This is a genomic window from Staphylococcus sp. FSL W8-1268, assembly GCF_038003965.1.
Classification (GTDB): Bacteria; Bacillota; Bacilli; order Staphylococcales; family Staphylococcaceae; genus Staphylococcus; species Staphylococcus hominis.
On sequence record NZ_JBBOQE010000001.1, the window covers coordinates 922,744 to 1,038,086 of the forward strand.

The following is a 115,343-nucleotide window of genomic DNA, read 5'->3' on the forward strand; positions in this document are numbered from 1 at the left end:
GATGCATTAGATGTTTTAAGTAAAGATAGAACTACACTTATTGTAGCTCATAGATTATCAACAATCACACATGCAGATAAAATTATTGTTATGCAGCATGGTCAAATCGTTGAAACTGGTACACATAAAGAACTGATTGCTAAAAAAGGTGAATACGAACATCTATATAGCATTCAAGATTTATAACTAAATAATGACTACTAAAAAAGACAAACTTAACTTTGATAGTTAAGTTTGTCTTTTTTAGTATTGATATTTAATTTTTATAAATCAAAATCTTCATCTTGAATTTCAATATCTGTGTCATTACGATGATACGTAAAGAAACTTAATCTTAGTCTATCTAAATGCTCTAAATGATATCGATATTCTTCAATAGCTGCGATAATTTGCATGATATTCGAATATGAATATTCTACTTGATATGGATTTTGAATTAATTGATATTGAAAAGCATCCATAAGATTTTTCTTTTGAGGATTTAAAATCTGATTATCAAAATCATCTACATTATAACGCGCCTTTTTTGATAAACTTTTTAAAATTTGTTCGTGATACGCTGTTAACGAATCTAACTCTAATTTAATTTGAAATAATAAATGATGATTTGTATTATGCAAATCATTTTGATATCTAGCCATACGGTTTAATACTTCGTAAGCTTGTCGAGTTGTTCCAACGACCTCTTTAAATAATATCTTTTTACGATTTTGTTGGAAAGCAGCTTTTCTTGTAAACGTACGTTCTTCGTGATAATAATCATAGATTTGTTCTAATTTTATAATGCGAGATTCTAACTGTTCACCATCTTCTTTTATCTGATGATATTCAGAAGTATCATTAATCACAAGTTTAAACCATATAAATATGTCGGAAGAAATATTAACCGCATTATGATAAATTTTAGTTTCGAATTTTGGAGGTAAGAATACTAGGTTTACAAGTGAAGCACTTAAAACTCCAATCATTACTAAAATAAATCTAAATGTAGCTACAAGATAAAACGATCCTGTATGTTGCCCCATAATGATTAACGCAGTGACACCTGCTAATGTTGCTACATGCGCCAAGTTTAATTTGTATAAAATGGCGATTAATAAAATGACTGTGATACCCATAATCACAATGTTTTTACCAAAAATGGTTACCATAATCACTGCTAATATAGCACCGATTAAATTACCTGTAGCTTGTTCAGATATCGTTTTCATTGAACGATATATATTAGGTTGCATTGCAAAAATAGCACTTATTCCTGCTACAGATTTCAAACCAACATTATCAGGTAAAAAAGAAGCGATAAAAAGGGCGAGAATGATAGCAATTCCAGTTTTAAGTATACGTGCGCCTAATTTCAAATACAACGCTCCTTTAAATAACAAGTTTATAGTTTAATGTATTTTTAAATTAGTATACACTCAACAAATAAAACTATACAAGTATACGCATATATAAAAACCCAAGAATGTATATTTACGATATGACATTCTTAGGTTAGTTAAATTTTAAATATTATTTCATTTGACTGAAGGCATAGTCAGCCGCTTCTAATGTTTGATCAATATCTTCTTCAGTGTGTTCCGTAGTTAAGAACCATGCTTCAAATTTAGAAGGTGCTAAATTAATACCTTGGTTAAGCATAAGTTTAAAGAATTTTGCAAATGCTTCACTATCAGAATTTTCTACTTGTTCGTAATGTGTTACTTTTTCATCTGTAAAATAGAGTGTTAGAGATCCATAAATACGATTAATTGTCGCAGTAATATGATGTTTTTCAATAAGTTTATTTAAACCATCTTCTAAACGTTTACCTAAAGCATCTAATTTTTCATATACACCATCTTGCTCTAAAACTTCAAGTAATGCAATACCTGCCCTCATTGAAAGTGGGTTACCTGCCATTGTTCCTGCTTGGTATGCTGGGCCTAATGGAGCGACATGTTCCATGATATCTTGACGGCCGCCGTAGCCACCGATTGGTAATCCACCACCAACAATTTTACCAAATGCTGTTAAATCTGGATAAACATTTAATAAATCTTGTGCAGCGCCATAATGGAAGCGGAAAGCAGTGATGACTTCATCGTAAATCACTAAAGCTCCATGCTCATGAGTGATGTTGTTAACTTCTTCTAAAAAGCCTGGTTGAGGTTTTACCATACCAAAATTACCTACAATAGGTTCTACTAATACAGCCGCTACTTCATCTCCCCAATGTGACATGGCTTCTTTATAAGATTCAATGTCATTGAAAGGTACAGTAATGACTTCTCTAGCGACACTTTCAGGTACACCAGCTGAATCCGGAGAACCTAATTGAGAAGGTCCGCTTCCTGCAGCAACTAATACTAAATCAGAATGGCCATGATAAGAACCCGCAAATTTAATGATTTTATTTCTTTTAGTATAAGCTCTAGCAACTCGAATTGTAGTCATTACTGCTTCTGTTCCAGAATTAACAAAACGAATTTTTTCTAATGAAGGAATAGCTGCTCGTAATTTTTTACTAAAATCAATTTCAAGTTCAGTAGGTGTACCATATAAAACCCCTTTAGCCGCTTGATCTTGGATAGCCTCAGTAATATGAGGATGAGCATGGCCAGTAATTATGGGACCATATGCTTGTAAATAATCAATGTACTTATTTCCATCGACATCGAAAAGATAAGCGCCATGACCTTCACGCATAACTACGGGAGCACCTCCGCCAACAGCTTTATAAGAGCGTGAAGGAGAATTAACTCCACCTAAAATATATTCATTTGATAACTTTTGAAGACGTTCACTTTCAGTGAAATTCATAGAGTATCAACCTTTCTTATTTAATAATATTCGTTACTATCGTAACATAATAATTATAATATGAAGAAATGAGTGATACGATGTTAAAAATAGGAGATCTTTTTCCAAAATTTGAATTAGAGAATCAAAATGGAGAATTAATTACTAATGAAAACATTATGGGAGAAAAAACAATATTATATTTCTACCCACGAGATAATACACCAACGTGTACAACAGAAGCATGTGACTTTAGAGATAATATACAATACTTTAATGATATGAAAGTTAAAGTTTATGGTATTAGCGGGGATTCTAGAAAAAAACACGAAAACTTTTTTAAGAAGCATCATTTGAATTTTGATTTATTAGTTGATGATGAATTTAAGTTATCGAATGCAGTAGGAATATATCGTTTGAAGAAAAGTTTTGGAAAAGAAAATATGGGAATAGTGAGAACAACGTTTGTAATAGATGAAGCGGGATATATTACAAATATCATTGAAAAAGTAAAAGTTAAAACACAAATAGATGACTTAAAACAAATGCTGGAGTGAGATAAATGAAAATCGTAAGCTTGAAACGTTTAGGTAATATAGAAAATGAATTAATAGAAAAGTATCCTGATATTTCATTTTCGTTTTATGATAAAGCAGATAATATTCCAGATAATGACAAAAAAGAACTCGAGGTATTGATAGGATATGACGGGGAGATTAATGAAAGATTTATAAAGTCTTGTCCGAATTTAAAGTGGATTGCATGGTATGCAACAGGCGTAAACAATCTACCATTAGAGTATATTAAGAATAAAGGAATTACTTTAACCAATACTAGAGGAATACAATCAAAGCAACTTTCAGAATATATACTAACTTTTATATTAGATGATCATAAAAAAATGGAAACATCATTTATTAATCAACAAAAGCGTATTTATGATAGTACTTTGACAGGTAAACGTTTAAAGGATGAAACAATTTTATTTTTAGGCACTGGAGCTATTGCTCAAGATACTGTAAAGTTATTGACACCTTTCGAATTGAAAATAATAGGTGTAAGTAAAACAGGAAAACAAAAAGAAGGATTTAATCAAACATATGAGATAAATGAATTAGACAAGTTATTAGGAGAAGCGGATATAATAATTAATACGTTACCAGAAACCAAAGAAACATATCATTTATTAAACAAACATCATTTCCAATTAATGAAGGAAGATACTTTATTTATTAATGTAGGAAGAGGAACTATAGTAGAAGAACACGATTTAATTGAAATACTTAAAGAAAAATTAATACGTCATGCTTACTTGGATGTATTCGAAAATGAACCACTAGAATCAGAACATCCACTTTATGATTTAGATAACGTGACAATTACTGCACATATAACTGGTAATGATAAAGAAAATAAAAAGAAAGCAACGAAAATATTTGAAAGAAATCTAACTCGTTTTCTCAATAAAGAAGAAATAAGTGAGAACGTAGTAGACTTAAAAGATGGCTATTAATATAAAACTTATGGAATAATTGACAATGCCGTATGAAAGTAGTTATATTATTAATAAGATAATAATAAATATAAAGTAGAAAGATGGTGAAAATGATGAGTGCAGAAATAGAATCAATTGAACATGAGCTTGAACAAGCTATAATAGCATTAAGAAAGTCAGGCGTTCGTATCACGCCTCAAAGACAAGCTATTGTTAGATTTTTAATTAGCTCACATACACATCCTACAGCGGATGAAATTTATCAAGCACTTTCACCTGATTTTCCTAATATAAGTGTTGCGACAATTTACAATAATTTAAGAGTATTTAAGAAGATAGGTATTGTAAAAGAATTGACTTATGGAGATGCATCAAGTAGGTTCGACTTTAATACTCATAATCATTATCATGTTATTTGTGAACGATGCGGTAAAATAGTAGATTTCCACTATCCTCAATTGGATGAAATTGAACAATTAGCTCAACACGTTACAAACTTTGACGTAACACATCATCGAATGGAAATTTATGGATTGTGTGAAGAATGTAAAAACAAAGAATAAAGTTAGGCAATGACTTTAATGTCATTGCTTTTTTTGTTTATAAGTAATTAAAGAATTTAAAAGATAAATATTAAATAAAAAAATACTCATTAAAGATAATGAATACATTTGATGTGAAATATTAAACGATTTTATATTATAAAATCCGTTGACGTTCAATAATAATCTTGCTATTATATAAAAGTCGTCAAAAACAAAAGATATTGTTTGAAAACGCAAAGTAAATTAGTTTAAAACAATGTTAAAAAAGTGTAATTTTGACCATTGATTATAAAAACAATTTATTATAAGATATTATTTGTTGAAATATTAATTAACTTCAAGAAAAGAAAAATAAAAAAAGTTCTTGACAAGAATAATTAGTATTTGGTATAATAAATAAATGTAATTGTTAAAATGAACATTGAAAACTGAATGACAATATGTCAACGTTAATTCCAATAAAGTAACTTAATTGTTACAAACACTATTTAGTATTATGAGCTAATCAAACATCATAAATTTTTATGGAGAGTTTGATCCTGGCTCAGGATGAACGCTGGCGGCGTGCCTAATACATGCAAGTCGAGCGAACAGACGAGGAGCTTGCTCCTTTGACGTTAGCGGCGGACGGGTGAGTAACACGTGGGTAACCTACCTATAAGACTGGGATAACTTCGGGAAACCGGAGCTAATACCGGATAATATTTCGAACCGCATGGTTCGATAGTGAAAGATGGCTCTGCTATCACTTATAGATGGACCTGCGCCGTATTAGCTAGTTGGTAAGGTAACGGCTTACCAAGGCAACGATACGTAGCCGACCTGAGAGGGTGATCGGCCACACTGGAACTGAGACACGGTCCAGACTCCTACGGGAGGCAGCAGTAGGGAATCTTCCGCAATGGGCGAAAGCCTGACGGAGCAACGCCGCGTGAGTGATGAAGGTCTTCGGATCGTAAAACTCTGTTATTAGGGAAGAACAAACGTGTAAGTAACTGTGCACGTCTTGACGGTACCTAATCAGAAAGCCACGGCTAACTACGTGCCAGCAGCCGCGGTAATACGTAGGTGGCAAGCGTTATCCGGAATTATTGGGCGTAAAGCGCGCGTAGGCGGTTTTTTAAGTCTGATGTGAAAGCCCACGGCTCAACCGTGGAGGGTCATTGGAAACTGGAAAACTTGAGTGCAGAAGAGGAAAGTGGAATTCCATGTGTAGCGGTGAAATGCGCAGAGATATGGAGGAACACCAGTGGCGAAGGCGACTTTCTGGTCTGTAACTGACGCTGATGTGCGAAAGCGTGGGGATCAAACAGGATTAGATACCCTGGTAGTCCACGCCGTAAACGATGAGTGCTAAGTGTTAGGGGGTTTCCGCCCCTTAGTGCTGCAGCTAACGCATTAAGCACTCCGCCTGGGGAGTACGACCGCAAGGTTGAAACTCAAAGGAATTGACGGGGACCCGCACAAGCGGTGGAGCATGTGGTTTAATTCGAAGCAACGCGAAGAACCTTACCAAATCTTGACATCCTTTGACCCTTCTAGAGATAGAAGTTTCCCCTTCGGGGGACAAAGTGACAGGTGGTGCATGGTTGTCGTCAGCTCGTGTCGTGAGATGTTGGGTTAAGTCCCGCAACGAGCGCAACCCTTAAGCTTAGTTGCCATCATTAAGTTGGGCACTCTAAGTTGACTGCCGGTGACAAACCGGAGGAAGGTGGGGATGACGTCAAATCATCATGCCCCTTATGATTTGGGCTACACACGTGCTACAATGGACAATACAAAGGGCAGCGAAACCGCGAGGTCAAGCAAATCCCATAAAGTTGTTCTCAGTTCGGATTGTAGTCTGCAACTCGACTACATGAAGCTGGAATCGCTAGTAATCGTAGATCAGCATGCTACGGTGAATACGTTCCCGGGTCTTGTACACACCGCCCGTCACACCACGAGAGTTTGTAACACCCGAAGCCGGTGGAGTAACCATTTGGAGCTAGCCGTCGAAGGTGGGACAAATGATTGGGGTGAAGTCGTAACAAGGTAGCCGTATCGGAAGGTGCGGCTGGATCACCTCCTTTCTAAGGATGTATTCGGAACATCTCGTAGAGATGATACGGAATAACGTGACATATTGTATTCAGTTTTGAATGTTTATTTTAAACATTTAAATATTTAATGGGCCTGTAGCTCAGCTGGTTAGAGCGCACGCCTGATAAGCGTGAGGTCGGTGGTTCGAGTCCACTCAGGCCCACCATTAAGTATTAATAATTTGGGGGCTTAGCTCAGCTGGGAGAGCGCCTGCTTTGCACGCAGGAGGTCAGCGGTTCGATCCCGCTAGTCTCCACCATTAAATTTGTACATTGAAAACTAGATAAGTAAGTAAATAGATTTTACCAAGCAAAACCGAGTGAATAGAGTTTTAAATAAGCTTGAATTCATAAAAAATAATCGCTAGTGTTCGAAAGAACACTCACAGATTAATAACTATATTAGATTAAGTTATTAAGGGCGCACGGTGGATGCCTTGGCACTAGAAGCCGATGAAGGACGTTACTAACGACGATATGCTTTGGGTAGCTGTAAGTAAGCGTTGATCCAGAGATTTCCGAATGGGGAAACCCAGCACAAGTTATGTTGTGTTATCGACAAGTGAATTCATAGCTTGTCAGAAGGCAGACCCGGAGAACTGAAACATCTTAGTACCCGGAGGAAGAGAAAGAAAATTCGATTCCCTGAGTAGCGGCGAGCGAAACGGGAAGAGCCCAAACCAATAAGCTTGCTTATTGGGGTTGTAGGACACTCTATACGGAGTTACAAAGGAATATATTAAACGAATCATCTGGAAAGTTGAATCAAAGAAGGTAATAATCCTGTAGTTGAAAATATATTCTCTCTTGAGTGGATCCTGAGTACGACGGAGCACGTGAAATTCCGTCGGAATCTGGGAGGACCATCTCCTAAGGCTAAATACTCTCTAGTGACCGATAGTGAACCAGTACCGTGAGGGAAAGGTGAAAAGTACCCCGGAAGGGGAGTGAAAGAGAACTTGAAACCGTGTGCTTACAAGTAGTCAGAGCCCGTTAATGGGTGATGGCGTGCCTTTTGTAGAATGAACCGGCGAGTTACGATCTGATGCAAGGTTAAGCAGAAAATGTGGAGCCGTAGCGAAAGCGAGTCTGAATAGGGCGTGTAGTATTTGGTCGTAGACCCGAAACCAGGTGATCTACCCATGGTCAGGTTGAAGTTCAGGTAACACTGAATGGAGGACCGAACCGACTTACGTTGAAAAGTGAGCGGATGAACTGTGGGTAGCGGAGAAATTCCAATCGAACTTGGAGATAGCTGGTTCTCTCCGAAATAGCTTTAGGGCTAGCCTCAAGTGATGATTATTGGAGGTAGAGCACTGTTTGGACGAGGGGCCCCTCTCGGGTTACCGAATTCAGACAAACTCCGAATGCCAATTAATTTAACTTGGGAGTCAGAACATGGGTGATAAGGTCCGTGTTCGAAAGGGAAACAGCCCAGACCACCAGCTAAGGTCCCAAAATATATGTTAAGTGGAAAAGGATGTGGCGTTGCCCAGACAACTAGGATGTTGGCTTAGAAGCAGCCATCATTTAAAGAGTGCGTAATAGCTCACTAGTCGAGTGACACTGCGCCGAAAATGTACCGGGGCTAAACATATTACCGAAGCTGTGGATTGTCCTTTGGACAATGGTAGGAGAGCGTTCTAAGGGCGTTGAAGCATGATCGCAAGGACATGTGGAGCGCTTAGAAGTGAGAATGCCGGTGTGAGTAGCGAAAGACGGGTGAGAATCCCGTCCACCGATTGACTAAGGTTTCCAGAGGAAGGCTCGTCCGCTCTGGGTTAGTCGGGTCCTAAGCTGAGGCCGACAGGCGTAGGCGATGGATAACAGGTTGATATTCCTGTACCACCTATAATCGTTTTAATCGATGGGGGGACGCAGTAGGATAGGCGAAGCGTACGATTGGATTGTACGTCTAAGCAGTGAGATTGAGTGTTAGGCAAATCCGGCACTCTTAAGATTGAGCTGTGATGGGGAGAGGAAATTGTTTCCTCGAGTCGTTGATTTCACACTGCCGAGAAAAGCCTCTAGATAGAGATTAGGTGCCCGTACCGCAAACCGACACAGGTAGTCAAGATGAGAATTCTAAGGTGAGCGAGCGAACTCTCGTTAAGGAACTCGGCAAAATGACCCCGTAACTTCGGGAGAAGGGGTGCTCTTTAGGGTGCAAGCCCAGAAGAGCCGCAGTGAATAGGCCCAAGCGACTGTTTATCAAAAACACAGGTCTCTGCTAAACCGTAAGGTGATGTATAGGGGCTGACGCCTGCCCGGTGCTGGAAGGTTAAGAGGAGTGGTTAGCTTCTGCGAAGCTACGAATCGAAGCCCCAGTAAACGGCGGCCGTAACTATAACGGTCCTAAGGTAGCGAAATTCCTTGTCGGGTAAGTTCCGACCCGCACGAAAGGCGTAACGATTTGGGCACTGTCTCAACGAGAGACTCGGTGAAATCATAGTACCTGTGAAGATGCAGGTTACCCGCGACAGGACGGAAAGACCCCGTGGAGCTTTACTGTAGCCTGATATTGAAATTCGGCACAGCTTGTACAGGATAGGTAGGAGCCTTTGAAACGTGAGCGCTAGCTTACGTGGAGGCGTTGGTGGGATACTACCCTAGCTGTGTTGGCTTTCTAACCCGCACCACTTATCGTGGTGGGAGACAGTGTCAGGCGGGCAGTTTGACTGGGGCGGTCGCCTCCTAAAAGGTAACGGAGGCGCTCAAAGGTTCCCTCAGAATGGTTGGAAATCATTCATAGAGTGTAAAGGCATAAGGGAGCTTGACTGCGAGACCTACAAGTCGAGCAGGGTCGAAAGACGGACTTAGTGATCCGGTGGTTCCGCATGGAAGGGCCATCGCTCAACGGATAAAAGCTACCCCGGGGATAACAGGCTTATCTCCCCCAAGAGTTCACATCGACGGGGAGGTTTGGCACCTCGATGTCGGCTCATCGCATCCTGGGGCTGTAGTCGGTCCCAAGGGTTGGGCTGTTCGCCCATTAAAGCGGTACGCGAGCTGGGTTCAGAACGTCGTGAGACAGTTCGGTCCCTATCCGTCGTGGGCGTAGGAAATTTGAGAGGAGCTGTCCTTAGTACGAGAGGACCGGGATGGACATACCTCTGGTGTACCAGTTGTCGTGCCAACGGCATAGCTGGGTAGCTATGTATGGACGGGATAAGTGCTGAAAGCATCTAAGCATGAAGCCCCCCTCAAGATGAGATTTCCCAACTTCGGTTATAAGATCCCTCAGAGATGATGAGGTTAATAGGTTCGAGGTGGAAGCGTGGTGACACGTGGAGCTGACGAATACTAATCGATCGAAGACTTAATCAATTTTTTCAAGTTTTGCGACGCAAATCTTTACTTACTATCTAGTTTTGAATGTATAATCATTCACTTGTCTGGTGACAATGGCAAGGAGGTCACACCTGTTCCCATGCCGAACACAGAAGTTAAGCTCCTTAGCGCCGATGGTAGTTGGACTGACGTTCCGCTAGAGTAGGACGTTGCCAGGCATACATATTGGAGAATTAGCTCAGCTGGGAGAGCATCTGCCTTACAAGCAGAGGGTCGGCGGTTCGATCCCGTCATTCTCCACCATTCAATTTAATAGCCGGCCTAGCTCAATTGGTAGAGCAACTGACTTGTAATCAGTAGGTTGGGGGTTCAAGTCCTCTGGCCGGCACCATCTAAGAGCCATTAGCTCAGTTGGTAGAGCATCTGACTTTTAATCAGAGGGTCAGAGGTTCGAATCCTCTATGGCTCACATGTATACGCGGGTGTGGCGGAATTGGCAGACGCACTAGACTTAGGATCTAGCGCCTTACGGCGTGGGGGTTCGACTCCCTTCACCCGCATATGCGGAAGTAGTTCAGTGGTAGAACACCACCTTGCCAAGGTGGGGGTCGCGGGTTCGAATCCCGTCTTCCGCTCCATTATTTTGCCGGGGTGGCGGAACTGGCAGACGCACAGGACTTAAAATCCTGCGGTGAGAGATCACCGTACCGGTTCGATTCCGGTCCTCGGCATTATTATTATTTTGCGCCCGTAGCTCAATTGGATAGAGCGTTTGACTACGGATCAAAAGGTTATGGGTTCGACTCCTATCGGGCGCGTTCTCTTACGGGAAGTAGCTCAGCTTGGTAGAGCACTTGGTTTGGGACCAAGGGGTCGCAGGTTCGAATCCTGTCTTCCCGATAGGAAATTTTAAAATTTATTATGGGGGCTTAGCTCAGCTGGGAGAGCGCCTGCTTTGCACGCAGGAGGTCAGCGGTTCGATCCCGCTAGTCTCCACCATTTAAATCATTTACAAACTATATAACGGCGGTGTAGCTCAGCTGGCTAGAGCGTACGGTTCATACCCGTGAGGTCGGGGGTTCGATCCCCTCCACCGCCACTAATTATTAGTTGTAGAATTAAAATTTGGACCTTTAGCTCAGTTGGTTAGAGCTAACGGCTCATAACCGTTCGGTCGCAGGTTCGAGTCCTGCAAGGTCCATATAATTTTGGAGGAATACCCAAGTCCGGCTGAAGGGATCGGTCTTGAAAACCGACAGGAGCTTAACGGCTCGCGGGGGTTCGAATCCCTCTTCCTCCGTATTTGGTCTCGTAGTGTAGCGGTTAACACGCCTGCCTGTCACGCAGGAGATCGCGGGTTCGATTCCCGTCGAGACCGCCATCTAATAATTTAATAGCAATTTACCTATAAAATGTGGAGGAATACCCAAGTCCGGCTGAAGGGATCGGTCTTGAAAACCGACAGGGCCTTAACGGGCCGCGGGGGTTCGAATCCCTCTTCCTCCGCCATTATTATTATCGCGGGATGGAGCAGTTCGGTAGCTCGTCGGGCTCATAACCCGAAGGTCGGTGGTTCAAATCCGCCTCCCGCAATTTGTTTTGGTCTCGTAGTGTAGCGGTTAACACGCCTGCCTGTCACGCAGGAGATCGCGGGTTCGATTCCCGTCGAGACCGCCATTTAATCATTTTAATATATATGGTTCAGTAGCTCAGTTGGTAGAGCAATGGATTGAAGCTCCATGTGTCGGCAGTTCGATTCTGTCCTGAACCATTTCTTGCCGGCCTAGCTCAATTGGTAGAGCAACTGACTTGTAATCAGTAGGTTGGGGGTTCAAGTCCTCTGGCCGGCACCATCTTAACGGAGGGGTAGCGAAGTGGCTAAACGCGGCGGACTGTAAATCCGCTCCTTCGGGTTCGGCAGTTCGAATCTGCCCCCCTCCACCATTATAAATAGGGACATAGTTCAACGGTAGAATAGAGGTCTCCAAAACCTTTGATGTGGGTTCGATTCCTACTGTCCCTGCCATGGCGGTTGTGGCGAAGTGGTTAACGCATCGGATTGTGGTTCCGACACTCGTGGGTTCGATTCCCATCAACCGCCCTTTATTATTAATGGGCTATAGCCAAGCGGTAAGGCAACGGACTTTGACTCCGTCACGCGCTGGTTCGAATCCAGCTAGCCCAGTTTTTATTGGCGGCATAGCCAAGTGGTAAGGCAGAGGTCTGCAAAACCTTTATCACCGGTTCAAATCCGGTTGCCGCCTCCATGTGCTATGCGGGAGTAGTTCAATTTTAGAACACATTCCTTCCCGGAATGAGATATAGGTGTAAGTCCTATCTTCCGCTCCATAATTTAATATAATGCGGGAGTAGTTCAACTTTTAGAATATGTTCCTTCCCGGAACAAGATATAGGTGTAAGTCCTATCTTCCGCTCCATAATTTGATACAATGCGGGAGTAGTTCAACTTTTAGAATATGTTCCTTCCCGGAACAAGATATAGGTGCAAGTCCTATCTTCCGCTCCATAATTGCTTCCATAGGGAAGTTTTTTATTTATCTATATTAAGCCGGCGTGGCGGAATTGGCAGACGCGCGGGACTCAAAATCCCGTTCCTTTATTGGAGTGTCGGTTCGACCCCGACCGCCGGTATTTAATGGAGTTAAAAGGATTAAGTAGAACACTCTACTTAATCCTTTTTTATTTGATCATTTTTTAACTACTTATTTTATATTGTATAAAACGGTATAATATAATATTATATAGCTAATATTTAAAAATGGAGGCTATTATGAGTAGAACTAGAATAAACTTAAAATATTTTTTTAGTAATATTCTTAATGCAGTTGGTGCAGGAGTAGTTATTGCATTACTTCCTAATGCACTTTTAGGAGAACTACTAAAATTATTTAAAGATCAACATCCAAATTTAGAGCTTGTTTTTCAATTAGTGACAATTATTCAATCGTTTATGGCATTTATTATTGGAATACTGGCAGCACATCAATTCAAATTTAGTGGTGCGGGTGCTAGTATGATAGGTGTATCAGCAATGTTAGGCTCTGGAGCTATACAAATGAATGCAAATGGTATTGCATTAAAAGGAATTGGCGATATTATAAACGTGATTTTAGTTATTATTATCGCATGTGCTTTATATTTATTATTACAAGGAAAATTTGGTTCTTTAGAAATGATTATTTTACCTGTATTTATTCCAGTAGTCAGCGGATTAATTGGATTAACGACTTTGCCATATATACAAATTATTACAAAAAGTTTAGGACATATGATTAATTCATTTACTGAATTTAATCCTCTAATTATGTCTATCTTGATAAGTGTGACATTTTCACTACTAATGGTTACGCCAATTTCTCTAGTTGCTATTGCTACAGCTATTAGTTTAAATGGGTTAGGTAGTGGTGCAGCAAACATGGGAATTGTTGCTGCATGCGTTACTTTTTTCTTTGGTTCTTTACGTGTTAATTCAGTTGGTGTCAATTTAGTTTTATTTATTGGCGCTGCGAAGATGATGATTCCTGTTTATTTAAAACATTTAATCATTGCAATACCATTAACCATTAATGGTATTATTTCAGGTTTGTTAACATACTTCATTGGTATAAAAGGAACACCATTATCAGCTGGATTTGGTTATACAGGATTAGTTGGTCCAATTAATGCGTTTAATAGAATGCCGGGTGATTCGACATTTAATATTATTCTATTAGCATTAGGTTATTTTATTGTTCCATTCATTAGTGCTTTTATTATTCATGAATTATGCAAAAAGTTTATACCATCTTATAATGATAATATTTATAGATTTGAAATTACACATCAATAATATTATTTTAATGGTATTTAAGCATCTATATTACTATAGATGCTTTTTTTGTTTAAAATTTTTATTGCATATTAATTCTTTATTATGTATAATAATTAAAAAGTTATAGGAGGTTGCTATATGAAATATATGTTTAAAACAATTATCATAGCAATCTTAATTAGTTTGACCTTTATAAATATAGAACCTATGGCTCATGCTGATCAAGATGCAAAATGGGAAAAAATTAAGGAAAGTGGAGAATTAAGGGTAGGATTATCAGCTGATTATGCACCATTTGAATTTGAAAAGACTGTAAAAGGTAAGAGTGAATACGTAGGTATAGATATTGATTTAGCTAAAAAAATTGCTAAAGATAATCACTTAAAATTAAAAATTGTGAATATGCAATTTGATAGTTTACTCGGTGCATTAAAAACGGGAAAAATTGATGTTATTATTTCTGGTATGACTTCAACACCAGAAAGAAAGAAAGAAGTTGATTTCTCGGATTCTTATACTAAAACGGGCAATGTAATGCTTATTAGAAAAAGCGATAAAAATAAATTTCATACATTAAAAGACTTTTCTAATAAAAAAGTTGCGGCACAAAAAGGGACTGAACAAGAAAAAATTGCTCAACAAGAAATAGAGAATGCAGACATTAGTTCATTAAATCGTCTACCTGATGCTATTCTTGCAGTTAAAAGTAATAAGGTAGAAGGGTTAGTAATAGAAAAACCCGTTGCTGAAGCATATGTAAAACAAAATAACAGCTTAATGATAGCCAATGTGAATTTTAATGAAGAAAAGAAAGATAATGTCATAGCTGTGCCAAAAAATTCACCTATTCTTTTAGCAAATGTCAATAAATCTATTAAGGAAGTCAATGACCAACATTTAATTAGCAAATACATGGACAAAGCTTCTAAAGATATGCAAGACGATAGTAGCTTTTTTGATAAGTATGGTGCATTTTTCATCAAAGGACTTAAAAATACAATTTTAATATCAATGATTGGTGTAGTATTAGGAGCAGTATTAGGAGCTTTAATTGCTTTAGCTAAATTGAGTAAGTTTAAATTGCTGTCATGGATTGCCTCTATTTACATAGAATTTTTAAGAGGAACACCGATGTTAGTTCAAGTATTTTTAGTTTTCTTTGGAACGACAGCTGTTCTAGGTTTAGATGTTTCAGCATTAGTATGTGGTACTATCGCACTAGTTATTAATTCTTCTGCTTATATTGCAGAAATATTTAGAGCTGGAATTAATGGTGTTGATAAAGGGCAAACAGAGGCAGCTCAATGTTTAGGATTAAATTATTCTAAAACAATGAGATATATCATTTTACCCCAAGCAATTAAAAATATTTTACCAGCACTAGGTAATGAATTTGTAACACTAATTAAAGAATCATCTATTGTTTCTACTATTGGAGTAGGAGAAATTATGTTTAACGCTCAGGTTGTACAAGGTATTTCATTTGATCCTTTTACACCGTTAATTATCGCTGCGATAATGTACTTTATTTTAACATTTACATTGTCTAGAGGTATGAGTTTAATCGAAGGGAGAATGAAAGCCAGTGATTAAAGTTCAAAATTTAAATAAGTCATTTAATAAAAATGTAGTACTCAAAGATATTAATTTAGAGGTTAATAAAGGAGAAGTTGTAGCAATTATAGGGCCATCAGGAAGTGGTAAAAGTACATTATTAAGATGTATGAATTTATTAGAAACTCCATCAAATGGAAAAGTGATTTTTGAAGGAAAAGAATTAACACATAAAAATATAAATTTAAATGAATTACGTCAAAAAATGGGAATGGTATTTCAAAATTTCAATTTATTTCCTCACAAAACAGTATTAGAAAATGTCATTTTAGCACCTAAGTTGTTAAAAAATGTTGATTTAAAAAAGCTAGAAATTGAAGGTAAAGCACTTCTAAAAAAAGTAGGGCTTGAAGAGAAAGCTAATGCATATCCTTCTCAACTCTCTGGCGGACAAAAACAAAGGGTAGCAATAGCAAGAGCTTTAGCTATGCATCCAGATGTCATATTATTTGATGAGCCAACATCAGCACTTGATCCTGAAGTTGTTTATGAAGTACTTAAAGTTATGAAAGATTTAGCTAAAGAGGGTATGACAATGGTGGTTGTAACTCATGAAATGGGTTTTGCTAAAGATGTTGGTGATAAAGTAATATTTATGGCAGATGGATATGTCGTTGAAAGTGAAACACCTGATCAATTATTTAATCATCCCAAACATGAAAGAACTAAAAACTTTTTGGCGAAAGTATTATAGCATGTTGTATGTAAAGACTAATAAAACATTTATAAGGTTTTATGTCTAAAAAGTAATAAAAGTTAATTAAGAAAAGAAGATAGAATGTATTCTGAATTATAAACATAGACTTTCTTTATGAAATTCTCAAAGTTAAAGAATCTGAGACACTTCAAAGTATATCTCAGATTCTTTTTTATTTATAAAAATATTTAATATCATAAAAAATTAAGATTATGTTAAAATGTTCTATGGACTTTTTTATAGGAGGCAAGAGTGTTGATGAACCATCAACTTAAACAGGAAATCATTGACTATGCGTATTCCATTGGTATAGATAGTATTGGTTTTACTACCGCTGATCCTTTCGATGAACTGAAACAAAAGTTAGTAGATTATCATGAAAAAGGTTATGCATCAGGTTTTGAAGAATCAGATATTGCGCTGCGAACAGAACCTAAATTATCTTTACCCACAGCGCGTTCTATCATAGCTATTGCTGTTGGTTATCCAAATAAGCTAAAGGGAGCGCCGAAAAGTGTAAAAGGCGATAGAAGAGGAATGTTTGCGAGAGCCTCTTGGGGTCAAGATTATCATTCAATTATGAAAAAAAGATTAGATAAATTAAGTGAATTTATTCAATCTAAGGTCCCTGATGTCGAAATAAAAAGCATGGTTGACACTGGCGTACTTTCAGATCGCGCTGTAGCTGAAAGAGCAGGATTAGGATTCATTGGTAGAAATGGATTTGTTATTAATCCAAAACTAGGGACTTGGACATATTTAGGAGAAATGTTAGTTAGTATTCCTTTTGAACCAGATGATCCTATATTAGACAGTTGTGGAGATTGTACAATTTGTGTAGATAGATGTCCAACGGGCGCTTTAGTAGGGAATGGTCAACTGAATTCTCAAAAATGTATCAGCTTTTTAACTCAAACTAAAGGATATTTAAAAGATGAGTATCGATATAAAATCGGTAATCGTCTTTATGGTTGTGATACTTGTCAACAAGTTTGTCCGAAAAATAGAGGTATTAATACAACCCACGAAGATATTATTTTAGAACCTGAAATATTAAAGCCACGTTTAGTTCCATTGTTACAAATGAGTAATAAAGAATTTAAAAATACTTATGGTCATTTGGCAGGAGCATGGAGAGGTAAAAAACCTATACAGCGGAATGCAATTATTGCACTTGCACATTTTGGTGAAGAAGCGGCTATTCCTGAATTAAAGGAAGTAGCATTGAATGATCCAAGACCCATGATAAGAGGAACAGCATATTGGGCTATTGGTCAAATACTTGGCAATGATGCAAGAACATTTATTTATGAGCACTATGATAATGAGATTGAAGAAGTTCAAGTTGAAATGAGAAAAGGACTAGAAATGAGGAAATAAAATGACAAATCATATTGTGTTATTCCAACCAGAAATACCTGCAAACACTGGAAATATCGCACGTACATGCGCAGGTACTAATACACACTTGCATTTAATTAAACCATTAGGCTTTAGTACAGATGACAAGATGCTAAAACGAGCTGGATTAGATTATTGGGAACATGTTAATATCACTTATCATGAAAATATTGAATCATTTTTCGAAGTGACAAATGGTAAATATTATTTACTTACTAAATTTGGTAAACAAACTTATAGTGATTTTGATTTTTCAAATACTGAAATAGAAAATTATTTTATTTTTGGTAGAGAAACGACAGGTTTACCAGATTGGGTGAAAGAGAAGTATGCAGATACTGCTTTAAGAATTCCTATGAGTGATCATATTCGCTCTTTAAATTTATCTAATACTGCTGCTTTATTGATTTATGAAGCATTGCGACAACAAAATTTCCCAGGATTAAAGTAGAATTTAAAATTAATTACTATAATAGAATAAAAAATGTTATATTTATTAATGAATTATTATAAAAATTTTAAAATAGTTTGATATCCCCTTAAATAGGGTAATTTAGTAAATAAATGAATTATTTTAGTTGAACTTTACATTTAGAGGAGTGTAATTATTATGGCAATGAATTTTAAAGTATTTGAAGATAAACAACATGCAGCAGATTATGCTGGAGATATTATTAGAAAACAATTTAACAATAACCCAACTACCATTGCTGGATTCCATTTAAACAAGGATTCTGCACCTGTATTAGATGAACTAAAAAAGTCAGTTGATCGTAACGCTGTAGATTTTAGTCAAATTAATATTCTTGATTATGATGATAATCATTCGTTCTATGAAGCTTTAGGTGTACCTTCTGAGCAAGTATATTCTATTAGTCTTGATGATGATGCCGAATCATTAATCAATGATAGAATTAAAACAAAAGAAAATAAAGGGAAACTGACTTTACAAGTTGTTTCAATCGATAACACTGGACATTTAGATGTTAATATTCGTCAAGGTTTGATGAAAGCACGTGAAATTATCTTAGTTGTAACTGGTGCTGAAAAAAGTGAAGTTATCAAACGATTATATGAAGAAAATGGTAAATCAAACTTTTTACCAGCTGATTTAAAAGTACATCGTATGGTAACAGTTGTTTTAGACAGAGCTGCTGCTGATGGATTACCAGAAGATGTTAAAGAATACTTCACAGCGAGATTTGCATAATATTTAATTTTATTGTGAGGTTATTTTTATGAGTAAAGATAGTAAACGTAATTATCATGAAGACGAAAATGCAATGGTTCAAAATATGAATGATTTAGAAGCATTAGGAAAAGAAATGGAACAGATTTCTGAAGAAAATGATGAAGATAAATATAATCAAACACATGATTCAGAAGCGCGTTCAGATTTAAATTAATATATTTTAGCATTTTAATTAATTGCTTCGGTAGATTAATTAAAATGCTTTTTTTATGTAATACAACTTATGATACAATATATTTTAATGAAAATGAAGGAGATAAAAATATGTTACATAAGTATTGGCTACCTTTAACAATTATTACAATCATTGTTAGCTTAATTTCTATTAAAGGTTTTCCCATTGCTCTAGGAGCACTCTATCTACCAGTGTTATTTAAAGTGATTCAATTACAATTGAATTTATCAAAAGATTTAATCGATAATGCAACTGCTCATCCATTCATTAAGAGTAATCAAAAAGGAATTATGATTAGTGTGATATGTATATTAATTGTAACCGGAATCTTGGCATATACACTTAATGATTTTTATCGAAGTTTAGGTGGGGGTTTAGGTATATTAGTAAAGATAAGTCCTGTTACGCTGGTCATAAGCGCTATTTTGTATATAATAAGTGCTATTTCAGTTGTAAAAGCAGTAAAATATAAATATGAATAAGATTTAATTCTTAAACACGTGAAGTAATACAACTTCATGTGTTTTATTTTATAAATGAAACCGCTTTATATTCGAATTGCTACATTAATTTTATTAATGATATACTATTACTAAATCATAAATAAGGGGGATTATTGAATGTCTGTAAGAATTGAACATGATACGTTTGGTGAAATTGAAGTACCATCTGATAAATATTGGGGCGCACAAACTGAAAGAAGTAAGCGTAACTTTCCAGTAGGTAAAGAACATATGCCTATTGAAGTGATTTATGGTTTTGCTCAGTTAAAAAGAGGTGCTGCGCTTGCTAATCATGAATTAGGAAAATTAAGTGATACTAAGAAAGATGCTATCATTTATGCTTGTGACTTAATTTTAAAAGGAGAACTTGATGGTCATTTTCCTTTAGTTGTATGGCAAACTGGAAGCGGTACTCAAAGTAATATGAATGTAAACGAAGTCGTAAGTTATGTGGCTAATGAGTACTTAAAAGAACATAATAGCGAGGAATCAATTCATCCCAATGATGATGTTAATAAATCTCAAAGTTCGAATGATACTTTCCCAACAGCGATGCATGTTGCTTTATACCATGAAATTGAAACGAAATTAGAACCTGCTTTAAAAAATTTACGAGACACGTTTAAAGAAAAAGAAAACCAATATCAATCAATTATTAAAATTGGTAGAACTCACTTACAAGATGCTACTCCAATTCGATTAGGACAAGAAATTAGTGGATGGCGTTATATGCTAGATAAATGTGAACAATTATTGGCTGAATCTAAACAACATATTTTAAATTTAGCTATTGGTGGAACAGCAGTTGGAACAGGAATTAATGCACATCCAGAATTTGGAGATAAAGTAGCTAAATATATCTCAGAACATACTGGTTATGCATTTGTTTCATCTGAAAATAAATTTCATGCTTTAACTTCACATGATGAAGTGGTGCAACTTCATGGAACACTAAAAGCATTGGCAGCAGACTTAATGAAAATAGCAAATGATATAAGATGGCTTGCTTCAGGACCTAGAGCCGGACTTTCAGAAATTTCGATTCCAGAAAATGAACCAGGTTCATCAATTATGCCAGGCAAAGTTAATCCAACACAATGTGAAATGCTAACAATGGTTGCAGTACAAGTGATAGGAAATGATACGACAGTAGGTATAGCGAGTTCTCAAGGTAATTTTGAACTTAATGTATTTAAACCTGTGATTCTTCATAATACATTGCAATCTATTTACTTATTAGCTGATGGAATGGAAACATTTAATGAAAATTGTGCTATAGGTATTGAACCAATTGAAGAAAATATCAATCATTATTTAAATCAATCATTAATGCTTGTAACTGCACTAAATCCTCATATTGGATATGAAAAAGCGGCTCAAATAGCTAAAAAAGCTCATAAGGAAGGTTTAACACTTAAAGAATCAGCAATTAATTCTGGCTATGTTACAGAAGAACAATTCGAGAAATGGATTAAACCAGAAGATATGGTCGATCCTCATTAAAATAACATTACCAATTGAAATGCTCCTTTTAAAGATAATGCTTTGATCTGCGTTATCTAAAAGGAGCATTTTTAAAATTTATTCATCATCTAAACTTACAGAAATCAATTCTTGAGTAAGTGGATGAGTGAATTCTATCTTATAACTATTCAATTCTAATTGACGTAAGGTAGCATCTCCATATAATGGATCACCTATGACAGGATGACCAATTTCTGCTAAATGTACACGTATTTGATGAGTACGTCCTGTATCTAATTTTATTTCCAATTGACAAATGCCTTCTTTAATCATTTTTGATGTTAAGATATGAGTGATAGCTCGTTGCCCGGTATTAGAAATACGACGCTTATTGGGATGAAATTTATCTTTACCGATTGGCATATCAATTGTTTGTGGTTTTAGAGGTAGTAATGCTTTTACATTTGCACGATAAATACGGGTAATTTGATTCTCTTCAAGCATTCTATCTAGTATTTTTTTCATTAAAGGATTTTTAGCAACAATTAATAACCCCACAGTTTCTTGGTCTAGACGATGAATCGGTTCAACGTAGTCGCTATCCATGGTATAGATAACATGGTTCATTAGTGTATTGCTTTCTTTTAAATCATTTGGATGAGTTTTAACCCCTTTAGGTTTTACCACAATCGCTAAATCGTTATCTTCATATGCAATCTGTGCGTAACGATAACTTGGTAAATAATTACTTTTTTCTTTAGGGGTAGGAATATAAACAACATCATTTGTGACAACTTTATCTGTCAATTTACTAGATTGTTGATTAATCGTGATATCTTTAGACATATTTAATTGGTGTAAATCTTTTTTTGGTAGTTTTAACTTTTGAAAAATTTCACGTAACGTATAATTATTGAAAGTTTCAGGTACATTGAATTTCATAATATCCTCCTATTATATTCTGTTTAATCATATCATAATTTACAATGATAATTATAAATGTTTTCATTAGTCTATTTTTAAATTTAAAAAATGAACGATATAATAATAAATGCAAAATAACAAAATGGGGCGAAAATATGGAGAAACCGACACGTTTAGCATTATTAAAAGAAATTGCTGAATATCTAAATGAAGAAACTGAATTATATAATATGATGAATAAAGCATTGGATTATTTAATCAATGGCAGCAATTTTACAACAGGTTGGATTTTTTTTATCAATAAAAAAGGTGAACAAGAACTTGTAGCTAGCACTGACTTACCTCATTCATTAAAAAATAATAATTGTAAGTATTTAAACAATGGTACGTGTTGGTGTGTCAATGCTTATCATCATAAAAATTTAACAAAAGCATCTAATATTATAAATTGTTCAAGAATCAATTTAGCTAACCAAGAAAGTCAAAAAGATGATTATCTTATTACGCATCATGCGACAGTACCACTTAGATCAGGAGATGAACAGTATGGATTATTAAATGTCGCGACACCTCATACTGTAGTATATAGTCAAGATGATTTAGAGTTATTAGAATCAGTAGCTTTACAAATCGGTTCTGCAATTAAACGTATATACTTAACAGACCAAGAAAAAGAAGCAGCACGCACAAGTGAACGAAATCGACTAGCACGTGATTTACATGATTCAGTTAACCAAATGCTTTTTTCATTAAAACTAACAGCTCATGCTGCACATGATATCACAGAGGATAGAACAGCTAAAAAAGCATTTAAGTTGATTGAAGATACAAGTCAAAACGCAGTAAATGAAATGCGTGCGTTAATTTGGCAACTTAAGCCAATTGGTTTAGAACATGGATTAGTGAATGCGATTGAACATTATGCGAATATGTTAGATTTAAAATTAAACATCGAAGTAAGAGGATTGATTAAATTATCCAATTTAGTTGAAGAAAATGTGTATCGAATGATTCAAGAAGCTCTAAATAATACGAAGAAACATGCACAAACGAATCATGTATCTATTAACATTCAACAAAATGAAAATCAATTATATATTAAAATTTATGATGATGGAAAAGGATTTAATGTGCGTGATGACTTAAATCAAACGACGCATGGTCTAAAAAATATAAAACAACGTATTCATAGTTTAGATGGAGAATTTAACATACAATCAGATAAACTAATGGGGACAACTATTTATCTTAATATTCCAATTTAAAGTAGGTGATAAATTTGGCAAGTATCGTTTTAATCGATGATCATCACATCGTTAGACAAGGACTAGAATTTCTAATTTCAACAGTTGAGGGTTTAGATATACAAGCAAGTTTTTCAGATGGTGAAGCATTTATTAAATATTTAAATGAGAATAATATTCCTGATTTAGTATTATTAGATTTAGTTATGCCTAATATGAATGGTATCGAAGTGACGCATTATATAAAAACATATTACCCTTACATAAAAGTGTTAGTGCTTACAAGTTATGTGGATGATGAATATGTTATGTCTGCCATTAATGAAGGTGCTGATGGTTATGAAATTAAAGATGTTGAACCACAAAAGCTGATTGCTACTATTACTAAAGTATTAAATAATGAGAAAATAATACATCCAAAAGCTAAAAATGTAATTGATGCAATGCATGAAAAACCACACTTTAATAATAAATTATCTAAAAGAGAGATGGAAGTATTAAAAGAAATGGTGAAAGGTAAGACAAATAAAGACATTGCAAAAAGTTTATTTGTATCTGAGAAAACAGTTAAGACACATGTCAGTCATATATTTAATAAATTGCAAGTTTCAGATCGGACACAAGCTGCTATATATGCTATTGAAAATAAATTAATATAAATTGAATAGGTCTATTAGAAATAAAGACGGTATTTTTAAAATAGGATAATAATAAATAAATGACTTATATTATTATTTTAATTATTTTGATAATTTTGCCATTTATAAAATTATACGTAAAAACAAAAATTTCTCTTTTCATTTTATTGAAAATATATTAAGATGTAATTTGTGTTTCAAGAAATGTGTATTATTGCAATTTCTTGCGTCCGGATAAAATAACTCCTATTAGAAAGGTAGAGAAGAGTAATGGATAGACAGAGTTTTACAGATTTAATTCAAACAAAATTTAAAATGGTGCGTATTGAAGCAGGATACACACAAGATACTATGGCACAAACAATAGGTCTTTCTAAAAAAACACTTGTTCAAATCGAAAAAGAACGGGTATTACCAAACTGGACAACTTGTGTATCAATTTGTGCTTTATTTAGAGATTCAGATGTTTTAAATAACACATTTGGTTGTGATCCATTAGAAATTGTACAAACAATTTCAAGAAACCATTGTGCATATCCTAATCATTCTACAACAAGTGATATTTATTGGAATACAATGGAAACTCGTAATGGATTTATTTTACAAAGTAATAAAGTAAGTAATATCTATAGAGTGCTTAATCCTGAAAAACAACCTATTTTTGGAACATCTAAATTAAGAGAAGCAGAAACTTACTTTAATAGAAATGCTAAAGAAGAATTAATGCACGTTTAATTTTAATATAAATAAGATATAGTGATAGAAGAGTTGACTTTCAACTGAATCACTATTTTCAATTAATAATGAATTCACTGTCATTTTGCGATGAATTCATTATTTTTTTATTTCAAAAATTTGTAAATATAAATGTACGTTGAACAATTAAGTTATGAAGTTTACATTTGTCATGGTATAATTTTGCTATTGCTTATATAAAAATTAAGGAGTTATTTAAATGCAAGCAGTATTAGTAGTCATCTTTATGATAGTAATAGGAGCAATCATTGGCGGTGTCACGAATGTTATAGCTATTAGAATGTTGTTTCACCCCTATAAAGCGCATTATATATTTAATATGCGAATTCCATTTACACCTGGTTTAATACCTAAAAGAAGAGATGAAATTGCAACAAAGATAGGACAAGTGATTGAAGAACATCTCATTACAGAAACATTGATTCACAACAAACTAAATGAAACAAAAACTAAAGAAACGATTAATAAATTAGTTAAGGAGCAAATAACGAAATTAAAAAGTGATCAAGCTACAATTCGTTACTTTGCTGAGAAATTTGATATTAAAATTGATTACTTAGTCAATGAGAAATTAGAAGATACAATTTCACACAAGCTATTAGCTTTTTATAATGATCATCGAAATGAAGAAGTGATTAAGTTACTATCAAAAGAAACTAAGCGAATAATTGATAAGAAAGTCGAGCCATTAGGAGATTTATTATGCGAAAGAGCACGTGTTTATTTGTCCTCTGATAAAGGCGCTCGTGATATTTATGACATGCTTGATACATTTTTTGATGAAAAAGGTAAAATCGTTGGATTACTACAAATGTTTATGACAAAAGAAAGTATTGCAGATAGAATCCAACATGAATTGATTCGTTTAACCAATCATCCTAAAGCAAAACGTATTGTAAACCAAGTGATTGATAATGAATATGAGACGCTGAAACGACAACCACTTAAGAAAATCATTGATGAGGCTCAATTTTCAAAACTATCAGACTCAGTTACATTACTTATTACTTCATATTTAAATTTAAATGAAAAAATAGATAAACCACTTAATCAACTATCACCAAGATTAATGCAATATTTAGAGACAACGTTATCAGATAAAGTTACACAACTTATTATTAGTCAAGCATCCAAACATCTCTCAACTATAATGCAAAAAATTAATCTACGTAAATTAGTAGAAGATCAAATCAATACATTTGATTTAGATTACATTGAAAAGTTGATTATTGAAATTGCTAATAAAGAATTAAAATTAATTACCTTATTAGGATTTATATTAGGTGGTATTATTGGCCTTTTCCAAGGTTTAATCGCAATTTTTGTATAACTAATCATAATATGTTATGGTATTAAAGAGTTGTCAAAACATCATTATTACACGAAGGAGTGCAATTTAAAATGGCAGTAAATTTATATGATCATGCAAATCAACTAGAACAAGCATTAAGAGATAGTGATGAATACAAAGCTATTAAAGATGCTTTTGCTAAAGTTAAAGAAAATGAAGAATCTAAAAAATTATTCGATGAGTTCCGTGAAACTCAAATGAATTTCCAACAAAAACAAATGCAAGGTCAAGAAATTCCTGAAGAAGAATTAGCTAAAGCTCAAGAACAAGCTCAAGCTATTGAAAAAGATGAAAATATTTCACAATTAATGCAAGCAGAACAAAAAATGAGTCAAGTTTTCCAAGAAATTAATCAAATTATTGTAAAACCTTTAGACGAAATTTACGTTGACTAATTAATAATTTAAGTAATGGATACTACGCGATTTTTTCATAAAATTGCGTAGTTTTTTTATGTCAAAGTTCATCGACCCATATTCATAAGATATGGTAAAATATAGTAATACATAAAGATACCTTATCAAACATTTAAGGAGCTTAAATTAATGGTTAAATTTATTCACTGTGCAGATTTGCATCTTGATAGCCCTTTTAAATCTAAACAACAATTATCGACAAGTATTTTCGAAGATGTACAAAAAAGTGCCTATGAGAGCTTTAAAAAAATTGTAGATGTAGCATTAAAAGAAGATGTTGATTTTATGTTAATTGTAGGAGATTTATTTGATAGTGAAAATCGCACATTACGTGCTGAAATTTTTTTAAAAGAGCAATTTAAACGTCTAGAAAAAGAACAAATATTTGTATACATATGTCATGGGAATCATGATCCTTTAACAACTAGAATTACAGATAATTGGCCTAATAATGTATCAGTATTTTCAAACCGTGTTGAAACCTATCAAGCGATTACTAAAGCTGGAGAACAAATTTATATTCATGGTTTTAGTTATCAAAACAATACAAGTTATGAAAATAAAATTGATGAATATCCATCTAGTCAAGGAAGTAATGGTATACATATAGGAATGCTTCATGGGACTTATAGTAAATCTAAAATAAAACAGCGTTATACTGAATTTATGTTAGAAGATCTTAATCATAAACTGTATCATTATTGGGCACTCGGTCATATTCATCAACGTCAAGAACTAAGTGATATGCCGCCTATTCATTATTCAGGTAACATTCAAGGTCGCCACTTTGGTGAAATAGGAACTAAAGGTTGTTTGCTTGTAGAAGGGGATCATCTACATCTTGAAACAACTTTTATACCAACTCAGTTTATACGTTTTGAAGAAGCTACAATTAAGACTGATAAAATTTCAAAACAAGGTATCTATGAGGAAATTCAAAAGTTTAAGAAACAAGTTCGTGAACAAGGTAAAGCATTTTATAGATTGACGATTAATATAGATAATGACAAAATTTTATCAACACAAGATATTCTTCAAATAAGAGAAATGATTAGTGAATATGAAGAAAATGAACATGATTTTATTGTCATTGAAGATATGATTCTTAATTATATACAGAATGAAGAAACACCTCTTATAAATGAATTTTCTAAAGAACTCATAAACGATGACAAAGTGTTTGAAGAGGCAATGACAGATTTATATTTAAATCCAAGAGCTTCAAAATATTTAGAAGACTACACCACTTTCAATAAGGCAAAACTCATTCATCGAGCTGAGAAAATATTGAAAGCAGATATGAGAGGTGAAGAAATTGATTATTAAATCACTTGAAATATACGGTTATGGTCAATTCGTACAACGTAAGATTGAATTAAATCAGACTTTTACTGAAATTTATGGGGAAAACGAAGCAGGTAAATCAACCATACAATCATTTATTCATTCAATTTTATTTGGTTTTCCCACAAAGAAAGAAAAAGAACCGCGTTTAGAACCTAGATTGGGAAATCAGTATGGGGGCAAGCTAACGCTTATTTTAGACGACAAATCTGAAATTGAAGTTGAGCGTGTAAAAGGTAGTGCTCAAGGTGATGTAAAAGTTTATTTAGAAAATGGATTGATAAGAGATGAAGCATGGCTTAAGAAGAAATTAAACTATATTTCAAAAAAGACATATCAAGGAATATTTTCATTTAATGTACTTGGTTTACAAGATATTCACCGAAATTTAGACGAACAACAATTACAAAGCTATTTATTAGAAGCTGGTGCTTTAGGATCTTCCGAATTTACATCTATGGGGCAAATTGTTAATCAGAAAAAGACTACGCTTTATAAAAAAGCTGGAAAGAACCCAATTCTAAACCAACAAATTGAACAACTAAAACAATTAGAAGCACAAATAAGAGATGAAGAAACCAAATTAGACGAATATCAACGTCTTATAGATGAAAAAGATAAATCAGAACGCCATCTTTCTCATTTAAAAGAAAATCTTAAGCAATTATCAAAAATGCATGAAAATAAGCAAAAGCAGTTAGGGCTTCATGCTCATGCGCAAGAATGGAAATCACTTGAGTATCATTTAAATATCGAACCGTTGAAGTTCCCAGAACAAGGTATTGAACGATATGAAACTGCATTAAAATATAAACAATCACTTGATCGAGATATAGGATTAAGGGATGAGAAGATAAGACAACTAGAAAATGAATTTAATTTAATTCAGATGCCTGAGGATAGAACTGTAAGTGATATGTATCATCTTTATCAACAAGAGAGTGATATCAAACAATCTGAATTAAAATCTAAGGCTTTAAAAAAGGAAATAGAAACTTTTGAACATTCTCAGCAAACATTAAAAGATGATATCGGTTGGAATGAAGTTTATCATGAAGCGGATACTTCTGAAACAATGAAAGATTATATAAGTGAAAAAATTAAAAATCATAATCATCAATTAAATCAAAAGCAACAAGTTGAACGTATGATTGGTGAGCATAATATTGAAAAAAAGGAAATTGAAAAGGAAATTAAGTCATTGGAAAGTGAACTCGTTTCTGAAACAGCACTTGAAAAGAAAAAAGAATATAATCAGCAAAAAATAGAATTACATGAAAAAGAAAGTTTATACTCAAAATTAAAAGCCTCCTTTGAATCAGAAAAAGAAAGAAAACAAAAACAATATCGATGGTTGAAAATCAGCTTTATCATTTTGGCTTTGATAAGTGTTGGTTTGACTATTTTTGCATTTATTACAACTAGTATCACTTTTAGTATTATTTTTGCAATTCTTACTGTGATATTTTTAGTAGGTTTATTCTTTAGTAAAAATAAAGATATTGATTATAGTGAAACAATTAGTGAGGAAATTAGTGATTTAGAACAACAACTTAAAGCACTCGAAGATAAATACGATTTAGATTTCAATCTAGATGATCAGTACCAATTGCGTGAACGTTGGAATAATGCTAATAATACTAAAACAGTACTTTCTAATAAACTTAACCATCAACATTCAATTTTATCAGATATTCAGTCTTCAATTGATGCATTAGCACAGGATATTTCCGAAGTCAAACAAGACATTAAAGTATCAGATAAAATGTCAGATGAACGTTTAGTAGATATTTTGAAAACAATGAATCAACTTAAAGCTAATGATAAACAACTTAATAAATTATTATTAGAGAACATAGAGTTAAACCAAAATTTAATTAACTTCTATGATTATGCCCAGGATGTTACTAAAGATAGTTTCGATGAGTTTAATAAAATTTCATTATTTAATGATTTGAAACGTTGGATTTCTCAGTATGAAAGTAAAAAAGAAAAGAAAACGCAATTACGAAATCAATTAACCTTATTAAGTAAAGAATTAAAACAGTTAGAAAGTCGTTTGGATGAAAATAAAACAACTATAAACGAGTTGTTTAAATATATCGAAGTGCAAAATGAAGAACAATATTATCAACATTACGAAGCTTATCAACGTTATCAACAAAAACTATCACGATTCAATGATTTATCTACCTATTTGAGTAATCATGAATTCTCTTATGAAGATAGTTCTGTTTTAAGTGAAAAAACAACTGCTCAATTAGAAGAAGAAGATCAAATGTTAGCTCAACAAGTTGATGATTATAATGATAAATATTTGGAGAAACAAACTGAAGTGAGTGAACTTTCTTCACGTATTCATCAAATGGAAACAGATAAAACACTATCTCAATTGCGCCATCAATATTATAATTTAAAAAATAGAATGAATGATATTGCTAAAGATTGGGCAAGCTTAAGTTATCTTGAGACACTAATTAATGAGCACATTAAACAAATTAAAGATAAACGACTACCATATGTGATAGATGAAGCCATTAATATTTTCAAAACATTAACTGATGGTAAGTATAATCTAATTACTTATGAAAATGATTCAATTAAAGTTAAACATCGAAATGGACAAATGTATCATCCACTTGAATTAAGTCAATCAACGAAAGAGTTGCTATATATTTCATTAAGACTTAGTTTAATTAAGGTGTTGAAACCATATTATCCTTTCCCAATTATCATTGATGATGCATTCGTACATTTTGATAAACAAAGAAAATCAATGATGTTAAACTATTTAAGAGAATTATCTCAAGAACATCAAGTATTGTACTTTACTTGTACAAAAGATACTACGATTCCTTCTCGAGAAATGCTGATATTAAATAAAAAAGAGGAAGGCGGTAAACGATGAGAAACGTAGAAAAATTAAATCCTGGTGATTCGGTTGAGAATTTTTTCTTAATCCACAGAGCAACACAAGGTGTAACAGCACAAGGTAAAGACTATATGACATTATATCTTCAAGATAAAAGTGGAGATATTGAAGCTAAACTATGGACTGTCACAAAAGATGATATGAAAATCCTTAAACCAGAAATAATTGTATGGGTAAAAGGGGATGTTATTAACTATCGTGGCCGTAAACAAATGAAAGTCAACCAATTTCGATTAGCAACAGCAGAAGATGGAGTGAAAACACAAGACTTTGTAGATGGTGCGCCACTTTCACCTAACGAAATTCAAGATGAGTTATCACATTTTATCTTAGAAATTGAAAATGCACATTTACAACGTATTACGCGTCATTTATTAAAAAAATATCAAGATAAATTCTTTACTTATCCTGCAGCAAGTTCTCATCATCATAACTTTGCAGGAGGATTAAGTTATCATGTATTAACAATGTTAAAAATTGCAAAATCATTGTGTGATATCTATCCATTATTAAATAGAAGTTTGTTATATAGCGCGATTATTTTACACGATATTGGTAAAGTAAGAGAATTAAGTGGACCAGTTGCCACAACGTATACGGTAGAAGGTAATTTGCTTGGACATATTTCAATAGCAAGTGATGAAGTTGCTGAGACGGCAAAAGAACTTGGCATTGATAGTGAAGAAGTCATGTTATTGCGACATATGATTTTAGCACACCATGGAAAAATGGAGTTTGGTTCTCCTAAATTGCCACATCTAAAAGAAGCAGAAATTTTATTCTTTATTGACAATATTGATGCAAAAATGAATATGTTTGATAAAGCATTTAAGAAAACAGAAAAGGGACAATTTACTGAAAGAATCTTCGGTATGGATAACCGTCAATTTTATAATCCAGAGAAGTTAGATTAATATTAATAGGCGAAAAAAGGTCGGAACAATTTGTTCCGACCTTTTTGATTTATGAAAATTATGAAGATAATCCTGATGAAGCACCACTACTTTGTTGTTCTTTTAATTTTTCTGGATTAAGTATAGTATCTTCTACAGATTTTTTAATATCACTATCTTTATAATCTACGTTGTATTCTTTTAATAAGTCTTTATAAGCATTAGTCAATAGTTTTGGGTTTTTTTGAACTTTTTGTTCAATAATTTTTGTTTTTAATTGAGATTTTTGTTTGTTAAAGTCATCTTCTTTATTAGCTTTGATAATGTGATAGCCGTATTCTGTTTTAACAATGTCAGAAATTTGACCTTCTTTTAGTTTAAATAAAGCTTTATCAAATTTATCGACCATTTGTCCTTTAATAACATAACCTAATGATCCGCCTTTTTTAGCTGAAGCAGAATCCATTGATTCTTTTTTGGCAAGTTCATCAAATTTATTTGGATTTTTTTCAACTTCCTTTTGAATTTTTTCAGCTTTTGCTTTTGCTTTTTTATCTGATAAACCTTCTTTATCACTATCAGATTTAACTTTAATTAAAATGTGTGATGCTTTCTTAGTGTCATCTTTTATTTCTTTGTCAGAAACTTTGATTTTATCATTAAGTAATTGTTTTTGGTAAGCAGATAGTCTTTTCTGTTCTTTGTAATCATCAAGTGTCATACCTTGTTGTTTTAGCATACTTTCAAATTGATCTTTACCACCATATTGTTTTTCTTCTTTTTTAATATCATCATCGATACGCTTAGTATCTACTTTGTCTTTATATTTATCAGCTAATATTTTATTTAACTCAATACTAAATGATGTGCTGGCAATTTGATCTTTACCAATTTTATCCATAACATCTTTAACGGTTACATTACCAGCTTTTGAAGAAATTAATGTATTATCTTTAGAATCTGTAGAATCAGAACTACATCCTCCTAGTAATAAAACACCTGCTGTAACAGGGACAATGAGTTTATTCATAATTTTCATAGTTGATAGCTCCTTTGTGTATGTTAACAAAGTTACTATAACATAATATAATTATTCCACCAATTAATAAAAGATGATTTACAACTAAAGTATTAGATGAAAAATAATTTAAAAAAAGTCTACAATATCATTCAATATCATAGACTTTTTAATATATTCAAAATAACCACTAGACTGTATTTTAATTTTGATTGAATACGTTTATAATTACCATCTTTATATCTTAGATATTTGAATGGAAGGGCACTTTTGTCAGTAAATTAATACCTGTTTGGTGTTCTTCAACAAATTGTCCTTCTTTTGAAAAAAGAATAATTTTTAAATATAAAAAATCCATAACTGATAAACCAAGATTTAAGGCAAGTAAGAACATAAAATAGTGTCCATAACTTGGAAAATGATAAGTTAGGAAAATTAAAATGCTTGTAATTATTAAAAATGGCAAAATAAGATTAATGCAAAAATAAAACTTGCGGACAGGCGTATTCACATACGTATTAAAATAAGGAAGCCATTTTTTCTTATTCAACTTGTGCCATCTAAATGCATGAATATAAGGTAAAAAGAAAAATAAATGTATTGTTTTGTGAATAGGGTACATAAGAATAATAAATAATATTAGAAGTAAAAAGTATTTATCTGATAAAGGCGTTTTTACAAAATAATACATAATCTCATAACTAACTAAAAACGCAATAATAGTTGTTACAATACTCAAAAAAGCAATTCTTGGAACACCAAATCGCGCATGAATATCTATATGACGTTTACATAAAAACATGACTACACCTCGAAAATAGGTCGTTTAATATACGATAGGTATTATCTAACTAAGTTGAGTTATCGTCAAGATAATTTTTCATAGCTATTGTAATATAGAACAATGTTTTTATATTAGATTGTATATTTATAAAAAAAGCCATAAAGAAATCTATTAATATAAATTTCTTTATAGCCAAATTGAGCTCAATGTTAGAGTTCTATTTGTTATTATTCTTATCTTCTGAAAATGTATTACTAATTTCTTCGCCACGATTTTGAAGATTTTCAATATGAGATTTTAATTTTTCAATATTAGGATTGATATCAGATTTAAAATCTCCGATTAAAGTCTTAAATTCGTTTGCAATATCGCTGCCTTGTTGTACACCGTCATTTTTCACTTGCTTACTATAATCAATAATATTATAGAAACTACGTTTAATTGTTTCGATTTCTCGTTCTAATTCTGAGCGAGCACCAGTAGGAACTTTTTGTCCAGAGGCATTAGCATTATATCTTTGTTGATCACGATTCATCCATGATACGGCAATACCAGAAGCAAGTCCCACACCGATACCAAATAATACACGTGTAACCTTCATTTTTATTCTCCTCACTATTATGTCGTTTATAGAATAAATCATATCATTTTATGAAGTAAGTAACGATTGACTTAAGTTACTTACTATAATTATTACATCGACATATTGATTTCATTTTATATTACCCGTAAATGATATTCAATATGCAGAATTATTCAAATTGAGCTTTAATTTGTTCAGCAATATCTTTTTTCTGTTCATCGCTAATTTCGTTTTCATGAGTTTCCCATTGATAACCAAAACCATCAATATCATCTTTATATCGTGGTAGGAAATGGAAATGTAAATGAAATACTGACTGATCAGCATATTCACCATTATTTTGAATAATATTTAATCCATCAGGTTGAAATGCTTTTTTAATGGCATTTGCTACTTTTGGAATAGCAACTCCAATGTGTTTCATTGTTTCTTCATCAGTTTCAAAAATATTAGGAGAAGCTTTCTTCGGAATTAAAAGTGTGTGTCCTTTAGTAACTTGAGAAATATCTAAAAATGCATAAACATAATCGTTCTCATAAACCTTATAGCTTGGAATTTCACCAGTAAGAATTTTACCAAAAACAGTTTCTGACATAATTAAATGCACTCCTTTAACCTATTTTTACTCATTATTATAACATTGTTATTTTAAAAATTCGCTAATGAGTTATAGCAAACTTTAGTAGTTATATAATGATTTTGGTACAATATAACTCATGGAGGTGCCTTATGACAGTTAAAGTTGAACATTTAACAGGAGGATATGGTAAACGTCCTGTTATTGAAAATATAAATTTTGAATTAAAAAAAGGTGAGATAGTAGGATTAATTGGTCTCAATGGCGCTGGAAAAAGTACTACAATTAAGCACATGCTTGGATTATTAACGCCAATAGAAGGAACACTTTCAATTTCAGATACCAATATTACTGATGATATTGAAATCTACCGTCGTAAACTATCCTATATTCCTGAATCACCAGTCATTTATGAAGAATTAACATTAGAAGAACATATAGCCATGACTGCTATGGCTTATCAAATAAGTAAGGAAGAAGCAATGAAACGTGCGCGTCCTCTACTAAAAACATTTAGACTTGAAAATGAACTTAATGTTTTTCCTAGCCATTTTTCAAAAGGCATGAAACAAAAAGTAATGATTATATGCGCATTTATTGTCAATCCTGAACTTTATATTATTGATGAACCATTTCTTGGTTTGGATCCATTAGGTATACAATCCATGCTTGATTTGATGGTTGAAAAGAAAAATGAAGGGCGTACAGTACTAATGAGTACCCATATTCTTGCAACTGCTGAAAGATATTGTGATCGATTCATTATTTTAGATAAAGGAAAAGTGGTTGCTTTTGGAAATCTAGAGGAACTACGAGAACAAACGGGTCTTAAAGATCAAACTCTTGATGATATCTATATCCATGTTACGCAAGGTGGTCAAGCGACATGAATAATGAAGCCATAGCATTATTTAAACAACGTTATGATGCAATAAAGAAAGAAAAACATTATTATAATAAATTTATTTTTAATGGTCATTTTACTGTATTCTTAGTTATTTTATTAGGAGCCTTTATATTAGGTTATGGTCAATGGTTACAACATATTCCTAAAAATGTAGATTATGCATTCTTAGCAAGTGTTGTAATTGCTTTAACTTCAATCTTTCCATTTCGAACATTTTTAAAAGATGCTGACAAGTTATTTTTGCTTCCTTTTGAGAAGAATATGGAAGATTATATAAAATTAGGCCTAAGATATAGTTATTTTAATCGTATAATATTGCAAATAGTGTTATTAATTGTATTGTTTCCATTATTTTATAAGCTTAATCAACAATTAGTTGTATCTTATATCGTGATGAGTGTATTAGCGCTTATTCATCCTATTTTAGGATTACGCTTAAAATGGCAATGGTATCGTGCGAGATTGTCTCAATGGATATTAAATGTCTTAATATTTTTAATTAATTTTATAACGTATTATCTAGTTTTAGGGAATCAATTATATTTTGCCATTTTACTAACAATCATTTTCTTTGGCATGGCGTATTTTATACCTAAATTTAAGAGTCAGGCGTTATTTCCATGGGAACAGTTGATTTCAGTAGAAGAAAGACATCATACAAATTATTATAAATTTGTAAATATGTTTACTGATGTTAAGCATTTAAAAGAAAATGCAGCAAGACGCAAATATTTAGATTTTCTTTTACCCACACCCAAAGGACGCCGTTTTAATTCGCACAATATGTATCTTTATTTATTTGTGAGAAGTTTTGTAAGAGGGAAAGATGCATTAAGTATTATTCTTCGACTTGTTATCATTGCACTTGTACTTATGATTTGGCTGTCTCATCCACTTGTTTCTATTATTATTGGTAGTTTATTTATGTATATTATTTTATTGCAAATGTCTCAGTTTTATACGCAGCAAGCGTATGGACTATGGCCTCAAGTTTGGCCTGTATCAGATAGTGAAGTAATCAAAGGATATGAAAAATTCTTATATCGCCTTATGATTATGATAGGTATTATTTTCGCAATCATTTTTATCATTTTTTATATGAAATACTTCTTTTTTGCAATTGTATTCTTTATTGTAGGATGGTTGACGATTAGAAGTACGATTAAAAAATTGCAATATCAGGAAACTTTATTAAGAGATTAAAAAAAGAGGGAACTTAAGATGTATTAAACACATACTTAAGCGTCCTCTTTTTATGTTAATCGTTAATAGGATATAAATATCTTTCAAAATAACTTGAATGTTGACTGCTTGAGCCAAAATAATGTCTTAATGCTTCTTTAGAAAAATAATCATTAAACATATCAGATGATTTAAAATCTTCGTATGTTTGACGACTAGCGAAGCCAAAGTAAATTTTATAAGTAGTACCTTCTTCAGGTCTTAAGAAACGATAACTTTTAAAACCAGCAAATTGACTAAAATCTAAATTCAAATTTGAAAGACGTTTTTCTAGTTGATTGACATGATCATCTGAACTTGGAATGAAGATAGCTGAATAGAAATGTTGATTATTAAGTTCATTTATTTCATTAATAACTTCATAAGTAGTAGGATGTTTAAGTATAGATTTATCTTCGGATTCTTCGATAATGACTGAAGAATCATTAGTTGAATAAATAAACAGATGATTCTCAGAATGATTTAAACGAATTTGATTTAAATAGTCATAAGTTCCATAAGTTGTATATATTTTCATAAGCTATACCTCCTTTATTTATGTATATTATACGATTAAATGATAAGACTAGCTATTATAAATAATTAAAATAAGAAAATAAATTGTGAATAATTTATTTAAATCAATTCACTTATAATTACAAATTTAAAATTAAAGAATAGATAGAAGTGCTTTGTCATTTTTATGACATTTAATATTTAAGAAACGCGAAATCTTTTATGTTGTGATATTATGAATAAGAATGATTTTAATTTAGGAGGACAAAATGGTGCATAAAAAAAATAATACAATTTTACAAACAATTAAAGGGGAATTAACCTCACACACACCTGTGTGGTTTATGCGCCAAGCTGGCAGATCGCAACCAGAATATCGCAAATTAAAAGAAAAGTATTCACTTTTTGATATTACACATCAACCAGAACTTTGTGCATATGTAACACATCTACCTGTTGATAATTACAATACTGATGCAGCTGTGTTATATAAAGATATTATGACACCACTTAAACCTATCGGAGTAGATGTTGAAATTCAATCTGGTATAGGACCTGTAATTCACAATCCCATTAAATCTGTGAAAGATGTGGAAAAATTAACTCAAATCGACCCCAAAAGAGACGTGCCTTATGTGCTAGAAACAATTAAAATTCTAACTGAAGAAAAATTAAATGTACCTTTAATTGGATTTACGGGTGCTCCCTTTACATTAGCATCTTATATGATTGAAGGCGGGCCGTCTAAAAACTACACATTTACTAAGGCAATGATGTATGGCGATGAAGAGACTTGGTTTGCTTTAATGAATCATCTTGTAGACGTTTCAATTAAATATGTAACTGCTCAAGTTGAAGCAGGTGCAGAATTGATTCAAATTTTTGATTCATGGGTAGGCGCACTTAATGTACAAGATTATCGATATTATATAAAACCATTTATGGATCGGTTGGTCTGTGGAATTAAAGAACAACATAATATTCCTGTTATATTATTTGGTGTAGGGGCTAGTCATCTTATTAATGAATGGAATGATTTACCAATAGATGTTCTAGGTTTAGACTGGCGTACATCTATTTTGCAAGCAGATCAATTAGGTGTAAATAAAACATTACAAGGTAATTTAGATCCTTCATTATTACTAGCGCCATGGGATGTATTAGAACAAAGAGTTAAAGCAATACTTGATGAAGGAATGCAAAGAGGTAAACATATATTTAACTTAGGTCATGGCGTTTTCCCAGAAGTTCAACCAGATACACTTAAAAAAGTAACACAACTGGTTCATGATTATACGCAAAAATAAAATTAGAATCATAAAAATTTATTTTTAAAAGGGAAGGTTTTAAGAATGACTAAAACAGTAGGTTTATTAGTAATGGCATATGGTACGCCATATAAAGAAAGTGATATTGAACCATATTATACAGATATACGACATGGTAAAAGACCAACTGAAGAAGAGCTTCAAGATTTAAAAAATCGTTATGAATTTATAGGTGGACTTTCTCCACTTGCAGGTACCACAAATCGTCAAGCTGAAGCACTTACAGATGCACTTAATAAAACATATGATGATGTAGAATTTAAATTATATTTAGGATTGAAACATATTTCTCCTTATATTGAAGAAGCAGTTGAAAAAATGCATAATGATGGTATTACAGAGGCAGTTACAGTCGTATTAGCGCCTCATTATTCAAGTTTTTCAGTAGGTTCATATAATAAACGGGCTAAAGAAGAAGCGGATAAATATGGTATACAACTACATCATGTTGAACGTTATTATCAACAACCTAAATTTATTAAATACTGGACAAATAAAGTAAATGAAACACTAGCTAAAATTCCGGAAGAAGAACATGATGAAACAATTTTAATCGTGTCTGCGCACAGTTTACCTAAAGGATTAATAGAACGTAATAATGATCCTTATCCTAATGAAATTAAAGATACAATGGATCGTTTAGAAGCTTCTACAAATATTAAACATGTAGCGCAAGGGTGGCAGTCAGAAGGTAATACAGGTACGCCCTGGCTAGGACCTGATGTACAAGATTTAACAAGAGAATTATACAAAGAACATCACTATAAAAACTTTATTTATACACCCGTTGGATTTGTTTGTGAACATCTTGAAGTACTTTACGATAATGATTATGAGTGTAAAGTTGTTTGCGATGACATTGGTGCTAATTACTATCGACCAGAAATGCCTAATACAAATCCGTTATTTATAGGTGCAATTGTCGACGAAATTAAAACAGTTTTTTAAAAAGGAAGGGACATGTTGTGAGTAAAAAAGTTGCAATTATAGGCGCTGGCATTACAGGTCTAGCCAGTGCATATTATTTTAAACATTATAATGAAGACATAGATGTAACTATTTTTGAAGCAACTTCAAGACCTGGAGGTAAAATTCAAACTTATCGCCGCGATGGTTATACTATTGAACTTGGTCCAGAATCTTACTTAGGTCGAAAAACGATCATGACAGATTTAGCAAAAGATATAGGTCTTGAAGATGATTTAATTACGAATCAAACAGGACAATCCTATATTTTTGCTAAGAACCAATTGTATCCTATTCCTGGCGGATCAATTATGGGAATTCCAACAGATATTAAACCTTTCTTAAAAACACGTTTAATTTCTCCTTTAGGAAAATTAAGAGCAGGATTAGATTTAGTTATTCCGCCTATTAAAATAGAAAATGATATTTCGGTTGGTGAATTCTTCAGAAAACGTTTAGGAAACGAAATGCTGGAAAATTTGATTGAGCCTCTTATGGGAGGGATTTATGGAACAGATATTGATCAATTAAGTTTGATGAGTACGTTCCCTAATTTCAAGCATAAAGAAGAATCATATGGTAGTTTAATTAAAGGAATGAAATATGAAAAACGCGAACGTACAAGAAAACGTCAGCTTTATCCGGGCGCTCCTAAAGGACAATTCAAACAATTTAGACATGGGCTAAGTTCATTTATTGAAGCACTAGCTAAAAATGTTGAACAAAAAGGTGTACACATCAAATACAATACACCAGTAGAAGATATTCATATTCATAATGATAATTATGAGATTGTTACACATAATAGTCGAGAGACGTTTGATGGTTTACTTGTTACGACACCACATCAAACGTTTATGAAATGGTTTAATCATGATTCAGCATTTGAATACTTTAATACTATGGATTCTACTACAGTTGCAACGGTTGTATTTGCATTTGATGAGAAAAATATTGAAAATACTTATAATGGTACTGGATTTGTCATTGCGAGAACTAGTCATACAGATATTACTGCATGTACTTGGACGACTAAAAAGTGGCCATTTACAACACCAAAAGGTAAAGTATTATTACGTGCGTATGTAGGAAAACCTGGTGATACGGTTGTAGACGACCATACTGATGAAGAAATTGTAAATATCGCACGTCGAGATTTAAGTAAAATGATGACGTTTAAAGGTGATCCAGATTTTACGATAGTAAATCGATTACCAAAAAGTATGCCACAGTATCATATTGGTCATATGACTCAAATTCGCAATATACAAACCCATGTAAAACGTCAATATAACGGGTTACGCATTACCGGTGCACCGTTTGAAGCGGTAGGCTTACCTGATTGTATTCAACAGGGTAAAAATGCTGTTGAAGAATTAATAGACGAATTATAAATAAAGCATAGTAAATAAGCACTTTTTAGAGGTTATATTTTCTCTTTAAAGTGCTTTATTTTAAAATAAATAGTCATTATTAAGGAGAAAAGGAGAATAAGAAATGACAGATGTAATTATTGTTCACTCACAAATAGGAAATGCACATAATCATTGGTATCAATGGTTAAAACATAACCTAGCGCTTGAAGGATATAATGTACAATTGTTTAATTTAGATAAAGAGGATAACAAAAAATTAGATACGTGGATAAAGGCTATGAAACAACAAATTAAAATCAATCATCCTGATACGTATGTTGTAACCCATGGCTATGGTTCAATCGCTGCCTTGAAATTTATTGAACAAGTAGATTTAAAATGTCCAATAGAAGGCTTTTTTAGTATTGCTGGATTTAAAGAAGATGCGCAAGACATTGATGAATCTGTTAATTTAGATCATATTACCATTGATTATGATGAGATTAAGAAAAAGGTTAAACACTTTCACGGCCTTGCTTCAAAAGATGATGAACATGTATCTTATAAGGAAACTGAAAAGTTGTTGCAAGCTTTAGGAGGATCAATTCGAATTGTTGAAGAAGGAGGTCACTTCCTAGAAGAAGAAGGCTTCGTTTCTTTCAGTGAACTACAAGAAAAAATGCAAAAATATATGACACAATAATGTTAGAGTGGGAAAGTATCAAATAGTAATATAAAGAGTAATAATAATTATGAGATTTTACATCTAAATTATCCCACAAAATAAAAATTTTTAAGTTTAGCGTTTTTTTACACAAATTAATTTATAATTTTTATTGACTATATAGATATTAATATATATACTAATAAAGTATTGAAAAAAGCACTACTTAAAAATAATTATCTCATAATTATTTAAACTTATAATTAAAGTATTGTAAAAATTATTTTAAAAAAGTGTTGACATTACAGTGACTTAAATGATATATTAATTAAGTACTCGTTTGAAGTACTAAATAATATTAGCGCGGGATGGAGCAGTTCGGTAGCTCGTCGGGCTCATAACCCGAAGGTCGGTGGTTCAAATCCGCCTCCCGCAATACATAATTTTATAGGTCTCGTAGTGTAGCGGTTAACACGCCTGCCTGTCACGCAGGAGATCGCGGGTTCGATTCCCGTCGAGACCGCCATTACTTTTGACTTAAGATTAAGGTTCAGTAGCTCAGTTGGTAGAGCAATGGATTGAAGCTCCATGTGTCGGCAGTTCGATTCTGTCCTGAACCATTTACACTTTGGCGGTTGTGGCGAAGTGGTTAACGCATCGGATTGTGGTTCCGACACTCGTGGGTTCGATTCCCATCAACCGCCCCATAATCGTTATTAAGCGGGTGTAGTTTAATGGCAAAACCTCAGCCTTCCAAGCTGATGTTGTGGGTTCGATTCCCATCACCCGCTCCATAATTTAATTATTCCGCAGTAGCTCAGTGGTAGAGCTATCGGCTGTTAACCGATCGGTCGTAGGTTCGAATCCTACCTGCGGAGCCATGGCTCCTTGGTCAAGCGGTTAAGACACCGCCCTTTCACGGCGGTAACACGGGTTCGAGTCCCGTAGGAGTCATATAAACAGAAGTGAAACATCGCTTCTGTTTTTTTATTTAATTGAATAGAGGAGAGTTGTCCGAGTCTGGCTGAAGGAGCACGCCTGGAAAGTGTGTAGGCGCTTTATCGCGTCTCAAGGGTTCGAATCCCTTACTCTCCGTATCAAAAGCTTTATATCATAGGGTTTAGACTTAGCAAGTGTCAATTATGTGTCAAGAAAATAATTCTCTGACATGTTGACCTTGCTCTTTTTATGTTCTTACTCTCCGTACAGTAGCTCAGAATGGTTATTTTCCATTCTGGGTTTTTTATAGCTACAAGTATTTAACTATATTTATCTAAAAAGGGTAATATCTTTTAAAAAATAAAACAATCACAAAATAAATTTAAACATGAATCCTGTTAAGTCATTTAAAAATCGTTATAATATAGTATGTATAACTATTGGAGGAATGAATAGTGGAATTTTGGTTAAAAGAGCAAAGTATAAAAAACAAAAACAAAATTGCGGTTACAGATGGTAAGTATACATTAACATATAATCAATTATATTCTGCAGCGTATCAGCTTTCAAAGAAATTATTATCTTTAAATGAAAGTAGGGTAGGACTATATATTGGAAACGACATTGAGTCTATTATTTTAGTGCACGCATGTTGGTTAGCGCAAATTGAAATTGCAATGATCAATACACGATTAACAACAACTGAAATGACCAATCAAATGAACTCAGTGAATGTTCAACTTATTTTAACTACAAAAGAGTTCGATTTACATTCACATCAAGTTCTCTCATTTAATCAACTGAGCGATTATCCTGATGCGCCTAATCATAAACAATTTGATATTCATCGTATTGCATCTATTATGTTTACATCAGGGACGACAGGACCCCAAAAAGCAGTACCTCAAACGTTTAAAAATCACTATGCAAGTGCATTAGGTTGTAAAGAAAGTCTAGGATTTGATCAACAAACGACATGGTTATCGGTTCTTCCAATTTATCATATTTCAGGACTTAGTGTGATTTTACGTGCTACCATTGAAGGGTTTACTGTACGTTTATTAAATAAATATAATACTGAAGATATGCTGACTATTATTAAAAATGAATATCCTACACATGTGTCACTTGTGCCACAAACGTTAAAGTGGCTAATGGATGCTGGTTTAAATAAGCCATATTCAATTGAAAAAATATTACTTGGGGGTGCAAAATTATCATCCACGCTCATACAACAGGCATTGAGTTATCAATTACCTATTTATAATTCTTTTGGAATGACGGAAACATGTTCGCAGTTCCTAACCGCTTCACCAGATATGTTAGCTAAACGATATGATACAGTAGGTAAACCAAGTGATAACGTTGAAGTATGTATTAAACAACCTAATGAAGAGGGTCATGGTGAATTACTTATCAAAGGTGACAATGTAATGAATGGATATTTGTATCCTAAAGATTTGGATAACACATTTGAAGATGGTTTCTTTAAAACCGGAGATATTGCAGAAATAGATAGTGATGGTTTTGTAATGGTCTATGATCGACGTAAAGACCTTATTATTAGTGGTGGAGAAAATATCTATCCTTATGAAATTGAAACAGTGGCTAAAACATTCAATGGAATTATAGATGCAGTATGTGTACCTAAAGAAGATGATACTTGGGGTCAGATTCCAGCACTTTATTATGTCGCAAGTGAAACAATTGAGGTTAAAGACCTTATAGATTTCTTACAAGAACATTTAGCAAAATATAAAGTTCCTAAGATATATCAACGCGTCAATGCATTACCTTATACTTCTACTGGAAAATTACAACGTAATAAAGTTGGAACTGAGGATCATTAAATGAAAATTATTGATATACAATTTTATTACTATACCGCGCCGTTTCATTCTCCGATTACGACGCCTAAAATCGAAATGACACATCGCAAAGCACTCATAGTACGATTTATTTCTGATGAAGGGGAAAATTATTTTGGTGAATGTAATGCCTTTGAAACGGATTGGTATGATACTGAAACAATTGAGACAGTAAAAATACGAATACAACAATGGTCAAAAAAGATTTTAAATCATTCATTCAATACATTTAGTGACTGGTTACCTTATCTTGATTTATTAGATAGTTATCCGGCTACTAGATGTACTGTTGTGATGGCGGTTTATCAGATGTTTTATTCACAACCGTGCTTTAACGTTGAATATGGTGCAACAGTAAGTGGTTTATCTTCTTCACAATTACAAACACTTAAAGACACAAAGCCAGCACGTATTAAATTAAAATGGAGTTCTCATCTCATTAACGACATAAAAAAGCTACGCAATGAACTTCCATTTGAATTTAATCTTACACTCGATGCAAATGAAACACTGGATATGTCACAATTTCAATTATTAAAAGAGATTGATCAACACGATATTCTATACGTTGAAGAACCATTTAAAGATTTAAATGATTTAAGTTATATAGATGTTACGCATTATCCTGCTATTGCTATTGATGAAAAAGCAACGGATTTACAATCAATTTTGAAAATTATTCATCAATATCCTATCACTGCAGTTGTGGTTAAACCATTTAGACTGGGAGGAATAGATAGAGCGCTAGAACTCATTCACTTATTAAAAGAGAAAGATATTAAAGTGATCGTTGGTGGGATGTATGAATATGGACTCAGTCGATATTTTACTGCTTTATTAGCAAAAGAGGGGTCTTATCCAGGAGATATTACTCCAGATGGATATTATTTTGAAACAGACTTTACACAAGGCATAGGCAAATTAAAAGAAGGATTGATATATTTCAATCCCCCTAAAATTAATATAAATGCATTATCTGTTTATGAATGATGATGTGTATGTTTGTCTTTTTTTAAAGGTACCGGATCAAATCCACCTTCATGAAATGGATGGCATTTTAAAATACGTTTTACTCCCATGTAGCCACCTTTAAATGCGCCATATACTTCTATAGCTTCTTTAGTATATTCAGAACAAGTAGGATAGAATCGACATGTTGGTGGTGTCATAGGGGAGATGAAACGCTGATAAAAACGAATGATGCTTAGAAATGATTTTTTAAGCATAAATAAACCTCCTATAGACATTTGATTATTAAATAATTTTACCACATTTAAGAGGGGGATGAGTAATATGGAGTTTATCGATCAAGAGGATAGACGAGTCACGATGCAATATAAAACTGATGATGATATACCGAACGGAAACCATGTTTTAGCTATTCCGATATTTCAAAATCAATTATTATTCACTAAACACTCTAAAAGAGGTATCGAGTTCCCTGGAGGTAAAGTTGAAATTAATGAAACGAGTCAACAAGCGATTGCTAGAGAACTTTATGAAGAAACAGGTGGAAAGATAGAAGCCTTATATTATATCGCGCAATATCAAGTTCATACCTTTGATAAATCACTTTTTAAAAAAGATGTGTATGTGATTAAAGTGAAATCCATTGAACATAAACATGACTATTTGGAAACAGAGGGTCCTATATTATTTCATCTAGTTAATGAGATTCCTGAGCACCAAAAAAGTTATTTAATTAAAGATGAAGCAATTTTAAAATGTTTAGAAAGGGTGAAAGATCTTGGGTATTACGAATATTAGAACAATGCCTGTTGAATCCAACACTCATCGATTTGAGGAACTAACTTATACAGTAGACGAATTAAGGGTAAAAGCGTTACAGATGGTCCCAATGTATCATAATGTTAAACGTATTGTAGTTTATTTACGTGGTGGAAAAGGGCAAGTTGGTAGAGTAAGAGCTTCAAGACTTATGCAATTTTCTGATCCATATACATTAGTTATAGGACCCTATTATAGAGGAAGTAATGGTAGTGAAGGAAAAGATGAATTTTGTAATGCTGATTTACATGATGTAACAGTACTTATTCGACTATTAAAAAATAAGCATCCCCAAGCTTTCGTCCATATGATTGGATTTTCAAGAGGTGGAATTCAAGGTCTATTATCATTTCAGGATGATCCAGTTGATAGCTATATTATTTGGGGTGGCGTTTCAGATATTCATTTAATGTATGAAGAACGTGTAGATTTAAGGGGAATGCTAAGACGTATGGTAGGTCATCCGAAAAAAGATAAAGAGGCATATGAACAAAGAAATGCGATACGTACATTGAATCAAAACAGTCCACCTATTTTAATTGTACATGGTGGTAAAGATTGGCAAGTGGGTATACATCAAGCGTATTTTCTTCAAGAACAACTAGAACTTAAAGGGGTCAAACATGATACATTTTATCAACTTGACGAAGGCCATGTACCAAGACCGAAAGCATTGAAAGAAGTTTTAGATTATATACATCAATGGATGAATAATATAGAACAAGACTTATAAAGATGACTACAACGGTCATCTTTGTAAGTCTTTTGTTTATATATTATTAATGACTAAATCCACCATTTTTAGCAATATCTTTTACTTCATCTCCAAATTTTTTGAAGTTTTCTTCAAAACGTTGTTTTAAGTCATTAGCTTGATGACGATAAGCCTCAGGATCATTCCAAGCATGGATTGGATTTAAAATCGTTTTAGGCACATCTTCCATTTCAATTGGTATACTTAAACCAAATATTTCATCTTTAGTAAATGTAGCTTGTTTTAGTTTGCCAGAAATAGCTTGATCTACCATATAACGTGTATAATGTAAGCTGATACGACGTCCAACACCATATTTTCCACCCGTCCATCCTGTATTTACTAGATATACATCAACATCATGGTCATCAATTAGCTTACCAAGTAAATTCGCATATTTAGTAGGGTGCAAAGGTAAAAATGGAGCGCCAAAGCATGTTGAAAATGATGGTTCAGGTTCTGTCACACCACGTTCAGTGCCAGCTAATTTTGACGTAAAACCACTTAAGAAATGATACATGGCCTGAGATTTAGATAATTTAGAAATAGGTGGAAGTACGCCAAATGCATCTGCAGTTAAGAAAATAATTGTATTAGGGTGTGCGGCTTTAGAAGGTAATACGATATTATCGATATGATGAATTGGATAAGCAGCACGTGTGTTTTCTGTGTTCGTATTATCATCAAAATCAACATGGCCACGTTCATTAACAATTGTATTTTCAAGAATAGTACCATATTGAATGGCATTATAAATTTGAGGTTCTTTTTCTTTAGATAAGTGAATGGCTTTTGCATAGCAACCACCTTCAATGTTAAAAATACCATTTTTATTCCAACCATGTTCATCATCGCCAATTAATTTACGATTTGGAGTCGCTGATAATGTTGTTTTTCCTGTACCAGATAATCCAAAGAATAGAGCAACATCACCTTTTTCTCCAACATTGGCAGAACAATGCATACTCATAATATCTTGCATAGGTAATAAGTAGTTCATCACTGAAAAGATACCTTTTTTCATTTCTCCAGCGTATTCAGTACCACCAATTAAAATCACTTTATGTTTAAATGAAACAATAATAAATGTTTCAGAATGAGTACCATCAACGTCTGGATTAGCTTTAAAATGAGGGGCAGAAACGATAGTGAAATTTGGCTTAATATGACTTGCTTCCTCAATAGATTCAGGTCGGATAAACATGTTTTGGGCAAATAAATTATGCCATGCAAGCTCATTGATGATTTTTAATTTTAATTGTGAGTCTTTATCACTTCCGGCATAACCGTTAAAAACGTATAATTCCTCTTTTTGATCTAAATAATCTAATACTTTGTTGTATAAATTTAAAAACACGTCTTCATCTATAGGTTGATTAATGTCTCCCCAATCAATATTGTCTCGATATGAAGGTTCGTTAACGATAAATTTATCTTTTGGTGAACGACCAGTATATTTACCTGTACTCATATTAATTGCGCCAAGTTCAGTAAGTTGACCTTCATTATTGTTTAAAATTTTGTAATAAAGCTGAGTAGTAGAAAGTTGAAATAAAGTTGTTTCCTTTTCTAATAAGTGTTTGATTTTAGGTGTTTCACTGTATGTATCTATTGACATACAACATCCCTCCAAATATCTATTCATTTATTAATGTAAGCCCTTACATTAAAATAGTATAACATAATGATTTAATTATTCCATTGTAAATAAAAGAACATTTAAAATTCAAAATTGACAATTCTAATGTATTTATGTAGTATAGGTCTTAACGGATTCTCTTATCCTGAGTGGTGGAGGGACATGGACCCAATGAAACCCAGCAACCTCTTTTTTTAAAAGAAAGGTGCCAAACCGTTTGCAGACGCAATATTTGTCTGAACGATAAGAGCGAATGGACGTTTAAGAGCCTTCTCTCTATCTAGGTAGTTGAGAAGGCTCTTTTATTTTAAGCTCATTGTCAAAAGAGAATTTTCGTAAATATAGTTAAAAAAAGGAGCAAATCATGACTTATAATAAACGTTTATTTACATCAGAGTCAGTGACAGAAGGGCATCCAGATAAAATCGCCGATCAAGTATCTGATGCGATTTTAGATGAAATTTTAAAAGACGATCCTAATGCACGTGTCGCTTGTGAAACAACAGTAACAACAGGTATGGCTTTAATTTCTGGTGAAATTTCAACGTCTACATATGTAGATATTCCTAAAGTAGTACGCGAAACAATCAAAAATATTGGTTATACAAGAGCTAAATATGGTTACGATTATCAAACAATGGCTGTTTTAACAGCTATTGATGAACAATCACCTGATATTGCCCAAGGTGTAGATAAAGCACTTGAGTATCGCAATGATATATCTGAAGAAGAAATTGAAGCAACAGGTGCCGGAGACCAAGGATTAATGTTTGGTTATGCAACAAATGAAACAGAAACATATATGCCGCTTCCAATCTTTTTATCACATCAACTAGCGAAACGCTTATCAGATGTGCGTAAAGACGGTACCTTAGATTATTTACGTCCAGATGGTAAAGTTCAAGTAACAGTAGAATACGATGAAAATGATAAACCTAAACGTATTGATACGATTGTGGTATCTTCTCAACATGCTGAAGACATTGAATTAGAACAAATTCAAAAAGATATTAAAGCGCATGTCATTTATCCAACTGTACCTGAAGGTTTAATTGATGATGAAACTAAATTCTTTATTAATCCAACTGGTCGATTTGTTATTGGGGGTCCTCAAGGAGACGCTGGTTTAACTGGAAGAAAAATTATCGTAGACACATATGGTGGTTATGCTCGTCATGGAGGCGGTTGTTTCAGTGGTAAAGATCCTACAAAAGTAGACCGCTCTGCCGCATATGCAGCTAGATATGTTGCAAAAAATATTGTAGCAGCTGGATTAGCTGAGCAATGTGAAGTGCAATTAGCTTATGCAATTGGTGTAGCAGAACCTGTATCTATTGCTATTGATACATTTAAAACTGGTAAAGTTTCTGAAGGCCAATTAGTTGAAGCGGTAAGAAAACACTTTGATTTGAGACCAGCAGGTATCATTAAAATGCTTGACTTAAAACATCCTATTTACAAACAAACAGCTGCATACGGACACTTTGGTCGTACTGATGTATTGTTACCATGGGAAAAATTAGATAAAGTGAATGTCCTAAAAGATGCCGTTCAAAAATAATGTAGGATATACATCAATCAATTAGGTTAAACCTCGAAATTATCGTCTATTTCTATTATAATAGATAGATATTGACAGTTTAAAAGGAGCGTTATCTAATGAATTCATTTGGACCGATTGAGATTGGTTTAATTGTAGCGATAATCATAGCGATTATATGTTTTATTCTATTTTTAGTTGCCTTGAAAAGTAAAAATAATATGAAACACAAAGCGAGTGAAGAATACAATCTCAAGGAACAACAACTCAAATCTTCACATGAGGAAGCACTTGAAAAAGAACGTATTGAAAATAAAAAACAAGTAACGAAACAAAAAGAAGAATTTGAAGCTACAGTTAATGGAAAAGAACGTGAAATTGATGCTTTGAAATTATTTTCTAAAAATAAAAGTGAATACGTGACTGATATGAGACTCATTGGTATTAGAGACCGTTTAGTTAAAGAAAAACGTATTAGACGTGAAGATATGCATATAATGGCTAATATATTTTTACCAAGTAATGAGTTTAATAATATTCAACGCATTAGTCATCTTGTGCTTACTAGAACTGGGTTATATATCATTGATTCACAATTATTAAAAGGTCATGTGTATAATGGAATTAGCGGCGCACAATTTCAAGAATTACCAATGCTGAAGCAAGTATTTGATACACTTGATTTAAACACACAAGCGCCTCAAACGTTAGTGCTTGATCAACATGAAGATAATCATTCGAAACTATCATTTATTAATTATTCTGATCAACTTTCTGCAATTGAGAATTTAGCTACAGATTTACAAACAGAATTAGGACTTAAATATAAGCCAACATCAATTTTATATTTTAATCCTAAACATGATAAAGACGTAACGATTTCAAACTATGCACAAAGCTCAAGTGTTAAGGTTTTAGTTGGTCCTGAACAACTTGACGAATTCTTTAACAAATTTGTATTCCATGGACGTATTCAATATAATGTCGATGAATTACAAAATATTATGGATAAAATTGAATCATTTAACTAAGAGAGGCTACCATCAAAATTTAAAATTTTGATGGTACTTTTTTTATTATAAGCGATGTTCATAAATATACTTTTAGGGTATATACAGAATAGTTATTTTTAAAGGAGGAAGTAAAATGGACTATATTGAATTCTATAATGGAAATCAAATGCCAATGTTAGGACTTGGAACATTTCGAGTAGAAAACGACGATACTTGTAAAGAAGCAGTTAAACATGCCATTGAATCTGGGTATCGTAGCATAGATACTGCTAAAGTATATGGAAATGAAGAACAAGTAGGCCAAGGTATCAAAGAAGGATTAGAATCAACAGGTTTAAATAGAGAAGATATTTTCGTAACATCAAAATTATTTTTCGAAGATTTCGGACGTGAAAATGTGGCTCAAGCCTACGAAACTAGTATCCAAAAACTTGGGTTAGATTATTTAGATTTATATTTAGTACATTGGCCAGGGACAAATGAAGCCGTAATGATTGATACATGGAAAGGTATGGAAGATTTATATAAAGATAATAGAGTTAAAAACATTGGAGTTAGTAATTTCAATCCAGATCATTTTGAAGCATTATTAGCACAAGTTTCAATTAAACCAGTCATTAACCAAGTAGAATTTCATCCATACTTTACTCAAGAAAAACTTAGAAAATATTTAGAAGCGCAAAATATTTATATGGAATCTTGGTCACCATTTATGAATGCTCAAATTTTAAACGATGAAACGTTAAATGAAATTGGTAAAGAAGTTAATAAAACAGCAGCACAAGTTATTATTAAATGGAATATGCAACATAATGTCGTCGTTATTCCCAAATCAGTTACATCAAGCAGAATTGAAGAAAATATAGATGTATTTGATTTTGAATTATCAGCAGATCAAATGAAACGAATTGATGATTTAAATAAAGATCAACGTATAGGACCTGATCCAGATACATTTGAAGGTTAATCAATTTAATTAAAAAAGAGTGAACTTGTAGGTTAATTTACTACACAGTTCACCTTTTTGTTATATTATAAAACCAATCCAACAAGCAATAAATCCTATAACAAATTGCAATAGAGAATACATCATAAATTTAAAAAGTTTGAAGGACGGTGTTAGACATTGCGCAAGCTCATAAGACATGGTTGAAAATGTCGTTAAACCTCCTAAAAATCCGGTAATAAAAAACATATGTATCCAGTTTAAGTGAATAGAGAGCCCAGTCGTTAAACCAATGAGAAAACTTCCCATCCAGTTGACGATTAAAGTAGCAATAGGTATTGAAGTAGACCATTTGGATTTAGTGACATCAGTTAGCCATGCTCTAACGACAGCGCCAAAACCACCGCCAATCATAATTAAAAGAGCTTGTATCAAGATGTAAGACCTCCTAATTTCATACCTATCCAGCACAAGATAACACCAAAGCAATAACTCATAAACGCATAAACCACAGCTAAGATAATATGATGGCTGTAAAGTAATGTGACTAACTCAAATTGAAATGTTGAAAAGGTTGTTAAAGCGCCTAAAAAACCAGTTGTAATACCTTTTTTAATTTTAGGATGATCTTTAAATAATTTAATCATTACTACAGACAGATAACCCATAAGAAAAGCACCTGACAGGTTAGCTATCAATGTGCCAATTGGAAAGATGCTACTCTGATTCATAAAGGAAAACAAAAATCTTAATAAAGCGCCCAACATACCACCTATAAACACGGTTATATATTGCATAATATACTCACCTTTATATAATATTTTATGCGTATTTGATTATGAAAAAATGCCAAACGTTGTAACAGAAGCAAAAATATGGAACAAAATTACTACTAATATGACATAAGGTAATATGTTAGAAGCGGTCTTAATCCAATCTTTATTTTTATAATTTAAATGTTTAATTGCTTTATCAGAAAATATAATTGAAGCAATAAGGATGACAACATTTACAATACTACATGCAATTAATAAATTTTTTATTGATTTAAATTGAATGCTTAATAAAGGATTAAATGTATTAAAATAAAAGCTAATAATTAAAAGAATCACTGATATATATAAATATTTTTTTGATTTAGACATAACATACCTCCGATTTATACCATTAAATAATATTACCACATTTAATTTCATTTTTAATAGTACCTTTATCATAAGGTTTTAATTTTCAGAAAATTCAAAGCAAAACATTCGCATACACAAAAAAAGCATGATATAAATAACATAACGAAATAGTAAAACATACTGTACATAAAAAATAATTATACATATGGTGTCTTTTCATAAAGCAAGCTATATTCGTAATATAAATGAGAAGGGAAGATTTTATGACTCAATTAAATGTAGAAGTATTTGCTGATGGTGCAGATATCGAACAAATGAAAGCTGCATACAAAAATAAAGAAGTAGATGGTTTTACAACAAATCCTAGCTTAATGGCAAAAGCAGGTGTAACAGATTATAAAGCTTTTGCAGAAGAAGCAGTACGTGAAATTCCTGATGCTTCTATATCATTTGAAGTATTCTCAGATGATTTAGACACAATGGAGAAAGAAGCAGAAATTTTAAAGCAATATGGTGACAATGTGTTTGTTAAAATTCCAATTGTGAACTCAAAAGGTGAGTCTACAATTGAATTAATTAAAAAATTATCAGCTGATCATGTTCGTTTAAATGTAACTGCTGTTTATACAATTGAACAAGTTAAAGCTATTACAGAAGCAGTGACCGAAGGTGTACCTACATATATCTCTGTCTTTGCAGGGCGTATTGCTGATACGGGTGTAGATCCACTTCCTTTAATGAAAGAATCTGTAAAAGTCGCACATAGTAAAAATGGTGTTAAATTATTATGGGCAAGTTGCCGTGAAGTGTTCAATGTTATTCAAGCTAATGAAATTGGCGCCGATATTATCACTTGTCCATCAGATGTTGTTAAGAAAGTTAACAATAATCTTGGACGCGATATTAATGAATTGCCAGTAGATACAGTTCAAGGATTTGCAAAAGATATTAAAAGTTCTGGACTATCTATATTATAAAATCACTATATCTAAATTATGACCAACCGAGTCTAAGACTACAAACATGTCTTAGACTCGGTTTTAGTGTTATATGAATATCAAAGAGAAGGAGTAATAAAGTATCTTGAGTTGTATCTTTCTTTTTTATTGAGTTTGTTTTAAAATCGGTGTTCAGTTAAAATTTATGAATATAATTAAATAGAAAGGAATTAAGTTATGGAGGAAACTGCTTTTAGAGAAAAAGTAAGAAAACAATTGTGGTTTTTAAATAAAAAAGAAAAGCAATTATTAGAACATACTTTTGAACAAAATAATGCTTCATTTAATAATGCAGAACAGAAATTTATGGAACCTACTCGTTTTGCTAATCAATTTTTACAGGTTCATATCTTTCGAAATAAACATTTTTCAAATGGATATTTGTTCTTATTAATTATATTATTTGTTCTTACATACATTCTATTACTAGGATGGTTTTTAGCTGGATTTATCGCAAGTTTAGCAGTAGTCAATCAATTTATAAATCCTAAAGCAGAATTAAGTTTAATCTATCTTGTATTAATCTTAGTTTTTGCCATTATTAGTTTGATTGTCAGTTTGTATCTCATAAGATTTGTGACTGCTTTGTTTACTAAAAGATTACTTGAATATAAGTTTAATGAAAAGAAGTCGTCTTATTAATTAAATAGGCTAATAGAATACTTTCTTGCCATTTTTTATAAACTAAAATGTAAGGCTCATCGACTATGCATTGAACTGAATTATCAAAGATAATAATGGTTTTATTTTGAGAAGACGTTAATCCAATAATACGTTGAGCATTAAAATATATTTGTATGGGTGCGCGTTGATGTTTGATTGGAAATAAAATGATGTCTTTAGAAATATAAATAGGAACTAGTTTATTGATAGATAATAAGCGTTTAGCTAATTTAAGTTGTTGCGTATATGATTTATTAAATTGTTCTAGATAGTATATGACTATCTTTTTAATATGAAATGGTAGAATCATTTCATATGTTTTAAAACAACATTTAGTCTGAATTGTTGAACCTTCTAAAGTTTGAATGTATAACAAATCGAAAGTATTATGAGGTAACATGCCAATCACCTTCTAAATAATATTGCTGAAGTTTGATACGGGCAGAAGATTTATATTTTTTAATTGTAGTGTCTGAGACATTCATCTTTTTAGCGATTTCATATTGTTTGTATCCATGAAGATAATATATCAGCCATTGATATTCATTTGAATTTAAAATATATTTGAAATCATTAAAAAAAGATTCATCTTTCAATGTATAAGTTAAAGAATGAGGTAACGCTGCAATATCTAGGCAATCAATCTTCAATTGCTCCTTTCTAAAAAGATCAATAAGATAAAACTTTAATCGCTGATAGATAAAAGAGGACAAAGATACAGAGGAAGATGGGTTATAAATTTTGGAGATTTCCCACAATTTTATTAATAATAGTTGATAAAATTCATCATAATTATAAGTGATACGGTATTGTCTTAACAAATGATGAATCATCTTATGATATTTTATGTGTAATGAACTAAAATCTGAAATATTTATTCTTTCTCCTTAGTTATGTACATAAACAATATTTCCGGATGTATAAATTCTACATGAGGTATCGTGAATTTTCATTTGCTTAATTTAATAAATAGGTGTTAAATAGTAAACATAGAATCGTTGGATTGGATGATATATAGCTTTAACAAGTTTGTAAGATTAATATTCGACATTTGTACAATAAAATATAGGAGGTATGAAGTTGGATTACGCACATTTAAATCTTGAGCACTTTTTTGCAAGACATGATGATTTAGACGTTATTAGAGATCGTTCTGAATTTGTAATGATAAATAATTTTACAAATGAAATGATGTATCGTGATGGTGATATTGAAGGGACGATTGATTTAAATCAATATTATTATAAAAATAGATCGCAAGCTGTCAGTTTTATTATGATGGATTATAAAAGAAATAACGAATAATTAAATATGTTAACCTTACTACAAATAACTATATTTATTTAATAGATAAAAATCATTGAGTAATGAAATGTTGAGTATTTCATTACTTTTATTTTTTTGTTAAATTTCAATTTTGTTACTTTTATTTTATGAATATGTAACATTATAATTATAAAATTGTTTAAGAGAATTAAAAATGTTAAAATTTATTATCATGGAAGACTTTTCTATAAATGAAATTACAACATTAACCTAAGAGGTGTGAATATGACAAAGCACAGAAAAGGTTCTATTATAGGCCTAATAGGGTTACTTATTATTTTAGTAGCAGCTGGCTTCATTTTTTTCTCAATGATTTCTGATCAGATATTTTTCAAAAAAGTAAATGAAGTAGAGAAAGTTCAGCATGTGAACGTCACGCTTGATAAAGCTGCTGCAAAACAAATAGATAACTATACAAGTCAACAAGTATCGAATAAAAATAATAATGCATGGAGAGATGCATCAGCAAGTGAAATTAAAGTTGCAATGGACAGCAGTAAATTTATCGATGATGATAAACAAAGATATCAATTTTTAGATTTATCTAAATATCAAGGTATTGATAAAAATCGTATCAAACGTATGTTGTTCGATCGACCTACACTATTGAAACATACTGATGCTTTTGTAAATGCTGCAAAAGAAAAACGTGTCAATGAAGTCTATTTAATTTCTCACGCATTATTAGAAACAGGTTCAGTAAAAAGTGAACTGGCGAATGGTGTAAATATTGATGGTAAAAAATATTATAATTTTTATGGTGTTGGAGCTTTAGATGAAGATCCAATCAAAACAGGTGCTGAATATGCGAAAAAACATGGTTGGGATACACCAGAGAAAGCAATTAAAGGTGGCGCAGATTTTATTCATAAACACTTCCTATCTCACGATGATCAAAACACATTATATAGCATGAGATGGAATCCTATGAATCCGGGTGAACATCAATATGCGACTGATATTAAATGGGCTGAAAGTAATGCGGAAATTATTGCTGATTTCTATAAAGAAATGAAAACTGAAGGTAAATACTTCAAGTTGTATGTTTATAAAGATGATCAAAAACATCAATAATCAAAATAAAAACCAACATTATCTTTTTAATTAGATGATGTTGGTTTTTTTATTTATTCTGCTTTGTTTTTTCTTGAAGCCCAAGTAAATCCAATGATAAAAACAATTAATGTTTTTAATAAAAATTTCATTGTTTAGTCACCTCAATATTTAAATTTTAACATAGTTACACATGATTATTTATGCTTTGAAATGGATAATCGTGTTAATAGTGAAACGTTTTGAAGTCGAGAATCGTATTGGTATAATATGATAATATTCAACATAATACAAATATATAAAAGGATGATGTTAAATATGCGAGTAGCAATTATAGGTATGGGTACAGCAGGTGTGAGTGTACTTAGACAACTCGTTAAACATAAAGACTTTAAGCAATTAAAAGTCGATGTCTACGATAATGAATTTAATATGGGGCAGGGTGTTCCTTTTCAAAATGATAGTAGTCAATTATTAATTAACTTACCCACTAAAAATATGAGTTTAAATCTAGATGATGATGAAGAGTTTTGGAAATGGTATCAAACACAATCTGATTTTACGTTTAAAAATCCAAAGTATTTACCAAGATTTGTTTTTGGCCATTATATGAAATCATACTTATCAAATTATGAGACATTATATGATAACCTTACAGTTATTAAACAACCAGTACAAGAAGTCTTCATTAATTCAAATATAGATGAAACCACATTGAAATATTATGTCTGTACGTCTAAAGATATGAAGCATTGTCAAGTATATGATTACATATTTTTAACTATAGGTACTTTATCATATCACGACCCTTATCATTTAAAAGGCATAAAAGGTTATATTCAAACTCCTTACCCTACATATAATACTTTAGATGATGTACAAGAATCTGATGATATTGCTATTATTGGAACAGGATTAGCTAGTTTAGATGTAGTGCGTTATGTAGCGTTTCATCACCCTAAACTACCTATCACAATGACGAGTCGTTCTGCTCAATTACCTAGCGTAAGAGGAAACATGAAAAAAATTGAGTTTCAATATTTAACGAAATCTAAATTTAATGATATTAAAGATAAGTACTTTGGAAATGTACCATTAGAGAAAGCATTCGATTTATTTAAAGAAGAGTGTGAATTAAATGGTATTGATTTACAGAAATTGGTTCATCGCCGAACAGGGGACACGATTAAAGATTTAAATTATGATTTAGAACATCCTAATGAGATAGGTATATTCCAAACATTAATAGAGAATGTCAAAGAAAATTTAAATTGGATTTGGAATAGTTTTAGTCGTCAAGATCAAATTGAATTCGATAAACGTTTCACTAAAATTATTCAACTTAACTCAAATCCTATGCCTCCAAGAACTGCAAAACTCATCAAGCAATTAATAAAAGATGGTTCATTAGTGATTAGAAAGGATTTAGAAGATGTGGTACATAAAAATGGAATATTTAATTTAAAATTCAAACATGATGAACAATGGTATCCACATCATATTATTATTAATGCAACAGGTTCTAAAACACATTTAAAAGATTTAGATGAAGATGATCAATTTATCTTAAATCTTCAAAATCGACAAATTATTCAAGCTCATCCTATGGGTGGAATACAAATTATCCCAGAAACAAATCAGGTGATTAGTCCAAGATATGGTACTTTAAATAATATGATTGCTATTGGACAAATCACTAATGGAGTAAATAAATTGCGTAATGGAGTAAAAATGATTGTTAATCAAGCGGTAAGTGCAGTGGATTACTTATATGAAATTCGAAAAGAATTTGATCATAAAGCATAATGCTTTACACAATAATGAATAAATGTCTCTTTAAGAGTTAAATTTAAAAATCAAATTGAAATTCTTTATTTGTAATTTTCCAAAAATAAATGTAAGATGATATATGTAGCACTAAACTACAATGACTCAAATTTAATCACAATTTCATACGTATTCTTTCGGGGCAGGGTGTAATTCCCAACCGGCAGTGATTAAGCCTGCGACCCACTTAATCTTAATTTATTAAGTGGCTGATCTAGTGAGACTCTAGAGCCGACAGTAAAAGTCTGGATGGGAGGAAGAATCAATCACATCATTACTGAATGATGTATAAGCATGCACAATATAAAAATTGTAGTACGCTTATTTAAGTATATATACATGCCCTATGCCTGTGAAACAGGTATGGGGTTTTTTTAGAGGTGATAAATTGAGTGAATTTATGAAATATGCAATTCAATTAGCACAAATGGTGGAAGGACAAACTGGAGTTAATCCTCCTGTTGGCTCAGTTGTCGTGAAGGATGGGCGTATTGTGGGATTAGGTGCACATTTAAAGCAAGGAGAGAAACATGCGGAAGTTCAGGCTTTAGATATGGCACAAGATAAAGCAAAAGGCGGCACAATTTATATTTCGCTTGAACCCTGTACACATTATGGATCAACACCACCTTGTGTGAATAAAATTATTGAACATGGGCTTAGTAAAGTGATTTATGCTGTAAAAGATACGACGTTATCTTCTGAGGGAGATATCATTCTTGAAAAAGCAGGTATTGAAGTTGAGTATCAATATTCAGAAGAAGCTTTTGCTTTGTATGAGGATTTCTTCAAAGCAAAACAACAGAAAATCCCTGGAATTACAGTAAAAGTCTCGACTTCGTTAGATGGTAAACAAGCGACTGATAGTGGACAAAGTCAGTGGATTACGAATAAAGCTGTAAAACAAGATGTATATCGTTTAAGACATACTCATGACGCAGTATTAACTGGTAATGGAACGATTGAAGCGGATAATCCACAATATACAACACGTATTCAAGAGGGTAAACATCCAATAAGAATCATACTATCTAAGCGAGGCCAAATTGATTATTCAAAACAGATATTTCACGATCAATTAAGTGAAATTTGGATTTATACTGAAAATCATGAACTAAAAAGTCCAAGTCATCATATAAAAATAATATATTTAGAAACATGTAATTTAAAATCTATTTTATCTGATATATATCAAAGAGGTGTCGGCAGATTATTAGTAGAAGCTGGGCCTCAAATAACTTCAGAATTTCTCCAATCTAATTATTTAGACCATCTTATTATTTATTATGCCCCGAAAATAATAGGCGGTATTGGAAAAAATCAATTTTATCAAACTGATAATGTCATTGATTTAGCTGATGCGCCACAATTTGAAGTGATTTCTACCGAGTCTATTCAACAAAATATTAAAATGACACTGCGAAAGAAGTGAAGATAAATGTTTACAGGTATCGTTGAAGAAATAGGTACTGTAAAAAGTATTCGCACTCAACAATCCGTAAGGACATTAGATATTTCATGTCAAAAAATCATAGAAGATATGCATATTGGTGATTCTATAAGCGTAAATGGTGCGTGTTTAACAGTCATTGATTTTAAACAAAATCAATTTTCTGTCCAAGTGATTAAAGGTACTGAAAATAAAACATATTTAGCTAATATTAAAGAAAATGATGAAGTCAATCTTGAACGAGCAATGTCAGGTAGTGGACGTTTCGGAGGACATTTTGTATTAGGTCATGTAGATGCAAAAGGAACAATTATAAATATCAGAGAAACGCCTAATTCACGCATTGTATCTATTAAGGCATCTGACTCGGTCATCAAACAAATGGTTAAGCAAGGTTCTATTACTGTTGATGGCGTAAGTTTAACAATTTTTGACTTGCATCAACATAGTTTTGATATCCATCTTATTCCTGAAACAAGACGTTCAACGATTCTTTCTAACAAAAAGATGGGCGATGAAGTGCATCTTGAAACAGATGTATTATTTAAATATGTTGAAAGTATAGTTGGTAAAAATAAATCTGATTTGTCAGTTGATAAATTAAAAGCATATGGTTTTTAGGAGGGGCTTAAATGAAATTCGATAGCATTGAAGAAGCGTTAGAAGCATTAAGAAATGGCAATAGTATTATTGTAGTAGATGATGAAAATCGTGAAAATGAAGGTGACTTAATTGCGGTCACTCAATGGATGAAAGACGATACCATTAATTATATGGCCAAAGAAGCGCGTGGATTAATTTGCGCTCCTATAAGTTCGCAGATTGCTGAACGTCTAAATCTTAAAACTATGGTTGATGGTAATACAGATGACTACGGTACAAATTTCACTGTAAGTATCGATCATATCTCTACTACTACAGGAATTAGTGCATTTGACCGTACAGCAACAGCGAAAGCGTTAATTAATCCTGATTCTAAACCAGAAAGTTTCCATAAACCCGGACATTTATTTCCTTTAGTGTCTAAGGAAAAAGGTGTATTAGTTAGACCAGGACATACGGAGGCTGCTGTAGATTTAGCTAAATTAACAGGTGCTGCACCTGCTGGAGTTATATGTGAGATAATGAATGACGATGGTACGATGGCAAAAGGTAATGAATTACAACAATTTAAAGAGCGACATCAATTAAAAATGATTACAATTGAAAGTTTAATTAATTATCGTCGTAAACAAGAAAGCGAAGGTATTGAACTTAAAGCAACTGTAAAAATGCCAACGGATATTGGTAATTTTAAAATGTACGGTTTCCAATCTCAATATACACATGAAGATATTGTTGTACTTGGCAAAGGAGAACCACGTACAACTGAAAATGTAAGACTACATTCTGCTTGTTTAACAGGTGATATTTTCCACAGTCAACGATGTGATTGTGGCGCTCAATTAGAAGCATCAATGAAATATATAAATGATCATGGCGGATTAATTATTTATTTACCACAAGAAGGTAGAGGCATTGGTTTAATGAATAAACTAAAAGCTTATGAATTAATTGAGCAAGGACATGATACGGTTACTGCAAACTTAGCATTAGGTTTTGATGAAGACTTAAGAGATTATCATATAGCTGCTCAAATTCTTAAATATTTTAACGTTCAACAAGTTAATTTATTAAGTAATAATCCTAAGAAATTTGAAGGCTTGGAAGATTATGGTATAAAAGTTGCAGAGCGTACAGAAGTGATTGTGCCAGAAACGGAACATAATCATCATTATATGGAAACAAAAAAATCGAAAATGGGACATCTTATTTAGGAGGAATCTAGAATGAATTTTGAAGGTAAATTAGTCGGTACAAATTTAAAAGTTGCAATAGTAGTGAGTAGATTTAATGATTTTATTACCAACCGTTTATTAGACGGAGCGAAAGATACATTAGTAAGACATGGTGTAGATGAAGATAATATTGATGTTGCATATGTACCAGGTGCATTTGAAATTCCACTTGTTGCTAAAAAATTAGCGCAAAAAAATGATTATGATGCAGTGATTACTTTAGGCTGTGTCATTAGAGGTGCAACATCTCATTATGATTATGTTTGTAATGAAGTTGCTAAAGGCGTATCAAAAGCAAATGATGTTACGAATACACCAGTCATTTTCGGTGTTTTAACAACTGAAAGTATTGAACAAGCAGTTGAAAGAGCGGGTACGAAAGCAGGTAATAAAGGTGCAGAAGCGGCAGTAAGTGCAATTGAAATGGCAAATTTACTTAAACAGTTTTAATTAATGTAGAGCGTCTCGATAATTTTAAGGATTATCGAGACGCTCTGTATTTCAACGTTGTAGTAATTTCACAACACCAGATACTAATGTAAGTGTTCCTATAGCTAGTCCACTAACTAAGCCAATTTTTTTAAGTGCTTCTGTTGAAATAAATTGTTGATAGGCAAGGGAAAGATTTTGAGGTCTTTCAGCCAGGCGACGCATAAAATAAGCAAACCAGTCATTGCCATATGGAACATAAACGGTAAAGTGATATCCTTGTCTAGCAATCTCTTCTGCTAATTCATTACGAAAACCATACAACATTTGAAATTCAAAAGTGTTTTTTTCAATATGATGATCTTTTACAAATTGTTTAACATGGTTAATGATTTTATCATCATGTGTTGCAATTGACGTAAAGTTTTTGGCGTTAAGTAAACGTTTTTCAATAATATTTATATAATTTTTGTCAATATCTTTTTTACTTTGATAAGCAATCGTATCATTTTCTTTATAAGCACCTTTGACCAGTCTTAATCGTAATTCTGGGTACTTATCAATTAATTTTTCTGCCTCAAAAAGGTATCCTTGAATAACTGTACCGACATTTCTAAATTCTCCTTTTAATCTGTCTAAAATTTGTAATGTTTGTGATAAGCTATTATATTTTTCCATATCAATATTAATATGCATATTATCATAGGTATTAGCCTTTAATAAAATTTCTCTTAAATTTTGGTAGGCTAACTCGGTATCAAATTCACCGCCTAATGAACTCACTTTCACCGACATATGTGCACTCACTTGATATTTATTAATAGCTTCCATTATCTCAAGAATCTCATTTTTAGCTTGAGTCGCTACTGCTTTATTATTAACAAATTCTCCAAGATTATCTACAGTAACATCAATATGATTAGCGTTTAAACATTCAATCGTATCAATGAGTTGTTCTATAGTATTACCCGCAACAACTCTATTAGCACCCATAGTCGGTCCGATTTTTTTAGCCATTTCATTTAAATATGTACTATTTGATAATGTTATGAAAAAATCTCTGAATAAAGACATATCTATTCCTCCATCCCACTCTTATCTATCTCTATAACAAGTTTAGCATGAATATATTGCTTAAGAAAGCGTTTACATACCGAAGATAACATCCGTTTAAATTCATTAGTCATAAATTAAGAAAATCTAAATACTGTTTAACAACAATTAAAGGTATAATTTGATATAATACATTTGATAAACATTCAATTAGAGAGGATTCAAAAATATGTGGAAGTGGGAAACAGAACATGACGCTAAAGGCGTAATCATCATAGTACATAATATGTTAGAACACACTGGTAGATATGCGTATGTGATTACGATGTTGAGACGTAATGGTTATCACGTAATTATGGGTGATTTACCTGGACAAGGTCAAACTTCACGAGCTAACAGAGGTCAACTGCAACGATTTGAAATTTATCATGAACAGTTAGTTGAATGGATAAAAATTGCAAACGAATACAAATTACCAACATTTGTTATGGGTGTTGGATTAGGTGGTTTAATTATTCTCAATTTACTTGAAAAGACTGAACTACCTATTGAAGGCATATTACTACTCTCTCCAATGCTTGAATTAAAGAAAAATTATAAAACACGAAAAAATATGTTTATATCTAATATTGGAAAGAGCTCAAAAGATACACAATTTAAATTAGGAATAGATTACGAAGATTTAACTCGTAATTCAGAAGTGATTGATGAGACAAATCATGACGGATTGATGTTAAAGAAAGTATCTTACAAATGGTTTAACATTATTAATGAAACAATGAGAGACACATCACAACATATTAAAGATATCAAACCGTTACCCACTTTATTAATGTATGGTACTGAAGATAAAATCTTAGAAACGTCTTCAATAGATATTTTAAAACAACAATTTCTTGCTGATGAATTTTATTTTAAAGCGTGGAAAGGGTTTTATCATGAGATTCACAATGAACCTGAACGAGATCAAGTCATGAGATATATATTAACTTTCTTGAATAATAGCGTAAATACAATGGGATTTATTGTACAAGAAGAAGATATTGAGGAAATATAAGATAATTTTTAAAAATCTATAAAAATAGCTCGTAGAAGATAGAGATCTACGAGCCTATTCTATATCAAAAATATGGTGATAATATTATAAATGAGTTAAAATTACAATATAAGTAGAATTATAACTATCAATTACTTTTTATAAATTGTATGAATTTAGTATTAGATTTATAATATAAATGTTGAATTAAAAAATATAGTTGATATATTACTGAAAAATAAATTGTATTGAATTTTTAAAAACGCCAAATCGTATAAACTTAATAATAAATTGAATTATAATTATTATACATAATATGAGAGATCAAGGGGAATGAATTATGAAATTACAAAAAAAAGAAACGGTATCCATGGTATTGAAATTAGAGAAATTATTGAAGGATATAGATTCTATATTTAGAATTATTTATGAGAAGTATCATTTAAATAAAGAAGAAGTACTTATTTTATTAACGTTATGGGAAAAGGGGCCTATGACATTAAAAGAGATGGATCAATATGTTAATATCAAGTCATATAAACGAACAAGAACGTATAATAATTTAGTTCAATCTGATTGGGTTTACAAAGAGCGTCCCATTGACGACGAACGTACGGTTATTATCCATTTTAATGAAGAAAAAAATAAATATAGAAATGAATTATTAGATTTTATTACTACTATTATTAAAAGAAAATATGAATCTTTAGAAAATAGTTTGAATTCATTGATGAGCGTTTAATATAAAAAACCCATAAATTAAAACTACGATTTGATGTTTTAATTTATGGGTTTTAAAATTTAGCGTTTTTCAATTGCACATATAAAAGGTGCATGATTAACTTGATTGATAAATTGATATTTTAATATGTGTGCTTTACTTTGATCAAAGTTTTCGAGATATTTTAATAATTCATCTCTTTCGATTTGTCCTTCCTTATGTCCATGATAAATTACTAGTACAATAATACCTTCTGTACTTAATAGTTTAAAAATACTTTCAATAGCTTGAATAGTTGTTTCAGGTTTAGTAACAATGGTTTTATCACCTTTAGGCAGATATCCCAAATTGAAAATAGCTGCATCCACGTTTCCGATGACATCACTTGGTATATCATTTAAGATATTTTCATGTCCATCATGTATCAACGTAACATGTTTAAAGGATGCTATTTTTTCTTTTGTATGTTCAATAGCTTCTTTTTGTATATCGAAACCAAACACTTTGCCATTTGGAACCTGTTCTGCTAAAAATAGGGTGTCATTTCCATTACCACACGTAGCATCAATAACAATGCTATCATCTTGAATATGTTGATTAATAAGTGTTTTAGCAAAAGGAAGAATACGTTCTAATTTCATGAATTCACCTTAGTATTAGATGTGTAAAACTTACCTTGATAAGATTCACGACGTGCTAATTCATCATCTATTTCATTGAGAACTTCCCACTTGTTAACACTCCACATTGGTCCTACCATTAAATCAATCGGTCCATCTCCAGTAATACGATGAATAATCATGTCTGGCGGAAGGATTTCAAGTTGATCACACACTAAGTTTGTATAATCTTCTTGAGTCATAAATTCAAGCATACCTTTTTCGTATTGTTTGACCATTGGTGTACCTTTAAGTAAATGTAATAAATGGATTTTAATACCTTGCACATCCATTTGTGCCACTTCTCGTGCTGTTTCCATCATCATATGATAATCTTCACCTGGTAAGCCATTAATAATGTGTGTACATACGTTAATATTATGTTTACGCAATTTAGCTACACCTTCGTAATACGTTTGCATATCGTGCGCACGATTAATTAAATCAGAGGTTTTCTGATGAACTGTTTGAAGACCAAGTTCCACCCATAAATAAGTACGTTGATTTAGTTCAGCTAAATATTCAACCACATCATCTGGCAGACAATCTGGACGTGTAGCGATAGATAAACCAATAACTCCTTCTTCTTTTAACACAGGTTCATATTTTTCTTTTAAAACTTCTACAGGTGCATGGGTATTTGTAAATGCTTGGAAGTAAGCAATATATTTACCTTCACTCCATTTTTCATGCATTCGTTCTTTAATTTGTTGGAATTGTACTTCAATTGGATCGGCTCTATTTCCTGCAAAGTCACCACTACCAGCTGCTGAACAAAACGTACAACCGCCATGTGCGACAGTACCGTCTCTATTTGGACAGTCAAATCCGCCATCTAGAGCAACTTTAAAAATTTTCTGTCCGAATTTATTTTTTAAATGGTAATTCCATGTATGATATCGTTTATTTTCAAAGGCATACGGGAAATACTTACCCATAACACATTATCCTTTCTATCTAACTTAGTTCTAAGTAAAGATTTTAACATATTTTAATGTTATAGTGTTTATTATAGTTCGATAAAAATATAAAGAGAGGACTTAAAAATTATGAATATACCTAGATCAGTATGGTGGCTAGTTATAGGAATGGCATTAAATATAACTGGTTCTAGCTTTTTATGGCCTTTAAATACGATTTATATGAAAGAAGAATTAGGAAAAAGCTTGACAGTTTCTGGGATTGTTCTAATGATTAATTCTTTTGGAATGGTAGTTGGTAACTTACTAGGTGGAACGTTGTTCGATAAGTTAGGTGGTTACCGTACAATCATGATAGGTACTATTACTTGTTTGCTTAGTACAACATTACTTAATTTCTTTCATGGATGGCCGTGGTATGCAGTTTGGTTAGTGCTACTTGGTTTTGGTGGAGGAATGATTGTTCCAGCAATCTACGCAATGGCTGGTGCCGTTTGGCCTAATGGTGGCAGAACAACTTTTAATGCTATCTACTTAGCTCAAAACATAGGTGTTGCTGCTGGAGCTGCAATGGGAGGTTTCGTTGCTGAATTTAGCTTTAATTTTATCTTCTTAGCTAATTTAATCATGTACGTATTATTTGGAATTGTAGCCTTTACGCAATTTAATTTAGAATACCATGCTAAAGTGAAATCACCAGATAGTCTAGATATCCAAAGTAAAGAAAATAAAAAACGTTTTATAGCTTTAATATTATTATGTGCCATGTTTAGTATTTGTTGGATTGGATACATTCAATGGGAAACAACAATAGCCTCATTTACGCAACAAATTAATATTTCAATGTCTCAATATAGTGTATTGTGGACGGTAAATGGAATTATGATTTTAGTTGCACAACCATTAATTAGACCAGTCATTCGTTTGTTAAAAGGAAACTTAAAATATCAAATGTTTGTTGGTATTTTAATTTTTATGTTGTCATTCTTTGTTACAAGTTTTGCAGAACAATTTACCGTCTTCTTAATAGGAATGATTATTCTTACTTTTGGTGAAATGTTTGTATGGCCTGCAGTACCAACGATTGCCAATTATTTAGCGCCACAAGGTAAGCAAGGTCAATATCAGGGTGTAGTAAATTCTGCATCAACTGTGGGGAAAGCATTTGGTCCTCTAATCGGGGGTATATTGGTAGATACATTCAATATGAGTGCAATGTTCATAGGAATGATCATTCTTTTATTAATAGGAATGTTTTTCTTATCTATTTTTGATAAGGGTCTACCGAAACAATCACAACATGAAAATCGTTGAAAGACAACTTGAAAATTAAACATATAAAATATGATTAACCACTTGAAATTAGGTTACGAATCTCATAATATTAAACTGTATTGGAGTAGTAACTTAAATACTTTTCTAAAGAGAGCTAGTGGTGGTGCAAACTAGCGTTAAGAATTAAGTGAACTTACCGTTAATTAATTGAATTTAAAACATCTCTTACTATTATAAAGTGCACATGTAAAATGTGAATGAGGGTGGTACCGCGGCTAAAGAAAGTCGTCCCTGTCAAAAGTAATAGTTTGAGGTGTTTTATTTTTATTAGGAGGAAAATACTTTGGGTTATAATCACAAAGAGATTGAAAAGAAATGGCAAAATTATTGGGCTGAGAATAAAACATTCAAAGCAAACGATAATTTAGGTCAAAAAAAATTCTATGCATTAGATATGTTTCCATATCCATCTGGTGCGGGATTACACGTAGGACATCCAGAAGGATATACTGCAACGGATATTATTTCTCGTTATAAACGTATGCAAGGATATAATGTATTACATCCAATGGGTTGGGATGCCTTTGGATTACCCGCTGAGCAGTACGCGTTAGATACAGGGAATGATCCTAGAGAATTTACTAAAAAGAATGTTCAAACATTTAAACGTCAAATTCAAGAACTAGGTTTTAGTTATGATTGGGATCGAGAAGTTAATACTACAGATCCTGAATATTATAAATGGACGCAATGGATTTTTATTCAGCTTTATAATAAAGGACTCGCATATGTAGATGAAGTTGCAGTAAACTGGTGTCCGGCACTTGGTACAGTGTTATCAAATGAAGAGGTTGTAGATGGTGTATCAGAACGTGGAGGTCATCCTGTATATAGACGTCCGATGAAACAATGGGTATTAAAAATTACAGAATATGCCGATCGTTTATTAGAAGATTTAGATGGATTAGATTGGCCTGAATCAATTAAAGATATGCAAAGAAACTGGATTGGTCGTTCTGAAGGTGCACGTGTGTCATTTAATGTTGAAAATACTAATGACACTATTGATGTGTTTACAACACGTCCAGATACTATCTACGGTACAACATTCTTAGTACTTAGTCCTGAACATGCGTTAGTGAATGAAATTACTACTGATGACAAAAAAGAAATGGTTAAACAGTATCAAGAAGAAGCATCAAAAAAATCAGACTTAGAGCGTACTGATTTAGCAAAAGATAAATCAGGTGTGTTTACTGGGGCGTATGCTATTAACCCGTTATCAGGTAAGAAACTTCCAATTTGGATTGCTGATTATGTATTATCGACTTATGGTACAGGTGCAGTTATGGCAGTACCAGGACATGATGAGCGAGACCATGAATTTGCTAAGAAATTTGATTTACCTATCATTGAAGTTATCGAGGGCGGAAACGTTCAAGAAGAAGCATATACTGGAGAAGGTGCACATATCAATTCTGGCGAACTAGATGGGCTAGATAATAAAGAAGCAATTTCTAAAGCAATTACTTTACTCGAAGCCAAAGGTGCTGGCGAGAAAAAAGTGAATTACAAATTACGTGACTGGTTATTTAGTAGACAACGTTATTGGGGAGAACCAATTCCAGTGATTCATTGGGAAGATGGTACGATGACAACTGTTCCTGAAGAAGAACTTCCATTATTACTTCCTGAAACTGACCAAATCAAACCATCTGGTACGGGTGAATCACCATTAGCCAATATTGATGACTTTGTAAATGTTGTTGATGAAAAAACAGGCATGAAAGGACGTCGCGAAACAAATACTATGCCACAATGGGCTGGTAGTTGTTGGTATTATTTACGATATATTGATCCACATAATGAGAATATGTTAGCAGATCCAGAGAAATTAAAACATTGGTTGCCGGTAGACTTATATATTGGTGGAGTAGAACATGCGGTACTTCACTTACTGTATTCAAGATTCTGGCATAAAGTATTATATGATTTAGGTGTAGTTCCTACGAAAGAACCATTCCAAAAATTATTCAACCAAGGTATGATTCTCGGTGAAGGCAACGAAAAAATGAGTAAATCTAAAGGTAATGTTGTTAATCCTGATGATATCGTAGCATCACATGGCGCAGATACATTACGCCTATATGAAATGTTTATGGGACCATTAGATGCAGCTATAGCATGGAGTGAAAATGGGTTAGATGGCTCTAGACGTTTCTTAGATCGTGTATGGAGATTATTCATTAATGAAGATGGGTCATTATCTAATAAAATTGTTGAAAATAACGATAATTCATTGGATAAAGTTTATAATCAAACAGTTAAAAAAGTGACAGAAGACTTTGATACTCTTAACTTTAATACAGCAATTAGTCAATTAATGGTATTTATCAATGATTGTTATAAAGCGAATAACATTTACAAACCTTATGTAGAAGGATTTGTTAAAATGTTAGCACCAATTGCCCCTCACGTTAGTGAAGAGTTATGGCAACGTTTAGGCAATAAAGAAACTATTACGTACCAACCTTGGCCTACGTATAATGCATCATTACTTGTAGATGATGAGATTGAAATTGTAGTGCAAGTTAATGGTAAAGTAAGAGCGAAAATCAATATTCCTAAAGACTTATCTAAAGAAGATATGCAAGAGTTAGCATTACAAAATGAAAATGTTAAACTATCTATAGAAGGTAAAGAGATTAAAAAAGTTATTGCTGTACCTCAAAAATTAGTGAATATCGTTGCAAAATAATAAAAGAGGAGTTTTATAATGGAATCAATTACAGTAGATCAATTAAAAGAGAAAATACTAGGATCTAATCCAGTAAATATTATCGATGTGCGAACAGATGAAGAAACTGCAATGGGTACAATTCCTGGTGCTAAAACTATTCCAATGGATCAAATTGCTGATAACTTAAATCAATTTAATAAAAATGAAACGTACTACATCGTTTGTGCTGCAGGTGTTCGTAGTGAAAAAGTAGCGAACTACCTTGAAAATGAAGGTATTCATGCAGTTAATGTTGAAGGCGGCATGCAAGCATGGGGTGATGAAGGTATTGAAATAGACAGTATATAATGATTTATAGATATTTAAACAATAATACAGAAAAACAGCGAAGTTATGATTCTTCGCTGTTTTTTTATAATTTAACTTATTTTTAATATTTTTATATTATTTAGTTGTAGTACTTTTAATTTTATTATGATATTATATTTAAGTGTGAATATAATATTATGTAAGTGATAGTAACAACTATAGCATACATAAAACATTTTCATTATAACAATTGACATCAAGAGAGAACATCAAGGAGGAAACATAATGAATCTTTTTAAAAAACAGAAATTTAGTATTCGTAAATTTAGTGTGGGGACATTTTCAACGCTAATTGCTACATTAGTGTTTTTATCACATCCTGGTCATGCAGCAACTCATGATGCAGAAACAAATACAAGTGCTCCACAAACGAATGAAAGTGCGACGATTAATAAACAAAATACTAATATTGAACAACCACATAATGAAACAACGTCAGCAAATACATCTAATTCAAATGAAAATAATCGAAATAATGAAAGTAATACTTCAAGTGATTATTCAATTAACCGTGAACGTGAAGAAGGTACAGTGAATAATGTAATTAATAGCACTGAAAATAATACAAATCATAATGAGAAAGTAACAACTAATGACGTAGTTAGTAATGAAAATAATCGTGAAACTACAAACGTTAATCAACCACATAGAAGAGGGAAACGTTCAGTAGATAACACTCCTAGTACTACAAATACAGATCCGATGGTTGTAAATGAACAAAATACTGGTCAAATCATTAATGGGACATTTACAGATAATTCACAGGGTGCGACGATACCGACTAAGAATTTAGAGTCTGCAATGAATGAAGCAAATACTGTACCGGGTTGGCATGTAAATAGTAATGATCAAACCATCATTCCATTAATTTGGGGTCCTAAATCGTTGCCCGCATACAATCCTTATATATTCGATAAAACCAATAATAAAATTGGTGTAGTACTATCAAAATATAATGGTAACTTTAATCAAGTTCCAGGTATAGCTGATCCTACAGTAGGATCAATTTACCAAGATGTTGATGTTACTCCTGGATCAGAAATCCAATTACATTATATTTCTAGTAGTATGAATAATATATGGGGGGTTAATGGTGCAAGAGTGTATATTTACGATGCGAATAATCCTTCTACACTTTTATATAAAGGAACTCCGGATATATTACAGAACCCAATTGGTAACTTTGTAGGTGTATTTCAAGTGCCAGAAACAGTCTCACGATTAAGATTAAGATTTGAATCGGCATTAAATCGTAGTACTGATTCTACTAATGGACATAGACTTCTTACTGGTCCTAATAACTTTGGAGGCGGAGTGTTAGCTGATGTTACCATTAATAGTGGCGCATATTTAACTGCGACAGTAAATAATACACACTACTTTGCACAATCTGGATCCATAAATGCTGATCGAGTTTATCAAGAAATAGGGTTTAGAATTGAAAATAGAGGACATTCTAGTTCAAATAAAACAGAATATACGATTGTTTTACCAGAAGATGTGACATATGTATCTACAAAAAATGCTACTGGAAAATTTAATGCAGCAACTAAAGAGTTAACAGTTAAAATAGATCGACTTGAAGCAGGAGCAAGTAAAAATATTTCTATAGGATTATCCTTACCAACTGATCGACCAATTGAAAAAGAATTCTTAGGACATTTGACTTATGTTACAGATGGTATAAATATGAATAGGTTAAGTGATTCTAAAGATTTTGGACGTAATAATGGCGATCATTATACAAGATACGGTGTGCATAATGAATTTGTAAGTGTTGATTCTGCTATGCGACAAGGAGATATTGTATTAGATAAACAAACTATTACAGTTAAAATGTATAAGCAACATTTGAGAGACAAAGTAACAGAAATTGAGGATGATTTAGCCAATCTTGATCAAAACGATAATTCACCAGAAGTATGGGAAGCAATGCAAGTGGTACTTAGAAAAGCTAAAGAAGTATTAGCTGAAACAGATGAGATGCCTATAAGTGAATTGAAAGATCAAGCAACGATTAATAGTATCGATTTAAATTTAGATAAAGCACATGCTAAATTATCATTAGACAAAGTTGCAAGAACTAAAAGAGCGCTCTTTATGGGTAACGATACAGCTACAATTGAAGAAAAAAATGCTGTGATTGAGCGAGTGAATCAAGCACTACAATCTAGTTATACAACTGTTGATCAATCAATGACCTCAAATGATGTAGCAACAAATAAAGACACTGGAATTAATGAAATTACAATGATTGATCTTACTCCAACAGTAAAGCAAGCAGCAATTGATGAATTAACTGAAAGAGCAAATGCTAAAAAAGTAGAGTTTGATAATAATCCTGATGCAACAGTAGAAGAAAAAGAAGCTGCAAAAGCAACGATTGATAATTTAGTGTCAGAGGCTACAACAAATATTATGAATGAAACTACAAATAATGGTGTAGCTCAACAAAAAACAAGTAGCATAGATAGTGTGAATGCTGCTACTATAACCCCAACTGTTCGAAGTAACGCTAGAACAGCAATAGATAATATAGCATCTGCAAGAAAAGTTGAAATAGATAAGGATAATAATGCAACTTTAGAAGAAAAAAATGCAGCCAAAACTGAGATAGACAATTTGGTAGCTAGAGCAAAAGCAGATATTAACAGTCTAAATCACAATAATGAAATTGAAATATTAAAAGAAAACAAAGTAAACGAGATATCACAAGTAGAAGCGCATCCAGTAAAGAAAAATGCTGCTACACAAGCAATTGATCAAGCCGCTATAGCTAAAAAACAAGAAATTGATTTAATAGAAGATGCGACTATAGAAGAAAAAGAAGTCGCAAAGGCAAAAGTAGATAAAATAGTAACCGAAGCTAAAAATAACATTAATCAAGCAACTACTAATTCAAGTGTAGATGATGCACAAAATGAAGGAATAACTGCAATTAATGCAGTTATTCCAGAAGTGGTTAAAAAATCAGATGCAAGAGATACAATCGATGAGGTAGCCCGAATTAAAAAAGCAGCAATTGATCAAACACCTGATGCAACAGTAGAAGAAAAAGAGGCAGCAATAGCGAAAATAGATCAAGAGGTTACTAAGGCTAAGGAACAAATTCATCAAGCACTAAAAAATGAAAATGTAGATACTGCTAAAACAAATGGTACGAATTTTATTAATGCAATCCAACCAGAAATTACGAAAAAAATAAAAGCAAGAGAGGCAATTGATGAAGTAGCTAGAGCTAAGAAAGAAGCAATTGATCGAACACTAGATGCGACAACAGAAGAAAAAGAAGCTGCAAAAGCGAAAGTAGACCAAGCGGTAACGGAAGCCAAAGGCCATATCAATGAAGCAATAAATAATTCAGGTGTCGATGAAGCAAAAACAAATGGTACAACTACAATCAATGCAATCCAACCAGAAGTAATCAAAAAATCAGAAGCAAGACAAGCAATTGATGCTGCTGCAAGAGCTAAAAAAGAAGCGATTGATCAAACACCAGATGCGACAACAGAAGAAAAAGAGGCAGCCAAAGCGAAGGTAGACCAAGCAGTAACGGAAGCCAAAGGCCATATCAATGAAGCAATAAATAATTCAGGTGTCAATGAAGCAAAAACAAATGGTACAACTACAATCAATGCAATCCAACCAAAAGTAATCAAAAAATCAGAAGCAAGACAAGCAATCGATGATATTGCAAGAGCTAAAAAAGAAGCGATTGATCGAACACCAGATGCGACAACAGAAGAAAAAGAGGCAGCCAAGGCGAAGGTAGACCAAGCAGTAACGGAAGCCAAAGGCCATATCAATGAAGCAATAAATAATTCAGGTGTCGATGAAGCAAAAACAAATGGTACAACTACAATCAATGCAATCCAACCAGATGTGCTTAAAAAATCAGAAGCAAGACAAGCAATCGATGATATTGCAAGAGCTAAAAAAGAAGCGATTGATCAAACACCAGATGCGACAACAGAAGAAAAAGAAGCAGCTAAAGCGAAAGTAGACCAAGCGGTAACGGAAGCCAAAGCTCATATTAATGAAGCAATAAATAATTCAGGTGTGGATGAAGCAAAAACAAATGGTACGAATACAATCAATGCAATCCAACCAGATGTGCTTAAAAAAGCTGAAGCAAGACAAGCAATTGATGATGCTGCAAGAGTCAAGAAAGAAGCAATTGATCAAACACCAGATGCGACAACAGAAGAAAAAGAAGCAGCTAAAGCGAAAGTAGACCAAGCGGTAACGGAAGCCAAAGCTCATATCAATGAAGCAATAATTAACTCAGATGTCGATGAAGCAAAAACAAATGGTACGAATACAATCAATGCAATCCAACCAGATGTGCTTAAAAAATCAGAAGCAAGACAAGCAATTGATAATGAAGTTATTAATAAGAAGACAGAGATCGACAATAATGTTGATGCAACTATAGAAGAAAAAGAAGCCGCAAAATCAAAAGTAGACGAAGCTGCAGTAGAAGCAAAAAATAATATTAATCATACAGAAATAAATCAAGCTGTTGACAAAGCAAAAGAAGATGGTGTTACAACAGTTAGTCATATTCAACCAAATATAGTTAAGAAAATAGCAGCAAAGACTGCAATCGATGAAGTAGCTAGAATTAAAAAAGAAGCGATTGATCAAACACCGGGTGCAACAACAGAAGAAAAAGAAGCAGCGAAATCAAAAGTAGACGAAGCTGCAACAGAAGCAAGAAATAATATTAATCGTGCTTTATCTAATAATGATGTAGATCAAGTAGTACATAATAGTACGGCATCAATAAATAATATCCAACCAGATATAGTTAAAAAAGAACAAGCAAAACGAGGTATAGATACTCAAGCAAAAATCAAAAAAGCCATCATTGATCAAATATCTGATGCAACGACAGAAGAAAAAGAAGCAGCGAAATCAAAAGTTGATGAAGAAGTTACAAAAGCAAAACATAGTATTGATCAAGCAGTAACAAATAGTGATGTAGATCAAGCAAAAGATAGAGGAAATGTTGCTATAAATAACATTCAGCCAGAAGTTGTAAAAAAAGAGACAGCTAAGACTTCTATTGATCAAATTGCATTAACTAGAAAAAACATCATTGATCAAACACCAGATGCAACGACAGAAGAAAAAGAAGCAGCGAAATCAAAAGTTGATGAAGAAGTTACAAAAGCAAAACATAGTATTGATCAAGCAGTAACAAATAGTGATGTAGATCAAGCAAAAGATAGAGGAAATGTTGCTATAAATAACATTCAGCCAGAAGTTGTAAAAAAAGAGACAGCTAAGACTTCTATTGATCAAATTGCATTAACTAGAAAAAACATCATTGATCAAACACCAGATGCAACAACAGAAGAAAAAGAAGCAGCGAAATCAAAAGTTGATGAAGAGGTAACAAAAGCAAAACGTAACATTAATCAAGCAGTTACAAATAATGATGTGAATCAAGTTGAGCATAATAGCACAATAGCAATTAATAATATCCAACCCAATATTATTAAAAAAATTGCAGCTAAAACGTTAATTGATCAAGTAGCAAGAGCTAAAAAAATAATATTGATCAAACATCAAATGCGACAATAGAAGAAAAAGAAGCAGCAAAACAAAAAGTTGACGAAGAAGTTACAAAAGCAAAACATAGTATTGATCAAGCAATAACAAATAGTGATGTAGATCAAGCAAAAGATAGAGGAAATGTTGCTATAAATAACATTCAGCCAGAAGTTGTAAAAAAAGAGACAGCTAAGAATGCTATTGATCAAATTGCATTAACTAGGAAAGCTATCATTGATCAAACACCTGATGCAACTGAAGAAGAAAAAGAAGCAGCGAAATCAAAAATTGACGAAGAAGTCATAAAAGCAAAATATGGAATTGATCAAGCAAAAACAAATAATGACGTAGATCAAGTTGAACAAAATAGCACTACAATGATAAATAATATTCAGCCGACAGTAGTTAAAAAATCAGAAGCAAGACAAGCAATTGATGATTTAGCTAAACTTAAAAAAGCAACTATTGATTTAACGCAAGAAGCAACTGAAGAAGAAAAAGAAGCAGCGAAAAGTAAAGTGGATCAAGCGTTAACAGAAGCTAAAACTCATATCAACGAAGCAGAAAATGATGATGGAGTTGATAACGCGAAAACAAAAGGGATAAATGTTATTAATACAATCCAACTTGAAATTATAAAAAAAGTAGAGGCAAAACATGAAATTGACCAATCTGCAATTGCTAAGAAAAAAATTATAGATCAAACACCAGATGCAACTGAAGAAGAAAAAGAAGTAGCAAAACAAAAAGTAGATGAAGAAGCTACAAAAGCAAAAGATAATATAGATCAAGCTACAACAAATGATGAAGTGGATCAAGCAAAAACAACAGGAAATACAGAAATCAATAATATTCAACCAGAAGTGGTTAAAAAATCTTTAGCAAGACAAGCAATTGATGAAGTAGCGAAAGTAAAAAAAGAAAAAATTAATCAAATGCTAGATGCAACTGAAGAAGAAAAAGAAGCAGCAAAACAAAAAGTTGATGAAGAAGTTATAAAAGCGAAAAATAATATAAATCAAGCTACAACAAATGACGGTGTGAATAATGCTAAAACAACTGGTAAAAATATTATTGAAAATATACAACCAGAAGTAGTTAAAAAAGCTGAAGCAAGAAAAGCGATAGATGAAGCAGCAACTCTTAGAAAAAATCTAATTGATCAAGATAATTCGACAACAAAAGAAGAAAAAGACATAGCTAAACAAAAAATTGATGATGAGGTTAATAAAGCTAAAAGAAATGTTGATCAATCAATAAATAATTCCAATGTAGATCATGCACAAATTAATGGTATAAGTGCAATAAATAACATTAATGCGGTAGCTTTGAAAAAAACACAAGCCAAAAAATCTATAGATGATGAAGTAACAGCAAAAAAAGCAGAAATTGATAGTAATCATGAAGCAACGAATGAAGAAAAAGAAATGACAAAACGTAAAGTAGATGAAGCAGCAACAAAAGCGAAACATAATGTTGATCAATCTACAACGAATGATACAGTAGATCAATCAACTCAAATTGGAATTTCAATTATATCTAATATTCAACCAGAGACAATACAAAAATCTTTAGCTAGACAAGCGATAGATGATGAAGCAACAATTAAAAAAGCAGAAATTGAGAATAATCACAATGCAACAAAAGAAGAAAAGGATGTGGCTAGACAAAAAGTAGATGAAGAAGTTATAAAAGCAAAGAATAATATTGCTCAATCTACGACTAATTCTGATGTTGAAATAGCCAAAGAAAGTGGTAAACATGCTATTGATGAAATTCAACCAGAAATAGTTAAAAAATCTGTAGCTAAACAAACTATCGACGAATTAGCTAAACAAAAGAAAGCAGAAATTGATCAAACACCAAACGCAACAAAAGAAGAAAAGGATGCAGCAAAACAAAAAGTAGAAGAGGCAGTAATGAGAGCTAAAAAACTGCTCGAAGGTGCCAATACTAACTCAGATGTCGATCAGACTACAGAGCAAGGTAAACAATCAATTAATAGTATTCAAGTTGAAGTTATTAAAAAAGCAGATGCTTTATCTAAATTAGAAGTGGAATTACAAAAATTAAAAGATAAAGTATCATCTGATCAAACATTTACAATAGATGAAAAACTATTCATAAAACAAAAACTTGATGAATCATATAAAAAAGCAGAAGAAAAAGTAAACCAAGCTCAAACTAATAAACAAGTTGATAATATAAAAATACATTATCTTCAAGAATTTAATAAAATAGTTCTAATCGACAAAGTAAAATTGAAAGCTAAATCTCAAATCTTTGATGTAGCAAATAAACGTAAAGCGTATATTAAAGGATTAACAAATATATCAGAATATAATAGAAATAAAGCTTATAAACAAATTGATGTTTATGTTATGAAAGCCTTAAATAAATTAGCTGAAAATGTGACTACTAATGATATTAATGAATTAACGAGAGTGACTATTAATGAGATTGAACATGTGAATGTTAAGCAATTTGAAAATAACTTTGGATTGGTTAATGACAACAAAGTTACATTTAATAATTTTAATAATAAATTTAATGTGAATAATAATCATTCAAAATTAAATACTCTACCTTATACAGGTGAAAATGAAAACTCATTATTATCTTTAGCTGAGTTCACATTATTAAGTGGTCTGCTATTATTATTAAAACGAAGAAAAAAAGAAGATAAATAATAAAAAATAAATTCAGTTATCTTCGTATTCAAAATATGAAATAAAAAACACTCCAAAAGTTATAATTTTACTTAACTTTTGGAGTGTTTTTTATTTTTAAGTATATATAAATTGTCTAGCTTCGCTTCCAGCGACGTGGCCGGTAACTAAAGCACTTGTAATATTGTAGCCGCCTGTATACCCATGAATGTCTAATACTTCTCCACATAAAAATAAACCAGGTTGAATTTTTGACATCATTGTTTTAGGCCATATTTCTTTAAGAGAAACGCCACCACCCGTAACAAATGCTCTTTCAATTGAAAGGGTACCATTAACAGTGAAAATGAATTGTTTGAAATGTTCTGCGAGGTGAGTCAACTGTGGATTTGAAAGATGATGAAATGTTGTATTTTCATTAATATCAGCTTGTTCTAGCATAAACAATAAATATCTTTCTTCTATTAAACCACGCAGTGCATTTTTTATATATTTGTCTGGTTCTTCGCTTAAGATTTTCTTTATTTTATTTTCTAAATCTTGTAAAGAAATCTCTGGAAATACATCTAATTGTAATTGTATGTCTTGTTTTTTCTGATTTTTTTGTTCTTTATAAACGAATTGGCTACAACGTAATGCAGCTGGTCCACTTACACCAAAGTGTGTAAAAATCATATCCATTTGATGACTAATACGTTTTTTACCATTTTTCTTTAAAACTGATAATTCTACATTTTTTAAACTTAAGCCTTTAAGTGTTTTATTTTTAATAAAAGATTCACTAGATGTAATAGGAACTTCAGTAGGGAATAATTCAGTAATAGTGTGGCCTAGATTTTTAGCAAATCTGTAGCCATCACCTGTGGATCCAGTTTGGGGGACGCTTGTTCCACCAGTCGCAATAATAACTGTTTTTGATTCAAATTCGTCATCTTGTGTTTTTACTATAAAAGATTGATCATTTTTAGAAATGTCATTAACAACAGTTTCTTCTTTAATTTCAACGTTGTTATTCTTAATTGTATTAACTAAAGTATCAACAATATCTTGTGATTTGTTTGAAACTGGAAACATTCTTCCATGATCTTCTTCTTTTAATTTTATACCACGACTTTCAAAAAATTCTATTATGGATTCGTTATCAAATTTTGAAAATGGACTATATAAAAATTTACCATTTCCTGGTATATTTTTGATGATTTCTTCGTAAGGTAGACGATTAGTCACATTACATCTACCACCACCAGAAATTTTTAATTTTCTTCCAAGACCTTTTTTCTTTTCGATTAATAGAACCTTACTACTATTTTCACTCGCAGCAACTGCTGCCATTAATCCACTTGGTCCACCGCCAATGATTATTGTTTGATACATATATTAACCTCCGTTATCATACATCTATATTCTACATAAATACTTATTATTTTGCGAACTGAAGTAGAAGTTTGCCTTAAAAAGTGTATTAAATACATAAATAAAAGAACTTACAATATTTTTAGTTAATAATAGTGAGAATAATTGACAAAAAAACTTAAAAAGAAACGAGAAACAATAAGTATTTTGTGATATATTTTATAGTAATGCAAGTCCTTAGTTTAGACAGATGTATAACGACATAGTTTGATTAAATTAAAGATAGGAAGATTGAATATGAGTGAAAATAAGGAAATGGTGCGCGGAACCTTTTTGATAACATTTAGTATTTTAATTACTAAAATTCTAGGTGTTTTATTTGTAATTCCTTTTTATGCGATTATGGGTGCAAATGCGGAGGAAAAGTTAGCGCCATTTAACTATGCTTATGTTCCTTATAATATTGCTATTGCTGTCGCGACAGCTGGAGTGCCTTTAGCAGCTTCAAAATTTGTAGCAAAGTATAATGCAATAGGAGCATATAGAGTTGGACAGAAACTCTATAAATCGAGTTTTATCGTAATGTCGATATCAGGTATTATAGGATTTTTAATATTGTTTTATTTAGCACCTGATATTGCAGTTATTACTTTAGGTCAAAAAGAAGGAAAAGGTGGATGGACAGTACCAGAGATTACTTGGATTATTCGTATCATCAGTATAGTAGTGGTTTTTATCCCACTATTAGCAACATGGAGAGGGGTATTCCAAGGTTATCAATCGATGGGTCCAACTGCTGTATCTGAAGTTACTGAACAATTAGCCAGAATTATATTTATATTAATAGGTAGTTATTTAGTTTTAAATGTTTTTCATGGTACATATCTACAAGCTAATGGTGTAGCTACATTCGCAGCCGCTGTGGGAGCAATTGCAGGTTTATTTACTCTTTGGTATTACTGGAAAAAACGTAAACCTCACATTCAAAAAATGGTAGAGTCTGATCGTACAGGATTAGACATTTCTTATGGAAGAATGTATAAAGAAATTATTGCATACAGTATTCCGTTTGTAATTGTTAGTTTAAACTTCCCATTATTTAACCTTGTTGATCAATTTACACATAACAATGCACTAGATGCAGCAGGATTCCATGCAAATAAAGATTATTTCTTTACGATATTAAACTTTACAACCAATAAAATTGTAATGATTCCAACATCACTTGCAGCAGGTTTTGCGGTAAGTTTAATACCATATATTACTAAAACATATGCAGAAGGTCGTTTAACTGAAATGCATCGTCAAATTAAAACATCAATCGGTGTATTAATGTATATTACAGTTCCAGCAAGTTTAGGAATAATGGCGCTGGCTGCACCTTTATATACAGTTTTCTATCAATATAATCCAGATGGAAACAAAATGTTATTTATCTATGCCCCTGTAGCAATATTAATTTCTTTACTTAGTGTTACTGCTTCGATGTTACAAGGTATAGACAAACAAAAATTGACAGTGTTTGTCATTTTAGGAGCCGTTGTATTAAAGTTAGCACTTAATATTCCATTAATTATGACTTTCCATACTGCAGGAGCAATTTTAAGTACTGCTATTGCATTGAGTTTTGCGATTACAGCAAATTTCTTTATTTTAAAAATATATGCGAAATATGAATTTACAGAAACATTTGTGCAAGTAGCGAAAATTTTTATTTATAGTTTAATCATGATGATTAGTGTGGAAATTGTTTACTTAATTTTAGGTCATTTTGTCCCTGTAGAACGTAAATTTGGAGCAATGATTATATTACTCGTTGGGGTTATTGTAGGCTCTTTAGTGTATGGTAGTATCACAATTAAAAATCGATTAGCTGATCAATTTCTTGGTGAATTACCAGAAAAAATTAGACGTAAAGTTGGATTTTTAAGATGAGATTAGATAAATTTTTATCGAATATGGGAGTTGGCACGCGTACTGAGGTAAAGCAGCTTTTAAAGAAAAATAGTGTCAAAGTTAATGATAAAGTGGAAAAATCGCCTAAATCCCAAGTAGATCCTGAGCAAGATGAAATTACTGTAGATGGCAAAATAATAGAGTATATTAATCATGTTTATATTATGTTAAATAAGCCTAAAGGATATGTTTCTGCTACTTATGATGATATAAATCAAACAGTGATAGATCTTATTGCTGATTACCGCCATCTTGATTTATTTCCAGTAGGCAGACTAGATAAAGATACTGAAGGTTTATTACTTATTACTAATGATGGGCAATTTAACCATAATTTAATGAGTCCATCTAAACATGTGTCTAAAACTTATAAAGTAACTTCTAAATACCCTATTAAAAACGAAGATATTATTGCTTTTAAAAATGGAATTGAATTATCAGATGGCAAAGTAAAACCAGCACAACTTGAAAAACTAGATCATAATGTATCTTTAGTTACTATTTATGAAGGAAAGTATCATCAAGTGAAAAGAATGTTTCATTCAATTGATAATGAGGTATTAGAATTAAAACGTCTTAAAATTTCTAATTTGACGTTAGATGAAAACTTAAAATCTGGAGAGTATCGTTTACTAACTTCAGAAGAGTTAAAACTTTTATAGTAATAAAAGAGAAAAGGGGTAATATGATGGCTAAACGTGCAGGTTTATTAAGAATTGTGGCAGGAATTGGTGCGGCAGCGGCTGCAGTAGCATTATCACGTGAAAGTAGCAGAAATAAATTAAAAGCTGAGTATAATAAATATAAAGAAAATCCAGAAGGCTATAAACAAAATGCGAAAGGACTAGTTAATGATATTAGTTCAAAAGCAAATGAAACAATTCAAAATGTAAAGAATGACCCACAAGGTTATGCAAATCGTTTAAAAAATGATCCTAAATCTTTATTACAAGATGAAAAATCTAAATTCACTAATGTGAATACTAAAAAAAATGACACACATGAATTAGCAGAAGGTAAATTCGATGATGAAGGTGGCGCAACTGTTAATAATAATTTAAGAGTAGTCACTGAAGAAGATTTAAAAAACAATCATAATGCCTTAGATGATAGACATTAAATTTAAATTTTAAAGAAGTGAGAAAATTTTTTCTCACTTCTTTTTTTATATACTATGAAATTTTCTGACATCTTGTTGTCATTTAATACTAGATTTATGTAAAATAATAGGTATATCTATTGAAAAGGAAGTTGATCTCTAATGTGGAAAGAAAAAGTACAAGAATATGAAAGTCAAATTATTGAAGATTTAAATGGATTACTTTCAATCAAGAGTGTGAGAGATGATAATCAAGCTTCAGAGGAAGCACCAGTTGGTCCTGGACCTCGTGAAGCGCTTGATTATATGTATAAAATTGCTCAAAGAGATGGTTTTTCTACCCATGATGTTGATCATATTGCTGGAAGAATTGAAGCAGGTCAAGGTGAAGATGTATTGGGAATTTTATGTCATGTAGATGTTGTTCCTGCTGGAGACGGTTGGGACTCTGATCCATTTAAACCTGTTGTAACAGATGATGCTATTGTGGCAAGAGGCACACTTGATGATAAAGGTCCAACTATCGCAGCTTACTATGCAGTTAAAATTTTAAATGAAATGAATGTAGATTGGAAAAAACGTATTCATATTATTATTGGTACAGATGAAGAATCTGACTGGAAATGTACAGAAAGATATTTCGAAACAGAAGAAATGCCTGCTTTAGGTTTTGCACCAGATGCTGAATTCCCTGCTATTCATGGAGAAAAAGGAATTACAACATTTGATTTAGTCCAAAATGTAAGCTCACCTCATACTGATCATTCAGAAGCAACACTTCTTTCATTTGAATCTGGTCAACGCTATAATATGGTTCCTGATCATGCTAAAGCACACATTTTGGTTGAAAAAAATATGACAGACGTAGTTCAACATTTCGAATATTATCTAGACCAACAACAATTAGAAGGTGAAGCGGTTGTAGATAATGGTGAATTGGTATTAACTGTTGAAGGGAAAGCCGTCCATGGTATGGATCCTTCACTTGGTATGAATGCTGGTTTATATCTTATTGACTTCCTATCAACTTTGAATCTTAATCAAACTGCAAAAGAATTCGCTGAATTTAGTAATCGTTATTTACATGAATCTCATTTTGGCGAAAAAATGGGTATGAAGTTCCATACTGATGTCATGGGAGACGTGACAACAAACGTAGGTATCATTACGTATGATAAAGAAAAAGGTGGCAAATTTGGTATCAATTTACGTTATCCTAAAGGCTTCGAATTTGAAACTGCTTTAGAACGTTTTAAAAATGAAATCAAATCTCAAGGGTTTGAAATAGAATTAGGTAAAGTTCAACAACCTCATTTTGTAGATAAAAATGATCCATTTGTACAAAAACTTGTCACTGCTTATAGAAATCAAACGGGTGATATGACAGAACCTTATACAATTGGTGGAGGCACTTATGCACGTAATTTAGACAAAGGTGTCGCATTTGGAGCTATGTTTGAAGATTCAGAGGATTTAATGCATCAAAAGAATGAATATATTACTAAAAAACAATTATTCAACGCAACAAGTATCTATTTAGAAGCAATTTATTCACTATGTGTGGAGGGATAAATAATGACAAAAGTATTTATTAACGGAGAATTTTTAAATCAAGAAGACGCAAAAGTTTCTTATGAAGACCGGGGTTATGTATTTGGAGATGGTATATATGAATATATTCGTGCATACAACGGTAAATTATTTACAGTAACTGAACACTTTGAAAGGTTCCTTAGAAGTGCGAGTGAAATTCAAATCGATTTAGGTTATACTGTCGAGGAGCTAACAGATATTGTAAGACAACTTTTAAAAATCAATGACATTCAAAATGGTGGAATTTATATTCAAGCGACAAGAGGTGTAGCACCAAGAAACCATTCTTTCCCAACTCCAGAAGTTAAACCTGTTATTATGGCATTTGCTAAAAGTTATGATCGTCCATATGACGACTTTGAAAATGGCATTAATACTGTAACTGTTGAAGATATTAGATGGTTACGTTGTGATATTAAAAGTTTAAACTTATTAGGAAATGTTCTTGCTAAAGAATATGCAGTTAAATATAACGCAACAGAAGCCATTCAACATAGAGAAGAAACTGTTACTGAAGGTGCGTCAAGTAATGTGTATGCGATTAAAGATGGCGAAATCTATACACACCCCGTTAATAATTACATTTTAAATGGTATTACTCGAAAAGTAATTAAATGGGTTGCTGAAGATTACAACATACCATTTAATGAAGAAACATTTACAGTTGATTTCTTAAAAAATGCAGATGAAGTCATTGTGTCTAGTACTTCTGCTGAAGTAACACCTGTCGTAAAGATTGATGGCGAAATTGTAAATGATGGTAAAGTAGGTCCAATTACTAAAAAATTACAAGAAGGATTCGAAAAATATATTGAATCAAAAAGTATCAATTAACTTTAAATTTCTTCAACGATGATGTATATGATATGTTATAATATTTATAAAGCATTCGGGATTTTAGCTTTTTCATACTAGTAAAATGTATCATTTTGTTTCTCATTTTCAGTTGAAAAATCAAGCTAAAAATTATAAAATCATCATTGAGTGATTAAAGAGATAAGGTAAAAAATTCAAATAATTTGGGGACATTTAAATAATAATTTTACCATTATAACAAAAACAAAGTTAGAAATATAATCGTTAGATAAAAAGCGATGATTAAATTAGATATATGGCTCTTGAAAAACTATATTTCTCGAGCCATTTTCTAGTTGAAAGTGAGGTGAACGAGTTGGAGCAGTTTTATCAATTAGGGTGGACGCTTGATTCTGCAGGTGGAGCATCTGGAGAGGCGTATATGGCTGAACAAGATGGACAAAAATTATTTCTTAAGCGTAACTCAAATCCATTTATTGCAGCATTATCTGCAGAAGGTATTGTGCCTAAGTTAGTTTGGACAAAACGTATTGAAACAGGCGAAGTTGTAACAGCACAACATTGGAAAAATGGTAGAGAACTTACATCATCAGAAATGTCTCAAAGAAGAGTTGCTGAACTTCTCAAAAAAATACATGGTTCAAAACCACTACTTAATATGTTAAAACGTATGGAAATGGAACCTATTACCCCAAATATTATGTTAAAGAAAATTAATGCTTCTTTATCTAGAGACGTATTAACCCATCATATTATTCGAAAAGCATTAACTTACTTGGAAGACCATATTCCTAATTTAGATTCACGTTTCTTTACAGTAGTTCATGGTGATGTTAATCATAATAACTGGTTACTTTCTGATCGTGATGAGCTATTTTTAGTAGATTGGGAAGGTGCCATGATTGCTGATCCAGCCATCGATATTGGTATGCTGCTATACAACTACGTTCCAAAACAACAATGGTCTAACTGGTTTAATACTTATGGTGTTAAAGAAAGTATGGACTTAAATAAACGTATGAAATGGTATACTGTGATTCAATCAATCGGCATGATTCAATGGTATGAAGAACAAAAAAGATTTAAAGATATGAACACATGGCTCAAATTTTTAAATGAGGTAATGAATAGTAATTTATTTATTTAAGGAGATTTAATACATGAGAGTCCGTTATAAACCATGGGCAGAAGATTATTTGAAAGAACATCCTGACCTAGTAGACATGGATGGTTCACATGCTGGCAAAATGAGTGATTGGTTTGATAAGAAACAGCCAATCTATATTGAAATCGGTTCAGGAATGGGACAATTTATAACTACACTTGCAGAGCAACATCCTGAAATTAATTTTGTTTCTTTAGAACGTGAAAAAAGCGTTATGTATAAAGTGCTTGATAAAGTAAAAGATAAAGGACTTACAAATTTAAAAATGATTTGCAATGATGCAATTGAATTAAATGAGTACTTTAAAGAGAATGAAGTATCTAGAATTTATTTAAATTTCTCGGATCCTTGGCCTAAAAAAAGACATGCAAAACGTCGTTTAACGTATCGAACTTTTTTAGCTTTATATGAACAAATTCTTAAAGAAGATGGAGAAATACATTTTAAAACAGATAATAGAGGTTTATTTGCTTATAGTCTTGAAAGCATGTCACAATATGGAATGTATTTTACAAAGTTAAATTTAAATCTTCATGATGAAGATGATGAAGATAATATATTAACTGAATATGAGAAAAAATTTTCTGATAAAGGTTCCCGTATTTATAGAATGGAAGCCAAATTTCATAAAAATTAATAAATAATATATTAAATCCAACACACGAGCGTAAGAAGAAAATACATTCTTACGCTCGTGTGTTGTTTTATCATTTATTGCTCTTTATGATACATATAAGTACATATGTGCTAAATACATTGTTATTTAAATTTATGGATAAGTACATATGATAAACATCCAATGCAATATGTAAGAAAAAAAGAAAAATTTAGTCCATATCTCATCCAAAATGATGATTGATTTTTGTATTATCATAGTAATCGTTACTTTACTGTTAAGTTCGAAAATGATAAAAAATTAATAAAAACATCAAACAAATGTAATTTAAAATATAAATATGAAGTGAAAAAAGTATTAAAATATTTTTTAAATATCAAAAAATAATATTAATTTTCTTCAATAGTAAGTATTTCACCTGTGTGTGCATCAGCATAGAAGGTATACTCTATATCACGGTTGTTTTTATTTTGAGTAATACCACCTTGATAAACAAAACGATTTAAATATTGCTCTTTATTTTGCAAAGGTTCATGAAGAATGTAAGAACCTTTAATATCCATAAAATATGATTTTACTTCCTCTAATATTCTATCCGGATTTTTTACTTTTTTGTTTTTCAATGTATGATAGAGTATAAAAGCCGTAGATGCTCCTATAGTTATTACGATGGGAATGGAGATATATTTTATAGTTTGACGAGTCATAATTATCGAATCTAACCTTTCTATTAATAGTTCTTATTATTAGTTTACCATAATCAAAATGATATAATAAATTTAAGGAGTGTGTTTATGTAATGGAAAACGATAAAACTTTACTTCGTATAAAAACATTAACAGAATTACATGGAGCACCAGGCTTTGAAGAAGAAGTACGTGACTACATGAAAAAAGAAATGACCCCATTTGTAGATGAAGTGATAACAACTCATTTGGGAAGTGTTTTTGGTATAAAAAAATCAAAAAAACAAAATGCAAAGCGTGTGATGGTAGCGGCTCATATGGATGAAATTGGCTTTATGATTACGAACATCACTCAAAATGGCATGTTACAGTTTACTAACTTAGGCGGTGTATCTAATGATATATGGCAAGGACAACGACTGCAGGTTAAAAATAGAAATGGTGAAAAAATTGTAGGCGTCGTTTCGAATATACCAAAACATTTTAGAACAGGTAATGAAGGGGTTCCTGAGATTAAAGATTTAATGTTAGATATAGGAGCAGAAAGTGATAAAGAAGTTCGATCACGTGGAATAGAAATAGGGGACACAATTGTTCCTTTTACACCATTCACTCAATTATCTGAACATCGATATAGTGCTAAGGCATGGGATAATCGTTACGGTTGTGTCTTAGCAATTGAAATATTAGAATTACTCAAAGATGTAGAATTAGATGTAGATTTATATGTGGGTGCAAACGTCCAAGAAGAAGTTGGATTAAGAGGTGCGAAAGCATCAACTGAATTAATACAACCAGATATAGCATTCGTTGTAGATTGTTCTCCTGCAAATGATATTAAAGGTAAGCAGCAATTATCTGGTCAATTAGGTGAAGGAACATTAATTCGAATTAAAGATGGTACGATGATTCTCTCTCCACGTTTCAGAGACTATCTACTGGAGTTAGTTGATACATTTGATATTCGTTCACAATATTATATTTCACCAGGTGGTACAGATGGGGGAGAAATCCATAAAGCAAATAAAGGTGTACCTACAGCAGTTATAGGTGTATGTGCACGATATATTCATAGTACAGATGCGGTATTTGATATTAGAGATTATTATGCTGCGCGTGAATTATTAAAACAAGCTGTGAGTCACTTAACAAATGAAAACATTTTAACATTACAATTTCAAAGTGAGGAGAAATAATATGATTACATTAGAAACTGAAAAACAATTTGAAGAATTAAAAAATGAACAAACGGTATTTGAATTTACAGCTGGATGGTGTCCAGATTGTAAAGTGATTGAACCGGATTTACCGAAATTAGAAAAAAAATACTCTAATTTTAAATTTGTATCAGTAGATCGAGATAAATTTATAGATTTAGCAATTGAAAATGATATCATGGGTATTCCAAGCTTTCTCGTATATAAAAATGGTGAATTAATGGGAAGTTATATTGGAAAAGAACGAAAATCAATCGAACAAATAGATTCATTTTTAAGTCAATATGTGTAAATGAGTAATTAGGACTTAAATTTTCTTATCTATATGAAAGAATAGCCTAATTTTTCTGTAATTGAAGCTCTTTTTATTGTAAAATATTGTAAGGTGCGAAAATAGGAGTGTTTTAATATGAACGTCTTTCAAATGAGAGATACATTAAAACAACGTTTAAAGCATTTAGACGTTGATTTTAAGTTTGATCGTGAAGAAGAAACATTACGTATATATAGACGAGATAATTTTAAAGGCGTAACTATCAAGCTTAATGCAATTGTAGCAAAGTATGAAGAACAAAAAGAGAAAATCATTGATGAAATTATCTATTATGTTGAAGAGGCCATTGCGCAAATGGATGATAATGGTCTATCTAAAATGAAAGATATTCAAGTTATGCCTGTAATAAGATCAACTAGTTTTGATAAAAAAACTAAAGAAGGTCATCAATTTGTTATTGAAGAACATACTGCAGAAACTAATATTTATTATGCACTTGATTTAGGAAAATCGTACCGATTAATTGATGAAAGTATGTTAAAAACACTAGGTTTAACTTCACAACAAATTAAAGAAATGTCGTTGTTTAATATACGTAAACTTGAGAATAAATATAAAACAGATGAAGTAAAAGGAAATATTTTTTATTTTATCAATTCAAATGACGGATATGATGCGAGTCGTATTTTAAATACAAAATTTTTAAATGAAATTGAAGCTCAATGTGAAGGTGAAATGTTAGTCGCTGTTCCTCATCAAGATGTATTAATTATTGCTGATATACGCAATAAAACAGGCTATGACGTTATGGCACACTTGACGATGGAATTTTTTACTAAGGGACTTGTACCTATAACGTCACTTTCATTTGGTTATAAAAAAGAACATTTAGAGCCGATTTTTATTTTAGGAAAAAATAATAAGCAAAAAAGAGATCCAAACGTTATTCAACGTTTAGAAGCTAATCGTAAAAAATTTAATAAAAAATAACTAATAATACGTCAAAAGGAGAATTTAAATGAATTTATTTTATAATAAAGAAGGCGTAGGGGACGTTGCATTTTTACAAATTGAACCAACAGATGGGCCTTTTGAATATGAAATAAAAAATAATGTGGTTGCTATTAAACATGAAAATCAAATTGTTGGATTTAATATTTTCGATTTTTCAAAAGTATATTCAGTTAATAGTAATGGTCATATTAAATTAAATGAAACGCTTGTAGAAGCTATACAGCAATCAATTACAAATGCAGGTTTTGATTATCAACTTGAAGCGGATTTATCACCTAAATTTGTTGTAGGCTATGTAGAAACTAAAGAAAAGCATCCTAATGCAGATAAATTAAGTATTTTGAAAGTTGATGTTAGTAGTGAAAAACTACAAATCGTGTGTGGTGCGCCAAATGTAGAAGCAGGTCAAAAAGTTGTCGTAGCTAAAGTTGGTGCAGTTATGCCAAGTGGCATGGTAATTAAAGATGCTGAATTACGTGGTGTGGCATCAAGTGGTATGATTTGTTCAATGAGAGAATTGAACTTGCCTAATGCACCTCAAGAAAAAGGAATCATGGTATTGTCTGATGATTATAAAGTAGGCAATGCATTTTTTGATTAAAAAAACTAGGAAGGATGTGGATGTATGAGTTGGTTTGATGAATTATTTGGCAATGATAAACATTCTGATGAAGAATTACTAAGACGAAAAAATAAACGTCGACATAACTCAGAAACACAAAAGAATGGTGAGCATACCTTACTTCCTGAAAATGATGATATCTATGATCGTCCGCGTGGAAAATTTCGTTTTCCTATTGATTTAGGGCAAGATGCTGAAACATATGATGAAGCGGTTTACAGAGAAGTTGATGAAGATGAATATATGTCGCAGAAATCATCTAAAAGTGATAAAGAATTTGGTTATGACGCTTATAGTTATGATGAAATAGATAATAATGACTATCCTCAAACTTATGATAGTGCAACAGATACTCGAAGACGCAGAAGAAGACAGTATACAAATCATGATGATACTGGAGTGCCTTCAATTAAAGAAAGACCTTCTAATAAACGTAATAAGTCGTTGAATAGTGCACAATTAAATGAAAACAATAATAGAAAAACGACTTCTCAATATCATAAGTATACAAATAATCATTCTCATGTGAAATTACAATCGGAGCGTTTTAAATCAAACTATAAAACGACATCGAATTCTACATATCACCATTCAAGCTTTAGAACTTCAGAAGTACCATCTGCAGTATTTGGTACAAAAAAACGCCGACCAATTGAAAATGGTGTTATCCCTCCATTAAAAGAGAATGAAAATGATGATAATCATAATGACGATAAAAATAATTCAACACAAGATCAAACAGCACAACGAGTATCTGATAATGATGTAAAAACAAATATAAGCAAGTCTAAAAATGAACCGTTGAATCAAACTAAGTATGAAGATACTGATGTTTCAATTATTAATGATCAAAATTCTAATATTTATGAAACTACATCTTCAAAAAGTAAAGTTCCTAATTTTTCTCAAAAAGATAATACGGTGAATATTGAGAATATTTATGCGTCACAAATAGTAGAAGAAATTAGACGTGAAAGAGAAAAAAAAGCACAACAAAAACGTAAATTTAAAGAAGCTTTACAGAATAAGCGTCAACAATCATCGGATAGTGATAACGAAATCCAAAAAGTCATTGATGAAATGTATGCAAATCAAGCTAAGCAGTACACTGGAGAGAGTTCTCTAGATCATGAAGAAAATAATGATGAAGAGAGAACGACACATACAGAAGATAGTACTGATAAAATGGAAGACACAAATGAGAATACTACGGATAATCATGTGATTGATGAAGGGACTCAAACTGATTCAAATACGTCTAATTATGATGACGATGACGAGCAGTATCAATATGAAGAAATTGATTTGAAATCTGTCCCAAATATTCAAACTGTTAATGATAAAGATGTAGAAATACGAGAAGTTAATGATACGACATCTACAGACGAACATAATGATGATCAATTGTCAGAAGATAATCTTAACGTAGCACCTATACATTCAACTAAAGACAAACATCATCATCTTAATAAAAATGAAGATGCTCATTTAAGTAAAGTTAATAAATTGCAAGAAGATAATTATACTTCAAAAGAAGAAGTAGAGGAAGCAAAGTATCATGAGATGAACGTTTCTTCGAATGAAGATATAACTAAACAATCAAATCATAACGATGATGACATTGACCATTCAATTGATAATGCAATTGAAACAGATACTGAGTATGCTTCTGAACAAGTTGAACATAACAATGATTCAGTTCATGACTCATCATCTAACACTGAAGGGGAAAAATTAGAAGATGATGACAAACAAATCGTTGAAAATGAGGATGTTTCATCATCTATTAAATCTTCAATCATTCCGGGTAGTAAACCTTTTAACGTTGTGATGACGCCATCTGACAAGAAGCATTTGATGGATGCTAAAAAATTCAAAAAATCTAATAAAGTTACCGTTCCAGAATTAAAACCAGAAACAAAATTGGAACGTAAATCAGTTAGTATACCAAGTTCAAGTCCATCAGTAAAAGCGACTAATAATCATGAAGAGCATATTAAAAAGAATATTAATGAACAATCACTTCAAGATAATCAAGAAGATGAAACGAGTGAACTTTCAAATGTACAAAATGAAAATACACAAGCCATATCTATGACATTAAATACTCAGAATGAAGAGCAAGATGAAAACGAACAACACGAAAGTAAAGCTACGATTAGAAAAGGCCCTAATATTAAATTACCAAGTCTTGAATTATTAGAAGATCCGGAAATTCATCAAATTGATAACTCATGGATTGAAGAGAAAAAACAAGAATTAAATGATGCGTTTTATTACTTTAACGTTCCTGCAGAAGTTCAAAATGTGACTGTAGGTCCAAGTGTAACACGATTTGAGTTAGCTGTTGAAAAAGGTGTGAAAGTTTCGAGAATTACTGCTTTGCAAGATGATTTAAAGATGGCATTGGCCGCTAAAGATATAAGAATTGAAGCACCTATTCCAGGTACAAGCTTAGTAGGTATTGAAGTACCAAACCAAAATTCTTCAAAAGTAAGTTTAAAATCAATCTTAGAATCGCCTAAGTTTAAAAATACTGAATCTAAATTAACAGTGGCTATGGGGAATCGGATTAATAACGAGCCATTATTAATGGATATTGCTAAAACGCCTCATGCTTTAATAGCTGGGGCGACAGGTTCAGGTAAATCTGTATGTATTAACAGTATATTAATGTCATTATTATATAAAAATCATCCAGAAGAATTGAGATTATTATTGATTGATCCAAAAATGGTTGAATTAGCGCCATATAATGACTTACCACATCTTGTTTCACCAGTTATTACAGATGTTAAAGCAGCTACTCAAAGTTTAAAGTGGGCTGTTGAAGAGATGGAAAGACGTTATAAACTGTTTGCAAAATATCACGTACGTAATATTACTGCTTTTAATAAAAAAGCGTCTTACGAACAACGTATGCCTAAAATAGTCATTGTTATTGATGAATTAGCAGATTTAATGATGATGGCTCCACAAGAGGTAGAACAATCTATTGCTAGAATTGCTCAAAAAGCGAGAGCATGTGGAATTCATATGTTAGTAGCAACACAAAGACCTTCAGTTAATGTTATTACTGGACTTATTAAAGCTAATATACCAACTCGTATTGCATTTATGGTGTCTTCAAGCGTGGATTCTAGAACTATTATTGATAGTGGAGGCGCTGAAAGACTATTAGGGTATGGTGATATGCTATATTTAGGTAGTGGTATGAATAAACCTATACGTGTACAAGGTACATTTGTATCTGATGAAGAAATTGATGATGTCGTTGATTTCATCAAAGCACAAAGAGAACCAGAATATTTATTTGAAGAAAAAGAATTATTGAAAAAGACTCAAACTCAAGCACGAGATGAATTATTTGATGATGTTTGTAGTTTTATGGTCAAAGAAGGACATATATCTACTTCATTAATCCAACGACATTTTCAAATTGGTTATAATCGTGCAGCAAGAATCGTCGATCAATTAGAACAATTAGATTATATATCTGGAGCAAACGGCTCTAAACCAAGAGATGTATTTATTACTGAGGCAGATTTAAAGAAAGATTAATTTTAAAGGAGTTTAATGGATATGACGCATTATCATTTTGTCGGAATTAAAGGTGCAGGAATGAGTTCATTAGCACAAATTATGCACGATTTAGGACATGAAGTTCAAGGTTCAGATATTGAAAAATATGTATTTACAGAAGGAGCACTTAAAAATAAAGGGATTAAAATTTTACCATTTAGTGTAGATAATATACATGAAGGAATGGTAGTTATTCAAGGTAATGCATTTCCTGATACACATGAAGAAATTGTTAGAGCACATGAATTAAAGTTGGATGTGATTAGATATCATGATTTTCTTGGTCAAGTCATTAATCAATATACATCGGTAGCAGTTACAGGTGCTCATGGTAAAACGTCTACAACTGGTTTATTATCTCACGTTATGAATGGAGACAAGAAAACATCATTCTTAATTGGTGATGGTACAGGAATGGGTTTACCAGGTAGTGATTATTTTGCATTTGAAGCGTGTGAATATAGACGTCACTTTTTAAGCTATCACCCAGATTATGCAATTATGACAAATATTGATTATGACCATCCTGATTATTTTAAAAATATCGACGATGTTGCTAGTGCTTTCCAAGAAATGGCAAATAATGTAAAAAAAGCTATTATTGCTTGGGGAGATGATGAACATTTAAGAAATTTAAAAGCAGATGTACCTATTTATTATTATGGTCTTAGTAAAAACGATGATGTATATGCAGATAATATACAAATAACTGAAAATGGTACTCAGTTTGATGTGTATATTAATGGAGAATACTATAATCAATTTTTAACACCACAATATGGTAATCATAATGTTCAAAATGCCTTAGCAGTCATTACAATTAGTTATCTTGAAAAAATGGATGTTAATAATATTAAAGAAGCTTTAGAAACATTTGGTGGTGTAAAACGTCGCTTTAATGAAACTTTTGTTTCAAAACAAGTATTAGTAGACGATTATGCTCACCATCCAAGAGAAATTAGTGCTACAATTGAAACAGCACGAAAAAAATATCCAAATAAAGATGTCGTTGCAGTATTCCAACCTCATACGTTTTCAAGAACTCAAGCTTTCTTAGATGAATTTGCTGATGCATTAAGTAAAGCAGACCACGTATTTTTATGTGAAATTTTTGGTTCAATACGTGAAAATACTGGAGAATTAACTATCCAAGATTTAATAAATCGTATTGACGGATCTGCGTTAATCGATGAAAATAGTATTGATGTATTAGAAAAATTTGATAATGCTGTTATTCTATTTATGGGCGCCGGAGATATTCAAAAAATTCAACGTGCTTATGAAGAAAAAATTGGTATGTCAAAAGAATTCTAATATGTTTATATATAATTATTATGGGTATTTATAATTAATGACTTTTATTTTAAAAGAATATTTAGGAGGCGTTTTTTATGCATTGGATTTTACCAATTGCTGGAATTATTGCTGCAATCGCATTCTTAATTTTATGTATTGGAATTGTCGTAGTTTTAATTTCAGTTAAGAAAAATTTAGATCATGTGGCTAAAACACTTGATGGTGTTGAAGGTCAAGTTCAAGGTATTACTCGTGAAACTACTGATTTACTTCATAAAGCTAATCGCTTAACTGAAGACATTCAAGGTAAAGTTGAACGTTTAAACTCTGTTGTTGATGGTGTTAAAGGTATTGGCGACTCAGTTCAAACTCTAAATAGCTCAGTTGATCGTGTAACTAACTCAATCACACATAATATTTCTCAAAATGAAGATAAAATTTCTCAAGTAGTTCAATGGTCAAATGTTGCAATGGAAATTGCTGACAAATGGCAAAATAGACACTATCGTAGAGGAAGTGCAAACTACAGAGCTAACTCTGTAGCTAATGATGCAAATCAAAATTACACTACAAACGTTGAGAAAAACTTTTAATATGATTCAATCAAATGCACTTAAATGAGGTTTTTACTTGTTTAAGTGCATTTCTTATAGGAGGAATAAATATGAGTAAGAAATATAATCGTGACTCATTTGAGACGAACAACACTAGCAATGATTTACATGGTAGAGGTGCGAATCAACAAGAAGACGTAGCGCAAAGTAGTGCGACAAAACACTACGATAGAGATACATTTGAAACGAACAACACTGGTAATGATTTACATGGTAGAGGTGCGAATCAACAAGAGGACGTAGCGCAAAGTAATGCGACAAAACATTACGATAGAGATGCATTTGAAACGAACAACACTGGTAATGATTTACATGGTAGAGGTGCGAATCAACAAGAGGACGTAGCACAAAGTAATGCAACAAAACACTACGATAGAGATGCATTTGAAACAAATAACTCAGGTAATGACTTACATGGTCATGGCGTAAATCAACCTAATGGTGATGTGTACACAAATGCGACAAAACATTACGATAGAGATGCATTTGAGACAAATAACTCAGGTAATGACTTACATGGTCGTGGCGTAAATCAACCTAATGGTGATGTGCATACAAATGCGACAAAACATTACGATAGAGATGCATTTGAGACAAATAACTCAGGTAATGACTTACATGGTCGTGGCGTAAATCAACCTAATGGTGATGTGCATACAAATGCGACAAAACATTACGATAGAGATGCATTTGAAACGAACAACACTAGCAATGATTTACATGGTAGAGGTGCAAATCAACAAGAAGACGTAGCGCAAAGTAGTGCGACAAAACACTACGATAGAGATACATTTGAAACAAATAACTCAGGTAATGACTTACATGGTCATGGCGTAAATCAACCTAATGGTGATGTGTACACAAATGCGACAAAACATTACGATAGAGATGCATTTGAGACAAATAACTCAGGTAATGACTTACACGGTCATGGTGTAAATCAACTAGATCAAAACAACTTTGTTAATACACCACATTATAATCGTGATGACTATGAGAGTTATAATCATCCAAAATTCTCAAATCAAGATGCTAGTGATACTAATCAAGAGATTGATTATAAAACTTATTATAACGATCCGAGATTTAAGTCTCGTAAACGTTTTGTTGTTAGCTTTATTACTGGTGCAATCATTGGCTCAACTATTGGACTTTTAACTAAAAATAAAGCAAACCAAAAAATTGATGATTTAAAAGCAAAAGAACAAGAAGTTAAAGATAATTATTATAGTATTAAACAACAAACAGAAGAAACAATTGATAATGTAAGACATAAAATTGAAGACTTAAAAAATAGAAAAAATACAGGTATTTCTTCCGATGAGCTTGCAGCACAACGTCGAGCAATTCAATCAGAAACATCAAATCATTTAGCAGATGAATCACCATTAGCAAAAGAAATACAAGAAGCTAAAGCTGAAACTACAGTAAAAGAAAATAATTATTTTAATAATGAACATAATAGTGCAGAAGAAATTGTAGCACAACAAAATGCTATTAAAGATGAGTTGTCAAATCATTTGGCAGACGAATCACCACAAGCGCAAGAAATACAAGAAGCCAAAAAAGAAGCAATTGCTAAAGATGAAAAACAAGAAGAAACAGATGCACTTGCAGCACAACGCCGAGCAATTCAATCAGAAACATCAAGCAACTTGGCAGACGAATCACCACAAGCGCAAGAAATACAAGAAGCCAAAAAAGAAGCAATTGCTAAAGATGAAAAACAAGAAGAAACAGATGCACTTGCAGCACAACGTCGAGCAATTCAATCAGAAACATCAAGTAATTTAGCAGACGAATCGCCACAAGCGCAAGAAATACAAGAAGCCAAAAAAGAAGCAATTGCTAAAGATGAAAAACAAGAAGAAACAGATGCACTTGCAGCACAACGTCGAGCAATTCAATCAGAAACATCAAGTAATTTAGCAGACGAATCACCACAAGCGCAAGAAATACAAGAAGCCAAAAAAGAAGCAATCGCTAAAGATGAAAAACAAGAAGAAACAGATGCACTTGCAGCACAACGTCGTGCAGTTCAAAATGAATCAGAAATAAATCAATTATCTAATCCAGCAAGAAGTCATCAAACTCAAAACAGCGAAAATGAATCACAAGCTTCTAAAATTGCATCGGCAGCTAGAACTAAGCAAGCTAAGTTAAAAGATAATAAAGATGTAGCAAGTAATACTCAAAAATTATTTGAGGAGGCACCAATAACATCTTCTAAATATGATAAAGTGCCTAATTTGATAACTAAAAATCATAAGTCATTTAATAAAGATGAAGAAATAACAAAAAATAAACAAACTCACCATGATGCTAAATTTGAAAAAGGAGTTATTACTCACCAACATCAACCATCTCAATCAAATTCAAATCAAAAAAATAAAAAACATAATCAAAAACGTAAAAATCAGAATCAAAAAAATCAAAATAAAAACAAAACGCCAAAGCAACAACAAAGAGCTGAAAAAGCAAATAGTAAAATAGAAAAACGTACATTTAATGATTAATATTTTTAAAAGAGCAGTGTAATATTTTACATTGCTCTTTTAATTCTTTATATAGTATTATTAATTATATTATTTTTAATAATTCAGAAATATTAGAAAATTTATTCGATTTATAGTTGAACATTTTTAATGTAATTGTTAGAATACTATCTAAATACAATTATTTTACCGCTTTAAAGTAATATAATTCAGTATAGTAAAATTTATTGAGGTGAGTATGAATGTCTACAAAGTTAGAACAATACAGGGAAGAGATAATTTCAATTAATAATCAAATTCTAGACTTATTATCAAAAAGAGGGGAATTAGCTCAAAAAATAGGAGAAGAAAAAATTAAGCAAGGTACTAAAGTTTATGACCCTCAACGAGAAAAAGAAATGATTAATGAATTAATGGATCGTAATAACGGACCATTTAATGATAATGTAATTAAACAATTGTTTAAAGAAATCTTTAAAGCGTCTACTGATTTACAAAAATCAGAAAATGAAAAACACTTATATGTTTCAAGAAAATTAAAACCGGAAGATACAATTGTAAAATTTGATAACGGTGGAGTTATTGGTGATGGAAATAAATCATTTGTATTTGGTCCATGCTCTGTTGAATCTCAAGAACAAGTTGATGCAGTAGCTCGTGATTTACAAGCCAAAGGTGAGAAATTCATTAGAGGCGGTGCATTTAAACCAAGAACATCACCATACGATTTCCAAGGATTAGGAATTGAAGGGCTTAAAATATTGAAAAATGTTAAAGATAAGTTCAATCTTAATGTTGTTAGTGAAATTGTAAATCCAGCTGATTTCGAAATTGCTGATGAATACTTAGATGTCTTCCAAATTGGTGCAAGAAATATGCAAAATTTTGAATTACTTAAAGAAGCTGGACGTACAAATAAGCCAATCTTATTAAAACGTGGTTTATCAGCTACTATTGAGGAATTTACATTTGCAGCTGAATACATTGCTTCTCAAGGTAATAAAAATATTATTCTATGTGAACGTGGTATTCGTACTTATGAAAAAGCTACTCGTAATACACTTGATATTTCTGCCGTACCTATCTTAAAACAAGGTACTCACTTACCAGTAATGGTAGATGTTACACATAGTACAGGACGTAAGGATATTATGTTACCGACTGCAAAAGCAGCACTTGCAGTGGGTGCAGACGGAGTAATGGCAGAAGTACATCCAAATCCATCAGTAGCTTTAAGTGATAGTGGTCAACAAATGGATTTAAATGAGTTTGACAAATTTTATAATGAATTAAAGCCATTAGCTGACATGTACAACTCTAAACAACTTAAATAAAACATCATCCTTTAATTTACTAGCTATTCATTTTACTAAAATTTAGGGCAATATAGAAAGCTTTATATTTAACTTCTATATTGTTCTTTTTTAGTTAAAACGAATAGTTTTATTTTGATTTTATTAAATCTATTAACTAAAATTTGACACAATTGTGAATATAAGTCTTATATATTTGACACATTACCAATTTATGATAAACTTTGAAAATGAAATGAAAACACGTAATAATAATAAATGAAACGCTTACAAGGAGGAAATTATGACGGTAACTATATATGATGTAGCTAGAGAAGCTCGTGTATCTATGGCAACTGTATCACGAGTAGTTAATGGCAATCAAAATGTAAAACCAGAAACACGTAAAAAAGTAAATGATGTTATTCAAAGATTAAATTATAGACCAAATGCTGTTGCAAGAGGACTAGCTAGTAAACGTACAACTACAGTAGGCGTTATTATACCCGATATCTCTAATATTTATTATTCTCAACTTGCTAGAGGTATTGAAGATATTGCAACAATGTATAAGTACCACTCTATCATTTCTAATTCAGACAATGATCCAGAAAAAGAAAAAGAAATTTTTAATAATTTGTTAAGTAAACAAGTAGATGGCATTATCTTTTTAGGTGGTACAATTTCTGATGAAATCAAAGATTTAATTAATCATTCTTCAGTTCCAGTAGTAGTATCTGGAACAAATGGTAAAGATGACAATATCGCATCTGTTAATATCGATTTTGCTAAAGCTGCCAGAGAAGTTACAGAACAACTTATTAAAACAGGCGCAAAAGATTTTGTACTTGTAAGTGGAGATTATTCTAAAAAGGCTCAAGAAGATGTACTAAGTGGTTTAAAGGATGCTTTAAACAAACATCAATTAAAGTTAAATAACACTATAGAATTATCAGGTTCAGAAAGCTATAAAGACGGAGTGAATGTCTTTGAAAAATTAAAAAATAATTTGCCTGATGCTATATTATCTATTAGTGATGAACAAGCAATTGGTATTTTGCATAGTGCTCTTGATGCTGGAATAAAAGTTCCAGAAGAACTACAAATCGTTAGTTTTAATAATACGCGTTTGGTAGAAATGGTTAGACCTAAACTATCTAGTGTCATTCAACCATTATATGACATCGGGGCAGTAGGTATGCGTCTTCTTACTAAATTTATGAATGAAGAAGACATTGCAGAACCTAATGTAGTTTTACCACATAGAATTGAATATCGAAACACTACTAATTAAAGTAATGTGAAAAAAAGGATAAAATCAAAATTTTATCCTTTTTTAATATATAAGTTACTATAATAAAATTATGTAAACCCTTTTAATATTGCTAAATTGATTATAAATAAAATTAAATTTTTGTAAGCGCTATCAAGTATTCGACATATATTTATTTGTTAGTTATTATAAAGTAGTAAGATGGTTTGGTAGTTATTTCTAAATATCTTATTACATAAAATTTATTTTAAACAAGGGGTTGAAATAATTTGGCACATTTATCAGATTTAGATATTGCTAATCAATCAGAATTAAAATCAATTGGAGACATTGCGAAAAAAGCAGGAATACCTGAACATGCTTTAGAGCAATATGGACACTACAAAGCTAAAATTGATATTAATCAAATTCAATCAAGAGATGAAAAAGGTAAAGTTGTCTTAGTAACTGCAATGAGTCCTACACCAGCTGGTGAAGGTAAATCAACTGTCACAGTAGGCTTAGCTGATGCTTTTAATGAGTTAAATAAAAATGTTATGGTTGCTTTGCGTGAACCTGCTTTAGGGCCAACTTTCGGAATTAAAGGTGGCGCTACTGGTGGGGGATATGCGCAGGTTTTACCTATGGAAGATATTAATTTACACTTTAACGGTGATTTCCATGCAATTACAACAGCGAATAATGCATTATCAGCATTTATAGACAATCACATTCATCAAGGTAATGATTTAGCAATTGATGTACGTCGTGTTGAATGGAAACGTGTACTTGATATGAATGATCGTGCATTACGTAATGTCATCGTTGGGTTAGGTGGACCAACTAACGGTGTTCCACGTGAAGATGGTTTCAATATCACTGTAGCATCTGAAATAATGGCGATTTTATGTTTAGCTCGTAATATTAATGATTTAAAAGAAAAAATCAGTCGTATTACAGTTGGTTATACTCGTGAACGTAAACCAATTACTGTTGCAGACTTAAAAGTTGAAGGCGCTCTTGCAATGATACTTAAAGATGCAATTAAACCTAATTTAGTACAAACTATTGAAGGAACACCAGCACTTGTACATGGTGGGCCATTTGCTAATATTGCTCATGGTTGTAACTCGATTTTAGCAACTGAAACTGCACGTGATTTGGCAGATATTGTTGTTACAGAAGCAGGCTTTGGTTCAGATTTAGGCGCTGAAAAATTTATAGACATCAAAGCACGTGAAGCAGGCTTTGAACCTTCTGCAGTTGTCCTAGTAGCTACTGTTCGTGCGTTAAAAATGCATGGAGGTGTTGCTAAAGATAATCTAAAAGAAGAAAATGTCGAAGCAGTTAAATCTGGTATTGTTAATTTAGAGCGTCATGTTAATAATATTAGAAAATTTGGAGTAGAACCTGTGGTTGCTTTAAATGCATTTGTACATGATACTGAAGATGAAACTGAAGCAGTTAAAGCTTGGGCTAAAGAAAATAATGTACGAATTGCCTTAACAGAAGTATGGGAGAAAGGTGGTAAAGGTGGCGTTGATCTTGCTAATCAAGTTCTTGAAGTCATCGATCAACCACAAGAATTTAAATTCTTGTATGATTTAGATCAATCATTAGAAGAAAAAATTGAAACAATTGTAAAAGAAATCTATGGTGGTTCTTCAGTAACGTTCAGTAAAAAAGCAAAAAGACAATTAAAAGAATTTACCGACAATGGATGGGGCAAATATCCAATCTGTATGGCTAAAACACAGTACTCATTTAGTGATGATGCAACCGCTTTAGGCGCACCAACTGATTTTGATATAACTATCAGAGAATTAGAAGCTAAAACAGGCGCTGGATTTATTGTTGCATTAACAGGTGCAATTATGACAATGCCGGGATTACCTAAAAAACCAGCGGCATTAAACATGGATGTCACTGATGAAGGTCATGCAGTAGGATTATTCTAATTTAGATTAAAGAAAAAACGTTTGAGACTTTTACTGTCTCAGACGTTTCTTTGTTTTACCAACAAATTTCATCATTTTGTTGGTAAAACTGCATGTGAAAAGACAAGTAATTTAGCGGCAAAACCAATTAAAAGACGAATTTCAGGTAATTTAAATGATATATCGATATTTTGTGTTATTACTATCATACATTTATTTTAAAAGTCTTTTAAATTCAATACTCATAAACTATTTAAATTAATATAAAGTGCGATAAAAGATATTGATTGATTCATTGAGGCTTAGTTAATAAATGATCATAAATAGTATATTGTTTTGCCTGTTGATATGTCTTTTTAGTAATTACCCCTTCCACTAGCATTCGTTTTAATACATAATGCTGACGGTCAATACTAATTTTAACTTCGTTATAAGCCTTCAAATCACCATTATTTTCATACGGTGTATACGTATAAGGACTTTGCAATAAGCCAACAAGATAAGCGGATTGTGCAACATTTAACTTGGAGGGGGGAACGTTAAATAAACTATAGGAAGCAGATGCAATTCCAGTTATATTTGCACCATTATAATCGCGTCCAAACGGTACAATATTTAAATATGTATAAATAATTTCATTTTTAGATAATATTTTTTCAAGACGCATCGCTAATATAATTTCATTTGCCTTACGACTATATGTTTTTTCATTTGTTAAGACTTGATTCTTTATTAATTGTTGTGTAATTGTACTTCCGCCAGAACGAGAATTTAAACTTAAAACATCTTGTATCATTGCTCTTATTAACGCTTTTGGTAAAATTCCATCATGTTTAAAAAATAATGTGTCTTCAGAAGATATTAATGCTTTAATTACGTTTGAATTTACATGTTTTGGACCTACGATGAGAGAGTTTTGAGAATGATCATACTCAGTTAAAATATTTTTATCGTGATTCAAAATCTCATCACCTGAAAAGTGTAGTACGTGGTGTTTCAATTCAGTATCACTTATATTTGAAGCTTCTTGAGTAAGATGATGAAAATAAGTAGCAGTACCAAGAACAATAAGTATAGAACCTAAAACTATAATACTCAAAAGGCCTACCATAATATGTTTTATAAATTTATAATTTTTTTCAAACGTTTTAAATTGAATATCTTTAAATAATAATTTCATGGTAGTCCTCCTCAAATTAAATACAGTATATCATATCTAGCATATTTGACTTTTAGAAGAGGTTTTTTTATAATTATTATCAATTCAATATGTATTGAATAAGAGGAGAAGTAATATATAAATTAACTTAACAGAGAGTTAGTGGATGCTGTGAACTAACATGTGTTTATATATGAATACACCTCATACTTATTTATTCAACGTTTATTAATGAGCGTATCATTAATAGAGTAAACAATTCTATTTGAATTGTTAAGTATGGTGGTAACGTGCATAAGCGCCCTTACATTGTTGTGAGGGTGCTTTTTTATTTAATAAAAATAAATTTTATAGGAGGATATAACTATGTCAAATGCATTACTAGAAGAATTACAATGGAGAGGTTTAATTTATCAACAAACTGATGAACAAGGTATTGAAGATTTATTAAATAAAGAACAAGTAACGTTGTATTGTGGTGCAGATCCAACTGCTGATAGTTTACATATTGGTCATCTTTTACCATTTATGACATTACGTCGATTCCAAGAACATGGTCATCGTCCAATAGTACTTATTGGTGGAGGCACTGGTATGATTGGAGACCCATCTGGTAAATCTGAAGAACGTGTATTACAAACTGAAGATCAAGTAGCAAAAAATGTTGAAGGCTTAAGCGCTCAAATGCATAAACTATTTGAATTTGGCACAGATAAAGGAGCCGTACTCGTTAATAATAGAGACTGGTTAAGTCAAATTTCACTAATAAGTTTCCTACGTGATTATGGTAAACATGTAGGTGTCAATTATATGCTAGGTAAAGATTCAATTCAATCACGATTAGAAAATGGAATTTCATATACAGAATTTACCTATACTATTTTACAAGCAATTGACTTTGGCCACTTAAATCGTGAACTTAATTGTAAAATTCAAGTTGGTGGTTCTGATCAATGGGGTAATATTACAAGTGGTATTGAGTTAATGCGACGTATGTATGGTCAAACAGAAGCTTATGGTTTAACTATTCCATTAGTGACAAAGTCTGATGGTAAAAAGTTTGGGAAATCAGAATCTGGAGCTGTTTGGTTAGATGCTGAAAAAACAACACCGTATGAATTTTATCAATTCTGGATTAATCAATCGGATGAAGATGTTATTAAATTCTTAAAATACTTTACATTCTTAAGTAAAGAAGATATTAATCGCCTTGAACAATCTAGAGATGAAGCACCACATTTACGAGAAGCTCAAAAAGCACTTGCTGAAAATGTAACAGAATTTATTCATGGTAAAGAAGCACTTGATGATGCAATTAGAATTTCAGAAGCATTATTTAAAGGTGATTTAAAATCTTTATCAATTAAAGATATCAAAGCAGGGTTTAAAGAAGTACCTCAAGTTGAAGTTTCTAAAGCAACAACTAACATTATTGATGTTTTAATTGAATCTGGAATTGCTTCCTCAAAACGACAAGCAAGAGAAGATGTAAACAATGGAGCAATTTATATTAATGGTGAAAGAGAACAGTCTGTTGATTACAACTTAACTGATGAAGATAAATTTGATAATGAATTTACAATTATTCGCCGTGGTAAGAAAAAATACTTCATGGTAAATTATAAATAATCTTATCTGAGAAGAATATATTGAAAACGAGGTTAATCCATTATTTTGGATTAACCTCGTTATTTATTATCGAATAAATTGACTATTATTATCTTCAGAATTATATGATTGCGAAGATATTGATTTTTGATTTTTAAGAGTGACTGATACGTCTTTAGTTTTACCATCACGTGTAACAGTCAACTTCACGGTTTCACCTGGCTTTTTATTTTGATATAAGTACGTTCTTAGATCGGTATCATCATCTACTTTTTTACTATCTACTTTAGTAATGATATCGCCAACTTTTAATTCACTAGAGTGGCTAACTTTTGCAATATACACACCAGTATCACGATCAGTTTTTAATTCTTTTTTATAAGAATCTGGAATATCACTTAAGTTAAGTAACCCTATTCCAATTGAAGGACGTTCTACTTTACCATGTTTAACGAGTTGTTCAATTGTAACTCTTACTTCATTACTTGGGATTGCAAAACCAATACCTTCAACTTGGTCAGCAGCAATTTTCATTGAATTAATACCTACTAAATTACCATTAACATCTACTAATGCACCACCAGAGTTACCGGGATTAATTGCTGCATCTGTTTGTAGCACATTTACTTTAGTTCCACCAGAAGTGGTATTAGATTCAATTGTACGTTCATTTGCAGAAATAATACCTGATGTTACTGAGTTAGCAAATTCTAAGCCAAGTGGGTTACCCATTGCGAAAACACTATCGCCAGTTTGAACTTTAGAAGAATTTGCGAATTTCATTGCTTTAATTCCTTTTTGAGAATCGATTTTTAAAACTGCAATATCTGAAACTGCATCTGTACCTACAAGCTTTGCTTCTACTTGTTTACCGTTATGTAATTGTACTTTAATTTGTGATGCACCATCAATAACGTGATTATTAGTGACGATATAAGCAGAATTGTTGTTAATTTGATAAATAACACCAGAACCGATACCGGCTTCTTGTGCCTTAGTTGATTTACCTTGTAATAAATCGTCAAAACTTGTTGCCTTTTGCATATTGATGACACCTACAATAGCAGGAGAAACATCTTTGATCATGGCATTAACCGATTTATATTTATCACTTTTACCGTCTAACACATTGCCACCTTTATCATTCGTAGCCTGTTGGACTTGAGATCCACCACTATTTGAATCATCTCCATTCATAAGTCGATTAACTCCTAAAACAATTAATGCTCCTATGATACCAGCGATTAGAGCAATAATAATAATTCTAAACCATGGAAACTTCGGTTTAGGTGGACGTGAATGCTGATAATCGCTGGATTGAAAATATTGATTATATTCTGTCATATTAAACCTCCGTATATATTTTAACCATTATCTCAATTATGAAGAAAATATTTAAATATTTCTAGTAAATAGCTATCAGTCTTAAGATGTATCTTTTAAAATCTTGTTCACGTGATAAGTTAATGATAAAATCGACTAAGTGTAGAAACTTAGAAGTAGGTGACAAAATGTATAAATTTATTAGTAAATTTTTAGAATTAATAATCGTAAAAATGGCACGTTCATTACACATTGTAGGTAAAGAGAACATTCCTAAAGATAGTAAATATGTTGTGACTTGTACCCATGAAAGTTATAATGAAGTGATTTTATTAGGATTAGCTTTAATTCCAAATGAAATTCATTATATGGCTAAAAAAGAATTATTTAGTAATAAATGGGGTGGCAAATTTTTAAGATCTTTAAATGCTTTTCCAGTAGATCGAGAAAATCCGGGACCTAGTACGTTAAAACAACCTGTTAAATTATTGAAAGATCATAAAACAGTAGGTATCTTCCCAACAGGTCATAGAACTTCAGTTGAAGGCGCGCCTTTAAAACGTGGAGCTGCAACGATTGCTATGTTAGGTAAAGCACCAATCTTACCAGCTGCTTATGTTGGACCAACGAAGTTACATGGTTTAGTCACTGGTCAAGCGATGATTAAATTTGGTAAACCTATTTATCAATCTGACATACCTAAAGATTTAAAGCGTAACGAAAAAATTGATTTTCTAACTAAAGAAATAGAAAGACGTACAGCACAGTTACAACATGAACTTCATCTTATTCAAGAACGTCTTTAATAGATATTGATAGCATTATTCATCAGAAGATTTTCTAAATAGAGAATCTTCTTTTTTTATAAATAATTGATAAATGGATGATAGGAGTACCATGAGTGAAAATGACAGATTTTAAGAAATCTATTTTCCGTTAGTACCATATATTACCTAACGTATTGTTCTTGTTATTTTGTCTTTAATCATTTTTATTTAGTCAATGCGGAAAGATTATTTAATAAAAAAATAGATTTGAAGTAAAATACCAGTTAATTATCTCAATCAATAATAAAAATCATTTATAATATCTTATTAAATATATATACGTTTTAATCTTTATTGGTTAAAGCGTATCTTTTTTATTTTGTCATCACATTGTCTATTTATATAATATGAACATATAGCGTAACCGCTTACAAATGTGATAAATTATATATTAGACTAAATACATAAAAAATATAATTTTTAATAAATAAAGGAGGATAAAAGATGTTTAAATTCTTTCAAAATCTCGGAAGATCGTTAATGCTCCCTGTAGCTGTTTTACCAGCAGGAGCAATCATAACTGGGATAGGCAACTTACTAAACGCACTTCATATTCTTCCTACAGTAGCCATGTTCTTTTCAATTGTAGGAACAGCTATTTTAGAACAATTAGGACTAATTTTTGCTATCGGTGTAGCTATTGGTATGGCTAAAAAGAACGATGGTGCCGTTGCTTTGGCAGGTGCGTTAGGATATGCCATGGTAACGAAAGTATTAAATCCAGAAAATGTGGCTACGTTATTTAATATAAAAGAAAAAGCAGTTAACTTAGGCTTTACAAAAATGGATAATTCTAATGTATTTCTTGGTATTATTATCGGGTTAATTGCAGCATATTCTTTTAATAAATTTAGTGAAGTTGAATTACCTATGGCCTTGTCATTTTTTAGTGGTAAAACCTATTATGACTGTATTTTTTAGTACTATATTAGCAGTTATACTATTATTTATTTGGCCTATGGTCTTTTCAGGCATTGTTGCATTTGGAGAATGGTTAGTAGGTTTTGGTTCATTCGGAGCATTTTTATATGGTGTCTTTAATCGACTACTTATTCCTACTGGTTTACATCATGCATTGAATGCAGTATTTTGGTTCGATACAGCAGGAATTAATGATATTGGTAAATTCCAAACAGGTGTAGATGCAGTAAAAGGTATAACAGGACGTTATCAAGCAGGTTTCTTCCCAATTATGATGTTTGGTATACCAGCAGCAGCACTTGCAATGTATCACAGTGCTGAGACAAAGCAACAAAAGCAAGTATGGGGATGGTTTTTAGCAAGTGCTATTTCAGCCTTTGTAGTAGGAGTTACAGAGCCAATTGAATTTGCATTTATGTTTGTTGCACCTGTACTTTTTATCATACATGCCTTATTAACAGGGCTTTCATTATTTATTGCATCTCTATTTCAGTGGACTGCGGGATTCTCATTTAGTGCAGGATTAATTGATTATGTTTTATCACTCATTAATCCAGTCGCTAATCACCCTTTAATTCTATTAGTTCAAGGTATTGTATTCTTTATTTTATATTATGTTATTTTTAGAATTATGATTAAAGTATTGAATTTAAATACAATAGGACGTGGTGATAACTTACTAGCTGATCCAATAGTAGAAGAAACGACAACTATAGATAAATCAAAAAGTGGAAAATATCATCAACCAGCTACACAAATATTAGAAGGTTTAGGTGGAAAATCTAATATCGATAGTTTAACAAACTGTGCTACACGACTTCGTTTAGAACTAAAAGATAATACGATTATTGATGAACAAAAAATTAGAAATGCTGGAGCTGTTGGGGTGACGAAAAATGGCCACCATTCAACACAAGTAATTATTGGTACACATGTTCAACAAGTAGCAGATGAAATTGAAAAACAGATGAAATAATTCAACAGAAACAATAAAAGCGACATTATATGTCCAAATCATTTGTTACACTATAGTCCTATTGATAAATATTATTTATATAAAAGAGCTAATGCTAGATTTTAAGCATTGGCTCTTATTTTTATTACATTGACTTTATATAAATGTTCGTTATGATTATAAGTATCAGAATAGTCAAAAAATGGAGAGATGTCGATGAAATCAATTTTATTTGATGTAGATGGTGTGTTTTTAAGTGAAGAACGTTGCTTTGATGTATCTGCCTTAACAGTTGAAGAACTATTAAAGAGTGATGATTTTTTAGGTTTAGATAGCGCTCAAAATTTTAATCATATGAATGATGAATTAATTGAAGATATAAGAACACAAGTATTTTTAAACGATCAAATTTTAAATCAATTAAAATCTTTAGGCCTTAATTCTAACTGGGATATGTTATTTGTTGTATTTAGTATTCATTTCATCCATCTCTTGAAACAGTTGGATTCAGAAACAATTAGACAAGTGACTCATGTTGAAACGTTTTCAGTTGAGACTCTACGTGAATTACAATCTTATAATTATCAATTTAAAGTTAATTATGCAGTACCGTTAAAATTTATTCAAAATAGTCAAAGTGGTAAAGAGAATATTTATCTTGAATTAGAAGATTACGCAAAAGATCAATTAAATATTGAAAATGCTAAATTATTTAATTTAAAAAGTCCACTTTGGAATTTAGCTAGAGCAATATATCAAGAATGGTATTTAGGAACAACTTTATATGAAAAAGTAGAAAAGCTTACTCCTTTGTCTATTCCTAAGTCTGGTTTTATTTATGAAGAAAAGATCTTACGTCCTGTGGAAGAAATTAAAACATTATTAAATGATATAAAACAAGCAGGTTTTAACATTGCCATTGCAACTGGTAGACCAAGAACAGAAACAATTGTTCCATTTGAGTCCTTTGGTCTTAAATCTTTTTTTAATGAAAATCATATTGTCACAGCGAGTGAAGTATTGAAAGCTGAGTCAGTATTTCCAAAAGAAGGGCCACTAGGTAAACCTAATCCATTTAGTTATATTGCAACTCTTTATGGAAACAATGAGGGAGATTATTTGCACTATATTCAAAATCAAAAACATATTGTTAATGAGAATGATGTATTTATTGTTGGTGATTCATTAGCGGATTTATTATGTGCTAAAAAGATTGGGGCAACATTTATAGGTACTTTAACTGGTTTAAGTGGGAAAGAAGCAAAAGAAGACCTAGAGCAACACGGTGCTGACTATATTGTTAATCATATTTGTGACATTAGACATATTCTACTTAATAAATAATAAAAAGAAAGGAACGCCGAATATTATCGTCGTTCCTTTCTTATTTATTATATTGATAAAGTTGTACCGTAGATGTTATCAAAATCACCAATCTCATATAATTCTTTAATAACTTGTTGAGTAATAGGTTGATCTATTGACAGAATCATCATTGCTTGTCCACCTTCAGAACTTCTTCCTAAAGACATTGAAGCAATATTGATATCATGTTTACCGAGTAGTTGACCTGTTAAACCTACCATTCCTGGTAAGTCTTTATGATAAGAAATAAATTGATAAGTATTGGGTTTAAAATCTACTGAATAATCATTAATTCTTACAATACGTGCACCAAATCCATCTATTACAGTTACACCAATTTTTACTTCTTCATGTTCACTTATCAAATTAATTTGAATATAATTGCTGAATGTTCCTTGTGAAGCACGATTTTCAATATGATGAGTGATACCTTGTTCGTTTAATAATGCAATAGCATTAATTAAGTTCACGCGTTCACCTAAATTTTGTTTTAAAATTGACGTGACGATTGATCGAGTAATTAAATCAGATTCTTTTTTAGCATTTTCTCCGTTAAAAGTCACTTTAATCTCTCTAGGTGCATCATCTAATAATTGAATTGCCAATTCACCTGAAAGCTGGCTAATACGAAGCCATTGTTGTGTCTTCTCATCAATATGGTTTAAGTTTAACTTAGGTGCATTGACTGCATTTGTAACATTACCATTTTCTAAAATATCAATGATTTCTTCAGCAACGGATACAGCTACTTTTTCTTGTGCTTCAATCGTAGATGCACCTAAATGAGGAGTTACAATAATATTTTTATGATCGAGAAGCGGTGAATCTAGGGGAGGTTCATTTTCAAATACGTCTAATGCTGCTCTAGCAATTTGATGTTGATTTAAAGCATTAAGCAAGTCGTTTTCATTAATAATTCCGCCTCTAGCTACATTAATAATTTGTAACGTTGGTTTGGCTTGATTAAAAAAATGAGCATCGATAATTCCTTTTGTTTTAGGTGTTAACGGTGTGTGAACGGTAACAAAATCTGAACGTTGAGCAATTTCATCAATCGTTGCTAGTTCAATTCCAAGTTGCTCGGCTTTTTCTTTAGTCAAAAAAGGATCATAAGCTAAAACAGTCATACCAAAACTTTTTAATCTTTCTGCTACACCTAAACCAATACGTCCTGCTCCAATGACGCCTAATACTTTTTGATATAATTCAACTCCTTTAAATGCTTTACGATTCCATTCTTTATTCTTTAGTGATGTGTAAGCTTGCGGAATATTTCGTGCCATTGCTAGAATCATAGCAACTGAGTGCTCAGTAGCAGAAATCGTATTTCCATCGGGAGCATTTACAACGAGTATACCGTTTAGAGTTGCTGATTTTATATCAATATTATCCACACCTACACCGGCTCTAGCGATAACTTTTAAGTTTGAAGCATGGTTAATAATAGATTCTGTGACTTGAGTTTGACTACGTACGATTAACCCTTGATAGTTAGGAATAATATCGACAAGTTCTTCTTCAGTTAAACCAGACTTAAAATCAACCTTAAAATCAGGATGATGGATTAAACTTTGTAAACCTTCTTCTGAAATTGGATCTGAAACTAAAATATTATGCGTCATGTTGAATTACCTCCGTAAATTTTAACGTAGCTTTACCAATATAATTGACTTTACGATAATCTGTAAGAATTATCTCTAAAGCTGAAACAACAGATAAAATATCAAAAGGTGACACTTTTCCCATGTGACCAATTCTCAAAATGGTTCCTTTTAGTTTGCCTTGACCACCAGCAATAGTAATATTAAATCTTGATTTTAGTGTTGATTTAATATATGTTAATTCGTCTTTATCGTGAGGGATAAAAGAAGTAACAGTAGGAGAGGCATATGAGTCTTTAGTAACTAATAATTTTAAATCTAATGCTTTTAAACTTTCTCTTAAACCATCTCTAATCAAATAATGTCTGTGAATGGTATTGTTAAATCCTTCTTTTTTAATAAGTGCAGCATAAGCGTTAACCGCTCTAAATAATCCAACATTTGGTGTGAATGGAGTAGAATTTTGTTCAATAGAATCAAAGTACTTATTTAAATTTAAATAAAAACGTGGTGTTTTAACTACTTTAAATCGCTCTTGTGCACGATGATTATAAGCAACAAAAGATAGGCCAGGCGGTAACATTAAAGCTTTCTGGCTACCTGACACGAGTACATCAATATTGTCTCTTTCTAAATCGACATCAACGGCACCAATACAACTTACGCCATCGACAACGAAGTAAATGTCTTGATTGAGTGCTTTAATCACTTTTCCTAATTCGTGTATAGGGTGAAGTACAGCAGTAGAAGTTTCGCAAAATTGAGTGAATACAGCAGTAATATCATGATTAAGTGAATGTAAATATGTTTCAAATGCTTCAATGTCGACAGCTTTTCCCCATTCAACATCATAAACATGTACATTCTTATAATATGTTTCAGCAATTTGTTTAAAACGATTACCAAATGCACCTGATACAATGACTACAAAATGGTCCTCAGGATTGACTATATTTAA

General features: G+C 32.0%; 95 protein-coding genes, 37 tRNA genes, 3 rRNA genes, 1 pseudogene, 2 riboswitches and 1 other annotated feature (2 of these 139 only partly in view). Of the genes and pseudogenes, 112 read left to right on the forward strand and 24 right to left on the reverse strand.

Annotation, left to right across the window (positions count from 1 at the left end):
• Positions 1-186, forward strand: the 3' end of a protein-coding gene (locus tag NST64_RS04680) for an ABC transporter ATP-binding protein (protein WP_002450087.1). 1,551 nt of this gene lie to the left of the window's left edge; only the last 186 of its 1,737 coding nucleotides appear in the window; its start codon lies beyond the left edge, outside the window; the stop codon is at positions 184-186.
• Positions 187-263: 77 nt separating this feature from the next.
• Here NST64_RS04680 and NST64_RS04685 read toward each other — a convergent pair whose 3' ends face one another.
• Together NST64_RS04685 and NST64_RS04690 are read right to left on the reverse strand one after the other, a co-directional pair.
• Entirely contained in the window at positions 264-1,358 is a 1,095-nt protein-coding gene (locus tag NST64_RS04685) for an FUSC family protein (protein WP_002448314.1), read from the reverse strand.
• Positions 1,359-1,512: 154 nt separating this feature from the next.
• The gene (locus NST64_RS04690) at positions 1,513-2,802 is read right to left on the reverse strand and encodes a glutamate-1-semialdehyde 2,1-aminomutase (RefSeq protein ID WP_002448312.1); all 1,290 of its coding nucleotides are present in this window, start codon (positions 2,800-2,802) and stop codon (positions 1,513-1,515) included.
• 80 nt (positions 2,803-2,882) lie between these two features.
• Here NST64_RS04690 and NST64_RS04695 point away from each other — a divergent pair, with 80 nt between their 5' ends.
• The 44 genes from NST64_RS04695 (at position 2,883) to fumC (ending at position 21,170) form a co-directional block, all read left to right on the forward strand.
• Entirely contained in the window at positions 2,883-3,338 is a 456-nt protein-coding gene (locus tag NST64_RS04695; protein WP_002448315.1) for a peroxiredoxin, read from the forward strand.
• Between the two features lie 5 nt (positions 3,339-3,343).
• Complete coding sequence (locus tag NST64_RS04700) at positions 3,344-4,294, forward strand: phosphoglycerate dehydrogenase (RefSeq protein WP_002448313.1); 951 nt, start codon at positions 3,344-3,346, stop codon at positions 4,292-4,294.
• A 95-nt stretch (positions 4,295-4,389) separates the two neighbouring features.
• Positions 4,390-4,839 (forward strand): peroxide-responsive transcriptional repressor PerR, encoded by a 450-nt coding sequence (gene perR / locus NST64_RS04705; RefSeq protein ID WP_017175209.1) that lies wholly within the window; start codon positions 4,390-4,392, stop codon positions 4,837-4,839.
• A gap of 503 nt (positions 4,840-5,342) precedes the next feature.
• Positions 5,343-6,893 (forward strand): 16S ribosomal RNA (locus tag NST64_RS04710).
• A 99-nt stretch (positions 6,894-6,992) separates the two neighbouring features.
• Positions 6,993-7,069, forward strand: a tRNA-Ile gene (locus NST64_RS04715).
• A 17-nt stretch (positions 7,070-7,086) separates the two neighbouring features.
• A tRNA-Ala gene (locus tag NST64_RS04720) sits at positions 7,087-7,162 on the forward strand.
• Positions 7,163-7,307: 145 nt separating this feature from the next.
• Positions 7,308-10,229: ribosomal RNA gene (locus tag NST64_RS04725) — 23S ribosomal RNA — on the forward strand.
• Between the two features lie 67 nt (positions 10,230-10,296).
• Positions 10,297-10,411: ribosomal RNA gene (gene rrf / locus NST64_RS04730) — 5S ribosomal RNA — on the forward strand.
• The 16S, 23S and 5S rRNA genes sit together here with 29 tRNA genes alongside, the layout of an rRNA operon.
• Before the next feature lie 9 nt (positions 10,412-10,420).
• A tRNA-Val gene (locus tag NST64_RS04735) sits at positions 10,421-10,496 on the forward strand.
• A gap of 12 nt (positions 10,497-10,508) precedes the next feature.
• Positions 10,509-10,584 (forward strand) — tRNA-Thr (locus NST64_RS04740).
• Positions 10,585-10,589: 5 nt separating this feature from the next.
• Positions 10,590-10,662 (forward strand) — tRNA-Lys (locus tag NST64_RS04745).
• A gap of 9 nt (positions 10,663-10,671) precedes the next feature.
• Positions 10,672-10,753 (forward strand) — tRNA-Leu (locus NST64_RS04750).
• A 3-nt stretch (positions 10,754-10,756) separates the two neighbouring features.
• A tRNA-Gly gene (locus tag NST64_RS04755) sits at positions 10,757-10,831 on the forward strand.
• A 7-nt stretch (positions 10,832-10,838) separates the two neighbouring features.
• Positions 10,839-10,924 (forward strand) — tRNA-Leu (locus NST64_RS04760).
• 13 nt (positions 10,925-10,937) lie between these two features.
• Positions 10,938-11,011, forward strand: a tRNA-Arg gene (locus NST64_RS04765).
• 8 nt (positions 11,012-11,019) lie between these two features.
• A tRNA-Pro gene (locus tag NST64_RS04770) sits at positions 11,020-11,093 on the forward strand.
• Positions 11,094-11,116: 23 nt separating this feature from the next.
• Positions 11,117-11,192: transfer RNA gene (locus tag NST64_RS04775), tRNA-Ala, on the forward strand.
• Between the two features lie 26 nt (positions 11,193-11,218).
• Positions 11,219-11,292: transfer RNA gene (locus NST64_RS04780), tRNA-Met, on the forward strand.
• A gap of 28 nt (positions 11,293-11,320) precedes the next feature.
• Positions 11,321-11,394, forward strand: a tRNA-Ile gene (locus NST64_RS04785).
• Between the two features lie 9 nt (positions 11,395-11,403).
• Positions 11,404-11,493 (forward strand) — tRNA-Ser (locus NST64_RS04790).
• 5 nt (positions 11,494-11,498) lie between these two features.
• Positions 11,499-11,574: transfer RNA gene (locus tag NST64_RS04795), tRNA-Asp, on the forward strand.
• Positions 11,575-11,609: 35 nt separating this feature from the next.
• Positions 11,610-11,702 (forward strand) — tRNA-Ser (locus NST64_RS04800).
• A 10-nt stretch (positions 11,703-11,712) separates the two neighbouring features.
• Positions 11,713-11,786 (forward strand) — tRNA-Met (locus NST64_RS04805).
• A gap of 8 nt (positions 11,787-11,794) precedes the next feature.
• Positions 11,795-11,870, forward strand: a tRNA-Asp gene (locus NST64_RS04810).
• A gap of 21 nt (positions 11,871-11,891) precedes the next feature.
• Positions 11,892-11,964, forward strand: a tRNA-Phe gene (locus NST64_RS04815).
• A 6-nt stretch (positions 11,965-11,970) separates the two neighbouring features.
• A tRNA-Thr gene (locus tag NST64_RS04820) sits at positions 11,971-12,046 on the forward strand.
• Between the two features lie 7 nt (positions 12,047-12,053).
• Positions 12,054-12,137: transfer RNA gene (locus NST64_RS04825), tRNA-Tyr, on the forward strand.
• Positions 12,138-12,145: 8 nt separating this feature from the next.
• Positions 12,146-12,219: transfer RNA gene (locus tag NST64_RS04830), tRNA-Trp, on the forward strand.
• A 2-nt stretch (positions 12,220-12,221) separates the two neighbouring features.
• Positions 12,222-12,294: transfer RNA gene (locus tag NST64_RS04835), tRNA-His, on the forward strand.
• A 12-nt stretch (positions 12,295-12,306) separates the two neighbouring features.
• Positions 12,307-12,378 (forward strand) — tRNA-Gln (locus NST64_RS04840).
• Positions 12,379-12,386: 8 nt separating this feature from the next.
• A tRNA-Cys gene (locus NST64_RS04845) sits at positions 12,387-12,460 on the forward strand.
• A gap of 8 nt (positions 12,461-12,468) precedes the next feature.
• Positions 12,469-12,542: transfer RNA gene (locus NST64_RS04850), tRNA-Gly, on the forward strand.
• Positions 12,543-12,556: 14 nt separating this feature from the next.
• Positions 12,557-12,631 (forward strand) — tRNA-Gly (locus NST64_RS04855).
• A 14-nt stretch (positions 12,632-12,645) separates the two neighbouring features.
• Positions 12,646-12,720, forward strand: a tRNA-Gly gene (locus NST64_RS04860).
• 41 nt (positions 12,721-12,761) lie between these two features.
• Positions 12,762-12,845 (forward strand) — tRNA-Leu (locus tag NST64_RS04865).
• Positions 12,846-12,984: 139 nt separating this feature from the next.
• A complete protein-coding gene (locus NST64_RS04870; protein ID WP_107632356.1) occupies positions 12,985-14,043 on the forward strand; it encodes a PTS transporter subunit IIC in 1,059 nt (352 codons plus the stop codon).
• Between the two features lie 120 nt (positions 14,044-14,163).
• The gene (locus NST64_RS04875; protein WP_340731098.1) at positions 14,164-15,618 is read left to right on the forward strand and encodes an ABC transporter substrate-binding protein/permease; all 1,455 of its coding nucleotides are present in this window, start codon (positions 14,164-14,166) and stop codon (positions 15,616-15,618) included.
• Entirely contained in the window at positions 15,611-16,333 is a 723-nt protein-coding gene (locus tag NST64_RS04880; RefSeq protein WP_002449645.1) for an amino acid ABC transporter ATP-binding protein, read from the forward strand. Before NST64_RS04875 ends, NST64_RS04880 begins: the two co-directional genes overlap by 8 nt.
• A 261-nt stretch (positions 16,334-16,594) precedes the next feature.
• A complete protein-coding gene (gene queG, locus NST64_RS04885) occupies positions 16,595-17,716 on the forward strand; it encodes a tRNA epoxyqueuosine(34) reductase QueG (protein ID WP_002449664.1) in 1,122 nt (373 codons plus the stop codon).
• A 1-nt stretch (position 17,717) separates the two neighbouring features.
• Complete coding sequence (gene trmL / locus NST64_RS04890; protein WP_002449676.1) at positions 17,718-18,188, forward strand: tRNA (uridine(34)/cytosine(34)/5-carboxymethylaminomethyluridine(34)-2'-O)-methyltransferase TrmL; 471 nt, start codon at positions 17,718-17,720, stop codon at positions 18,186-18,188.
• A gap of 159 nt (positions 18,189-18,347) precedes the next feature.
• A complete protein-coding gene (locus tag NST64_RS04895; RefSeq protein WP_002449669.1) occupies positions 18,348-18,947 on the forward strand; it encodes a 6-phosphogluconolactonase in 600 nt (199 codons plus the stop codon).
• Positions 18,948-18,969: 22 nt separating this feature from the next.
• A complete protein-coding gene (locus NST64_RS04900) occupies positions 18,970-19,143 on the forward strand; it encodes an SAS053 family DNA gyrase inhibitor (protein ID WP_254388735.1) in 174 nt (57 codons plus the stop codon).
• 110 nt (positions 19,144-19,253) lie between these two features.
• The gene (locus NST64_RS04905) at positions 19,254-19,646 is read left to right on the forward strand and encodes a hypothetical protein (protein WP_002449658.1); all 393 of its coding nucleotides are present in this window, start codon (positions 19,254-19,256) and stop codon (positions 19,644-19,646) included.
• 138 nt (positions 19,647-19,784) lie between these two features.
• Positions 19,785-21,170 (forward strand): class II fumarate hydratase, encoded by a 1,386-nt coding sequence (gene fumC, locus NST64_RS04910; protein WP_077700531.1) that lies wholly within the window; start codon positions 19,785-19,787, stop codon positions 21,168-21,170.
• Between the two features lie 78 nt (positions 21,171-21,248).
• Here fumC and NST64_RS04915 read toward each other — a convergent pair whose 3' ends face one another.
• Positions 21,249-22,073, reverse strand: a complete 825-nt coding sequence (locus tag NST64_RS04915; RefSeq protein WP_002449623.1) for an RluA family pseudouridine synthase — start codon at positions 22,071-22,073, stop codon at positions 21,249-21,251.
• Positions 22,074-22,210: 137 nt separating this feature from the next.
• Between NST64_RS04915 and NST64_RS04920 the strand changes: the two genes are divergently transcribed.
• The 8 genes from NST64_RS04920 to yhaM all read left to right on the forward strand — a co-directional run bounded on the left by NST64_RS04920 (position 22,211) and on the right by yhaM (position 31,650).
• Complete coding sequence (locus NST64_RS04920; protein WP_002488425.1) at positions 22,211-23,320, forward strand: GAF domain-containing sensor histidine kinase; 1,110 nt, start codon at positions 22,211-22,213, stop codon at positions 23,318-23,320.
• Positions 23,321-23,334: 14 nt separating this feature from the next.
• Positions 23,335-23,958, forward strand: coding sequence for a response regulator (locus NST64_RS04925; protein WP_002449659.1), 624 nt, complete (start codon positions 23,335-23,337; stop codon positions 23,956-23,958).
• 249 nt (positions 23,959-24,207) lie between these two features.
• A complete protein-coding gene (gene xdrA, locus NST64_RS04930) occupies positions 24,208-24,672 on the forward strand; it encodes an XRE family transcriptional regulator XdrA (RefSeq protein WP_002449642.1) in 465 nt (154 codons plus the stop codon).
• 220 nt (positions 24,673-24,892) lie between these two features.
• Positions 24,893-26,023, forward strand: coding sequence for a DUF445 domain-containing protein (locus tag NST64_RS04935; RefSeq protein ID WP_002488440.1), 1,131 nt, complete (start codon positions 24,893-24,895; stop codon positions 26,021-26,023).
• Positions 26,024-26,094: 71 nt separating this feature from the next.
• Positions 26,095-26,439 carry a YlbF/YmcA family competence regulator gene (locus NST64_RS04940; RefSeq protein WP_002449654.1) on the forward strand — a complete coding sequence of 115 codons (345 nt, stop codon included), beginning with the start codon at positions 26,095-26,097 and terminating at the stop codon, positions 26,437-26,439.
• A 150-nt stretch (positions 26,440-26,589) separates the two neighbouring features.
• Positions 26,590-27,786 (forward strand): metallophosphoesterase family protein, encoded by a 1,197-nt coding sequence (locus tag NST64_RS04945; protein ID WP_002449617.1) that lies wholly within the window; start codon positions 26,590-26,592, stop codon positions 27,784-27,786.
• A complete protein-coding gene (locus NST64_RS04950; protein WP_107632355.1) occupies positions 27,776-30,712 on the forward strand; it encodes an AAA family ATPase in 2,937 nt (978 codons plus the stop codon). Before NST64_RS04945 ends, NST64_RS04950 begins: the two co-directional genes overlap by 11 nt.
• A complete protein-coding gene (yhaM, locus tag NST64_RS04955; protein ID WP_002449625.1) occupies positions 30,709-31,650 on the forward strand; it encodes a 3'-5' exoribonuclease YhaM in 942 nt (313 codons plus the stop codon). The genes NST64_RS04950 and yhaM overlap by 4 nt, the downstream gene beginning before the upstream one ends.
• 58 nt (positions 31,651-31,708) lie before the next feature.
• On the opposite strand, the gene prsA is transcribed toward yhaM, so the two are convergent.
• The 4 genes from prsA to NST64_RS04975 all read right to left on the reverse strand — a co-directional run bounded on the left by prsA (position 31,709) and on the right by NST64_RS04975 (position 34,609).
• A complete protein-coding gene (gene prsA, locus NST64_RS04960; protein ID WP_002449639.1) occupies positions 31,709-32,668 on the reverse strand; it encodes a peptidylprolyl isomerase PrsA in 960 nt (319 codons plus the stop codon).
• A gap of 223 nt (positions 32,669-32,891) precedes the next feature.
• On the reverse strand, positions 32,892-33,449 hold the full coding sequence (locus NST64_RS04965) for a DUF3267 domain-containing protein (protein ID WP_002449649.1): 558 nt from the start codon (positions 33,447-33,449) through the stop codon (positions 32,892-32,894).
• 199 nt (positions 33,450-33,648) lie between these two features.
• The gene (locus tag NST64_RS04970; protein ID WP_002449632.1) at positions 33,649-34,032 is read right to left on the reverse strand and encodes a YtxH domain-containing protein; all 384 of its coding nucleotides are present in this window, start codon (positions 34,030-34,032) and stop codon (positions 33,649-33,651) included.
• A 151-nt stretch (positions 34,033-34,183) separates the two neighbouring features.
• Entirely contained in the window at positions 34,184-34,609 is a 426-nt protein-coding gene (locus tag NST64_RS04975; protein ID WP_002449628.1) for an HIT family protein, read from the reverse strand.
• A gap of 134 nt (positions 34,610-34,743) precedes the next feature.
• Between NST64_RS04975 and ecsA the strand changes: the two genes are divergently transcribed.
• Together ecsA and ecsB are read left to right on the forward strand one after the other, a co-directional pair.
• Positions 34,744-35,481: an ABC transporter ATP-binding protein EcsA gene (gene ecsA / locus NST64_RS04980; RefSeq protein WP_002449630.1), complete on the forward strand. Its 738-nt coding sequence runs from the start codon at positions 34,744-34,746 to the stop codon at positions 35,479-35,481.
• Positions 35,478-36,701: an ABC transporter permease EcsB gene (gene ecsB, locus NST64_RS04985; RefSeq protein ID WP_002449661.1), complete on the forward strand. Its 1,224-nt coding sequence runs from the start codon at positions 35,478-35,480 to the stop codon at positions 36,699-36,701. The genes ecsA and ecsB overlap by 4 nt, the downstream gene beginning before the upstream one ends.
• 55 nt (positions 36,702-36,756) lie before the next feature.
• On the opposite strand, the gene NST64_RS04990 is transcribed toward ecsB, so the two are convergent.
• The gene (locus NST64_RS04990) at positions 36,757-37,257 is read right to left on the reverse strand and encodes a hypothetical protein (protein WP_002449647.1); all 501 of its coding nucleotides are present in this window, start codon (positions 37,255-37,257) and stop codon (positions 36,757-36,759) included.
• 247 nt (positions 37,258-37,504) lie between these two features.
• Here NST64_RS04990 and hemE point away from each other — a divergent pair, with 247 nt between their 5' ends.
• The 14 genes from hemE (at position 37,505) to menC (ending at position 45,345) form a co-directional block, all read left to right on the forward strand.
• Positions 37,505-38,542 carry a uroporphyrinogen decarboxylase gene (gene hemE / locus NST64_RS04995; RefSeq protein ID WP_002449650.1) on the forward strand — a complete coding sequence of 346 codons (1,038 nt, stop codon included), beginning with the start codon at positions 37,505-37,507 and terminating at the stop codon, positions 38,540-38,542.
• 45 nt (positions 38,543-38,587) lie between these two features.
• Positions 38,588-39,511 (forward strand): ferrochelatase, encoded by a 924-nt coding sequence (gene hemH / locus NST64_RS05000; RefSeq protein ID WP_002449636.1) that lies wholly within the window; start codon positions 38,588-38,590, stop codon positions 39,509-39,511.
• A gap of 17 nt (positions 39,512-39,528) precedes the next feature.
• Positions 39,529-40,923 carry a protoporphyrinogen oxidase gene (hemY, locus tag NST64_RS05005; RefSeq protein ID WP_002455160.1) on the forward strand — a complete coding sequence of 465 codons (1,395 nt, stop codon included), beginning with the start codon at positions 39,529-39,531 and terminating at the stop codon, positions 40,921-40,923.
• Positions 40,924-41,026: 103 nt separating this feature from the next.
• Positions 41,027-41,587, forward strand: a complete 561-nt coding sequence (locus NST64_RS05010) for an RBBP9/YdeN family alpha/beta hydrolase (RefSeq protein WP_077700529.1) — start codon at positions 41,027-41,029, stop codon at positions 41,585-41,587.
• A 323-nt stretch (positions 41,588-41,910) separates the two neighbouring features.
• Positions 41,911-41,984: transfer RNA gene (locus NST64_RS05015), tRNA-Met, on the forward strand.
• A gap of 14 nt (positions 41,985-41,998) precedes the next feature.
• Positions 41,999-42,074 (forward strand) — tRNA-Asp (locus NST64_RS05020).
• Positions 42,075-42,095: 21 nt separating this feature from the next.
• Positions 42,096-42,168: transfer RNA gene (locus tag NST64_RS05025), tRNA-Phe, on the forward strand.
• A gap of 11 nt (positions 42,169-42,179) precedes the next feature.
• Positions 42,180-42,255, forward strand: a tRNA-His gene (locus tag NST64_RS05030).
• 13 nt (positions 42,256-42,268) lie between these two features.
• Positions 42,269-42,342: transfer RNA gene (locus tag NST64_RS05035), tRNA-Gly, on the forward strand.
• 12 nt (positions 42,343-42,354) lie between these two features.
• Positions 42,355-42,429: transfer RNA gene (locus tag NST64_RS05040), tRNA-Asn, on the forward strand.
• Between the two features lies 1 nt (position 42,430).
• Positions 42,431-42,502, forward strand: a tRNA-Glu gene (locus NST64_RS05045).
• 50 nt (positions 42,503-42,552) lie between these two features.
• Positions 42,553-42,643: transfer RNA gene (locus NST64_RS05050), tRNA-Ser, on the forward strand.
• Between the two features lie 299 nt (positions 42,644-42,942).
• Positions 42,943-44,337, forward strand: coding sequence for an o-succinylbenzoate--CoA ligase (menE, locus tag NST64_RS05055; RefSeq protein WP_002488441.1), 1,395 nt, complete (start codon positions 42,943-42,945; stop codon positions 44,335-44,337).
• Complete coding sequence (menC, locus tag NST64_RS05060) at positions 44,338-45,345, forward strand: o-succinylbenzoate synthase (RefSeq protein ID WP_049418264.1); 1,008 nt, start codon at positions 44,338-44,340, stop codon at positions 45,343-45,345. It abuts the gene before it with no gap.
• On the opposite strand, the gene yidD is transcribed toward menC, so the two are convergent.
• Entirely contained in the window at positions 45,336-45,581 is a 246-nt protein-coding gene (yidD, locus tag NST64_RS05065; RefSeq protein WP_002449651.1) for a membrane protein insertion efficiency factor YidD, read from the reverse strand. The genes menC and yidD overlap by 10 nt on opposite strands.
• 67 nt (positions 45,582-45,648) lie before the next feature.
• Between yidD and ytkD the strand changes: the two genes are divergently transcribed.
• On the forward strand, positions 45,649-46,122 hold the full coding sequence (ytkD, locus tag NST64_RS05070) for an RNA deprotection pyrophosphohydrolase (RefSeq protein ID WP_002449666.1): 474 nt from the start codon (positions 45,649-45,651) through the stop codon (positions 46,120-46,122).
• The gene (locus tag NST64_RS05075) at positions 46,103-46,876 is read left to right on the forward strand and encodes an alpha/beta hydrolase family protein (protein ID WP_002455164.1); all 774 of its coding nucleotides are present in this window, start codon (positions 46,103-46,105) and stop codon (positions 46,874-46,876) included. Before ytkD ends, NST64_RS05075 begins: the two co-directional genes overlap by 20 nt.
• A gap of 46 nt (positions 46,877-46,922) precedes the next feature.
• Here NST64_RS05075 and pckA read toward each other — a convergent pair whose 3' ends face one another.
• Entirely contained in the window at positions 46,923-48,515 is a 1,593-nt protein-coding gene (pckA, locus tag NST64_RS05080) for a phosphoenolpyruvate carboxykinase (ATP) (RefSeq protein WP_002455165.1), read from the reverse strand.
• Positions 48,516-48,673: 158 nt separating this feature from the next.
• A riboswitch (SAM riboswitch) is annotated at positions 48,674-48,786 on the forward strand.
• Between the two features lie 114 nt (positions 48,787-48,900).
• On the opposite strand from pckA, the gene metK reads away from it, so the two are divergent.
• From metK to NST64_RS05095, 3 genes are all read left to right on the forward strand, one after another.
• The gene (metK, locus tag NST64_RS05085; RefSeq protein ID WP_002449627.1) at positions 48,901-50,097 is read left to right on the forward strand and encodes a methionine adenosyltransferase; all 1,197 of its coding nucleotides are present in this window, start codon (positions 48,901-48,903) and stop codon (positions 50,095-50,097) included.
• Between the two features lie 98 nt (positions 50,098-50,195).
• Positions 50,196-51,107 (forward strand): NERD domain-containing protein, encoded by a 912-nt coding sequence (locus NST64_RS05090; RefSeq protein WP_002449668.1) that lies wholly within the window; start codon positions 50,196-50,198, stop codon positions 51,105-51,107.
• 115 nt (positions 51,108-51,222) lie between these two features.
• Positions 51,223-52,056 carry an aldo/keto reductase gene (locus NST64_RS05095; RefSeq protein WP_002449660.1) on the forward strand — a complete coding sequence of 278 codons (834 nt, stop codon included), beginning with the start codon at positions 51,223-51,225 and terminating at the stop codon, positions 52,054-52,056.
• Positions 52,057-52,116: 60 nt separating this feature from the next.
• On the opposite strand, the gene NST64_RS05100 is transcribed toward NST64_RS05095, so the two are convergent.
• From NST64_RS05100 to NST64_RS05110, 3 genes are read right to left on the reverse strand one after another with little or no spacing between them, the layout of a single operon-like run.
• The gene (locus tag NST64_RS05100; protein WP_002455169.1) at positions 52,117-52,470 is read right to left on the reverse strand and encodes a fluoride efflux transporter FluC; all 354 of its coding nucleotides are present in this window, start codon (positions 52,468-52,470) and stop codon (positions 52,117-52,119) included.
• Positions 52,467-52,832, reverse strand: coding sequence for a fluoride efflux transporter CrcB (gene crcB, locus NST64_RS05105; RefSeq protein ID WP_002488424.1), 366 nt, complete (start codon positions 52,830-52,832; stop codon positions 52,467-52,469). The genes NST64_RS05100 and crcB overlap by 4 nt, the downstream gene beginning before the upstream one ends.
• A 39-nt stretch (positions 52,833-52,871) precedes the next feature.
• The gene (locus tag NST64_RS05110) at positions 52,872-53,180 is read right to left on the reverse strand and encodes a hypothetical protein (protein WP_002488429.1); all 309 of its coding nucleotides are present in this window, start codon (positions 53,178-53,180) and stop codon (positions 52,872-52,874) included.
• A 245-nt stretch (positions 53,181-53,425) separates the two neighbouring features.
• Here NST64_RS05110 and NST64_RS05115 point away from each other — a divergent pair, with 245 nt between their 5' ends.
• Entirely contained in the window at positions 53,426-54,139 is a 714-nt protein-coding gene (locus tag NST64_RS05115; protein WP_002488434.1) for a transaldolase, read from the forward strand.
• A 198-nt stretch (positions 54,140-54,337) separates the two neighbouring features.
• Positions 54,338-54,802 carry a hypothetical protein gene (locus NST64_RS05120; protein WP_002488428.1) on the forward strand — a complete coding sequence of 155 codons (465 nt, stop codon included), beginning with the start codon at positions 54,338-54,340 and terminating at the stop codon, positions 54,800-54,802.
• Here the strand turns inward: NST64_RS05120 and NST64_RS05125 are convergent.
• Together NST64_RS05125 and NST64_RS05130 are read right to left on the reverse strand one after the other, a co-directional pair.
• A complete protein-coding gene (locus NST64_RS05125; RefSeq protein WP_002449640.1) occupies positions 54,777-55,223 on the reverse strand; it encodes a competence protein ComK in 447 nt (148 codons plus the stop codon). The two genes, NST64_RS05120 and NST64_RS05125, sit on opposite strands and share 26 nt — an antisense overlap.
• Entirely contained in the window at positions 55,210-55,695 is a 486-nt protein-coding gene (locus tag NST64_RS05130) for a sigma-70 family RNA polymerase sigma factor (RefSeq protein WP_255296323.1), read from the reverse strand. The genes NST64_RS05125 and NST64_RS05130 overlap by 14 nt, the downstream gene beginning before the upstream one ends.
• 208 nt (positions 55,696-55,903) lie before the next feature.
• Between NST64_RS05130 and NST64_RS05135 the strand changes: the two genes are divergently transcribed.
• From NST64_RS05135 to ribH, 7 genes are all read left to right on the forward strand, one after another.
• Positions 55,904-56,128: a hypothetical protein gene (locus NST64_RS05135; RefSeq protein ID WP_002449634.1), complete on the forward strand. Its 225-nt coding sequence runs from the start codon at positions 55,904-55,906 to the stop codon at positions 56,126-56,128.
• A 246-nt stretch (positions 56,129-56,374) separates the two neighbouring features.
• Positions 56,375-57,223 carry an N-acetylglucosaminidase gene (locus tag NST64_RS05140; protein WP_037554400.1) on the forward strand — a complete coding sequence of 283 codons (849 nt, stop codon included), beginning with the start codon at positions 56,375-56,377 and terminating at the stop codon, positions 57,221-57,223.
• Between the two features lie 297 nt (positions 57,224-57,520).
• Positions 57,521-59,008, forward strand: a complete 1,488-nt coding sequence (locus tag NST64_RS05145; protein WP_002449656.1) for an FAD/NAD(P)-binding protein — start codon at positions 57,521-57,523, stop codon at positions 59,006-59,008.
• Positions 59,009-59,158: 150 nt separating this feature from the next.
• Positions 59,159-59,294, forward strand: a riboswitch (FMN riboswitch).
• Positions 59,295-59,417: 123 nt separating this feature from the next.
• Positions 59,418-60,461 carry a bifunctional diaminohydroxyphosphoribosylaminopyrimidine deaminase/5-amino-6-(5-phosphoribosylamino)uracil reductase RibD gene (gene ribD / locus NST64_RS05150; protein ID WP_002488430.1) on the forward strand — a complete coding sequence of 348 codons (1,044 nt, stop codon included), beginning with the start codon at positions 59,418-59,420 and terminating at the stop codon, positions 60,459-60,461.
• Between the two features lie 6 nt (positions 60,462-60,467).
• Positions 60,468-61,100 carry a riboflavin synthase gene (gene ribE / locus NST64_RS05155; RefSeq protein ID WP_002455175.1) on the forward strand — a complete coding sequence of 211 codons (633 nt, stop codon included), beginning with the start codon at positions 60,468-60,470 and terminating at the stop codon, positions 61,098-61,100.
• A gap of 11 nt (positions 61,101-61,111) precedes the next feature.
• Positions 61,112-62,296 (forward strand): bifunctional 3,4-dihydroxy-2-butanone-4-phosphate synthase/GTP cyclohydrolase II, encoded by a 1,185-nt coding sequence (locus tag NST64_RS05160; RefSeq protein ID WP_077700526.1) that lies wholly within the window; start codon positions 61,112-61,114, stop codon positions 62,294-62,296.
• A 12-nt stretch (positions 62,297-62,308) separates the two neighbouring features.
• Positions 62,309-62,767 (forward strand): 6,7-dimethyl-8-ribityllumazine synthase, encoded by a 459-nt coding sequence (gene ribH, locus NST64_RS05165; RefSeq protein WP_002455177.1) that lies wholly within the window; start codon positions 62,309-62,311, stop codon positions 62,765-62,767.
• 51 nt (positions 62,768-62,818) lie between these two features.
• On the opposite strand, the gene NST64_RS05170 is transcribed toward ribH, so the two are convergent.
• Complete coding sequence (locus tag NST64_RS05170) at positions 62,819-63,820, reverse strand: proline dehydrogenase family protein (RefSeq protein WP_107632394.1); 1,002 nt, start codon at positions 63,818-63,820, stop codon at positions 62,819-62,821.
• Between the two features lie 208 nt (positions 63,821-64,028).
• On the opposite strand from NST64_RS05170, the gene NST64_RS05175 reads away from it, so the two are divergent.
• Together NST64_RS05175 and NST64_RS05180 are read left to right on the forward strand one after the other, a co-directional pair.
• Positions 64,029-64,856, forward strand: coding sequence for an alpha/beta fold hydrolase (locus tag NST64_RS05175; RefSeq protein WP_002449637.1), 828 nt, complete (start codon positions 64,029-64,031; stop codon positions 64,854-64,856).
• A gap of 319 nt (positions 64,857-65,175) precedes the next feature.
• A complete protein-coding gene (locus NST64_RS05180) occupies positions 65,176-65,577 on the forward strand; it encodes a transcriptional regulator, SarA/Rot family (protein WP_002449620.1) in 402 nt (133 codons plus the stop codon).
• A 59-nt stretch (positions 65,578-65,636) separates the two neighbouring features.
• On the opposite strand, the gene NST64_RS05185 is transcribed toward NST64_RS05180, so the two are convergent.
• Both NST64_RS05185 and NST64_RS05190 read right to left on the reverse strand, forming a co-directional pair.
• The gene (locus tag NST64_RS05185) at positions 65,637-66,197 is read right to left on the reverse strand and encodes a class I SAM-dependent methyltransferase (protein WP_049418253.1); all 561 of its coding nucleotides are present in this window, start codon (positions 66,195-66,197) and stop codon (positions 65,637-65,639) included.
• Positions 66,194-67,153: a TIGR01212 family radical SAM protein gene (locus NST64_RS05190; RefSeq protein ID WP_017176354.1), complete on the reverse strand. Its 960-nt coding sequence runs from the start codon at positions 67,151-67,153 to the stop codon at positions 66,194-66,196. The genes NST64_RS05185 and NST64_RS05190 overlap by 4 nt, the downstream gene beginning before the upstream one ends.
• Positions 67,154-67,264: 111 nt before the next feature.
• On the opposite strand from NST64_RS05190, the gene NST64_RS05195 reads away from it, so the two are divergent.
• From NST64_RS05195 to NST64_RS05215, 5 genes are all read left to right on the forward strand, one after another.
• Entirely contained in the window at positions 67,265-68,449 is a 1,185-nt protein-coding gene (locus NST64_RS05195; protein WP_049418251.1) for an MDR family MFS transporter, read from the forward strand.
• 66 nt (positions 68,450-68,515) lie between these two features.
• Positions 68,516-68,706, forward strand: a binding site (T-box leader).
• Positions 68,707-68,753: 47 nt separating this feature from the next.
• The gene (gene leuS, locus NST64_RS05200) at positions 68,754-71,168 is read left to right on the forward strand and encodes a leucine--tRNA ligase (protein ID WP_049418249.1); all 2,415 of its coding nucleotides are present in this window, start codon (positions 68,754-68,756) and stop codon (positions 71,166-71,168) included.
• A gap of 18 nt (positions 71,169-71,186) precedes the next feature.
• Positions 71,187-71,498 carry a rhodanese-like domain-containing protein gene (locus tag NST64_RS05205; protein WP_002449646.1) on the forward strand — a complete coding sequence of 104 codons (312 nt, stop codon included), beginning with the start codon at positions 71,187-71,189 and terminating at the stop codon, positions 71,496-71,498.
• Between the two features lie 246 nt (positions 71,499-71,744).
• A complete protein-coding gene (locus tag NST64_RS05210; RefSeq protein WP_340731099.1) occupies positions 71,745-77,108 on the forward strand; it encodes a SasC/FmtB family protein in 5,364 nt (1,787 codons plus the stop codon).
• Positions 77,105-79,768 (forward strand): DUF1542 domain-containing protein, encoded by a 2,664-nt coding sequence (locus NST64_RS05215; protein WP_445785732.1) that lies wholly within the window; start codon positions 77,105-77,107, stop codon positions 79,766-79,768. The genes NST64_RS05210 and NST64_RS05215 overlap by 4 nt, the downstream gene beginning before the upstream one ends.
• 96 nt (positions 79,769-79,864) lie before the next feature.
• Here the strand turns inward: NST64_RS05215 and NST64_RS05220 are convergent, their stop codons facing one another.
• Positions 79,865-81,121: a BaiN/RdsA family NAD(P)/FAD-dependent oxidoreductase gene (locus NST64_RS05220; protein WP_002449694.1), complete on the reverse strand. Its 1,257-nt coding sequence runs from the start codon at positions 81,119-81,121 to the stop codon at positions 79,865-79,867.
• 276 nt (positions 81,122-81,397) lie between these two features.
• On the opposite strand from NST64_RS05220, the gene NST64_RS05225 reads away from it, so the two are divergent.
• The 7 genes from NST64_RS05225 (at position 81,398) to trmB (ending at position 88,366) form a co-directional block, all read left to right on the forward strand.
• On the forward strand, positions 81,398-83,035 hold the full coding sequence (locus NST64_RS05225; protein ID WP_049418243.1) for a putative polysaccharide biosynthesis protein: 1,638 nt from the start codon (positions 81,398-81,400) through the stop codon (positions 83,033-83,035).
• Positions 83,032-83,718, forward strand: a complete 687-nt coding sequence (locus NST64_RS05230; RefSeq protein ID WP_002449689.1) for a pseudouridine synthase — start codon at positions 83,032-83,034, stop codon at positions 83,716-83,718. The genes NST64_RS05225 and NST64_RS05230 overlap by 4 nt, the downstream gene beginning before the upstream one ends.
• A gap of 26 nt (positions 83,719-83,744) precedes the next feature.
• Positions 83,745-84,176, forward strand: coding sequence for a YtxH domain-containing protein (locus NST64_RS05235; protein ID WP_002449677.1), 432 nt, complete (start codon positions 83,745-83,747; stop codon positions 84,174-84,176).
• A gap of 141 nt (positions 84,177-84,317) precedes the next feature.
• Entirely contained in the window at positions 84,318-85,727 is a 1,410-nt protein-coding gene (gene pepV, locus NST64_RS05240; RefSeq protein WP_002449683.1) for a dipeptidase PepV, read from the forward strand.
• Positions 85,728-85,730: 3 nt separating this feature from the next.
• A complete protein-coding gene (gene dat / locus NST64_RS05245) occupies positions 85,731-86,582 on the forward strand; it encodes a D-amino-acid transaminase (protein WP_002449691.1) in 852 nt (283 codons plus the stop codon).
• Between the two features lie 337 nt (positions 86,583-86,919).
• Positions 86,920-87,711, forward strand: a complete 792-nt coding sequence (locus NST64_RS05250) for a phosphotransferase family protein (RefSeq protein WP_002449686.1) — start codon at positions 86,920-86,922, stop codon at positions 87,709-87,711.
• Positions 87,712-87,724: 13 nt separating this feature from the next.
• Positions 87,725-88,366: a tRNA (guanosine(46)-N7)-methyltransferase TrmB gene (gene trmB, locus NST64_RS05255; protein ID WP_002449690.1), complete on the forward strand. Its 642-nt coding sequence runs from the start codon at positions 87,725-87,727 to the stop codon at positions 88,364-88,366.
• A 368-nt stretch (positions 88,367-88,734) separates the two neighbouring features.
• Here trmB and NST64_RS05260 read toward each other — a convergent pair whose 3' ends face one another.
• Positions 88,735-89,052: a PepSY domain-containing protein gene (locus NST64_RS05260; RefSeq protein WP_039984215.1), complete on the reverse strand. Its 318-nt coding sequence runs from the start codon at positions 89,050-89,052 to the stop codon at positions 88,735-88,737.
• Positions 89,053-89,144: 92 nt separating this feature from the next.
• Here NST64_RS05260 and NST64_RS05265 point away from each other — a divergent pair, with 92 nt between their 5' ends.
• The 11 genes from NST64_RS05265 to NST64_RS05315 all read left to right on the forward strand — a co-directional run bounded on the left by NST64_RS05265 (position 89,145) and on the right by NST64_RS05315 (position 104,647).
• Positions 89,145-90,227: a M42 family metallopeptidase gene (locus NST64_RS05265; RefSeq protein ID WP_049418240.1), complete on the forward strand. Its 1,083-nt coding sequence runs from the start codon at positions 89,145-89,147 to the stop codon at positions 90,225-90,227.
• A 1-nt stretch (position 90,228) separates the two neighbouring features.
• Complete coding sequence (locus tag NST64_RS05270; RefSeq protein ID WP_002449688.1) at positions 90,229-90,540, forward strand: thioredoxin family protein; 312 nt, start codon at positions 90,229-90,231, stop codon at positions 90,538-90,540.
• A gap of 117 nt (positions 90,541-90,657) precedes the next feature.
• Positions 90,658-91,512, forward strand: coding sequence for a DUF1444 domain-containing protein (locus NST64_RS05275; protein WP_002449685.1), 855 nt, complete (start codon positions 90,658-90,660; stop codon positions 91,510-91,512).
• Positions 91,513-91,540: 28 nt separating this feature from the next.
• A complete protein-coding gene (ytpR, locus tag NST64_RS05280; protein ID WP_002449679.1) occupies positions 91,541-92,137 on the forward strand; it encodes a YtpR family tRNA-binding protein in 597 nt (198 codons plus the stop codon).
• Positions 92,138-92,161: 24 nt separating this feature from the next.
• The gene (locus NST64_RS05285; RefSeq protein ID WP_107632414.1) at positions 92,162-95,719 is read left to right on the forward strand and encodes a DNA translocase FtsK; all 3,558 of its coding nucleotides are present in this window, start codon (positions 92,162-92,164) and stop codon (positions 95,717-95,719) included.
• A 21-nt stretch (positions 95,720-95,740) separates the two neighbouring features.
• Positions 95,741-97,054, forward strand: coding sequence for a UDP-N-acetylmuramate--L-alanine ligase (gene murC / locus NST64_RS05290; protein WP_049418236.1), 1,314 nt, complete (start codon positions 95,741-95,743; stop codon positions 97,052-97,054).
• Between the two features lie 77 nt (positions 97,055-97,131).
• Positions 97,132-97,629: a DUF948 domain-containing protein gene (locus NST64_RS05295; protein ID WP_002449680.1), complete on the forward strand. Its 498-nt coding sequence runs from the start codon at positions 97,132-97,134 to the stop codon at positions 97,627-97,629.
• 71 nt (positions 97,630-97,700) lie between these two features.
• Positions 97,701-100,166, forward strand: coding sequence for a hypothetical protein (locus NST64_RS05300; RefSeq protein ID WP_340731100.1), 2,466 nt, complete (start codon positions 97,701-97,703; stop codon positions 100,164-100,166).
• A 221-nt stretch (positions 100,167-100,387) separates the two neighbouring features.
• On the forward strand, positions 100,388-101,479 hold the full coding sequence (locus NST64_RS05305; RefSeq protein WP_002448300.1) for a bifunctional 3-deoxy-7-phosphoheptulonate synthase/chorismate mutase: 1,092 nt from the start codon (positions 100,388-100,390) through the stop codon (positions 101,477-101,479).
• 262 nt (positions 101,480-101,741) lie between these two features.
• Complete coding sequence (gene ccpA / locus NST64_RS05310; RefSeq protein WP_049335900.1) at positions 101,742-102,731, forward strand: catabolite control protein A; 990 nt, start codon at positions 101,742-101,744, stop codon at positions 102,729-102,731.
• Between the two features lie 248 nt (positions 102,732-102,979).
• Positions 102,980-104,647, forward strand: a complete 1,668-nt coding sequence (locus tag NST64_RS05315) for a formate--tetrahydrofolate ligase (RefSeq protein WP_002448301.1) — start codon at positions 102,980-102,982, stop codon at positions 104,645-104,647.
• A 271-nt stretch (positions 104,648-104,918) separates the two neighbouring features.
• Here NST64_RS05315 and NST64_RS05320 read toward each other — a convergent pair whose 3' ends face one another.
• A complete protein-coding gene (locus tag NST64_RS05320) occupies positions 104,919-105,806 on the reverse strand; it encodes a transglycosylase domain-containing protein (protein ID WP_049418506.1) in 888 nt (295 codons plus the stop codon).
• Positions 105,807-106,151: 345 nt separating this feature from the next.
• On the opposite strand from NST64_RS05320, the gene tyrS reads away from it, so the two are divergent.
• Positions 106,152-107,414: a tyrosine--tRNA ligase gene (tyrS, locus tag NST64_RS05325; protein ID WP_002487995.1), complete on the forward strand. Its 1,263-nt coding sequence runs from the start codon at positions 106,152-106,154 to the stop codon at positions 107,412-107,414.
• 66 nt (positions 107,415-107,480) lie between these two features.
• Here tyrS and NST64_RS05330 read toward each other — a convergent pair whose 3' ends face one another.
• Positions 107,481-108,737: a S1C family serine protease gene (locus NST64_RS05330; RefSeq protein WP_049418503.1), complete on the reverse strand. Its 1,257-nt coding sequence runs from the start codon at positions 108,735-108,737 to the stop codon at positions 107,481-107,483.
• A 167-nt stretch (positions 108,738-108,904) separates the two neighbouring features.
• Here NST64_RS05330 and NST64_RS05335 point away from each other — a divergent pair, with 167 nt between their 5' ends.
• The 3 genes and pseudogenes from NST64_RS05335 (at position 108,905) to NST64_RS05345 (ending at position 112,763) form a co-directional block, all read left to right on the forward strand.
• A complete protein-coding gene (locus NST64_RS05335; protein WP_002448288.1) occupies positions 108,905-109,522 on the forward strand; it encodes a lysophospholipid acyltransferase family protein in 618 nt (205 codons plus the stop codon).
• Between the two features lie 465 nt (positions 109,523-109,987).
• A pseudogene (gene nagE / locus NST64_RS05340) lies at positions 109,988-111,440 on the forward strand (N-acetylglucosamine-specific PTS transporter subunit IIBC).
• Positions 111,441-111,635: 195 nt separating this feature from the next.
• The gene (locus NST64_RS05345) at positions 111,636-112,763 is read left to right on the forward strand and encodes an HAD family hydrolase (RefSeq protein ID WP_002448292.1); all 1,128 of its coding nucleotides are present in this window, start codon (positions 111,636-111,638) and stop codon (positions 112,761-112,763) included.
• 47 nt (positions 112,764-112,810) lie between these two features.
• On the opposite strand, the gene serA is transcribed toward NST64_RS05345, so the two are convergent.
• The gene (gene serA, locus NST64_RS05350) at positions 112,811-114,406 is read right to left on the reverse strand and encodes a phosphoglycerate dehydrogenase (protein WP_107632415.1); all 1,596 of its coding nucleotides are present in this window, start codon (positions 114,404-114,406) and stop codon (positions 112,811-112,813) included.
• A protein-coding gene (locus NST64_RS05355) for a pyridoxal-phosphate-dependent aminotransferase family protein (RefSeq protein ID WP_049418502.1) crosses the window boundary here: on the reverse strand, positions 114,396-115,343 show its 3' portion. 216 nt of this gene lie beyond the right edge of the window; the window shows 948 of its 1,164 coding nt (coding positions 217-1,164); its start codon lies off the right edge, out of view; it ends in the stop codon at positions 114,396-114,398. The genes serA and NST64_RS05355 overlap by 11 nt, the downstream gene beginning before the upstream one ends.

Excerpts from the sequence above, each read along its gene's own strand:
- NST64_RS05265 (WP_049418240.1), top strand. The coding sequence starts at position 89,145 with ATGGAAAACGATAAAACTTTACTTCGTATAAAAACATTAACAGAATTA.
- ccpA (WP_049335900.1), top strand. The coding sequence starts at position 101,742 with ATGACGGTAACTATATATGATGTAGCTAGAGAAGCTCGTGTATCTATG.
- NST64_RS04690 (WP_002448312.1), bottom strand. The coding sequence starts at position 2,802 with ATGAATTTCACTGAAAGTGAACGTCTTCAAAAGTTATCAAATGAATAT.
- NST64_RS04700 (WP_002448313.1), top strand. The coding sequence starts at position 3,344 with ATGAAAATCGTAAGCTTGAAACGTTTAGGTAATATAGAAAATGAATTA.
- prsA (WP_002449639.1), bottom strand. The coding sequence starts at position 32,668 with ATGAAAATTATGAATAAACTCATTGTCCCTGTTACAGCAGGTGTTTTA.
- tyrS (WP_002487995.1), top strand. The coding sequence starts at position 106,152 with ATGTCAAATGCATTACTAGAAGAATTACAATGGAGAGGTTTAATTTAT.
- NST64_RS04915 (WP_002449623.1), bottom strand. The coding sequence starts at position 22,073 with ATGAAATTCAATGTACCTGAAACTTTCAATAATTATACGTTACGTGAA.
- NST64_RS05175 (WP_002449637.1), top strand. The coding sequence starts at position 64,029 with ATGTGGAAGTGGGAAACAGAACATGACGCTAAAGGCGTAATCATCATA.
- pepV (WP_002449683.1), top strand. The coding sequence starts at position 84,318 with ATGTGGAAAGAAAAAGTACAAGAATATGAAAGTCAAATTATTGAAGAT.
- xdrA (WP_002449642.1), top strand. The coding sequence starts at position 24,208 with ATGGATAGACAGAGTTTTACAGATTTAATTCAAACAAAATTTAAAATG.
- ecsA (WP_002449630.1), top strand. The coding sequence starts at position 34,744 with ATGACAGTTAAAGTTGAACATTTAACAGGAGGATATGGTAAACGTCCT.
- NST64_RS05285 (WP_107632414.1), top strand. The coding sequence starts at position 92,162 with ATGAGTTGGTTTGATGAATTATTTGGCAATGATAAACATTCTGATGAA.
- metK (WP_002449627.1), top strand. The coding sequence starts at position 48,901 with ATGACTTATAATAAACGTTTATTTACATCAGAGTCAGTGACAGAAGGG.
- serA (WP_107632415.1), bottom strand. The coding sequence starts at position 114,406 with ATGACGCATAATATTTTAGTTTCAGATCCAATTTCAGAAGAAGGTTTA.
- NST64_RS05140 (WP_037554400.1), top strand. The coding sequence starts at position 56,375 with ATGACAAAGCACAGAAAAGGTTCTATTATAGGCCTAATAGGGTTACTT.
- ribE (WP_002455175.1), top strand. The coding sequence starts at position 60,468 with ATGTTTACAGGTATCGTTGAAGAAATAGGTACTGTAAAAAGTATTCGC.
- NST64_RS04920 (WP_002488425.1), top strand. The coding sequence starts at position 22,211 with ATGGAGAAACCGACACGTTTAGCATTATTAAAAGAAATTGCTGAATAT.
- NST64_RS05260 (WP_039984215.1), bottom strand. The coding sequence starts at position 89,052 with ATGACTCGTCAAACTATAAAATATATCTCCATTCCCATCGTAATAACT.
- NST64_RS05205 (WP_002449646.1), top strand. The coding sequence starts at position 71,187 with ATGGAATCAATTACAGTAGATCAATTAAAAGAGAAAATACTAGGATCT.
- NST64_RS05190 (WP_017176354.1), bottom strand. The coding sequence starts at position 67,153 with ATGGGTAAGTATTTCCCGTATGCCTTTGAAAATAAACGATATCATACA.
- NST64_RS05095 (WP_002449660.1), top strand. The coding sequence starts at position 51,223 with ATGGACTATATTGAATTCTATAATGGAAATCAAATGCCAATGTTAGGA.
- NST64_RS04940 (WP_002449654.1), top strand. The coding sequence starts at position 26,095 with ATGGCAGTAAATTTATATGATCATGCAAATCAACTAGAACAAGCATTA.
- NST64_RS04875 (WP_340731098.1), top strand. The coding sequence starts at position 14,164 with ATGAAATATATGTTTAAAACAATTATCATAGCAATCTTAATTAGTTTG.
- NST64_RS05295 (WP_002449680.1), top strand. The coding sequence starts at position 97,132 with ATGCATTGGATTTTACCAATTGCTGGAATTATTGCTGCAATCGCATTC.
- NST64_RS05305 (WP_002448300.1), top strand. The coding sequence starts at position 100,388 with ATGTCTACAAAGTTAGAACAATACAGGGAAGAGATAATTTCAATTAAT.
- queG (WP_002449664.1), top strand. The coding sequence starts at position 16,595 with ATGAACCATCAACTTAAACAGGAAATCATTGACTATGCGTATTCCATT.
- hemH (WP_002449636.1), top strand. The coding sequence starts at position 38,588 with ATGACTAAAACAGTAGGTTTATTAGTAATGGCATATGGTACGCCATAT.
- murC (WP_049418236.1), top strand. The coding sequence starts at position 95,741 with ATGACGCATTATCATTTTGTCGGAATTAAAGGTGCAGGAATGAGTTCA.
- NST64_RS05090 (WP_002449668.1), top strand. The coding sequence starts at position 50,196 with ATGAATTCATTTGGACCGATTGAGATTGGTTTAATTGTAGCGATAATC.
- NST64_RS05345 (WP_002448292.1), top strand. The coding sequence starts at position 111,636 with ATGAAATCAATTTTATTTGATGTAGATGGTGTGTTTTTAAGTGAAGAA.
- NST64_RS04935 (WP_002488440.1), top strand. The coding sequence starts at position 24,893 with ATGCAAGCAGTATTAGTAGTCATCTTTATGATAGTAATAGGAGCAATC.
- NST64_RS05170 (WP_107632394.1), bottom strand. The coding sequence starts at position 63,820 with ATGTCTTTATTCAGAGATTTTTTCATAACATTATCAAATAGTACATAT.
- dat (WP_002449691.1), top strand. The coding sequence starts at position 85,731 with ATGACAAAAGTATTTATTAACGGAGAATTTTTAAATCAAGAAGACGCA.
- NST64_RS05335 (WP_002448288.1), top strand. The coding sequence starts at position 108,905 with ATGTATAAATTTATTAGTAAATTTTTAGAATTAATAATCGTAAAAATG.
- NST64_RS05210 (WP_340731099.1), top strand. The coding sequence starts at position 71,745 with ATGAATCTTTTTAAAAAACAGAAATTTAGTATTCGTAAATTTAGTGTG.
- NST64_RS05300 (WP_340731100.1), top strand. The coding sequence starts at position 97,701 with ATGAGTAAGAAATATAATCGTGACTCATTTGAGACGAACAACACTAGC.
- NST64_RS04965 (WP_002449649.1), bottom strand. The coding sequence starts at position 33,449 with ATGTTTTTATGTAAACGTCATATAGATATTCATGCGCGATTTGGTGTT.
- NST64_RS05115 (WP_002488434.1), top strand. The coding sequence starts at position 53,426 with ATGACTCAATTAAATGTAGAAGTATTTGCTGATGGTGCAGATATCGAA.
- crcB (WP_002488424.1), bottom strand. The coding sequence starts at position 52,832 with ATGCAATATATAACCGTGTTTATAGGTGGTATGTTGGGCGCTTTATTA.
- NST64_RS05320 (WP_049418506.1), bottom strand. The coding sequence starts at position 105,806 with ATGAAATTATTATTTAAAGATATTCAATTTAAAACGTTTGAAAAAAAT.
- pckA (WP_002455165.1), bottom strand. The coding sequence starts at position 48,515 with ATGTCAATAGATACATACAGTGAAACACCTAAAATCAAACACTTATTA.
- NST64_RS05180 (WP_002449620.1), top strand. The coding sequence starts at position 65,176 with ATGAAATTACAAAAAAAAGAAACGGTATCCATGGTATTGAAATTAGAG.
- NST64_RS05110 (WP_002488429.1), bottom strand. The coding sequence starts at position 53,180 with ATGTCTAAATCAAAAAAATATTTATATATATCAGTGATTCTTTTAATT.
- NST64_RS05220 (WP_002449694.1), bottom strand. The coding sequence starts at position 81,121 with ATGTATCAAACAATAATCATTGGCGGTGGACCAAGTGGATTAATGGCA.
- perR (WP_017175209.1), top strand. The coding sequence starts at position 4,390 with ATGAGTGCAGAAATAGAATCAATTGAACATGAGCTTGAACAAGCTATA.
- hemE (WP_002449650.1), top strand. The coding sequence starts at position 37,505 with ATGGTGCATAAAAAAAATAATACAATTTTACAAACAATTAAAGGGGAA.
- NST64_RS05125 (WP_002449640.1), bottom strand. The coding sequence starts at position 55,223 with ATGTTACCTCATAATACTTTCGATTTGTTATACATTCAAACTTTAGAA.
- NST64_RS04970 (WP_002449632.1), bottom strand. The coding sequence starts at position 34,032 with ATGAAGGTTACACGTGTATTATTTGGTATCGGTGTGGGACTTGCTTCT.
- NST64_RS05120 (WP_002488428.1), top strand. The coding sequence starts at position 54,338 with ATGGAGGAAACTGCTTTTAGAGAAAAAGTAAGAAAACAATTGTGGTTT.
- NST64_RS04945 (WP_002449617.1), top strand. The coding sequence starts at position 26,590 with ATGGTTAAATTTATTCACTGTGCAGATTTGCATCTTGATAGCCCTTTT.
- trmL (WP_002449676.1), top strand. The coding sequence starts at position 17,718 with ATGACAAATCATATTGTGTTATTCCAACCAGAAATACCTGCAAACACT.
- NST64_RS05330 (WP_049418503.1), bottom strand. The coding sequence starts at position 108,737 with ATGACAGAATATAATCAATATTTTCAATCCAGCGATTATCAGCATTCA.
- NST64_RS05225 (WP_049418243.1), top strand. The coding sequence starts at position 81,398 with ATGAGTGAAAATAAGGAAATGGTGCGCGGAACCTTTTTGATAACATTT.
- NST64_RS05270 (WP_002449688.1), top strand. The coding sequence starts at position 90,229 with ATGATTACATTAGAAACTGAAAAACAATTTGAAGAATTAAAAAATGAA.
- NST64_RS05230 (WP_002449689.1), top strand. The coding sequence starts at position 83,032 with ATGAGATTAGATAAATTTTTATCGAATATGGGAGTTGGCACGCGTACT.
- NST64_RS05275 (WP_002449685.1), top strand. The coding sequence starts at position 90,658 with ATGAACGTCTTTCAAATGAGAGATACATTAAAACAACGTTTAAAGCAT.
- fumC (WP_077700531.1), top strand. The coding sequence starts at position 19,785 with ATGTCTGTAAGAATTGAACATGATACGTTTGGTGAAATTGAAGTACCA.
- NST64_RS04895 (WP_002449669.1), top strand. The coding sequence starts at position 18,348 with ATGGCAATGAATTTTAAAGTATTTGAAGATAAACAACATGCAGCAGAT.
- yidD (WP_002449651.1), bottom strand. The coding sequence starts at position 45,581 with ATGCTTAAAAAATCATTTCTAAGCATCATTCGTTTTTATCAGCGTTTC.
- NST64_RS04975 (WP_002449628.1), bottom strand. The coding sequence starts at position 34,609 with ATGTCAGAAACTGTTTTTGGTAAAATTCTTACTGGTGAAATTCCAAGC.
- menC (WP_049418264.1), top strand. The coding sequence starts at position 44,338 with ATGAAAATTATTGATATACAATTTTATTACTATACCGCGCCGTTTCAT.
- NST64_RS05195 (WP_049418251.1), top strand. The coding sequence starts at position 67,265 with ATGAATATACCTAGATCAGTATGGTGGCTAGTTATAGGAATGGCATTA.
- yhaM (WP_002449625.1), top strand. The coding sequence starts at position 30,709 with ATGAGAAACGTAGAAAAATTAAATCCTGGTGATTCGGTTGAGAATTTT.
- ytkD (WP_002449666.1), top strand. The coding sequence starts at position 45,649 with ATGGAGTTTATCGATCAAGAGGATAGACGAGTCACGATGCAATATAAA.
- trmB (WP_002449690.1), top strand. The coding sequence starts at position 87,725 with ATGAGAGTCCGTTATAAACCATGGGCAGAAGATTATTTGAAAGAACAT.
- NST64_RS05145 (WP_002449656.1), top strand. The coding sequence starts at position 57,521 with ATGCGAGTAGCAATTATAGGTATGGGTACAGCAGGTGTGAGTGTACTT.
- NST64_RS05160 (WP_077700526.1), top strand. The coding sequence starts at position 61,112 with ATGAAATTCGATAGCATTGAAGAAGCGTTAGAAGCATTAAGAAATGGC.
- NST64_RS05185 (WP_049418253.1), bottom strand. The coding sequence starts at position 66,197 with ATGAAATTAGAACGTATTCTTCCTTTTGCTAAAACACTTATTAATCAA.
- NST64_RS04695 (WP_002448315.1), top strand. The coding sequence starts at position 2,883 with ATGTTAAAAATAGGAGATCTTTTTCCAAAATTTGAATTAGAGAATCAA.
- ytpR (WP_002449679.1), top strand. The coding sequence starts at position 91,541 with ATGAATTTATTTTATAATAAAGAAGGCGTAGGGGACGTTGCATTTTTA.
- NST64_RS04990 (WP_002449647.1), bottom strand. The coding sequence starts at position 37,257 with ATGAAAATATATACAACTTATGGAACTTATGACTATTTAAATCAAATT.
- ribH (WP_002455177.1), top strand. The coding sequence starts at position 62,309 with ATGAATTTTGAAGGTAAATTAGTCGGTACAAATTTAAAAGTTGCAATA.
- NST64_RS04870 (WP_107632356.1), top strand. The coding sequence starts at position 12,985 with ATGAGTAGAACTAGAATAAACTTAAAATATTTTTTTAGTAATATTCTT.
- NST64_RS05235 (WP_002449677.1), top strand. The coding sequence starts at position 83,745 with ATGGCTAAACGTGCAGGTTTATTAAGAATTGTGGCAGGAATTGGTGCG.
- NST64_RS04905 (WP_002449658.1), top strand. The coding sequence starts at position 19,254 with ATGTTACATAAGTATTGGCTACCTTTAACAATTATTACAATCATTGTT.
- ecsB (WP_002449661.1), top strand. The coding sequence starts at position 35,478 with ATGAATAATGAAGCCATAGCATTATTTAAACAACGTTATGATGCAATA.
- NST64_RS05010 (WP_077700529.1), top strand. The coding sequence starts at position 41,027 with ATGACAGATGTAATTATTGTTCACTCACAAATAGGAAATGCACATAAT.